This window comes from Alkalicoccobacillus murimartini (assembly GCF_030813245.1).
GTDB lineage: Bacteria > Bacillota > Bacilli > Bacillales > Bacillaceae_D > Alkalicoccobacillus > Alkalicoccobacillus murimartini.
In genome coordinates this window covers 173015-288357 of sequence record NZ_JAUSUA010000004.1, presented here as the reverse complement: position 1 = coordinate 288357, position 115343 = coordinate 173015, and the positions used below count along the sequence as shown (strand labels likewise).

110 protein-coding genes, 2 tRNA genes and 3 other annotated features (1 of these 115 cut by a window edge) are annotated in these 115343 nt (G+C 40.3%); of the genes, 100 read left to right on the top strand and 12 right to left on the bottom strand.

Annotated elements, in window-relative coordinates; translation table 11 throughout:
- Nucleotides 1-384 precede the first annotated feature (384 nt).
- Nucleotides 385-2598 (top strand): sensor domain-containing diguanylate cyclase, encoded by a 2214-nt coding sequence (locus J2S05_RS14435; RefSeq protein ID WP_306983961.1) that lies wholly within the window; start codon nt 385-387, stop codon nt 2596-2598.
- Between the two features lie 51 nt (nt 2599-2649).
- Here the strand turns inward: J2S05_RS14435 and J2S05_RS14430 are convergent, their stop codons facing one another.
- Entirely contained in the window at nt 2650-3129 is a 480-nt protein-coding gene (locus J2S05_RS14430; protein WP_306984171.1) for a GAF domain-containing protein, read from the bottom strand.
- A gap of 191 nt (nt 3130-3320) precedes the next feature.
- Between J2S05_RS14430 and refZ the strand changes: the two genes are divergently transcribed.
- The 7 genes from refZ (at nt 3321) to rbsB (ending at nt 9758) form a co-directional block, all read left to right on the top strand.
- Complete coding sequence (refZ, locus tag J2S05_RS14425) at nt 3321-3986, top strand: forespore capture DNA-binding protein RefZ (protein WP_306983959.1); 666 nt, start codon at nt 3321-3323, stop codon at nt 3984-3986.
- Between the two features lie 136 nt (nt 3987-4122).
- A complete protein-coding gene (locus tag J2S05_RS14420; protein ID WP_306983958.1) occupies nt 4123-5103 on the top strand; it encodes a LacI family DNA-binding transcriptional regulator in 981 nt (326 codons plus the stop codon).
- A 1-nt stretch (nt 5104) separates the two neighbouring features.
- The gene (rbsK, locus tag J2S05_RS14415) at nt 5105-5989 is read left to right on the top strand and encodes a ribokinase (protein WP_306983957.1); all 885 of its coding nucleotides are present in this window, start codon (nt 5105-5107) and stop codon (nt 5987-5989) included.
- Nucleotides 5986-6375, top strand: a complete 390-nt coding sequence (gene rbsD / locus J2S05_RS14410; protein WP_306983955.1) for a D-ribose pyranase — start codon at nt 5986-5988, stop codon at nt 6373-6375. Before rbsK ends, rbsD begins: the two co-directional genes overlap by 4 nt.
- A 15-nt stretch (nt 6376-6390) precedes the next feature.
- The gene (locus tag J2S05_RS14405; RefSeq protein ID WP_306983953.1) at nt 6391-7890 is read left to right on the top strand and encodes a sugar ABC transporter ATP-binding protein; all 1500 of its coding nucleotides are present in this window, start codon (nt 6391-6393) and stop codon (nt 7888-7890) included.
- Nucleotides 7877-8821, top strand: coding sequence for an ABC transporter permease subunit (locus tag J2S05_RS14400; protein WP_306983952.1), 945 nt, complete (start codon nt 7877-7879; stop codon nt 8819-8821). The genes J2S05_RS14405 and J2S05_RS14400 overlap by 14 nt, the downstream gene beginning before the upstream one ends.
- 13 nt (nt 8822-8834) lie before the next feature.
- Nucleotides 8835-9758 carry a ribose ABC transporter substrate-binding protein RbsB gene (gene rbsB / locus J2S05_RS14395; protein ID WP_306983950.1) on the top strand — a complete coding sequence of 308 codons (924 nt, stop codon included), beginning with the start codon at nt 8835-8837 and terminating at the stop codon, nt 9756-9758.
- A gap of 254 nt (nt 9759-10012) precedes the next feature.
- Here the strand turns inward: rbsB and hisJ are convergent, their stop codons facing one another.
- On the bottom strand, nt 10013-10834 hold the full coding sequence (gene hisJ, locus J2S05_RS14390) for a histidinol-phosphatase HisJ (protein WP_306983948.1): 822 nt from the start codon (nt 10832-10834) through the stop codon (nt 10013-10015).
- A gap of 334 nt (nt 10835-11168) precedes the next feature.
- Between hisJ and ezrA the strand changes: the two genes are divergently transcribed.
- The 16 genes from ezrA to J2S05_RS14310 all read left to right on the top strand — a co-directional run bounded on the left by ezrA (nt 11169) and on the right by J2S05_RS14310 (nt 26833).
- On the top strand, nt 11169-12857 hold the full coding sequence (gene ezrA, locus J2S05_RS14385; RefSeq protein ID WP_306983947.1) for a septation ring formation regulator EzrA: 1689 nt from the start codon (nt 11169-11171) through the stop codon (nt 12855-12857).
- 128 nt (nt 12858-12985) lie between these two features.
- Nucleotides 12986-14131, top strand: a complete 1146-nt coding sequence (locus J2S05_RS14380) for a cysteine desulfurase family protein (protein WP_306983945.1) — start codon at nt 12986-12988, stop codon at nt 14129-14131.
- Nucleotides 14128-15333: a tRNA uracil 4-sulfurtransferase ThiI gene (gene thiI / locus J2S05_RS14375; protein WP_306983943.1), complete on the top strand. Its 1206-nt coding sequence runs from the start codon at nt 14128-14130 to the stop codon at nt 15331-15333. Before J2S05_RS14380 ends, thiI begins: the two co-directional genes overlap by 4 nt.
- Before the next feature lie 93 nt (nt 15334-15426).
- On the top strand, nt 15427-15627 hold the full coding sequence (locus tag J2S05_RS14370) for an alpha/beta-type small acid-soluble spore protein (protein WP_143846409.1): 201 nt from the start codon (nt 15427-15429) through the stop codon (nt 15625-15627).
- Between the two features lie 136 nt (nt 15628-15763).
- Nucleotides 15764-17359 carry an amidohydrolase gene (locus tag J2S05_RS14365; RefSeq protein WP_306983941.1) on the top strand — a complete coding sequence of 532 codons (1596 nt, stop codon included), beginning with the start codon at nt 15764-15766 and terminating at the stop codon, nt 17357-17359.
- A gap of 77 nt (nt 17360-17436) precedes the next feature.
- Complete coding sequence (gene sppA / locus J2S05_RS14360) at nt 17437-18420, top strand: signal peptide peptidase SppA (protein WP_306983940.1); 984 nt, start codon at nt 17437-17439, stop codon at nt 18418-18420.
- A gap of 17 nt (nt 18421-18437) precedes the next feature.
- Complete coding sequence (locus tag J2S05_RS14355) at nt 18438-19010, top strand: RDD family protein (RefSeq protein WP_306983938.1); 573 nt, start codon at nt 18438-18440, stop codon at nt 19008-19010.
- Between the two features lie 85 nt (nt 19011-19095).
- A complete protein-coding gene (locus J2S05_RS14350) occupies nt 19096-19752 on the top strand; it encodes a DUF2953 domain-containing protein (protein WP_306983937.1) in 657 nt (218 codons plus the stop codon).
- A gap of 27 nt (nt 19753-19779) precedes the next feature.
- The gene (gene ytfJ / locus J2S05_RS14345) at nt 19780-20205 is read left to right on the top strand and encodes a GerW family sporulation protein (protein WP_306983936.1); all 426 of its coding nucleotides are present in this window, start codon (nt 19780-19782) and stop codon (nt 20203-20205) included.
- Nucleotides 20206-20287: 82 nt separating this feature from the next.
- On the top strand, nt 20288-20788 hold the full coding sequence (gene tpx / locus J2S05_RS14340; RefSeq protein WP_306983935.1) for a thiol peroxidase: 501 nt from the start codon (nt 20288-20290) through the stop codon (nt 20786-20788).
- A 109-nt stretch (nt 20789-20897) separates the two neighbouring features.
- Nucleotides 20898-21884 carry a class I SAM-dependent methyltransferase gene (locus tag J2S05_RS14335; protein WP_306983933.1) on the top strand — a complete coding sequence of 329 codons (987 nt, stop codon included), beginning with the start codon at nt 20898-20900 and terminating at the stop codon, nt 21882-21884.
- 242 nt (nt 21885-22126) lie between these two features.
- Nucleotides 22127-23317 carry an acetate kinase gene (locus J2S05_RS14330; RefSeq protein WP_306983932.1) on the top strand — a complete coding sequence of 397 codons (1191 nt, stop codon included), beginning with the start codon at nt 22127-22129 and terminating at the stop codon, nt 23315-23317.
- Between the two features lie 299 nt (nt 23318-23616).
- Nucleotides 23617-24831 (top strand): argininosuccinate synthase, encoded by a 1215-nt coding sequence (locus tag J2S05_RS14325; RefSeq protein ID WP_306983930.1) that lies wholly within the window; start codon nt 23617-23619, stop codon nt 24829-24831.
- Entirely contained in the window at nt 24828-26216 is a 1389-nt protein-coding gene (gene argH / locus J2S05_RS14320) for an argininosuccinate lyase (RefSeq protein WP_306983929.1), read from the top strand. The genes J2S05_RS14325 and argH overlap by 4 nt, the downstream gene beginning before the upstream one ends.
- A 62-nt stretch (nt 26217-26278) precedes the next feature.
- Nucleotides 26279-26428 carry a hypothetical protein gene (locus J2S05_RS14315; RefSeq protein ID WP_306983927.1) on the top strand — a complete coding sequence of 50 codons (150 nt, stop codon included), beginning with the start codon at nt 26279-26281 and terminating at the stop codon, nt 26426-26428.
- Between the two features lie 108 nt (nt 26429-26536).
- A complete protein-coding gene (locus tag J2S05_RS14310; RefSeq protein WP_306983924.1) occupies nt 26537-26833 on the top strand; it encodes a hypothetical protein in 297 nt (98 codons plus the stop codon).
- Between the two features lie 430 nt (nt 26834-27263).
- Here J2S05_RS14310 and J2S05_RS14305 read toward each other — a convergent pair whose 3' ends face one another.
- Nucleotides 27264-28364 (bottom strand): M24 family metallopeptidase, encoded by a 1101-nt coding sequence (locus tag J2S05_RS14305; RefSeq protein WP_306983922.1) that lies wholly within the window; start codon nt 28362-28364, stop codon nt 27264-27266.
- Nucleotides 28365-28496: 132 nt separating this feature from the next.
- On the opposite strand from J2S05_RS14305, the gene J2S05_RS14300 reads away from it, so the two are divergent.
- The 3 genes from J2S05_RS14300 to J2S05_RS14290 all read left to right on the top strand — a co-directional run bounded on the left by J2S05_RS14300 (nt 28497) and on the right by J2S05_RS14290 (nt 30894).
- Nucleotides 28497-29180 (top strand): metal-dependent hydrolase, encoded by a 684-nt coding sequence (locus J2S05_RS14300; RefSeq protein WP_306983921.1) that lies wholly within the window; start codon nt 28497-28499, stop codon nt 29178-29180.
- 77 nt (nt 29181-29257) lie between these two features.
- Complete coding sequence (locus J2S05_RS14295) at nt 29258-29503, top strand: hypothetical protein (protein ID WP_306983919.1); 246 nt, start codon at nt 29258-29260, stop codon at nt 29501-29503.
- An 86-nt stretch (nt 29504-29589) separates the two neighbouring features.
- Nucleotides 29590-30894 carry a DRTGG domain-containing protein gene (locus J2S05_RS14290; protein WP_306983917.1) on the top strand — a complete coding sequence of 435 codons (1305 nt, stop codon included), beginning with the start codon at nt 29590-29592 and terminating at the stop codon, nt 30892-30894.
- Nucleotides 30895-30956: 62 nt separating this feature from the next.
- Here J2S05_RS14290 and J2S05_RS14285 read toward each other — a convergent pair whose 3' ends face one another.
- Nucleotides 30957-31250 carry a YtpI family protein gene (locus J2S05_RS14285; RefSeq protein WP_306983915.1) on the bottom strand — a complete coding sequence of 98 codons (294 nt, stop codon included), beginning with the start codon at nt 31248-31250 and terminating at the stop codon, nt 30957-30959.
- A gap of 101 nt (nt 31251-31351) precedes the next feature.
- Here J2S05_RS14285 and J2S05_RS14280 point away from each other — a divergent pair, with 101 nt between their 5' ends.
- On the top strand, nt 31352-32278 hold the full coding sequence (locus tag J2S05_RS14280; RefSeq protein ID WP_306983913.1) for a DHH family phosphoesterase: 927 nt from the start codon (nt 31352-31354) through the stop codon (nt 32276-32278).
- Nucleotides 32279-32329: 51 nt separating this feature from the next.
- Here the strand turns inward: J2S05_RS14280 and J2S05_RS14275 are convergent, their stop codons facing one another.
- The 3 genes from J2S05_RS14275 to J2S05_RS14265 form a co-directional block, all read right to left on the bottom strand.
- Nucleotides 32330-32548 carry a hypothetical protein gene (locus J2S05_RS14275; RefSeq protein WP_306983912.1) on the bottom strand — a complete coding sequence of 73 codons (219 nt, stop codon included), beginning with the start codon at nt 32546-32548 and terminating at the stop codon, nt 32330-32332.
- A gap of 87 nt (nt 32549-32635) precedes the next feature.
- The gene (gene ytrI, locus J2S05_RS14270; RefSeq protein WP_306983910.1) at nt 32636-33142 is read right to left on the bottom strand and encodes a sporulation membrane protein YtrI; all 507 of its coding nucleotides are present in this window, start codon (nt 33140-33142) and stop codon (nt 32636-32638) included.
- A complete protein-coding gene (locus J2S05_RS14265) occupies nt 33142-33474 on the bottom strand; it encodes a YtrH family sporulation protein (protein WP_143846390.1) in 333 nt (110 codons plus the stop codon). Before J2S05_RS14265 ends, ytrI begins: the two co-directional genes overlap by 1 nt.
- A 91-nt stretch (nt 33475-33565) precedes the next feature.
- On the opposite strand from J2S05_RS14265, the gene dnaE reads away from it, so the two are divergent.
- The 32 genes from dnaE to J2S05_RS14105 all read left to right on the top strand — a co-directional run bounded on the left by dnaE (nt 33566) and on the right by J2S05_RS14105 (nt 69073).
- The gene (dnaE, locus tag J2S05_RS14260; RefSeq protein WP_306983907.1) at nt 33566-36886 is read left to right on the top strand and encodes a DNA polymerase III subunit alpha; all 3321 of its coding nucleotides are present in this window, start codon (nt 33566-33568) and stop codon (nt 36884-36886) included.
- Between the two features lie 190 nt (nt 36887-37076).
- Nucleotides 37077-38312 (top strand): NAD(P)-dependent malic enzyme, encoded by a 1236-nt coding sequence (locus J2S05_RS14255; RefSeq protein WP_306983905.1) that lies wholly within the window; start codon nt 37077-37079, stop codon nt 38310-38312.
- A gap of 289 nt (nt 38313-38601) precedes the next feature.
- On the top strand, nt 38602-39450 hold the full coding sequence (gene accD / locus J2S05_RS14250; protein WP_306983902.1) for an acetyl-CoA carboxylase, carboxyltransferase subunit beta: 849 nt from the start codon (nt 38602-38604) through the stop codon (nt 39448-39450).
- A gap of 22 nt (nt 39451-39472) precedes the next feature.
- On the top strand, nt 39473-40435 hold the full coding sequence (accA, locus tag J2S05_RS14245) for an acetyl-CoA carboxylase carboxyl transferase subunit alpha (RefSeq protein WP_306983901.1): 963 nt from the start codon (nt 39473-39475) through the stop codon (nt 40433-40435).
- Between the two features lie 160 nt (nt 40436-40595).
- Entirely contained in the window at nt 40596-41555 is a 960-nt protein-coding gene (gene pfkA, locus J2S05_RS14240) for a 6-phosphofructokinase (protein ID WP_306983899.1), read from the top strand.
- Nucleotides 41556-41611: 56 nt separating this feature from the next.
- The gene (gene pyk, locus J2S05_RS14235) at nt 41612-43366 is read left to right on the top strand and encodes a pyruvate kinase (RefSeq protein WP_306983897.1); all 1755 of its coding nucleotides are present in this window, start codon (nt 41612-41614) and stop codon (nt 43364-43366) included.
- Between the two features lie 63 nt (nt 43367-43429).
- Nucleotides 43430-43825, top strand: a complete 396-nt coding sequence (locus J2S05_RS14230) for an FxsA family protein (RefSeq protein ID WP_306983894.1) — start codon at nt 43430-43432, stop codon at nt 43823-43825.
- A 119-nt stretch (nt 43826-43944) separates the two neighbouring features.
- Nucleotides 43945-44418, top strand: a complete 474-nt coding sequence (locus tag J2S05_RS14225; protein ID WP_306983892.1) for a DUF441 domain-containing protein — start codon at nt 43945-43947, stop codon at nt 44416-44418.
- A 181-nt stretch (nt 44419-44599) separates the two neighbouring features.
- Nucleotides 44600-45715: a citrate synthase gene (gene citZ, locus J2S05_RS14220; protein WP_306983890.1), complete on the top strand. Its 1116-nt coding sequence runs from the start codon at nt 44600-44602 to the stop codon at nt 45713-45715.
- A gap of 106 nt (nt 45716-45821) precedes the next feature.
- On the top strand, nt 45822-47090 hold the full coding sequence (icd, locus tag J2S05_RS14215) for an NADP-dependent isocitrate dehydrogenase (protein WP_306983888.1): 1269 nt from the start codon (nt 45822-45824) through the stop codon (nt 47088-47090).
- A gap of 49 nt (nt 47091-47139) precedes the next feature.
- A complete protein-coding gene (gene mdh / locus J2S05_RS14210; protein WP_306983887.1) occupies nt 47140-48084 on the top strand; it encodes a malate dehydrogenase in 945 nt (314 codons plus the stop codon).
- 748 nt (nt 48085-48832) lie between these two features.
- Entirely contained in the window at nt 48833-49552 is a 720-nt protein-coding gene (locus J2S05_RS14205; RefSeq protein WP_306983885.1) for a response regulator transcription factor, read from the top strand.
- Complete coding sequence (gene pnpS, locus J2S05_RS14200; protein WP_306983882.1) at nt 49545-51329, top strand: two-component system histidine kinase PnpS; 1785 nt, start codon at nt 49545-49547, stop codon at nt 51327-51329. The genes J2S05_RS14205 and pnpS overlap by 8 nt, the downstream gene beginning before the upstream one ends.
- A gap of 276 nt (nt 51330-51605) precedes the next feature.
- A complete protein-coding gene (polA, locus tag J2S05_RS14195; protein ID WP_306983880.1) occupies nt 51606-54236 on the top strand; it encodes a DNA polymerase I in 2631 nt (876 codons plus the stop codon).
- A gap of 29 nt (nt 54237-54265) precedes the next feature.
- Entirely contained in the window at nt 54266-55096 is an 831-nt protein-coding gene (gene mutM / locus J2S05_RS14190) for a DNA-formamidopyrimidine glycosylase (RefSeq protein WP_306983879.1), read from the top strand.
- A 63-nt stretch (nt 55097-55159) separates the two neighbouring features.
- Nucleotides 55160-55801 carry a sporulation membrane protein YtaF gene (ytaF, locus tag J2S05_RS14185; RefSeq protein ID WP_306983877.1) on the top strand — a complete coding sequence of 214 codons (642 nt, stop codon included), beginning with the start codon at nt 55160-55162 and terminating at the stop codon, nt 55799-55801.
- 10 nt (nt 55802-55811) lie between these two features.
- Nucleotides 55812-56405 carry a dephospho-CoA kinase gene (coaE, locus tag J2S05_RS14180; protein WP_306983875.1) on the top strand — a complete coding sequence of 198 codons (594 nt, stop codon included), beginning with the start codon at nt 55812-55814 and terminating at the stop codon, nt 56403-56405.
- A gap of 142 nt (nt 56406-56547) precedes the next feature.
- The gene (locus J2S05_RS14175; protein WP_306983873.1) at nt 56548-57570 is read left to right on the top strand and encodes a glyceraldehyde-3-phosphate dehydrogenase; all 1023 of its coding nucleotides are present in this window, start codon (nt 56548-56550) and stop codon (nt 57568-57570) included.
- 278 nt (nt 57571-57848) lie between these two features.
- On the top strand, nt 57849-58235 hold the full coding sequence (gene speD, locus J2S05_RS14170) for an adenosylmethionine decarboxylase (protein WP_306983871.1): 387 nt from the start codon (nt 57849-57851) through the stop codon (nt 58233-58235).
- Between the two features lie 101 nt (nt 58236-58336).
- Nucleotides 58337-58738 (top strand): DUF1499 domain-containing protein, encoded by a 402-nt coding sequence (locus J2S05_RS14165; protein ID WP_306983869.1) that lies wholly within the window; start codon nt 58337-58339, stop codon nt 58736-58738.
- 76 nt (nt 58739-58814) lie between these two features.
- On the top strand, nt 58815-59270 hold the full coding sequence (gene nrdR / locus J2S05_RS14160; protein ID WP_306983867.1) for a transcriptional regulator NrdR: 456 nt from the start codon (nt 58815-58817) through the stop codon (nt 59268-59270).
- Nucleotides 59271-59393: 123 nt separating this feature from the next.
- Entirely contained in the window at nt 59394-60839 is a 1446-nt protein-coding gene (locus tag J2S05_RS14155) for a replication initiation and membrane attachment family protein (protein ID WP_306983866.1), read from the top strand.
- 1 nt (nt 60840) lies between these two features.
- On the top strand, nt 60841-61767 hold the full coding sequence (gene dnaI / locus J2S05_RS14150; protein WP_306983863.1) for a primosomal protein DnaI: 927 nt from the start codon (nt 60841-60843) through the stop codon (nt 61765-61767).
- A gap of 98 nt (nt 61768-61865) precedes the next feature.
- Nucleotides 61866-62978, top strand: coding sequence for a cyclic dehypoxanthinyl futalosine synthase (mqnC, locus tag J2S05_RS14145; protein ID WP_306983862.1), 1113 nt, complete (start codon nt 61866-61868; stop codon nt 62976-62978).
- A gap of 187 nt (nt 62979-63165) precedes the next feature.
- The gene (ytxC, locus tag J2S05_RS14140) at nt 63166-64035 is read left to right on the top strand and encodes a putative sporulation protein YtxC (RefSeq protein ID WP_306983861.1); all 870 of its coding nucleotides are present in this window, start codon (nt 63166-63168) and stop codon (nt 64033-64035) included.
- Between the two features lie 335 nt (nt 64036-64370).
- Nucleotides 64371-66284: a threonine--tRNA ligase gene (gene thrS, locus J2S05_RS14135; RefSeq protein WP_306983860.1), complete on the top strand. Its 1914-nt coding sequence runs from the start codon at nt 64371-64373 to the stop codon at nt 66282-66284.
- 29 nt (nt 66285-66313) lie between these two features.
- Nucleotides 66314-66697, top strand: coding sequence for an OsmC family protein (locus J2S05_RS14130; RefSeq protein WP_306983859.1), 384 nt, complete (start codon nt 66314-66316; stop codon nt 66695-66697).
- 56 nt (nt 66698-66753) lie between these two features.
- Nucleotides 66754-66872 (top strand) — a sequence feature (ribosomal protein L20 leader region).
- A gap of 123 nt (nt 66873-66995) precedes the next feature.
- Entirely contained in the window at nt 66996-67499 is a 504-nt protein-coding gene (gene infC / locus J2S05_RS14125) for a translation initiation factor IF-3 (RefSeq protein ID WP_251609004.1), read from the top strand.
- A 38-nt stretch (nt 67500-67537) separates the two neighbouring features.
- Entirely contained in the window at nt 67538-67738 is a 201-nt protein-coding gene (gene rpmI, locus J2S05_RS14120; protein WP_143846360.1) for a 50S ribosomal protein L35, read from the top strand.
- Nucleotides 67739-67771: 33 nt separating this feature from the next.
- Complete coding sequence (gene rplT, locus J2S05_RS14115) at nt 67772-68131, top strand: 50S ribosomal protein L20 (protein WP_306983858.1); 360 nt, start codon at nt 67772-67774, stop codon at nt 68129-68131.
- 70 nt (nt 68132-68201) lie between these two features.
- Nucleotides 68202-68489, top strand: coding sequence for a DUF1294 domain-containing protein (locus J2S05_RS14110; RefSeq protein ID WP_306983857.1), 288 nt, complete (start codon nt 68202-68204; stop codon nt 68487-68489).
- Nucleotides 68490-68521: 32 nt separating this feature from the next.
- Nucleotides 68522-69073 (top strand): TVP38/TMEM64 family protein, encoded by a 552-nt coding sequence (locus tag J2S05_RS14105; RefSeq protein WP_306983856.1) that lies wholly within the window; start codon nt 68522-68524, stop codon nt 69071-69073.
- Between the two features lie 268 nt (nt 69074-69341).
- Here the strand turns inward: J2S05_RS14105 and J2S05_RS14100 are convergent, their stop codons facing one another.
- The gene (locus tag J2S05_RS14100; protein ID WP_306983854.1) at nt 69342-69731 is read right to left on the bottom strand and encodes a sigma-w pathway protein ysdB; all 390 of its coding nucleotides are present in this window, start codon (nt 69729-69731) and stop codon (nt 69342-69344) included.
- 204 nt (nt 69732-69935) lie between these two features.
- Between J2S05_RS14100 and J2S05_RS14095 the strand changes: the two genes are divergently transcribed.
- Nucleotides 69936-71018: a M42 family metallopeptidase gene (locus J2S05_RS14095; protein ID WP_306983853.1), complete on the top strand. Its 1083-nt coding sequence runs from the start codon at nt 69936-69938 to the stop codon at nt 71016-71018.
- Between the two features lie 72 nt (nt 71019-71090).
- Here the strand turns inward: J2S05_RS14095 and sspI are convergent, their stop codons facing one another.
- Nucleotides 71091-71300 carry a small acid-soluble spore protein SspI gene (gene sspI / locus J2S05_RS14090; protein WP_306983851.1) on the bottom strand — a complete coding sequence of 70 codons (210 nt, stop codon included), beginning with the start codon at nt 71298-71300 and terminating at the stop codon, nt 71091-71093.
- 135 nt (nt 71301-71435) lie between these two features.
- On the opposite strand from sspI, the gene J2S05_RS14085 reads away from it, so the two are divergent.
- From J2S05_RS14085 to uvrC, 14 genes are all read left to right on the top strand, one after another.
- The gene (locus J2S05_RS14085) at nt 71436-72200 is read left to right on the top strand and encodes a TrmH family RNA methyltransferase (RefSeq protein WP_306983849.1); all 765 of its coding nucleotides are present in this window, start codon (nt 71436-71438) and stop codon (nt 72198-72200) included.
- 57 nt (nt 72201-72257) lie between these two features.
- Nucleotides 72258-72488, top strand: a binding site (T-box leader).
- Nucleotides 72489-72535: 47 nt separating this feature from the next.
- Nucleotides 72536-73570, top strand: coding sequence for a phenylalanine--tRNA ligase subunit alpha (gene pheS, locus J2S05_RS14080; protein WP_306983848.1), 1035 nt, complete (start codon nt 72536-72538; stop codon nt 73568-73570).
- Between the two features lie 17 nt (nt 73571-73587).
- The gene (gene pheT, locus J2S05_RS14075) at nt 73588-76008 is read left to right on the top strand and encodes a phenylalanine--tRNA ligase subunit beta (RefSeq protein WP_306983846.1); all 2421 of its coding nucleotides are present in this window, start codon (nt 73588-73590) and stop codon (nt 76006-76008) included.
- Nucleotides 76009-76200: 192 nt separating this feature from the next.
- A complete protein-coding gene (gene zapA / locus J2S05_RS14070; RefSeq protein WP_306983844.1) occupies nt 76201-76461 on the top strand; it encodes a cell division protein ZapA in 261 nt (86 codons plus the stop codon).
- Between the two features lie 21 nt (nt 76462-76482).
- Nucleotides 76483-77028, top strand: a complete 546-nt coding sequence (locus J2S05_RS14065) for a CvpA family protein (protein ID WP_306983841.1) — start codon at nt 76483-76485, stop codon at nt 77026-77028.
- A gap of 80 nt (nt 77029-77108) precedes the next feature.
- Entirely contained in the window at nt 77109-78839 is a 1731-nt protein-coding gene (gene polX / locus J2S05_RS14060) for a DNA polymerase/3'-5' exonuclease PolX (RefSeq protein WP_306983839.1), read from the top strand.
- A 15-nt stretch (nt 78840-78854) separates the two neighbouring features.
- Nucleotides 78855-81215: an endonuclease MutS2 gene (locus tag J2S05_RS14055; RefSeq protein WP_306983837.1), complete on the top strand. Its 2361-nt coding sequence runs from the start codon at nt 78855-78857 to the stop codon at nt 81213-81215.
- Between the two features lie 14 nt (nt 81216-81229).
- Nucleotides 81230-81646 (top strand): DUF350 domain-containing protein, encoded by a 417-nt coding sequence (locus J2S05_RS14050; RefSeq protein WP_306983836.1) that lies wholly within the window; start codon nt 81230-81232, stop codon nt 81644-81646.
- Between the two features lie 315 nt (nt 81647-81961).
- Complete coding sequence (locus J2S05_RS14045) at nt 81962-83032, top strand: amino acid ABC transporter substrate-binding protein (RefSeq protein WP_306983832.1); 1071 nt, start codon at nt 81962-81964, stop codon at nt 83030-83032.
- Between the two features lie 120 nt (nt 83033-83152).
- On the top strand, nt 83153-84328 hold the full coding sequence (locus J2S05_RS14040; RefSeq protein ID WP_306983830.1) for an amino acid ABC transporter permease: 1176 nt from the start codon (nt 83153-83155) through the stop codon (nt 84326-84328).
- Between the two features lie 6 nt (nt 84329-84334).
- On the top strand, nt 84335-85543 hold the full coding sequence (locus J2S05_RS14035; protein WP_306983828.1) for an amino acid ABC transporter permease: 1209 nt from the start codon (nt 84335-84337) through the stop codon (nt 85541-85543).
- A 15-nt stretch (nt 85544-85558) separates the two neighbouring features.
- Complete coding sequence (locus J2S05_RS14030) at nt 85559-86350, top strand: amino acid ABC transporter ATP-binding protein (protein ID WP_306983826.1); 792 nt, start codon at nt 85559-85561, stop codon at nt 86348-86350.
- 248 nt (nt 86351-86598) lie between these two features.
- On the top strand, nt 86599-86913 hold the full coding sequence (gene trxA / locus J2S05_RS14025; protein WP_306983824.1) for a thioredoxin: 315 nt from the start codon (nt 86599-86601) through the stop codon (nt 86911-86913).
- Between the two features lie 129 nt (nt 86914-87042).
- Nucleotides 87043-88818 carry an excinuclease ABC subunit UvrC gene (gene uvrC / locus J2S05_RS14020; RefSeq protein WP_306983822.1) on the top strand — a complete coding sequence of 592 codons (1776 nt, stop codon included), beginning with the start codon at nt 87043-87045 and terminating at the stop codon, nt 88816-88818.
- Between the two features lie 29 nt (nt 88819-88847).
- Here the strand turns inward: uvrC and J2S05_RS14015 are convergent, their stop codons facing one another.
- Nucleotides 88848-89258 (bottom strand): YslB family protein, encoded by a 411-nt coding sequence (locus tag J2S05_RS14015; RefSeq protein WP_306983821.1) that lies wholly within the window; start codon nt 89256-89258, stop codon nt 88848-88850.
- A 393-nt stretch (nt 89259-89651) separates the two neighbouring features.
- On the opposite strand from J2S05_RS14015, the gene J2S05_RS14010 reads away from it, so the two are divergent.
- From J2S05_RS14010 to sdhB, 3 genes are read left to right on the top strand one after another with little or no spacing between them, the layout of a single operon-like run.
- On the top strand, nt 89652-90260 hold the full coding sequence (locus tag J2S05_RS14010) for a succinate dehydrogenase cytochrome b558 subunit (RefSeq protein WP_306983819.1): 609 nt from the start codon (nt 89652-89654) through the stop codon (nt 90258-90260).
- Nucleotides 90261-90297: 37 nt separating this feature from the next.
- A complete protein-coding gene (gene sdhA / locus J2S05_RS14005) occupies nt 90298-92067 on the top strand; it encodes a succinate dehydrogenase flavoprotein subunit (RefSeq protein WP_306983817.1) in 1770 nt (589 codons plus the stop codon).
- A complete protein-coding gene (gene sdhB / locus J2S05_RS14000) occupies nt 92064-92813 on the top strand; it encodes a succinate dehydrogenase iron-sulfur subunit (RefSeq protein ID WP_306983815.1) in 750 nt (249 codons plus the stop codon). The genes sdhA and sdhB overlap by 4 nt, the downstream gene beginning before the upstream one ends.
- Before the next feature lie 57 nt (nt 92814-92870).
- Here the strand turns inward: sdhB and J2S05_RS13995 are convergent, their stop codons facing one another.
- Entirely contained in the window at nt 92871-93095 is a 225-nt protein-coding gene (locus tag J2S05_RS13995) for a helix-turn-helix domain-containing protein (protein ID WP_143846335.1), read from the bottom strand.
- A 265-nt stretch (nt 93096-93360) separates the two neighbouring features.
- Here J2S05_RS13995 and J2S05_RS13990 point away from each other — a divergent pair, with 265 nt between their 5' ends.
- From J2S05_RS13990 to J2S05_RS13930, 13 genes are all read left to right on the top strand, one after another.
- Nucleotides 93361-94569, top strand: coding sequence for an efflux RND transporter periplasmic adaptor subunit (locus tag J2S05_RS13990; protein WP_306983813.1), 1209 nt, complete (start codon nt 93361-93363; stop codon nt 94567-94569).
- Complete coding sequence (locus J2S05_RS13985; protein WP_306983811.1) at nt 94562-95251, top strand: ABC transporter ATP-binding protein; 690 nt, start codon at nt 94562-94564, stop codon at nt 95249-95251. Before J2S05_RS13990 ends, J2S05_RS13985 begins: the two co-directional genes overlap by 8 nt.
- Nucleotides 95244-96473 carry an ABC transporter permease gene (locus J2S05_RS13980; protein ID WP_306983809.1) on the top strand — a complete coding sequence of 410 codons (1230 nt, stop codon included), beginning with the start codon at nt 95244-95246 and terminating at the stop codon, nt 96471-96473. Before J2S05_RS13985 ends, J2S05_RS13980 begins: the two co-directional genes overlap by 8 nt.
- 417 nt (nt 96474-96890) lie before the next feature.
- Nucleotides 96891-97154: a phosphocarrier protein HPr gene (locus tag J2S05_RS13975; RefSeq protein WP_306983807.1), complete on the top strand. Its 264-nt coding sequence runs from the start codon at nt 96891-96893 to the stop codon at nt 97152-97154.
- A gap of 3 nt (nt 97155-97157) precedes the next feature.
- Nucleotides 97158-98879: a phosphoenolpyruvate--protein phosphotransferase gene (gene ptsP / locus J2S05_RS13970; RefSeq protein ID WP_306983805.1), complete on the top strand. Its 1722-nt coding sequence runs from the start codon at nt 97158-97160 to the stop codon at nt 98877-98879.
- 155 nt (nt 98880-99034) lie between these two features.
- Complete coding sequence (locus J2S05_RS13965) at nt 99035-99484, top strand: MarR family winged helix-turn-helix transcriptional regulator (protein ID WP_306983803.1); 450 nt, start codon at nt 99035-99037, stop codon at nt 99482-99484.
- A 38-nt stretch (nt 99485-99522) separates the two neighbouring features.
- Nucleotides 99523-100326 (top strand): glutamate racemase, encoded by an 804-nt coding sequence (gene racE / locus J2S05_RS13960; RefSeq protein WP_306983800.1) that lies wholly within the window; start codon nt 99523-99525, stop codon nt 100324-100326.
- Between the two features lie 193 nt (nt 100327-100519).
- Nucleotides 100520-101608: a GerMN domain-containing protein gene (locus J2S05_RS13955; protein ID WP_306983798.1), complete on the top strand. Its 1089-nt coding sequence runs from the start codon at nt 100520-100522 to the stop codon at nt 101606-101608.
- Nucleotides 101609-101728: 120 nt separating this feature from the next.
- Nucleotides 101729-102490, top strand: a complete 762-nt coding sequence (gene rph / locus J2S05_RS13950; RefSeq protein ID WP_306984169.1) for a ribonuclease PH — start codon at nt 101729-101731, stop codon at nt 102488-102490.
- Nucleotides 102490-103086, top strand: a complete 597-nt coding sequence (locus tag J2S05_RS13945) for an XTP/dITP diphosphatase (RefSeq protein WP_306984167.1) — start codon at nt 102490-102492, stop codon at nt 103084-103086. The genes rph and J2S05_RS13945 overlap by 1 nt, the downstream gene beginning before the upstream one ends.
- A gap of 12 nt (nt 103087-103098) precedes the next feature.
- Nucleotides 103099-103617 (top strand): metallophosphoesterase family protein, encoded by a 519-nt coding sequence (locus tag J2S05_RS13940; RefSeq protein WP_306983796.1) that lies wholly within the window; start codon nt 103099-103101, stop codon nt 103615-103617.
- Nucleotides 103618-103790: 173 nt separating this feature from the next.
- A tRNA-Gly gene (locus tag J2S05_RS13935) sits at nt 103791-103861 on the top strand.
- A gap of 9 nt (nt 103862-103870) precedes the next feature.
- Nucleotides 103871-103944: transfer RNA gene (locus J2S05_RS13930), tRNA-Arg, on the top strand.
- Between the two features lie 43 nt (nt 103945-103987).
- On the opposite strand, the gene J2S05_RS13925 is transcribed toward J2S05_RS13930, so the two are convergent.
- Entirely contained in the window at nt 103988-104398 is a 411-nt protein-coding gene (locus J2S05_RS13925) for a hypothetical protein (RefSeq protein ID WP_306983795.1), read from the bottom strand.
- Between the two features lie 267 nt (nt 104399-104665).
- Between J2S05_RS13925 and ilvE the strand changes: the two genes are divergently transcribed.
- The 9 genes from ilvE to leuD form a co-directional block, all read left to right on the top strand.
- Nucleotides 104666-105571 (top strand): branched-chain-amino-acid transaminase, encoded by a 906-nt coding sequence (gene ilvE, locus J2S05_RS13920; RefSeq protein WP_306983793.1) that lies wholly within the window; start codon nt 104666-104668, stop codon nt 105569-105571.
- A 32-nt stretch (nt 105572-105603) separates the two neighbouring features.
- Entirely contained in the window at nt 105604-107271 is a 1668-nt protein-coding gene (ilvD, locus tag J2S05_RS13915; protein WP_306983791.1) for a dihydroxy-acid dehydratase, read from the top strand.
- A gap of 2 nt (nt 107272-107273) precedes the next feature.
- Nucleotides 107274-107530, top strand: a binding site (T-box leader).
- Nucleotides 107531-107621: 91 nt separating this feature from the next.
- Nucleotides 107622-109358 (top strand): acetolactate synthase large subunit, encoded by a 1737-nt coding sequence (ilvB, locus tag J2S05_RS13910; protein WP_306983789.1) that lies wholly within the window; start codon nt 107622-107624, stop codon nt 109356-109358.
- Entirely contained in the window at nt 109355-109876 is a 522-nt protein-coding gene (gene ilvN, locus J2S05_RS13905; protein WP_306983787.1) for an acetolactate synthase small subunit, read from the top strand. The genes ilvB and ilvN overlap by 4 nt, the downstream gene beginning before the upstream one ends.
- 61 nt (nt 109877-109937) lie before the next feature.
- Nucleotides 109938-110960, top strand: a complete 1023-nt coding sequence (gene ilvC / locus J2S05_RS13900; protein WP_306983786.1) for a ketol-acid reductoisomerase — start codon at nt 109938-109940, stop codon at nt 110958-110960.
- Entirely contained in the window at nt 110947-112494 is a 1548-nt protein-coding gene (locus J2S05_RS13895; RefSeq protein WP_306983784.1) for a 2-isopropylmalate synthase, read from the top strand. Before ilvC ends, J2S05_RS13895 begins: the two co-directional genes overlap by 14 nt.
- Nucleotides 112495-112508: 14 nt before the next feature.
- Nucleotides 112509-113591, top strand: coding sequence for a 3-isopropylmalate dehydrogenase (gene leuB / locus J2S05_RS13890; protein ID WP_306983782.1), 1083 nt, complete (start codon nt 112509-112511; stop codon nt 113589-113591).
- 27 nt (nt 113592-113618) lie between these two features.
- Complete coding sequence (gene leuC, locus J2S05_RS13885) at nt 113619-115046, top strand: 3-isopropylmalate dehydratase large subunit (protein ID WP_306983780.1); 1428 nt, start codon at nt 113619-113621, stop codon at nt 115044-115046.
- Nucleotides 115047-115051: 5 nt separating this feature from the next.
- Nucleotides 115052-115343, top strand: the 5' portion of a protein-coding gene (gene leuD / locus J2S05_RS13880) for a 3-isopropylmalate dehydratase small subunit (RefSeq protein ID WP_306983778.1). 287 nt of this gene lie beyond the right edge of the window; the window shows 292 of its 579 coding nt (coding positions 1-292); its start codon is at nt 115052-115054; its stop codon lies off the right edge, out of view.

Here is a 115343-nt window from a genome sequence, read left to right as displayed (position 1 = left end):
ATCTTCGCTTCGACAGCAGGAAGTTACGCGATACACCTCAAAAACTCAGCCGCTTCGAGGAATAGAATCAATCTACACTAAGCTTACCTTGGCTGTCTCATTTCACACAAACTTGATTATATCTATTATTAATCGCGAAGTCAATGACCCAAAAACGGAATGCCTCGTTCAATGAGAAAAAAGTCATAGCATTATGGTAGGTATTACATTATAATTAGGTTTGATTATCACATAATATTGAAAATAATTAATCGGATATAACTATAAAATAGTCAGTAATAATAAAATTCATGTTTATTATATGACAAATGAAGGAATGAGTGTTGTAAGAACGAAATATAAATATACTCGAGACATTAGATCTTAGTTTGTGGTGGTGAGCGGATGACAGGTGTACAGGATATTTTCTATAATGAAGACTATTCACCTTTATGGGAGAAGGTAGTTTTATCAGAAGAGGGACCAATCAATCCAAAAATACCGTTGATTCTTACCTTGAGGTCGGAAAACGGGTTTGTTTCTGCCAAACAAATAGGGGCATCTTCAGAGGGTCTTAGATCAGCTTTTACGTTTTACTCTCAAAACCATCGCGAATTACCAATTATTGATTATGATCAGGACTATACATATATAGAGACTCTTCAGAAGTTTCCTACGAGAATAGGTCTTGTTACTCAGATGGTTGCGGGTGATCTCAAGTATTATACGAACCTTTTGGAATGGGTCCACACAATGATGTTTCAAGATACACCTTTCTCTTTAACAGCAGAGCAATTACTTGCAGGGGCAAATTATCGAATTCAATTCAACTCATTAATTGATTCATTGGTATTGAATAATAAAGAATTAGGTTCACCTATAACATTTAGTTTATTAGAACGGCAAGATACAGAATTCAAACACAAGTCAGGCTGGGAAACGAAGAAACCCCTTTTAATTAAAGTGGGAGAACGCATTGTAACAAGATTAATAAATGATCATCGTACGTCTACGGAGCTATTTACGTATTCAGGAAGTATTACTGATGATGGGCAATCGACTCAGCATGTAATCGTTCCTTTAATGAATCAAGGGAATTGTTTTGCTTGTCTTATTGCGAGTACTAATGAGGAATATCAAGACTCGTTAGAAACATTTAAGCAGACTTCTAAATGGTTGAGCTTACTCTTACAAAAAGGATATCAAGCAGATAAAGATGAAAACGAAGCAAAGAAAAAGGACTTGTTATTAGAAGTGACAAAGAAATTTCACTCGACGATGGATATTAGTGAGGTTTTGGCTAAAATCGTTTATGCGATTAAGCAGACGTATCCATCCTTTAGTGTGTATTTAATGCTTTCGCATGAGTGGGAGGTTCGTGAAGAGCTTCCTATTAAGCCTTTAATATATGGGGCGGAAGGTATGAACACAAAAGCAGAGCATGCCTTTCTAACTGGTATTAAACAAGTGGATAAAGACAGAAGAAATCAAATTGTTCATTTGTTTGTTCCATTACGGGGGAAGCAAGGAATATATGGAGTCCTTGAAGTTCGTGCGATTGATCTTGAAACGTTACCGGAAGAAGAGATCTCATTTATTGAGATGTTAGCTGATACAGGAGGCAATGCTTTAGAAAATGCCGAACTTTATCAGCAATCTCGTGATTTGATTCATGATCTTAAACTAATTAACAAGGCGACTCACCAAATTAATATGAATTTAAACTTAAACGATCTTATAGAAAGTATGACAAACCAAATTCAAGAAGCGTTTAGTGCTCAAGAGGTAGGATTTCTATTATTTGATCGAAATGATTCTTCTGTCATCCATCAAAGTGGAACCGAATTTTTTGAATCGACTCACAATGTAGAACAGCTCCACTCGCTTATCCAACAGATTCTACATAAGAAGGATCCGATCTATATAGGAGATACCGGACTTCATCAAGATATTGAAACTGGAAGCTTTCGTTCGTTACTTGCGATACCAATGCTTCAGAATCAAACCGTTCATGGATTGGTGTTTGTTTTACATCAGGAATCCTACTTTTTTACGTTTGAAACCTTTAAATTACTTCAGTCTTTGGTCCATCATTCTACATTAGCTTTTACAAACACCCTTTTACATGAAGAGCTTGAAAAGCTTGTTATTACTGATCATTTAACAAATCTTCATTCCAGAAATCATCTAGAAGCAAGTATGGACCAATCACTTCTTGAGCATGAAAATGGAACGTTTCTACTCATTGATATCGATGATTTCAAAAGCATCAACGATACGTATGGACACCAAATCGGAGATGAGATCATTGTTCAAGTTGCCAATGTGATTCGAAGTAACATTAGAGAAACGGACATTGCTGCTAGGTGGGGAGGAGAAGAGCTCGCTATCTATCTTCCTACTGTGAAGCTCGACATCGGAACAGACATTGCGAAACGAATCGTGAAAGCTGTTGCGCTAGAAACCAATCCGAGTGTTACGATATCCTGCGGCGTATCGTATTGGGATAAAAATAAGTCTGATACTCGTTCATCCGCTTCATTGTTTAAAGACGCAGATGCAGGACTTTATAAAGCAAAATACGGGGGCAAAAACCAAGTATTTTTAAGTGAATTATAAAAAAACCAGATCAAAGGGCAATGCCACTTTGATCTGGTTTTTTTCACGGAATTATAGATGTTTGATTAAAATATCAACAAATTGTTTGAGATATAACTCATCCTCTTCACTAAAGCGATCGAGGCTAGGGCTATCAATATCTAACACACCAATGGTTACCCCGTCTTTCACAATAGGAATAACAATCTCTGATCTAGAGGCTGCATCGCAAGCAATATGACCTGGAAATTGATGAACATCAGGAACTCGAATTGTCTGTTGGTCAGAAGCAGCTGTTCCACAGACTCCTTTACCAAAGGCTATTCTTACACAAGCAGGCATACCTTGAAATGGTCCTAGAACAAGCTCATCACCTTTAGTAAGGTAGAACCCAACCCAGTTCACTTCTTCAAGAAATTGATTCAATAAGGCACTTGCATTGGCTAAATTAGCCACCATATCAGGTTCTCCGTCAAGTAGGGCGTCTAGCTGCTTATGTAATAAAGAATAAGCGTCGGCTGCAACGGCCGAATAGGAAGAAGATTGAAACATGTCATTCACCCGCTTTCATCTTAATAATAATCGACTTTAGTTTACATGAAGCTGCGTGATTCAGCAAAAAGAATGTTTTTAGTACGGGAATTTGTCAGACGATTTATTGGGATCTCCTTTGAGAATAGGCAGGGCTTGTCATAAAAAGAGCGAATGTGTTAAGAAAGTAAAAAGTCTTAGTGGGGGGTCATATGAGCGAAGCAACCAAGGTGAAAATTTTAACATCGGCAACGGCATTGTTTCAGAGACAAGGGTACGATGGAACATCAGTCCGAGATATTGCGCAGGACGCATCTGTTAATATTGCTTTGGTTTCATATTATTTCGGTGGAAAAAAAGGGTTGTTTGAGTCGTTAATGATTCAATTTTATGAGGGATACATGCAAGAACTGGATAAAGGATGTAAACAAAGTGATGAAGAATCTTCATATGATTCATTAATTGATCTGGTCAGAGCATTAATTAATTATCAACGTTCGCAACATCAGCTTGCACGTATGGTTCATCGTGAAATGTCTTTTGATTCAACATTGGTCCGTGAGGTCATGGCGACCTATCTTCAAAAAGAGAAGCATGAGCTTTCACGTCTCGTTAAGCAAGGGATGGCCTCTGGGCAATTCCGAAAACAGCCTGTCGACTTTGTCATCATTCAGCTTCGAAGTATGATTACATTACCGTTTATGTCCCCCCAATACTTATGGGAACTCTTTCAATTGTCCCCTAAGGAATCATACTTTACAGATCGTTACATGGATCATTTAAAACAGTGGATTGCCTCAGGATTAGGGAATGGATCACTGGCTTTGCATTTGAATAAACCGACGATTCGAATTAAGCAAATGTATGAGTCAAGATAAATTCTTACTTTATGCCTTCGTCCTAATCCAAATGATTAGGGCGTATTTGATGTTATTAAATAATAGTGATTGACAAGATTGAATTAAATACTATATAGTCTATGTAACCGGTTACAGTATGTGAGGCGAGGATAGTATGACAACGATAAAAGATGTGGCAAAGCAGGCGAATGTATCAGTGGCGACAGTCTCTCGAGTGTTGAATCAAAAGGGCTACGTCAGTAAACAAGCAGAACGCTCTGTGAAAAACGCCATAAAATCTCTAAATTATAAACCAAATGCAGTAGCACGATCGTTATATCATAAAACATCTGGAATTATAGGATTATTCGTTCCTGACATTTCTAACCCCTTTTTTCCTGAACTAGCAAGGGCTGTAGAGGATGCGGCAACGTCAGAAGGTTTTACGGTTGTTTTATGTAATACCGATAGCAAGCAAGAAAAGGAAGAAAAATATATTCAAGTGTTACAACAGAAATATGCGGATGGTCTCATTATCGCTACAGGTACAGATTCAATTGAACACATTCTTTCGACAAACATACCGGTTGTCGCTTTAGATCGTTACATTAGTGATCATATTCCAACGGTTGTCTCAAGTAATAAAGCAGGTGCTATCGATGCGACTGAGCATTTGATCGCTCAAGGCTGCCAATTTATTGCGCATTTACGGGGACCAAAAGGAGTTACATCAGCAGATGATCGATATACTGGGTTTAAACAAGCAATTGAAGATCATTCCATTGCACACGTAGTAGTAGAAGCAGGTTTTGAGATCGGTCAATCTGAAGTGGCAACACGAAACTTGTTTGAAAAATATCCGTCCATTGATGGGATCTTTGCAGGAAGTGATGTAACGGCAGCAGGTGCAATGCGTGCGGCCTATCAATGTAAGCGAGCTGTTCCGAAAGACGTGAAGATTATTGGGTTTGATGGAATTTCTTTAGGAGAAATGTTGACCCCTTCACTTTCTACTATACAACAGCCGATATATGAGATGGGGCAGCAAGCAGCCAAGTTACTCATGATGATGATTGAAAAAAAAGAATTACCTTCATATTGGCATGAATTCTCAACAACGCTAAAGATAAGAGAAACCTCAACAGGGAGCGAGTAGCATGGCAAAGGTTACGGTGGTAGGCAGTATTAATATGGATATGGTGACAAGTACATCTGTTTTTCCTAAACAAGGTGAAACAGTAAAAGGAGAAAGCTTTATCACGATGCCTGGCGGAAAAGGGGCTAACCAAGCAGTTGCAGCAGCAAGATTAGGTGCGGAAGTCAACATAATTGGTCGAGTTGGCGATGATCCCTTTGGAAAGATACTTCTAGATGGTCTAGTAGAAGAGGGAATTGATGTGAGTAATGTGGAACCGGTTACAGGTTGTAGCACTGGCATTGCCTCTATTATTCTTTCTGATCAGGACAACCGAATTATTGTAACATCGGGTGCTAATGATTATGTCACTGTAGACTTCATTAATCAGTTTGAAGAAGTGTTGGCAGGTAGTGACATCGTTGTCTTGCAGTTAGAGATTCCTTTAGACGCAGTTGAACGAACACTAGAAATTTGCAACAAGCATAAGACTAAAGTCATTTTGAACCCTGCTCCAGCCGAGCGAATACCTACTGAAGTGATGGCCTTGGCGACTTATATTACGCCAAATGAAACAGAGTATGACATGTTGTTTCAAGATCATAGCGAAACTCCTGATCACTCATTAATTGTTACGGAAGGTAAAGCGGGTGTCAGCTGGCATGAACATGGAGTGAAAAAGCATATCGCAGGACATCGTGTAAAAGCTGTTGATACGACAGGTGCGGGTGATACGTTTAATGGAGCATTAGCCGCTTCATTAGCGAAGGGTCTTGATTTGTCTCAGTCTATATCCTATGCAAATGCAGCCGCCGCTTTATCTGTGCAGACATTAGGAGCTCAAAGCGGAATGCCAACTAATGATCAAGTTATTCAACAGTTAGAGAGGGAGAAAGAATCACTATGAAAAAACAAGGTGTATTAAACCGTGATATTGCCAGAGTGCTTGCTTCACTTGGTCATACGGATCAGATTGTCATTGCAGATTGTGGTTTGCCAGTTCCATTGGGAGTTGAATGTATTGATTTGTCATTAAAATATGGGGTGCCTAGCTTTTTAGATGTATTCACAGAATTGTTAACTGATATGGAGGTTGAGGCTTTTATATTAGCTGAAGAAATAAAAGAAGAAAATCCATTGATTAATCAGATGTTTGAGCTCCAAGCCATTCCAACGTATTATCTGCCACATGAAAAACTGAAAACGGAAACATCTAAGGCCAAAGTGATCATACGTACGGGTGAATGCACACCTTACGCGAATGTTATTCTCCGAGCTGGAGTCATTTTTTAGAAAGGGGGGCTTGAAGTGATCGTTCAAATGGATGGGATTCATAAAGCTTTTAGTGGCAATCAAGTGTTAAAGGATGTTTCGTTTAATCTGCAAAAAGGTGAGATTCATGCATTAATGGGCGAAAATGGCGCAGGTAAATCGACACTTATGAAGATCCTTACTGGTATATACAGCTATGATAACGGAACTGTATCGGTAAAAGGAAAAACGGTAGAGTATAAGCACCCTAAGGAAGCTGAACTTGATGGAATTGCGGTGATCCATCAAGAGTTAAATATCCTGCCAGAATTATCGATTGCAGAGAATTTATTTCTTGGGAACGAGCAAACATACGGACGGACAGGCTGGTTAAAAACAAAGGAAATGAATCGTCTTGCTGAGAGTAAGCTTGCAGAGCTGGGTCTTCATATAAAAGCAACGGAACGAGCAGGCAAGCTATCAGTTGGGAAGCAACAGCTAATAGAAATTGCTAAAGCTTTAATGACCAACGCCGATATCATCATTATGGATGAACCGACTGCAGCCTTAACGGATAGAGAAATCGATACGTTATTTGAAGCAGTGCGCACATTACAACAGAAGGGTGTTACCTTTGTTTATATCTCGCACCGCATGGAGGAGATTTTCTCTCTTTGTCAGCGAATTACGATTTTACGTGATGGACAATTTGTTGGAACAAAAGTCATTGCAGACACAAGCTTTGATGAAATTGTGAAGATGATGGTAGGTAGAGAACTTGGTGGTCGTTATCCGGATTATGATCTTTCGCCGGGTACTGTCAAGCTTGAAGTGAAAGGGCTTTCTCGTAAGGGAGAATTTGATGATGTCTCCTTTAGTGTTCGAGCTGGTGAGATCTTTGGAATTGCTGGTTTGATGGGAGCAGGACGCTCAGAAGTAGTCGAAAGTATCTTCGGTTATCGAACAGCTGATCAGGGTACCGTTTGGCTAGACGAAGCTGTAATAAAATTGGGCAGTCCAGCGGAGGCAATCCATCATGGCTTAGGATTTGTATCAGAGGACCGGAAAACAAAAGGACTTATTACAGATTTCTCAATAAAAGATAATATCAGTTTAGTTAATTTGAAAGCGATCTCATCATCAGGTTGGGTCCAATCTCGAAAAGAAAATCAGCTATACGAAGAGCTTGTCAAAAAACTAGGTGTTCGAGCTTCTGGAGCTTCTCAACGTGTTAAGTCACTAAGTGGTGGAAATCAACAAAAGGTTGTCATAGCAAAATGGCTTGGAACTCAGCCGAAAGTTTTAATTCTTGATGAACCAACTAGAGGCGTTGATGTCGGGGCGAAAAAAGAGATCTATCTCATTATGAATGAATTAGCAAAGCAAGGTGTGGCAATCATCATGGTTTCATCTGAATTGCCTGAGGTGATTGGATTAAGTACTCGAGCCGCCATCATGTTTGAGGGCAAGCTTATGAAAGTGCTAAACCGCGATGAACTAACGGAAGAAACCATTATGCATTATGCCACTGGAGGAGATAAACATGTTCGCAAATAAACACGTTAAATCATTGGCCGCAACACTTGGACCATTTATCGGATTATTTATTATCGTTGTGATTATTAGTATTTTAAACCCAGGATTTCTATCCTTTTCAAACTTACTGAATGTCTTAAGACAAGTATCAATTAATGCACTTATAGCTTTTGGAATGACATTTGTTATTTTGACAGGTGGGATTGACTTATCGGTTGGTGCGATTTTGGCACTTTCAGGTGCAGTAACAGCTACATTGCTTGCGGCGGGTGTAGATCCTGTCTTGGCCATTTCGATTGGTCTACTTGTCGGAGCGGCTCTTGGTGCCATTAATGGTCTTATTATTTCAAAAGGGAAAGTCGCTCCTTTTATTGCTACATTAGCAACTATGACGATTTATCGTGGGGCAACCTTAATGTTTACAGATGGCCGCCCGGTTACTGGACTTGGGGATTCTACATTGTTTCAAATGCTTGGTGGCGGTTACTTTTTCGGTATTCCAATGCCAGCGATCACCATGCTCCTAAGTTTTACGATTCTATATTTTGTTCTTAAGAAAACGACATTTGGCCGACGTGTATATGCAGTTGGGGGAAATGAGGAAGCTTCCATCTTATCTGGTATTAAAGTAGACCGGATTAAGATCTATGTTTATTCATTAACTGGCTTTCTGGCAGCGGTTGCAGGTGTGATTTTAACATCACGCCTAAACTCTGCCCAGCCAACTGCAGGTTCCATGTATGAGCTCGATGCAATTGCTGCCGTTGTCTTAGGCGGTACAAGTTTAACAGGTGGTAAAGGTTGGATCGTCGGCACTCTTATTGGTGCCTTGATCATAGGCGTGTTGAATAATGGACTTAATTTATTGGGGGTCAGTTCATTTTTTCAGCAAGTTGTCAAAGGTAGTGTCATATTACTCGCGGTCTTAATTGACCGTAAAAAAACAACATAAGGAGAGAGTAGAGATGAAAAAATGGCTAACAGCAATGGGAGCAGGGGCTTTATTAGTAATGGGAGCTTGTTCAACTGAATCACCAGTAAGTGAGGGAACTGATTCAGATAATGGTGATGCAGATGAGAACTTCACAGTTGGATTTTCCGTTTCAACATTAAACAATCCATTTTTTGTAACGTTAGAAGAGGGCGCAGCTACTAAGTCAAAAGAGCTTGGTTTAGAGCTTATTACAGTTGATGCACAGGATGATAATGCAAAACAGATTAGTGATGTAGAAGATTTGATCCAACGAGGTGTTGACTTAATTCTAGTGAACCCAACAGATTCATCTTCAGTAACAGCAGCTATTGAAGCGGCAAATGCAGCTAATATCCCGGTTATTACAGTGGATAGAGGAGCAGATAGTGGAGAGGTTGTTACACATATTGCTTCTGATAATATTGCGGGTGGTGAGCTTGCTGGAGAGCTATTAGTAGAGCTAGTAGGAGAAGATGCGATGGTAGCTGAGCTAGAGGGAATTCCAGGCTCATCAGCAGCACGCGAACGTGGCGAAGGATTTAACAATATTGCTGACGGTTCATTAGATGTTGTTGCAAAGCAAACAGCTAATTTTGATCGTGCAGAAGGACTTACGGTTATGGAGAATATCCTACAAGGAAATTCAGATATTACAGGTGTGTTTGCACATAATGATGAGATGGCATTGGGAGCATTAGAAGCAGTTGAATCCGCTGGACGAGATGACATTGTAGTTGTTGGCTTTGATGCAACAGTAGATGCAGTGGCTGCAGTTGACGCTGATCGAATGGCAGGAACCGTGGCTCAACAGCCGACAGTAATTGGCTATGAAGCATTAGAAGCAGCAAACAGTGTGCTTAACGGTGAAGAGGTTGATGATTTCATCCCGGTAGATCTAGAACTTATTCGTAAGTAAAGAATCGATTTAGAGAAAAAGGAACGGGATAGAAGAACAATTTATCGATTACACAGCTAAAGCTGAAATGTGCTCATTTGTCAGTAACTCAATCCTTTACAAATGAAGTAAAACCAGCGGAGTGTATGTCCGGAGCGGTAGCCCCGCTCTCTTATTTTTAAATAAAAAAAACCCGAATTATTATGTGAGATAAACCGCATAATGATTCGGGTTTTTGGCTAGCTAAAAAAGTTCTGTCCCAGCCCTTTTTGTTATCATTTTACAAAGGGATTCGAGAGCGGTAGATCGGTGTACTCATTCCATGCCAGAGGCAATTCTTTGGCTTGATGTGCGTCTGAACCAAAAACAAGAGGGATGCCCATACTTACAGCTAACCTAGCTGTAAGTATGGGGGGATAGCTCTCTTTGCATAATGGTTTTCGTATACCTGCAACATTGTAATCAAGAGAATAACCATGGGCTTTCATTGCTTGCAAAACCTTTTGTATCTCTCTTTCAAAGGACTGAGTTGTCGGAACCTTCTTCTGAAATTTATTGGCTAATGTGATATGGCCCATTCGATTCGGTTTATAGGCCCCCAAGTCTGCTTCTATCGATTGAAGTAAGGTTTGATAGTACAATTGATGTACCGCATCAACTGATCCAGTAGAGGTTGCAATCTCTAAAAACATTTCCGGACTATGATCCATACAATAAATAATGTCATTATGCTTCAAAAAATGGACAGATAAAATACTGTCTGTAAGCACGGGACCAACCTCATTAAGTAAGCTGGTTGTTTCTTCTTCAAATCCTTCTATATAATCAACTTCAAGCCCGAGACCTATCGTTAACTCGTTTTTATACTTTTCTTGTATAGATTGTACATGCTCTATGTATGAGTACAACTGGTCTTTAGACATCGCGCTGTCCTGATTTGGAGCAGGATCAACAAATCCTTCGGGTAAGGGAGCATGTTCCGTAAAGGTAAGACCAGTTAGTCCAATTTCAAGCGCTTTTTCGCAATAACTATTCAATGTGTCCTTCGTGCCGTGCGGGCAAAATGGGCTATGCACATGTCCATCATATTTAAGCATTTTCATCCCTCTTTTTTGAAATTTATGTTAAATCTAACGCATTCATGTAGCGCGATACAAAATAGACAAATGATAACTTTAAAAGAAGCACACAAAATCATGGTTTCATGGTATCATAATACATAATTAAATGTAGAAACAACTCGACAGAATCACGAAAAAAAGAGGAATTTGAGGATTTTAGAAGAACTTAGTTTATAATGATGGTTTAAAATACTTATTTGAATGACTAATGTATACATAATAATGGTTAATTGTTCTTAATTCACCCTAAATGGGCCAATATAGTTCAATACAAGCCTGCTTTGCTGGAGCAAGAGAAGGGAGTTCTCAAGTGGTTTATTTAATTTTAACGATCCTTGCGATTGCTGTGATTATCTATATCGTGGGTATGTACATACGGAAGAATATTTATAGAGATGTTGATAAATTAGAAGAGAAGAAAAATGGGATTATGAGTCGGCCAATTCCAGAAGAAATTGCGAAGGTTAAGCAATTACAAATGGCTGGGGAAACGGAAGAAAAATTTGAGATTTGGCGTAATAACTGGGATGAAATTATTGGACAGATTATGCCAGATGTTGAAGAGACATTATTTGATATTGAAGAATATACAAATAAGTATCAAATTAAAAAATCCAAAGAGCTTGTTCATTCTACAAATGAACGCCTGGAGACGATTGATAGCCAACTAGACATTATGGTTGATGAAATTGAACAGCTAGTAACAAGTGAGCAGAAGAACAGGGCTGAAATAGGAGAGCTACGTGAAACATATTCCACTCTGTCAAATAACCTTCTGAAAAAAAGAGGATCATTTAACGAAGCGATCCAGATGCTTGACGAAAAGATGGGACAAGTTAAACAAGGACTTGCGTCTTTTGATGAAGCTACAAAAGAGGGAAGCTATCTCCAAGCAAGACAGGAACTGATTCAGCTAAGAGACATTTTGCAGGATGTTGAAATGCAGGCGGAGCTTATTCCAAAGTTAATGGTTCAGATTCGTACAACGATCCCTGGTGATATTAAGAATTTAGAAAATGGAATCGCGGATATGAAAGAAAAAGGATACCAACTTGATCCTCTAGTTTTAGAACCAAAGCTAACCGATATGAAAAAAGAAACAGAAGATATTTTAGTTGAATTACAACATTTAAACACGGAACAGTCTGAAGAACGTATCACAGCTATCCAGGATCAGATTGAACGGATATATGATACGTTAGATGATGAAGTTCAGTCGAAGAAAAAGACGCTAGAAGAGCTTCCTAACTTAAAACACCAGCTTGACGTGACAGGTAAGGAACTCCATAAGCTGCTTCAGGAGCTTACACATGTTCAGCAAAGCTATCGCTTACCAAAAGAAGATGTAGATTCTCAAGAGTACCTCTCAAAACAAATGGCTGAGATGAATAAGCAATTACATGTCATTGTAGATGTGACTGAAAATGAAAAACAAACATTTACCTCCATTTATGAAATGGTTAAAGAATGGGAAGCAAGATTAAAAGAATTATCAGAGCATATCAAACAAAGCAGCGGTAAGTTATTCGAGTTACGTGAAGAAGAGCTTAAATCAAAAGAAACCATCTCTAGACTAAGGGCAATTATGTTAGAAGGAAAGCGAGTCGTTCGCAAAAGTAATATTCCTGGTTTGCCAGCTAGAGCCCTTGAACAATTGGAGTTAGGTGATCATAAGATTAAAGAGGCGGTTGAATTATTAAACCAAGCTCCTCTTGAAATGAATCAAGTAACGGATAAGGTTGAACAAGCGATTAGTGTAATTGAAAGTAATGATGAATTAATTGCTGAAACCATCAAAAGTGCAGAATTAGCAGAACGAGTGATTCAGTACAGCAATCGGTATCGTAATCGTAGTGAAGAAACGCGTAGCTTGCTTATCCAAGCCGAGCGATTATTTCGTCATTATGAGTATGATGAGGCAATTGAATGTGCGGTTCGTGCAGTAGAACCATTTGAAAAAGGTGTGGTAGAACGCGTATCTGAGCATGTATCTGCCTAGTGGAAGCTCCTTCTTAGTAAGGAGCTTTTTGCTTGTTTTTTATTCTTGGTTTCAGTCTTTGTCAATTGCATAAGATGATGCTACTATAAACGAATGCACGTGGTTGCCAGTAAAGGAGATCTTGACCCATGATTTATCTAGATAATAGTGCTACAACACGTCCTCATAGAGAAGTATTAGAAACGTATATAAATGTATCTGAACGTTTTTTTGGGAATGCCTCCTCATTACACCGGTTAGGAATAGAATCGGAAAAAGTGTTAAATCGTTCACGTGCCATTCTGGCCGAGCTGCTAGAGGTTGAGTCTTCAACAGTACTCTTCACTTCTGGTGGCACTGAAAGTAATAATGTGGCTATTAAAGGTTCACTCCTACATTCGCACCAAAAAGGAAATCATCTGATCACAACCAAAGCTGAACACGCCTCGGTCTATCAAGTGTTTAAGGAGCTTGAATCCGAAGGGTACCACGTAAGCTTTTTACCGGTAGATCAAGATGGTCTTGTATCTGTAGAACAGCTTGAGCAGGCCATTACAAAAGAGACGACTCTGGTTTCGATAAGCCATGTAAATAATGAGACAGGAACTATTCAGCCCATTTATGAAATCGGACAGCTTCTACACCGGTATCCCAAAATACGATTTCATGTTGATCATGTACAAGGTGCAGGAAAAGTACCGTTATCGATTAAGCAATCTCATATTGACTTATTAACGATGTCAGCTCATAAGTTTCATGGCTTAAAGGGTACGGCGCTATTGTATGTTCGACCTGGTTTACATCTGACGCCCCTATTTCATGGAGGCGAACAAGAATTTGGATTTCGTGGTGGAACTGAAAATGTCGCTGGCGCGGCTGCCATGGCAAAAGCGTATAAAATACATCTTGAAAAGGCTCCATCCGCAATGCCAGGCATGAAAAAACGTCGTGAACAACTGATCCACCATATCAATAGATCAGAAGGTATAACACTAAATTCGCATCCAACAAACGGAGCGCTGCATATTATTAACCTCTCAGTGCCTGGATACAAACCTGAGGTAATCGTGCAGAAGCTTGCAGAAAAAGAGATGTATGTGTCTACACAATCGGCTTGCTCTTCAAAGTTAAATGAACCGAGCCGTGTTTTACTTGCAATGGGTAAAGAAGAAGAATTAGCAGCTAGTGCAATTAGAATTAGTTTATCCTTTGAATCATCTGATGAAGAGGTCTACTCCTTTCTTTGTGCGCTCGATCAATTGCTTCCTAGTATTAGAAAAGTGGTGAAGAAATGAAATATGATCATATTTTAATTCGTTATGGAGAATTAGCTTTAAAAGGAAAGAATCGAGTGGCTTTCGAAAAACAGCTTCTTGCTAATATTCGTCAAGTACTTAAACCAATACCAGGTTTAAAAGTCAAACGAACATTTGGCCGGATTGTCGTTGAACTGTATGAAGTAGAACCTACTCCGGTTATGAAGTTGTTAAAGAATATCTTTGGAATCCATTCCTTTAGTTTAGCTATTCGAGTAGATAATGAGCTTGCGGAGATGCAAAAGGCAGCATTAAAAGCGGTGGAAGATTCGGAAGGAACGGTTCGAACATTTAAGATTATTACGCGTAGGGCGTATAAGCCATTTCCTATTGATTCGCAGACTTTAAATCACAAAATCGGCGGATTTGTATTAGCTAATACGAATGATATTACCGTGGATGTACATCAGCCGGATGCAACGATCCGAGTAGAAGTAAGAGAGACGGCTACGTATATTACAACGGATGCATTTAAAGGAGCTGGAGGCTTGCCTGCTGGTACAAGTGGGAAAATGTTGTTAATGCTTTCTGGTGGGATTGATAGTCCTGTAGCCGGTTATTTAGCGATGAAGCGTGGGGCAGATCTTGAAGCCATTCATTTTCACAGTCCTCCTTATACAAGTGAGCGAGCTAAAGAAAAAGTAATAGACCTAGTAAGGAAGTTAAATGAATTTGGCGGACAAATTAAACTTCATATTGTCCCATTTACAAATATTCAGACGCATATTCGTGATGAAGCACCAAGTAATTTTCAGATGACCATTATGCGAAGAATGATGATGAGAATCTCAGCAAAATTGGCGGAAGATAGAGGATTGTTGGGTATCGCTACTGGAGACAGTCTTGGACAAGTGGCAAGTCAGACCTTACACAGCATTCATACCATTAATGAGGTAACGAATTATCCAGTGATCCGTCCATTAATCACGATGGACAAACTGGAAGTCATTGATTTAGCTAAAAAAATTGGCACATATGAAACCTCCATTCTTCCTTATGAAGATTGCTGTACCATCTTTTTACCGTCAGATTCAAAAACGAAGCCTTCTCGCAAACACGCAAATAAATTTGAACAATACATTGAAGTGGACCATTACTTGAATGAGGCGATTGCTGGAATTGAGACGCTTGATTTAACGAATATGACTGAGGTTGAAAAATCAATCGAGGACTTATTTTAACAAAAATAAAATAAATCAATAATTACCATTTTTATCTGTGCATGTTTCTTCAGCCTTGTGGTCATTCTATTAGTACCGAAGGAGGTGAGAGACATGGCAGATAACAAAAGTTCAAACCAACTTGTAGTACCTGGCGTACAACAAGCTCTTGACCAAATGAAATACGAAATCGCTTCTGAGTTCGGTGTTCAATTAGGACCAGATTCTACAGCACGTGCTAACGGTTCTGTAGGCGGAGAAATTACAAAACGTCTTGTGCAAGCAGCTGAAAAGCAACTAGGCGGCAGCTATTAATATCATATGTTATGGATTGGAGGAAGCATTTATGCTTCCTCTTTTTAATTATGGAGCAAACATATTGCTGTTCGGACTTGAATCTGTCACGATAGACAAATAAAGTGCGAAGATTAGATGAAGGGAAGATGGAATCATGGGAACACTTTGGCATAATGGAACGTTTTTTACGCTAAAACAGCCGAATGAGGCGGTGGATGCCGTATTTGTGAAAGATGGAAAGATTGTGGCATTAGGTTCAAAAGATACGTTACTTCAAGACTTTAAGCAAGATATTACACATATAAAAGATGTAAAAGGTGGCTATGTTTACCCGGGTTTTGTAGATAGTCATTTACATATGATTGGTCATGGCGAAAAGCTACGCAGCCTTGATTTGTCTGAAGCTAAAACATCAACTGAAATGAAAGATTGGCTTGAACAAAAAGCACGTGAGTCAGGAGAAGAGGATTGGGTTCTTGCGGAAGGATGGAACGAGAATAATTTTTCTGATCGAAAAATTTTTACTCGTTATGAATTAGATGAGATAAGTCCACAAAAACCATTATACGCATCGCGTGTCTGTCGGCATGCGGCGCTTGTAAACAGTGAGGCGTTACGTCGGGCTTCTATTTCAAAAGACACACCTGATCCTGCTGGTGGAGTGATTGAACGTGATGAGTCTGGTGAACCAACGGGATATTTAATGGATGCAGCGGCTGATATGATTAAAGAGGTTATGCCTCCTGTGGATAAAGAGTATGTGTTACAGTCACTTAAACGCTCCGTTGAAGACTTGTTGGCACAAGGGATTACCGGTGGTCATACAGAGGATATGAATTATTATAATGGATTTTCCGAAACGATTGATGTCTTCCAAACGTTAATACATAAGAATGGGTATCGGTTTCGAACCAACTTACTTATTCATCATGAGCAGATAGACGAAATGAACCGTCAAGGATTCAGTCGAGGCGAGCTATCGCCCTATCTTGAAATTGGGACAATGAAAATTTTTGCAGATGGCGCCTTAGGTGGACGGACTGCTTTATTATCAGAACCTTATTCAGATGATCCCGAAAACTATGGTGTAGCCATGCATACCCATGAGGATTTGAAGATGCTTGTCAAAAAAGCAAGACAAAACAACATGCCTGTTGCGATCCATGTTATAGGAGACGCAGCATTAGAGCATGCGATTGATGCTCTAGAGCAATTTCCTCCAGTTGAGGGTCGTGATCGGCTAATCCATCTTCAAGTGGCTAGACCAGATCTCATTGAACGGTTAAAATCGCTAGCGGTCATTCTTGATTTACAGCCTCGCTTTGTGGCGACTGATTTTCCGTGGGTAGAGGAACGTCTAGGTGAACAAAGGCTCGCCTCATCCTTTGTTTGGAAAACGCTTTTAGATGAAGGGTTGCACTGCGCTGGAGGGTCAGATGCTCCGATTGAGCCACCTGGACCACTTCTTGGCATGCATGCGGCTATTACACGCCGTCACCCCGATCAAATAGACCATCCTGGGTATGGGCCCGAGCAGAAACTAAGTCGCTTCGAGGCGGTCCAGCTTTTTACGTCGGGTAGTGCATTTGCCACCGGTCACGAGCATCGTCGAGGTTTGATCACTGAGGGGTATGATGCTGATTTTACCGTATTATCTCATGATCTTTTTTCGTGCCAACTTGAAGAATATTTGTCTGCAGACGTGTTCATGACCATAGTGGATGATAAAGTGATGTTTGAGAAGGAGTAACCTGAAAGAATTAAATGGTAGTTTATGTTATGATATTGGATGGTGAACGGGCAGAATAGCAACGAGGGAGTGGGAGAATGAACTGGAAACGTTGGACAGCATTAGGGGTAGTAGCAGGATTATTAATCATCTCAACCATTACTAACTTGGCGGTAGGCCTAGCTTCTATGGATTTTGATGATTATGTGAGTTCGGATTTTTCTGAGACAACTATCCAAGAAGGTACAGAAGGAAAATTGGTTGTACTTAATTTGAGTGGAGTTATTCAAGACGTTGGTAGCCAAGGGCTGTTTGGCTCGGATATGTATGACCATCAAGCATTTTTAACTCAAATTAAGAGTGCGGGTGAGGATCCTACAGTTGATGGTATCGTGATTCGGGTGGATACACCAGGAGGAGGCGTGTTAGAAAGCGCTGAAATCCACGATCGTATTACAGAAGCGCAGGAGCTACATGATAAGCCAGTATACATATCAATGGGGAATATGGCGGCATCTGGAGGCTATTATATTGCGGCCCCAGCTGATCGAATTGTAGCGAGCCCTAACACGATAACAGGTTCAATTGGTGTCATTATGGAATCAATCAATTTTACGGAGTTTGCTGAAAATTATGGTGTAACCTTTAATACAATTAAGAGTGGTCCATTTAAGGACATCATGTCTCCTTATAAAGAGATGTCAGATGAAGAGCGTGAGATTCTTCAATCAATGGTTGATGAATCGTATGATGAATTTGTACGAATCATCTCTGATGGAAGAGATATGGATGAAAATGAAGTAAGAGATATCGCAGATGGTCGTATTTATAGCGGGAATCAAGCACTAGAAAATGGTCTAGTTGATGATCTTGGTGATCTGGAAGATACGATTGGCTTCCTAAGTGAAGAGCTTGGTGGAGGCGAATACCAAGTAGTAACATATGATTACGCAGCAGGTATGTACGACTTTTTTGGGATGACGGCTCAGAAGCTTTTTGGTCCTGATCCAGAAATAACGATGCTTCAGAAGCTAATTTTTGAAAATCGCGCACCATCACTTAAATATCTTTATGCGGAATAAGAAGGGGGAATAGTCGTATGATCCAACATAGCACGTATACGCCTCTTGCCCGTTCTAGAAGAACCCGCTTAAGAAATAGGGATCTCATGAAGACCGAAGAGGAGAATCAACATCAACAGCTACCAGAGCAACCTGTAGAAGAGGCCGTTGAAGTCCCCCATTATGCTGGATTTTGGGTCAGACTGTGGGCATTCTTGCTGGATTTGCTGGTCTTATTCTCGATAAACAGTGTTTTCATTAACTCTTGGTTTATCTTTCTTGATGATGGTTTCCAATCTATTGGACCATTTGCAACCTTAACATTTATTCATGCACTAACTTTTTTCTTATACTTTGCTATTATGACAAAGCTATTAGGAAAAACAGTTGGAAAAATGGTACTGGGCATCAAGGTTGTGTCAACAGACGGTTCACCTCTTACGTGGAAGCAAATGTTTTTCCGAGAAGGCGTTGTGCGCTTAGTGTATCATATCCAAATTTTTTGGTTTATGTTGTTTCTCTGGGTGTATATTCTGATCGCATTTGTACCAACCAAAAGGGGTTTACATGATCTTGTCGCAGATACAAGCGTCATTCACGATAAGAAATAAAATAGAACAAAACATAAACCTGTCGTCTAACGGCAGGTTTAATTGTGTTGTGGAAGGATAAGCTAAAAAAGGAAGGGGGCTGCTTATGACATGGTTGATTATCACGTTCATTGTTTGTGTCATTTTAATTTGTGTTTGGTTTGTGCGAATGAAAATAGATCTATACTACGCATATCTTCATAAAGAACAAAAACTCAAAATGAAGGTCACTATTTTTTCATTCACCATCTATTCGTATACAGTACCCAGTGTCAAAGTAGGGGAAGACGGTGTTGTTATGAAAGAACAAACGAAATCAACCACTTCGACCAAACGAAAAAAAAAGCGTCTTTCTTTAATGGAGTTTTTTCAGCACTTCCAACAAACTCAGGAGTGGATATCCTATTTAATAAGACTTCATGTCAGTGTTCATCCAATGTTAAAAAATATAAAGGTACATAACGTACAATGGAACACAGAATTTGGTTTGCATGATGCAGCCTATACCGCGCAGGCGACAGGCTATATCTGGTCCATAAAAGGAACGTTGTTTGGCCTACTTAGTCAATATGTAACAATGAAAAAACTACCCGTTCTTGCAGTAGCTCCTATGTATCAAAAAAACGTGGCTCATACGGAGCTTACCTGCATGTTTTCTTTTCGAGTCGGACATGCTATATACGCAGGAATAACTGTTTTGCGGCACTGGAGACAACGACCAAGACCTCTTCAGCAACAGAACGTGCAGGCAAAACAAACGTAGATTTAGTAAGAAAAAGGAGGTATAACAATGTCAGATCATCCGATTCAAGGATTAATGAAAACCGCCATGGAAAATTTAAAAGAAATGGTGGATGTCAATACGATTGTTGGAGATCCAGTTGAAACGCCTGATGGAAGTATCATTATGCCTGTTTCAAAGGTAGGATTTGGGTTTGCAGCTGGTGGTAGTGAATTTATTATTGATCACAAGGGACAGTCGTCTCCAGAACATACACATCCTTTTGGAGGCGGAAGTGGTGGTGGAGTTTCCATCACACCGATTGCATTTTTAGTTGTAGGAAAATCAGGAATTAAAATGATCCACCTAGATAGTCAGACGCATTTATATGAACGCTTGTTGGACTTAGCACCTCAAGTTGCCGAAAAGATTCAACATATGCTTAAATCGTCTTCGCATGAACACACAAAAGAATCTGATCAAGCTCCTTTTTAAGTGTGCACTTTCCTTGCCCCAAAGGTAATTCTTCAAGTATGATGAAGGTTGAAGAATTGAGAATCATGAAGGAGGAATTATCGTGGCAAAAATCACATTTAAAGATAATCCAATGACCGTTTTAGGAAACGAAGTAGAAGTAGGTCAAAAAGCTCCGGACTTCACAGTCTTAGCGAACGACTTATCAGAAGTGACCTTAGCTGATACAGAGAACCGTGTCCGCCTTATTAGTGTCATTCCTTCTATTGATACGGGTGTTTGCGATGCCCAAACTAGAAAATTTAATGAGGAAGCAGGCAGCATCGAAAACGTAGAAGTTTTAACGATAAGTGCAGACCTTCCTTTTGCGCAGAGACGCTGGTGTGCATCATCTGGTCTTGAGCATGTTCAAACATTATCTGATCACAAAGATCTTTCTTTTGGTAAGGCGTATGGAGTTGCATTAGAAGAGCTTCGTTTGTTAGCAAGGGCTGTATTTGTTATTGACTCTAAAGGCACTGTTGTTCATGCAGAATATGTCTCAGAGGCTACAAACCATCCTGATTATGAGCAAGCGATCACTGCAGCAAAAAACGCTAAGTAATCAAATTGGAAAATCCCGCTGGACTTCAGCGGGATTTTATTGTGTGTACATATAATCTCCTGTACAATTACGAACAGTGTAAGAAGATAGATAGAAGGAGCTGTATGAAGTGAGTATAACAACATTTAATGAATTGTATCGTTGTATAGATGAAGGCGCCATGTATTTGGAGAAACAAAAAGGGTTAACCTATTTAGAGGCTATTGCTGTTGTAGGAGAAGTTATTTTTCAAGAAACAGATCAATCAACCAACGCTGATGAAACAACTCAACATCTAAATGAATTGATGAAGGAAATTAATGTTGATTCATTAGAGCGAGAAACGGTTCGAAAAGCATTTCAAATGAGTGTACTAAAAGGAATGAAAGGGGCAGTCCAGTCTAACCATTCTATGACTCCAGATGCAGTCAGCTTGTTTGCATCTTATTTAATAAATAAAATAACTTCAGATAAGAAATCACCTATACGCGTATTGGATCTTGCAGTAGGTACAGGTAATCTTTTAACGACAGTTATGAACCACTCTCCTTTAAAAGTTGAAGCTAGTGGGTTTGAAGTGGATGAAACCCTTCTACAAATTGCGTTTGCTAATGCGAATCTGCAAAAACATACAATTGAATTGTTCCACCAGGATAGTTTGCAAATTTCTTTGAAGCCAAGCGATATTGTAGTAACTGACTTGCCAATTGGCTATTATCCAAAGGATGACGTGGCAGCAAACTATTCATTATATTCGGGTGAGGGACATGCTTATATTCATCACTTGATGATTGAACAAGGCATTCAGTCCACTGATTCAGGAGGCTACACTTTATTTCTAGTGCCAAACTTTTTATTTGAAAGTGATCAAGCGGCCGAGTTGCATACGTACTTAAAAGAAAAGACTACCATCTTAGCTTTGCTTCAATTACCTAAAACGATGTTTAAGGAACAGCAGCATGGTAAAAGCTTCTTACTTCTTCAGAAAAAAGGAGCCAAAACAAAGGTTCCTAGACACGCGTTGCTTGCTGATCTACCTTCATTTGACAAAAAAGAAGCATTAGCAGATATGATGAAACAAATTAATAAGTGGTTTGCTGAAGAATTAAACCTGTAATACAACACAAAAAGCTTTTCATAAAAGAAAAAGTAGGGAAGCGCTTTATATGCTTTTAGTAGGGCACTTTTATCAAATAGTAGAACAGATTTCATTTTAGGTGTATGTATTCAGAATTCACTGACTTCATTCCGAAATCGTCTGTAACACTTGAATTACAAGGGCTTCGGTGCTTAAATAATAGAAGAAGGACACCCATATTATAGAGAATTAGGTGTCAAAAAAAGGAGTGGACTTTTTTTATGTCTAAAATTATTGCGATTAATGCTGGAAGTTCATCGTTAAAGTTTCAGCTGTTAACGATGCCGGAAGAAGAAATTGTAACAAAAGGACTTGTTGAACGAATTGGTTTGGAAGATGCAATTTTTCAAATCTCTGTAGATGGAACAAAAAACGAGACCATTACAGACATCCCAAACCACGAAGTAGCAGTTAAGCTTCTATTAGATAAATTAACTGGACTTGGTATTATTGATTCACTAGATGACATTGACGCAATTGGACACCGTGTTGTACATGGTGGCGAGTTGTTTAATGATTCTGTTCTTATTACAGATGAAGTGTTAGCAGGTGTTGAATCTGTCTCTGAGCTTGCACCTCTTCATAACCCAGCAAATATCGTAGGGATTAAAGCATTTAAAGAAATCTTACCAAATGTACCTGCTGTAGCAGTATTTGATACGGCATTCCACCAAACAATGCCTGAAGAATCATTCCTTTATAGCCTACCTTACGACTATTATAAAGACTTTGGCATTCGTAAATATGGTTTCCATGGTACATCACACAAATATGTTTCTGAACGTGCGGCAGAGCTTCTAGATCGTCCAGTTGAGCAACTACGTATTCTTTCTTGTCACCTTGGTAATGGCGCAAGTATTGCGGCAATTGAAGGCGGCAAATCGATTGATACATCAATGGGCTTTACTCCACTAGCGGGTGTAACAATGGGAACTCGTTCAGGAAACCTTGACCCTGCACTTATCCCTTTCATTATGGAAAAAACAGGACAAACAGCTGTAGAAGTACTTGATACACTAAACAAGCGAAGCGGACTATTAGGCTTAACTGGTTTCTCAAGTGATCTACGTGATATTGAAGAGAAGGCTGCAGCGGGTGACGAGCGTGCTGAAATGGCTCTTAATGTATTCACATCTCGTATCCACAAATATATTGGTTCGTATGCAGCTCGTATGAGTGGAGTAGATGCGATTGTATTCACGGCTGGAATCGGAGAGAATAGTGACGTCATTCGTGAGCGTGTTCTACGCGGCTTAGAATTCATGGGTGTTTACTTTGATCCTTCCCTTAACCAAGTTCGCGGAAAAGAAGCATTTATTAACTTCCCGCATTCACCAGTTAAAGTCATTATCATTCCTACAAATGAGGAAGTAATGATTGCTCGTGATACGGTTCGTCTTTCAGAAGTATAATGTGTTAATCAACCTATTTCCTTGCAGATCCTCTGCTTGGGAATAGGTTGTTTTTTTCTATTAACATAAATCTATGTCTTCATTATTCATAGAAATAGAAAGTAAAAGATTTTACAAAGAAATATTCACTTTTCTCTTGCCAAAACCGCATTTCATTGTTAAAGTTATGTATATTAATAAGAAGAGATGAATGTTTTATGCAATTGCTTCTCTCAGTCAACTTTGTTTGGCTCATTTTTTTGAATGATTATGTATAAAAATAATAAAAAGAGTATGAATATTCATTGGAGGGACTAGTTATGAGTAAAGAGAAAGTGGTTTTGGCTTATTCTGGAGGATTAGATACATCTGTTGCAGTGAAGTGGCTAACGGATAAGGGGTACGATGTTATTGCTGTAGGCCTAGATGTAGGAGAAGGCAAGGATCTTGAGTTTGTGAAACAAAAAGCCTTAACAGTAGGAGCTATCCAATCTTATACAATCGATGCTAAAAAGGAATTTGCTGAGGATTTTGTGTTGCCTGCACTGCAATCACATGCAATGTATGAGCAAAAGTATCCACTTGTTTCTGCTCTATCTCGTCCGCTTATCTCTAAGAAGCTAGTTGAGGTTGCTGAACAGACAGGAGCATCAGCTGTTGCTCATGGTTGTACAGGTAAAGGAAATGATCAAGTTCGTTTTGAAGTATCTATTCAAGCATTAAATCCTGACTTAAAGGTTATCGCGCCAGTTCGTGATTGGGCTTGGTCTCGTGATGAAGAGATTGAATATGCAAAAAAACATAACATTCCAATTCCGATTGACCTTGATAATCCATATTCTGTTGACCAAAACCTTTGGGGACGTAGTAATGAGTGTGGAATACTAGAGGATCCTTGGGCAACGCCACCTGAAGGAGCTTATGAATTAACAGCACCTCTTGATAAAACTCCGGATGTTGCGGATATTATTGAAATTGGTTTTGAAAAAGGAGTTCCTGTATCGATTGATGGTGTGGCGTATCCTTTAGCTGAGCTAATCCTGACATTAAATGATGTTGCTGGTAAACACGGGGTTGGTCGTATTGACCACGTAGAAAACCGTTTAGTAGGTATTAAATCACGTGAAGTATATGAGTGCCCTGGTGCGATTACTCTTCTAAATGCTCACAAGGAGCTTGAAGATCTTACGCTTCCTAAAGAGATGGCTCACTTTAAGCCTGTTGTTGAGAAGAAACTAACTGAACTTATTTATGAAGGACTTTGGTTCTCTCCATTACAACCAGCTCTTCAGGCATTCTTAAAAGAAACACAAAAGTCTGTAACTGGAGTAGTTCGTGTGAAGTTGTTTAAAGGACACGCGATTGTAGAAGGACGTAAATCAGAGAATTCTCTTTATAACGAGAAGCTTGCTACCTATACACCAGATGATGAGTTTGATCACAATGCTGCTGTTGGATTCATTTCACTTTGGGGTCTTCCAACCAAAGTTCACAGCATGATTAACAAAGAAAAGAAAAAAGAGGTTACACTGTGACAAAGCTTTGGGGCGGCAGATTTACGAAAACTGCCGAAGAATGGGTGGATGCATTTGGTGCATCCATCGGTTTTGACCAGGCTCTTGTTATGGAAGATATACAGGGAAGCTTGGCCCATGTAACGATGCTTGGAAAATGTGGCATTTTATCTACGGATGAAACGAATCAAATTAAGGTAGGTCTTGAAACATTACGTGAAAAGGCTAAAGCCGGTGAACTTGAGTTTTCTGTACAAAACGAAGACATTCATTTAAACCTAGAAAAGTTCTTAATTGATGAAATTGGTCCAGTGGGTGGAAAGCTGCATACAGGAAGAAGTAGAAATGACCAAGTGGCAACAGACATGCACTTGTATCTACGTAACGAAACAAAAGAAATTATGGCTGCTGTTCGAAATGTACAACAGGCCTTACTGAATCAAGCGTCGGCTCACGTCGAAACGCTTATTCCCGGCTATACACATTTACAACGAGCGCAACCTGTTTCATTTGCCCACCATTTGATGGCTTATTTTTGGATGCTAGAACGAGATTATAGCCGTTATGAAGATAGCTTGAAGCGGGTAAATGTTTCACCACTTGGGGCTGGTGCATTAGCTGGGACAACCTTTCCTATTGATCGTGCATATTCAGCTGAGCTATTAGGGTTTGATGGTATTTATGAGAACAGTTTAGATGCCGTAAGTGACCGTGACTTCATCGTTGAATTTTTGAGCGCCGCTTCTCTGACGATGATGCATCTATCACGCTTATGTGAAGAGCTCATTCTTTGGTCGTCTCAAGAATTTCAATTTATCGAAATGGATGACGCGTTTGCGACAGGTTCAAGTATTATGCCACAGAAGAAAAACCCTGATATGGCTGAACTGATCCGTGGGAAAACAGGTCGAGTTTATGGCGGATTGTTCTCACTTCTAACAACGCTTAAGGGTCTTCCTTTAGCTTATAACAAAGACATGCAGGAAGATAAAGAAGGCATGTTTGATGCTGTTCATACCGTGAAAGGATCGTTGAAGATCTTTGCTGGTATGATTGATACTATGGATGTTCGTACTGAAGTTATGGAAAAGGCCGTTCATAATGACTTTTCCAATGCTACTGAATTAGCGGATTACCTAGCTTCAAAAGGCTTACCGTTCCGTGAAGCGCATGAGGTTGTAGGCAAGCTTGTTTTGACCGCCATTAATAAAGGTGTCTTCTTGCTTGGATTATCTTATGAGGACTACAAGCAAGCCCATGAGCTGTTTGACAAGGATATTTATGATGTATTAGAACCAAAAACGGTCGTAGCTAGACGAAACAGTGCAGGTGGTACTGGATTTGATCAGGTTCGTCTTGCATTAAAAAAAGCTGAAGACATTCTAAATGTCACAGCAGGCACATAATTAACAGAGCCCTTTGCCATACTAGTGGTGAACAACTACTAGCAGGCAGGGGGCTTTTTATTTTGGATAAAGAAAAAAATGAATTATCAGATGCAGTACAGCCAGAAGACGGCGAACAAGAGGTATATCAACAAATACTCGACTCTTATAACATGGGTACCATTGATCAAAGTAAACCTTCAACGAAGAAAACTGAAAGAGAGAGATTCTAAATCGAGGTGAGTGCAGTGGATTTGATCACACGAAAAATACCTTTTTTACTGATCGCTCTGTTGCTTTTCGCTGCCCCTACGACCACATACGCAGGTGGCTTTGAGCTAATGCAGACTTTTTCCCTACGGATTACCATTGTAGAGAATGGAACCGAGCACGAGTGGGAATACGATAGTCCGAATCACTATGAATATGAAGAGGGGTCAACCGTTATCAAGGGAGCGGCAGCCAAGAAGCAGGTCGATCAAATACTGAACACTTTACAAGTAGAAAAGGATCGGACTCGCAAACAATATGAAGAAGCATTAAAAGAAGAATATGCAAAACTTGAATCATTTGATATCCGTTTTATCGATGAGGATGACCACCTCTACACATGGGGTTGGCAAAATAAAAATGAGTAAACAAACCGATGAATTTGTTCATCGGTTTTGTTGTGGATGTGGATAAGAGAAGATCTAAGAGGGAAGAGCGGGTCTAACATGGGGAAAGGAGGATGTAAAGAGGGAAGAGCGGGTCTAACATGGGAAAAGGAGGATCTAACAAGGGAAGAGCGGGCCTAACATGGGAAAAGGAGGATCTAACGAGGGAAGAGAGCGTCTAACATGGGAAAAAGAAGATCTAATAAGGGAAGAGCGGGTCTAACATGGGAAAAGGTGGATCTAACGAGGGAAGAGCGGTTCTAACATGGGAAAAGGAGGATCTAACGAGGGAAGAGCGGGCCTAACATGGGAAAAGGAGGATCTAACGAGGGAAGAGCGAGCCTAACATGGGGAAAAGAAAGTTACAATATAAAAGCAGCCATCCCCATAGAGGATGGCTGCCATCGTAGCATTATTTGATAATCTGTAATTCTTTTGGGTAACTAGTTAAAAGCTCGTGTCCGTCTTCGGTGATGAGTATGTCATCTTCAATACGAACGCCGCCTTTATTCGGTAGGTAGATGCCTGGTTCGATTGTAAAGGTCATTCCTGCTTGGAGCTTGTCTTGATTGGTTTCGTTTATAGATGGTAATTCATGTACATCCGTTCCGAGTCCGTGCCCGAGGCGGTGGGGGAACCATTCTCCGTATCCGGCTTCTGTAATGATGGATCGGGCTTTGCGATCTAGGGCACCAAGCTCTGTTCCTGGTTTGCATAAGGATATAGCGCCAAGTTGTGCTTCAAGGACGGTGTCATAGACCTTACGTAGGGAGTCAGATAGATCTCCATAGGCTACGGTACGAGTAATGTCTGAGCAGTATCCGTCCAATACAACACCAAGGTCAAATAAGACAAGGTCACCATGTTCGATTGCTTTGTTACCTGGTTTACCGTGTGGATCAGCTGAGTTAGCGCCACTGATTACTGTCGTTTGGAAAGCCATTTCGGTTATGCCTTTAAGAGTGAGCTCATATTCAATCTTCGCAAGGATATCGATTTCTTTTCGACCTTCTGCTATTGCTTCTACTCCAATTTGTACACCTAAGTCAGCGAGTTGAGCTGCCTTGCGTAAAACGGTGATCTCTTCTTCGGATTTAATTGTTCGTAATTTCATTAAGGCAGGTTCTGCATCTACGAGCGTTTTTTGACCAAACAGGTATTGTAAATGTTCAGCACGCTCAAGTGGGAGTAGACGCTTCTCTACCCATAGGGAGTCACCTTGGAAGGTATATCTTGATAAAGTGTCCTGAAGCACAGTCCAAGGGTTATCTGTGTCGCTGTATGTAAGAATAGTATGTGTCCAGCCAGCTTTTTGAACAAGGGATTTTTCCATACCTGGAACAATAAGAAAGGGCTCTTCATCTGGTAATACGATGAGCGCAACGATACGTTCGTGAGGGTCCGTTCTAAAGCCGGTTAAATAAAATACGTTTTCTTTGCCTTGAATAAACGCTGCGGCTATATGTTGCTCTTTTAAAGACTGCTGAAATCTTGTTAAACGTGCTGATGTCATGTTAGCCTCCTGAAATCGTTTGGTCTATTTTATCATAGTGTTTTGAATTCTGTAAAAAGCGAGCGTTTTAACTGTGTGAAAATCGGTTACACAGACTAGTATATAGATAATGCTTAGAGGAGCTGAAGTAAAATGGACGTTAGCTATCATGGACATTCGGTTGTAAAGATTGAGACTAAAGGAAAAACGATTCTGATTGATCCTTTTATTACGGGTAATGAAAGCTCGGATTTAAAAGCAGAAGATCAAAAAGTGGACGTTATTCTACTGACTCATGGTCATGGTGATCATGTCGGAGATACGGTAGAGCTTGCAAAGAAAAATGATGCACTTGTCATTGCAACATTTGAACTGGCAAACTATCTTGGTTGGCAGGGTGTGAAGACTCAACCAATGCATATTGGTGGTGCTCGTGAATTTGATTTTGGTAAAGTGAAGCTTACGCAAGCTTTTCACGGGTCATCCGTCATTGATGAAGAGTCTAAACAAATTATTTACACAGGTATGCCTGCAGGGATTTTATTCACAGCAGAAGGAAAAACGATCTATCATGCTGGGGATACTGCATTATTTGGCGATATGAAAATTATTGGAGAACGCAATCAGATCGATTTAGCCTTCCTCCCTATTGGCGACACACTTACGATGGGACCAGAGGATGCGGCTGCGGCAGCAGAATGGGTACAGGCGAAGAAGGTTGTTCCGATTCACTACAACACCTTCCCTGATATTGATCAAAGTCCTGATGATTTTATTGCAAGACTCCCAGAGGGCATAGGAGAAGTGATGAATGCAGGAGATGTCATTACATTATAACGAGTAAAAAGATCAGCGATCTAGCTGGTCTTTTTTTGTACAAGCCCGCATACCTTATACAATAGGGAGTGATGACAATGAAGCAACGGTTTTTGATTTGTCTATTGTTGGCGGGGGTTTTATTTTCGTATGGAGTTCAATATTTACCGCTTGGCGAGGGTGGGATCACGGGTTGGTTTGCCTTTTGTTGGGTAGCGTTTGCTGCATTGGTATTGGTAAGTAATCTTCTGGCCTGGGTAAGGTCTCATCCAAAGCGTCAGGTGGTTAGACAAGAGGGTAGACGACCTGTCATGTTGCCAAAGAAAACAGCAGAATACGAATGAGCTTGAAGCCACATTCTTTCAGTCGTATAATAAAGAAAGTACAAACGGTTGATTATTAGTTGGAAGAATGAGGGCGTGAGAGCAGTATGGCTACGAAGCATGAGCAGATACTTGAATATATAACGCACTTGCATGTCGGAGAGAAGATTTCTGTACGTAGAATTGCTAAAGCCCTGGCTTTAAGTGAGGGTACAGCTTATCGTGCAATTAAAGAAGCCGAAAATCAAGGGCTTGTAAGTACAATTGAACGAGTTGGAACCATTCGAATTGAAAAAAAGAAAAAAGAAAACATTGAGAAGCTAACCTATGCGGAAATTGTAAATATTGTTGAGGGACAGGTTCTTGGAGGAAGACAAGGACTGCACAAGACGTTGAATCGTTTTGTGATCGGCGCCATGACGAAAGATGCGATGATGAGATATGTCACAGCTGGGAATCTGCTCATTGTAGGTAATCGCTATGATTCCCATAAGCTCGCATTAGAAGCAGGGTCTGCTGTGTTGATTACAGGTGGTTTTGATACCGATCCAAACACAGTAAAGCTAGCAGATGAGCTTGATCTTCCCATTATTTCAACAAGCTATGATACATTTACAGTGGCTGCTATGATTAATCGCGCCATTTATGATCAGCTAATCAAAAAGGAAATTGTTCTTGTAGATGATATTTTGATTCCACTTGAAGAGACTTTTTTGTTATATACACATGACGAAGTGCAGCGTTGGCATAAGCTGAATGAACAAACAGGACATAGTCGATATCCAATTGTGGACAAGATGGGCAAAATACAAGGTATGATTGCGGCTAAAGATGTTGTGGATGTTTCCAAACAAATCACTATAGATAAAGTCATGACATCTGACCCTATTACGGTTAGTGAGCGGACGTCTGTTGCCTCTGCTGCCCATGTTATGGTGTGGGAAGGCATTGAGTTATTACCAGTCGTGGATAGCCACAATCATCTAACAGGTGTTGTAAGTCGTCAAGACGTCTTAAAAGCGTTACAAATGATTCAGCGTCAGCCTCAGGTTGGTGAAACAATCGAGGATATTGTTGTGAGCAGGATGGAGCAAGTGACTGGTGCAGAAGGACAGTATCATTGTCACATTACACCTCAAATGAGTAACCATGTTGGGACTGTTTCGTACGGGGTGATAACAACCTTAGTTACAGAAGCAGGGAGTCGGATTTTACGGACAAGGTCAAAGGGAGATTTGGTTGTTGAGAATATGACCATGTATTTTCTAAAACCCGTTCAAATTGATAGTACGATTACTGTCATTCCTAAAGTTTTAGAAGTTGGAAGAAAACATGCTAAGATTGACGTAGAATTGTATCATGAAGAACGAATTGTCGGTAAAGCCCTCTTAATGGCTCAACTTATTGATTAAATAGGCAGGTACAAAAAGTTAAGACCCATAAGCCAAACGCGGCTTATGGGTCCATCCTGTTTTTATGAATTGCTTGGTTCAGCCTGAGCGATGTAATGCTTGTACGCTTTAAAGCCATAAATGGTGTTAGCTAAAGCAAACACCATTAAGACGATGCCTACAGCCATATCAATTCCGGATCGAGGATTGATGAGCAAGTTTAAACTAAACACACCCAGGAATAAACCAAGAAACAAGCGTGAGCGGGTCTCAAATATTTTCTTAAGCAGTGAATCTGGCTTTCTCCAAGCCTGAACTCGGTTATAAAAGAAAAAGACACCCATTAAAACAATGAGGATGATTAGCAATTTATCCATGAGTAGACCTCCTTGAGATACATTTACCTTATTTGCATTGTAGCGCGCATTTTGAAAAATAGCTAGATCGATTGTAAACACATACATAAAAGGAGTTCATTATGAAGCAGGCTATTTTAGACATGATTTCTCAACATAAAACCATTATTATTCACAGGCATGTTCGTCCAGATCCTGATGCTTTAGGGTCACAGCTTGGTTTGGCCACTATTTTAAAAGAAGCATATCCCGAAAAAGCAATTTATTCGGTCGGAGAGACAGAATCATCATTAGTATTTTTGGGAGAGATGGATAGCATTCCAGATGAAGCTTACTCAGAAGCATTAGTGATTGTTTGTGATAGCGCTAATCAGGATCGGATCAGTGATCATCGATTTAATCTTGGTTCAAAGGTAATCAAGCTAGACCATCATCCGAATGAAGAGCCTTATGGTGATGTCATGTGGGTAGACATCACAGCAAGCTCAACAAGCGAAATGATTGTGGAGCTTGTTGAGAACAGTGAACACTTAACATTATCTAAACAGTCAGCTTTACTTTTATATGCGGGCATTGTTGGAGACACTGGTAGGTTCAGATACCCTAACACTAAACCAGAAACGCTTCGTAGAACTGCACTATTACTTGAGCAAGAAATTGAAGTGAATGATTTTTATGCCGAGCTATATAAACGTGATCTAAAGATGACCCGATTGGAAGGCTATGTTCTTCAACATTTTGAAATACATGATCAAAAGGTTGGCGTGATGAAATTAAAGAAGGAGGTCCTTGAGTCATTTGGGGTCACTTCGAATGAATCCTCACAGCTCGTTAATGTATTCTCTTCAGTTGAAGGGTTAAAGACATGGGTGTTTTTTGTGGAAGAAGAAGATCGTATTCGGGTTAGATTGCGTTCACGTGGTCCAATTATTAATGGAATTGCTGCTGAGCATGAAGGTGGGGGACATACAATGGCTTCCGGTGCAACGGCGGCTTATTCATGGGAAGAGACAGAGGAGATTGTCTCTAAGCTTATCCGTATTAGCTAATAAAGACCAAATGAAAAGAGGCCTTCTTACTGAAGCCCTCTCTTTACTCTCTTATTCACTTTTCTCTGTCTGGGATTGCGGGATAAACCATGCACCTAAATCAGTGTCATCTTCTTCAAAAAGAACGCCTTCTTCTTTAGCATACTTACGCAAAAGATCGGCAACTTCTTTGGTCTCGGTGAAGGCACTTTGACCTGCTTTGAGCTTTGCAAGCTTTTTTCGTGCCATATCCTTACGATTGATGACCATATCTTTACCAGTCACGTCCATATTGGATGGCCTCCTTACCTTTCGTCTATTCTCTAGTATAAAGGAAAAGTTGGCTAAATCCAGTCCTTTGATGAAATTTCAGATAATTCATGTGTCCTCTAGACGAATTTCGGCGTAAATATGGAGTGTTGTGAACAGGTACACTTCATTGATTTGCACGTGATATCGTTTATCTTCAACGGAGAATCGTTTATTTTCAATTGTGCGGATCATCAGTTCTTTTGTATGGTGGACAGATTCAATATCCTTACGCTCTAAATAAGCTAATTCGGATAAGACTTTTTGACGAATCTCGTAGACGGTAAGCTGATCAAGATCTAAATCTGAATCGTCAGTAAAGTGAATCTCAATTTGTTGAATGGTGAGCTTCTTTTGATTCTCTTCATTTTGATTTCTCTGTTCACTAACCAGTTGTTCAATTCGTTCCTGTAGCGTTTCTATTTTTAAATTTTGTTGCACTCTAGTAACCATCATGCCTTCATATATTTGTCCATATTGGAACAAAAAGAATACCCATCCAAGAATACTTCCGATCATAATGCCAGCAAAAAACCGCAACCAACCTGGACGGGGGACGTTTGTTGGCATTCTCATTAGGAGAGTGGTTCTCCGACAATCCATTGAATTAAGATGGTTCCAGTGTGGGCACCACATAATGCGGCAAAGACCATGAGCAATGTTCGGTAAATGTCATCATGTATGCCGCTAAATAAACCACGCTCCAACGTGGTAATCGCATCAAATGTTCCTCCTAAAGCAGCAACGATAGCCCAAATTTTCAAGCTTCCTGCTAAGTTATGGATGGCTAAAAGTGGAGGTTTTCCTAGGATGAATGCACCTATGCCTCCGATTAGTGCACCGCCAATTATTACACCAAATGCAACAAAAAAATCAATGACTAAGGTTGCAAGCATCTCTCTAGTCAACACAGCCGCCTCCTTTTTATGGTCGTCTTCATGTATATGAGGTAGGTTGTACAAAGTATGCATCATTAATATATTTGAAGGGAGAATCAGCATGGGAATGGTCCAGACCTCGGTCTATAGTGAATACAGTCTATTACAATCAGCAAACCGGATTGATCAGCTCGTAAGCACAGCCAAAGAGCTTGGCTATCAGGCTTTGGCTCTAACGGATCATCATGTCATGTATGGTTCAATCCCTTTCTATCAATCCTGTCTGAAGCATGGTATAAAGCCATTGCTAGGTCTAGAAGTAACGGTTGCCGAATCTCGAGATGATGGGGAAGAGCAGTTCTTTACCCTTCGCTTGATTGCTAAGTCAAATGCAGGTTATACAGAGCTGCTTCACCTAGCTACGATGATTGGCATGAAGAATGATAAACAAGCTTTTGTAGAGAAACAAGAATGGCTGGAGGCATCTATCAACCACTGTGCGGTCATTATTCCCTATAAACAGGGGGCTGTATATGGTTATATCCAATCAGACCAAAAGGAAAAAGCCATTCAATGGTTACGTACTTGGAAAAGCGGAGAACTTTCCTGGTATTTAGAGCTTCAACATGACGAAGATACAACGTTCCAACGCCAATTAGACCAATTTTCTAAAGAACAAAATGTTCCCCTTATTGCTGCAAAACCGATCCGTTATATGCGTAACGAAGATCAATACTCTTATCAATTGTTACAGGCGATTGCTACTGAAAAAGGCCTGAATGAATTAAATCATCCTGACTTTTGTTTGCCAACTCCTGAAGAGATGGAGTCATTATTTCATTCTTTTCCACAAACGTTAAAAGAGAGTGAAATGCTAGCTGATTCAACGCATATCGAACTTGATTTGACCGTTCAGCTCCCTAAATATCCTGTAACCGATCAATCAGCCACCTCTTATTTACGGACGCTGTGTGAGAATGGATTGCAACAAAGGTATAGTGAACGGAATGAAGAGATCCAGAAACGACTTGATTATGAGCTTTCTGTGATTGAACAAATGGGTTTCAGTGATTATTTTTTAATCGTGTGGGATTTTATGAAGTACGCAAGGAATCAGGGGATTATCGCAGGGCCGGGTCGTGGATCAGCAGCTGGTTCAATTGTTGCTTACTGTCTGTATATAACGCATGTGGACCCACTAGCCTATAATTTGTTATTTGAGCGTTTTTTGAATCCAGAGCGTGTTTCATTACCGGATATTGATATTGATTTTCCGGACCATAGACGAGATGAAGTGATCGAGTATGTGCAAGGTCGCTATGGTGAGGATCGTGTTGCACAGATCATTACATTTGGAACCTTTGCAGCAAAAGCAGCGATAAGGGCATCGGCGAAGGTGTTAGGTACAGAACCGAATTTACTTGAACGAATTGTAAGAGAAATACCATCCACTCCTAAGATCACCATTGTTCAGGCGATAGAACAAAGTAAAGCATTGCAGCAACTTATTCAGGATCAAAGCGCTGTGGAAAACTTGATCAAATCCGCTCAGTCCATTGAAGGGTTACCAAGACATACTTCTACGCATGCAGCTGGTGTCATTATAAGTGCTGAGCCTCTTACAGAGCGAGTGGCATTAGAACAAGGTCGAGCTAAGATCCCACTTACTCAAGCTCCAATGGATGTAGTTCAGCAAGTAGGTCTACTAAAATTTGATTTCTTGGGTTTGCGTAACCTGACCTTACTTGAAACGATCTTGGCAAGTATAAATAAACAAGAAAATAAGTCATTGAAGATTAGTAGATTTCCTTTGGAGGACAAAGCCACTTATAAGCTTCTTGCTAGTGGAGATACAACGGGTGTTTTCCAGCTCGAGTCCGATGGAATGCGGAATGTATTAGCACGTCTAGGGCCAACAGAATTTGAAGACATTGTAGCGGTTAATGCTTTGTATCGTCCAGGCCCGATGGATTATATCCCTACGTATATCGAAGGGAAGCATAAGAAGCGCACCGTTACCTACTTGCACGCGGATGTAGAGTCTATTTTAAGTCCGACTTATGGTGTGTTGGTTTATCAGGAACAGATTATGCAATTAGCCTCAAAGCTAGCTGGATTCTCTATGGCTGAAGCAGATCTATTAAGAAGGGCGATTAGTAAAAAGAATCAGAGCGACTTACATGAACAAAAAAAAGACTTTGTTATACGCTCTACTGAACTCGGTTATGATCGATCGGTAGCAGAACATGCGTATGGTTTAATTGAACGCTTTGCTAATTATGGATTTAACCGTAGCCATGCTGTTGCTTATAGTTTATTAAGTTATCAGCTAGCTTACCTTAAAACGCATTATCCATCTGCTTTTTATACTGCACTTCTGTCTTCTGTATGGCATAATCAAGAGAGACTTTCATTTTATCTAAAGGAAGCCAAACAGCATAAGCAAGTGATCCTCCCACCTTCCATAAGCAACAGCCAGCATTTATTTACATATGGCTCGGATGGTATACGATTTGGACTGTTATCAATTGAGCATGTCGGTGTTAAGGCTGTTCAGGAGATCTTACGTGAACGAACGAGAAAGCCTTTTACGCATTTGTTTGACTTTTGTACTCGACTAAACGCTCAACTAGTTCCAAAACGAACAGTAGAGAGTTTAATTAAGGCTGGAGTCTTTGATGAGTGGGAGATAGAGCGGTCGGTCTTGTTACGATCTCTTGATGAGGCATTTGAATATGGAAAAAGTGTTAGGGAGTTTCAAGCGGAAACGGAAGGACTATTTACACTAAATCCTAAACCACCGTCTTATCTGGATGCAGAACCTCTACTTGCTACAGAAAAATTGATGTATGAGAAACAAGCGTTAGGCTTCTATTTATCTGGTCATCCTGTAGAAGAATACAAAGAAGTACTTCAGACTTATGATCGGATTTCTCTAGAAGAGGCATACAGTCACAAAGGAAAAGTACGAATTGCTTGTTTAGTAGAGGATTCACGTAGAATTACTACTAAAAAAGGCGACCCAATGGCCTTCTTAAAAATTGGGGATGAAAGTAGCCAGTGTGAAGCAACAGTCTTCCCGAAAGTTTGGAAGGAAAGCGGACATTTCTTAAAACCAAATCACCTGGTATTTCTAGAAGGACGGATGGATGATAGTCGGGATACGACTCAGTTTCTAGTTGATCGGGCCGTACCATTAGACAAGCTTCAAGATAGAGCACGAATGAAAACCTTATTCATTCGAGTTTCATCTCAATCTGACTTACTTGTGCAAGTTAAGGACCTGCTGTTGCAGTCAAACGGAAGTACCGATGTTATTCTATTCTTTTATGACGTAGACGAGAGGCGAAAGATGCCTGAGAATTACAGAATAGATGCATCTGGGCCTGTCATAGGGAGCTTGAAGGGCTTACTTGGCGAAGAGAATGTTGTGTTAAGATAGCTGATAAATGATCCTTTCCTGTGTAAAGGTGAAAACTGTTAGACTTTTTAAACTTAAAAAATAGAGATTTCACCTAACTTAGAAGTCCATGTACTTGGCTCAGCCTCTAGTTTTGTTTATAATTAATGTGTTTGTTAGAGGATGGGCCATTTATAGGTCAAGTATATATATTATAAGGAGAGTGGATATTTTGCCAACGACAAGAGAGGAAGCCCTACACATTCACAGATTGAATAAAGGGAAACTAGAATCGAAAGCGAAAGTTCCAGTCAGAAATGCTAGAGACTTAAGCCTTGCTTATTCTCCTGGTGTTGCCGAACCGTGTAAAGAAATTTTTGAAGATGTAGAAAACGTTTATGAATATACAATGAAAGGCAACATGGTTGCTGTTGTTAGTAATGGTACAGCTGTATTAGGCCTTGGAAACATCGGACCGGAAGCTTCATTGCCGGTAATGGAAGGGAAAGCTGTATTATTTAAATCATTTGCTGGTGTAGATGCATTTCCAATTTGCCTTCGTACGAATAGTGTTGAAGAGATTATTCAAACGGTTAAATTACTTGAACCAACATTTGGTGGAGTGAATCTAGAAGATATTGCTGCACCTGATTGCTTTGAAATTGAAGAGCGTTTGAAAAAAGAGACAAACATCCCTATTTTTCATGATGACCAACATGGTACAGCGATTGTAACTCTTGCTGGTTTAATTAACGCATTAAAATTAAGCGGTAAAAAGCTTTCTGAAATTAAAGTGGTAGCAAACGGCGCAGGAGCTGCTGGTATTGCCATCATTAAATTAATGCTTAGCCTTGGTGTTCGTGAAATTGTTATGTGTGATACAAAAGGAGCAATCTTTGAGGGCAGAAGCTATGGCATGAACCCAGTTAAAGATGCAGTAGCTAAACAGACAAATTCTAAGCGTCTTGAAGGTTCTCTTGCTGATGTAATCAAAGGGGCAGATGTCTTTATTGGTGTATCGGCAGAAGGCGCTGTAACAAAAGAAATGGTTGAGAGTATGAATGATGATCCAATCATTTTTGCAATGGCTAACCCGGTTCCAGAGATCATGCCAGAGGACGCCAAAGCAGCAGGTGCTTCTGTTATTGGTACAGGTCGTTCTGACTTCCCGAACCAAGTAAATAACGTGCTAGCTTTCCCAGGTATCTTCCGTGGTGCTTTGGATGTTCGTGCTACACATATTAACGAAGAAATGAAGGTTGCTGCCGTTTACGCGATTGCGAACCTAATTGATGAATCAGAGCTAACAACTGATTATGTAATCCCTGCACCATTTGATGCACGTGTTGCGCCAGCAGTGGCAGCAGCCGTAGCTAAGACCGCTATGGAAACTGGAGTTGCTCGTATAAAAGTAGACCCAGAAGAAGTAGCAGCGCGTACGAGAGAGATGACATTAATTAACGAGTAATACTACTTGTTTATTATATATACAACAAGCCGGAGGATAACCGCCGGCTTGTTGTATGTTATAATTGATTTTTTGCAGGAATGCTTGGGACAAGGATCGAATATAATGAGCTTATACTGTTTTTTTTTTTAGAGAGATTGAATTCCTGTCCTACTTCTTATATATTATCCATAGACTTTAAACACGTACATTGATTTGGGTATCTCATGATAGGGGACCCGCTATTACATGTTCAGCAATCGACACAAAGCGTAACGTATATAGGGGTCGATGCTAGTGAGGTGCAAACATGCTTAAGGATTTATTTTCAAAGAAAAAACGCTATGCAACAATACCATCTGAAAGAGCAAAACAGGAAGTGCCTGAAGGGCTAATGACCAAGTGTCAAAACTGCGGAACGATTTTATATACGAAAGATTTCAAGAAAAATCTTCAAGTATGTCCTTCATGTAAACATCATCATAGAATGGCTGCCTATGAACGAATAGACAGTTTGTTAGATGAGAATTCATTTACTGAGTTTGATCAAAATTTAATTGGGAAAAACCCTCTTAACTTTCCGGGTTATGAAGAAAAACTTGAAGCAGACCGGAAAAAAACAAAATTAAATGAAGCGGTAGTCACAGGAAAAGGAACAATGAACAGTTTCCCTGTTGTTATTGCCGTCATGGATTCACGTTTTCGAATGGGAAGCATGGGTACCGTTGTTGGCGAAAAGATTACAAGAGCCATTGAGAAGGCAATTGAATTAAAATGCCCGATGCTATTGTTTACCGCTTCAGGTGGTGCGCGTATGCAAGAAGGTGTACTTAGCTTAATGCAGATGGCTAAGACCAGTTCTGCACTACAAATGCTACATCGTTCTGGGGGCTTATACATCTCGGTTATGACCCATCCGACAACTGGCGGAGTATCGGCTAGTTTTGCTTCTTTGGGTGATTATAACTTTGCTGAGCCAGGAGCTTTAATTGGCTTTGCTGGTCGGAGAATCATCGAACAAACAACGAGACAAGAGCTTCCTGATGACTTTCAAACAGCGGAGTTTTTACTCAAGCATGGTCAGCTAGATCGAGTAATCTCCAGACATGAGATGAAGGATACACTGACTAAGATACTAGATATGCATACGTCGTCTTAGAGAAGGGGGTAAACGAAAACAAATGGTGAACGAAATGGTGTTTGAAAAGCCTATTAACGAATTAAAAGAAAAGATCGAGGAACTTCAATCTTTCGCGTATGAAAAGGATATTGATTTATCTGCTGAAATTAAGCGAATGGAAGATCGTCTGCACGAGCTTGAAAAAGAGATATATGGAAACCTCAAACCGTGGGAACGGGTTCAAATTGCTCGAAATAGCAAAAGGCCTACGACGCTAGATTATATCTCTCACTTGTTCGAAAATTTTATTGAGCTACATGGTGACCGTCTATTTAGTGAAGATGAAGCAATAGTAGGTGGGATTGCAAAGTTTAACGGACAGGCAGTTACGGTCATTGGTCATCAGCGTGGGAAGGATACAAAGGAAAACATCCGACGTAATTTCGGCTCCCCTCGACCTGAAGGGTACCGAAAAGCTCTCCGCTTAATGAAACAGGCAGAAAAATTTAAGCGACCAATTATTTGTTTCATAGATACCAAAGGGGCAGACCCAGGTAAAGAGTCAGAAGAACGTGGTCAAAGTGAAGCGATTGCCAGAAACCTACTTGAGATGGCTGGACTGACGGTACCTGTTGTATCCATTGTCATTGGTGAAGGTGGTAGTGGTGGGGCATTAGCGTTAGGTGTCGCAGATCATATTCACATGCTGGAGAACTCAACCTATTCGGTTATCTCACCTGAAGGGGCAGCCGCTTTGTTATGGAAAGATGCTACCCAAGCTCAAAGAGCCGCTGAAACGATGATGATCACAGCACCAGATTTAAAGAAACTAGAAATTATTGATGAAATTATTCTTGAGGCTAAAGGCGGAGCGCATTTAGATGTTGAGACACAAGCACACAATATCGGAAAAGTTCTTGCCCAGTCGTTAGCTGAATTAAATAGTCGAACAGAAGAAGAACTTCTCTTATCGAGACATGAAAAATATAAGCAAATGGGAAGGCATTCTATTGCAGTCCTGTGAATAGATAGGAAAAAGAAGGGTTCTTAGATATAAGAATGCTTCTTTTTTCGTTGAATGTTTGTATTCTTTACATGAACATGGTATTTTCTTTAGTTGAGAGCATGATAAAATAGAGTAGGAACATGTTTGATGTTTTACGGATGACGAAGGAGGAAGAAGTTTGAAAAGAATTGGTGTTTTGACTAGCGGTGGAGATTCTCCTGGTATGAATGCAGCTATTCGGGCAGTCGTAAGAAAAGCGATTTACCATGATATAGAGGTATACGGAATTTATTATGGCTATGCAGGTTTAATTGCGGGCGACATAAAGAAAATGGAGCTCGGTTCTGTAGGTGACATTATTCACCGCGGAGGCACAATGCTTTATACGGCTCGTTGTGAAGAGTTTAAAACACTTGAAGGTCAGAAAAAAGGTATCGAACAGTTAAATAAGTTTGGTATCGAGGGTCTTGTTGTCATTGGTGGTGACGGTTCTTACAGAGGAGCTCAAAAGCTAACTGAACATGGCTTCCCAACAATCGGTGTTCCGGGAACAATAGACAATGATATACCGGGAACTGACTTTACCATTGGTTTTGATACAGCCCTTAATACGGTTATTGATGCCATTGACAAAATTCGTGATACGGCTACTTCTCATGAACGAACATACATCATTGAAGTAATGGGACGTCATGCAGGAGATCTAGCTTTATGGTCTGGACTAGCAGATGGTGCTGAAACCATTCTAATTCCTGAAGCAGAATATGATTTTGAACAGATTACTTATCGTTTGAAGCGTGGACAAGAGCGTGGCAAAAAACACAGCATCATTATTGTTGCTGAAGGTGCCGGAAGTGGTATGGAATTTGGTCAAAAGCTTAAAGAAGCAACCAACATGGAAACTAGAGTGACTGTACTTGGTCATATCCAAAGAGGTGGCTCACCAACTGGTGCTGACCGTGTTCTTGCAAGTAGACTAGGAGCTAAAGCTGTTGATCTTCTACTAGAAGGCAAATCTGGTGTGACAGTGGGTATTCAGCAAAATAAACTTGTTCACCATGATATTAATGAGGCATTAGCAGAAACACACACAGTGGACTTAGATATGTATACTCTATCTCAAGAACTGTCTATCTAAAGAGAATGAAGCGTTGTTCTATGGAATTAACTAATTAATGTAACCAGGAGGAATTTATGCGTAAAACAAAGATCGTCTGTACAATTGGACCTGCAAGTGAAACGGTGGACAAGCTAGTTAAATTAATTGAGGCTGGCATGAACGTGGCACGACTTAACTTTTCACACGGGGATTTCGAAGAGCACGGTGCTCGTATCGAAAACATCCGTGAAGCATCTAAGATCACAGGTAAAACGGTTGCGATCCTTTTAGATACTAAAGGACCTGAGATTCGTACGCAAACATTAGAAGGTGGATTTGCTGAATTAAAATCTGGCCAAGAACTAATTGTTTCTATGAATGAAGTGGTTGGAAACAGCAGTAAAATCTCAATCACATACCCTGGACTCGTAAATGATGTACACCCAGGTTCAATTATTCTTCTAGATGATGGGCTAATTGGTCTTGAAGTCATTGAAGTTGGACATGAGGAATTAAAAACCAAGGTCATGAATAATGGGGTTCTTAAGAACAAAAAAGGCGTTAACGTTCCAAATGTGAGTGTAGACCTTCCAGGTATCACAGATAAAGATGCTGCAGACATCAAGTTTGGTATTGAACAAAATGTTGATTTTATCGCCGCTTCATTTGTTCGCAGAGCATCAGACGTTCTACAAATTCGTGAATTGCTAGAACAGAATGGTGCTGAAACGATTGGTATTATCCCTAAGATTGAGAATCAAGAAGGTGTAGATAACATCGATGAAATTCTTGAAGTGTCTGATGGATTAATGGTTGCGCGTGGAGATTTAGGTGTTGAAATTCCAGCTGAAGAAGTTCCACTTGTACAAAAGCAACTAATCAAAAAGTGTAATTTAGAAGCAAAGCCTGTTATCACAGCTACTCAAATGCTAGACTCCATGCAACGTAATCCTCGTCCTACACGTGCTGAAGCAAGTGACGTAGCAAACGCAATTTTTGATGGTACGGACGCTATTATGCTTTCAGGAGAAACAGCTGCTGGGGACTACCCAACAGAAGCCGTTCAAACGATGCACAACATCGCTACTCGTACAGAGCAGGCCCTTAATTATGAGGCTATTCTTCGTAACAAAACAAAAGAAGCAAAACCATCAATTACGAGTGCGGTTGGACAATCTGTTGTCTTTACAGCAGAAACATTAAGTGCAGCAGCAATCTTAACAGCAACGGAAAGTGGATATACAGCACGTATTGCTTCTAAATACCGTCCTAAATCACCAATCCTTGCTGTGACAGGTAATGAGCGTGAGTTCCGTAAGCTGAGCCTTGTATGGGGAGTTGAACCTCTTCTTGGATCGAGAGCAGGTACTACAGATGAAATGCTTGAATCAACTGTAGAAACAGCTAGAGCATCTGGACTTATTAATCAAGGAGACTTGGTTGTTATTTCAGCTGGTGTTCCAGTTGGTGAACCAGGTACAACAAACTTACTTAAAGTTCACATTATTGGTGAGGTTGTTGCCAAAGGACAAGGTATCGGCCGTCGTTCTGCATCGGGTAAGGTAGTTATTGCTAATAATGCAGAAGAAGCGAACAAAAAAATGGTTGAAGGCGCAGTTCTTGTAACCTATAGTACGGATAAAGACATGATTCCAGCGTTTGAAAAAGCAGCAGCTGTCATTACTGAAGAGGGTGGATTAACCTCTCATGCGGCAGTGGTTGGATTAAACCTTTCTACACCAGTTATTGTGGGAGTAGAAGCGGCGTTGAAACTGTTTGTAGATGGTGAAGAAGTGACCGTCGACAGTGCACGCGGAGACATTTACAGAGGTCATGCGAGTGTACTATAATAATTCTGGAGAAGGATTTCCTTCTCCAGTTTTTTTATCTTCATTTTGCAAAGGAGTAAGCGAATGAAAAAATATATGTTAGCTCTAGCGGTGTTAATTCCTGTTCTAGAAATAGCAGGATTTTATTTTATGATTCAATGGATAGGTATTTGGTCAACTCTTTCGTTAATGCTAGTGACAAGCTTTCTTGGGCTTATCCTCGCACGAAGAGAGGGTCTTCAAGCGATTAGAGTCTTACGATTGCAAGCAAGTAAGGGACAGCCGCCAACAGGTGTTGTGCTGGATGGTATCTGTATCTTTATTGGTGGGGCGCTTTTAGTCTTACCTGGTTTCTTCACTGATCTCATTGGGCTCTTTTTATTCATTCCGTTTACAAGAGCTGCGGTGAAGGCACTTGTTATTAAATGGGCGTATCATTTGTTCCGTAAAGGACAAGTGGTTGTCATGTCTAAACGCTAAAATGTTCAAAATCGTTACTTCTTTAGCCTGAATCTCTCGTGAATCGACAGATATAGCGGAAAGATTTAAACTATGATATGATAACTATGAATTGCTAAGAGGAAAGTTGGGGTCAGCATTTGATTTCTCATGCCACCTTGTTTATGTTGATTTTGATGGGTATTGCAGTTGTAGCGAGGAACCAATCGCTTATGATTGCTGTTTTATTTTTGCTTGTCGTCAAATGGGTGGGGCTTGGAGATAAGATTTTTCCACTTCTTCAGCAAAAAGGTCTGAATATTGGTGTGACGGTGATCACAATTGCTGTTTTAACTCCAATTGTTACTGGTGATATTGGATTCAGACATCTTGCTGAGGCAGTGCGATCCTCCTATGCGTGGATTGCACTAGGAGCAGGTATTTTAGTTGCCTTAGTAGCAGCCAATGGTATCGATCTTCTCCAAAATGACCCTCACATTACAGTTGCTCTAGTCATTGGGACTATACTTGCTGTTGCGCTTTTTAATGGTGTAGCTGTAGGTCCACTAATTGGAGCTGGTGTGGCATATTTGACAATGAAGGCGGTCACATTTTTTATGAATTTGGGTGGATGAAACATTTTGACATCTTCCCTAATCATAAGAATGAAGTCGCTTTAATTGAAGCAAGGATAGCCTACAGTGTAAAATAAACATGGTTGTGCATTCCGACTAGTGATCGTTCACTTACGAAATAATGAAATGAAAGCATTTACTTTTTAGTACACACAAGTTTTATTGTAAAGGGGAGATCCGCGTGACTAGTACCAAAGGATTAGAAGGTATCGTTGCTACAACATCCAGTGTAAGTTCTATAATTGATGATGTGTTGACCTATCAAGGCTATGACATTAATGATTTAACAGAGCATGCTAGTTTCGAAGAAGTTGTGTACATTCTTTGGAATGGGAAGTTACCTAATGAGGAAGAACTGAAAAGCTTCTCAAACGAGCTTGCTTCTCATGCTGAAGTGCCTCAACAGGTAATTGATCAACTGAAATCCTTGCCGCTTGATAAGGTTCATCCAATGGCTGTATTACGGACAGCAATTTCCACACTTGGTTTGTTTGACGAAGATGCAGACAAGATGGATGAGCAGGCAAATCGTACAAAGGCATTAAAAATTCAAGCGCAAATCCCAACAATTGTGACAGCGTTTTCTAGAATTCGCCAAGGTCAGGAGCCGGTTGCTCCAAATAAAGAATTAAGCTTTGCAGCTAATTTCCTTTACATGTTGAAAGGTGAGCTTCCTGAAGATCTAGAAGTAACGGCCTTTAATAAAGCGCTAGTACTTCATGCTGACCACGAACTTAATGCATCTACTTTCACAGCAAGAGTCTGTGTTGCGACTTTGTCCGATGTTTATTCTGGTATGACAGCGGCTATAGGAGCTCTAAAGGGACCTCTTCACGGTGGTGCCAATGAAGCTGTTATGAAAATGTTGTCAGAAATCGGCGAAGTAGATCAAGTAGAATCATATATTAAAAATGCATTCGAAAAGAAAGAAAAAATTATGGGCTTTGGGCACCGTGTGTACAAAAACGGAGATCCACGTGCAAAGTTCCTTCGTGACATGTCTAAACAATTAACAGATACAACAGGTGAAACAAAGTGGTATGATATGTCTATACGTGTTGAAGAGCTTGTAACAAAAGAGAAGGGTCTTCTACCAAACGTAGACTTTTATTCTGCGAGTGTTTATCATAGTTTAGGAATTGAGCACGATTTATTCACGCCAATTTTCGCAATTAGTCGTACATCTGGCTGGACAGCTCATATTCTTGAACAGTATGCAAATAACCGTTTAATCCGTCCTAGAGCAGAATATGTAGGACCAGGCAAGCAAAACTATGTAGCCCTAGAGCAACGATAAGTATGATGTTACAGGAGGGGTAATCCCTCCTAGTACATATAAGCAAATAATAAGCCCGACTTTTTATAAAAATTGTAGGGTCAAACTTTTCAGGAGGTCGAATAATATGTCTAGTGGAGAGATTATTAACGTAAACAATGGTGTGTTGGAAGTACCTAATCAACCAATTATCCCTTATATCGAGGGAGATGGAATTGGAGCAGATATCTGGAAAGCAGCTTCGCGCGTATTGGATGCTGCAGTTGAGAAAGCTTACAATGGCGAGAAGAAAATTGTATGGAAAGAAATTCTTGCAGGAGAAAAAGCTTTCAATGAAACGGGAAGCTGGTTGCCTGAAGAAACACTTGATACAATTCGTGAATATTTGATTGCTATTAAAGGTCCATTAACAACTCCAGTTGGTGGAGGAATTCGTTCACTAAATGTTGCTCTTCGTCAAGAGCTTGATCTATATACTTGCCTTCGTCCAGTTCGTTACTTTGATGGTGTTCCATCACCAGTAAAACGTCCTGAAGATGTAGACATGGTTATCTTCCGTGAGAACTCTGAGGATATCTATGCTGGAATCGAATATCAAGAAGGTTCGGATGAAGTGAAGAAGCTTGTTGAATTCTTGAAAAACGAAATGGGAGCTAAGAAAATTCGTTTCCCTGAAACATCAGGAATTGGAATTAAGCCAGTTTCTAAAGAAGGAACAGAGCGTCTAGTTCGTGCAGCAATTGAATATGCACTTGTTGAAGGACGTAAGAGTGTAACTCTTGTTCATAAAGGTAACATCATGAAATATACAGAAGGTGCATTTAAAGCATGGGGTTATGAGCTTGCTGAACGTGAATATGGAGATAAAGTATTTACATGGGCTCAATACGACAAAATTGTTGAAGCTGATGGCAGAGAAGCAGCTGATAAAGCGCAATCTGAAGCAGAAGCTGCAGGCAAAATTGTTGTCAAAGACTCGATTGCTGATATCTTCTTACAACAAATCCTAACTCGTCCGAAAGAGTTTGATGTTGTTGCTACAATGAACTTAAATGGCGATTACATCTCTGATGCACTAGCTGCACAAGTAGGTGGAATCGGTATTGCTCCTGGAGCAAACATCAACTACGATACAGGACACGCAATCTTTGAAGCAACTCATGGTACAGCTCCTAAATATGCTGGACTAGATAAAGTTAACCCTTCTTCTGTTCTATTATCAGGCGAGCTATTACTTCGTCACCTTAACTGGAACGAAGCAGCAGACCTTATTATGAGCTCTATGGACAAAACCATTGCAAGCAAAGTTGTAACGTATGATTTTGCGCGCTTAATGGATGGGGCTACTGAGGTTTCTTGCTCAGGATTTGCTGATGAGCTTATCAAAAACCTCTAAAAAAAGATAAGGAACTGATGATGATAACGATTGAAGGAGTGGAAGATAAATGGCAATACAACGTAGAAAGATCTCAGTAGTTGGCGGTGGATTCACTGGAGCAACAACAGCTCTCATGGTTGCACAAAAAGAACTAGGAGATGTTGTTCTTGTTGACATCCCTCAAATGGAGGGACCAACGAAAGGGAAAGCGTTAGATATGTTTGAATCGACACCAGTTCAAGGTACAGACTCAAAGATTATCGGAACTTCAAGCTATGAAGACACAAAGGATTCTGATGTTGTTGTCATTACAGCTGGAATTGCTCGTAAACCAGGCATGAGTCGTGATGATTTGGTCAGCACAAATGCCGGGATCATGAAGTCTGTGACTAGAGAAGTTGTGAAACACTCACCAAATTGTTACATCATCGTACTCACAAACCCGGCTGATGCCATGACGTATACAGTATACAAAGAATCTGGATTCCCTAAAAATCGAGTAATAGGTCAATCTGGTGTTCTTGATACAGCTAGATTCCGTACCTTTATTGCAGAGGAATTAAATATTTCTGTTGAAGACATTACTGGATTTGTTCTCGGTGGACACGGAGATGATATGGTTCCACTTATTCGCTATTCAGCAGCAGGCGGCGTACCACTGCAAAGCTTGATTTCTGAAGAACGGATTAGTGAAATTGTTGAACGTACACGTAAAGGCGGCGGTGAGATTGTTGGCTTGCTAGGTAACGGAAGTGCTTATTACGCTCCAGCAGCATCGCTTGCTCAAATGGTAGAAGCAATCCTTAAAGATAAGAAACGCGTTCTTCCAACGATCGCTTATCTTGAAGGGGAATACGGCTACGAGGATCTTTATCTCGGAGTACCGACAATCCTTGGCGGAGACGGTATCGAAAGAATCATTGAGCTAGAACTGACAGAAGAAGAGAAGAAACAGCTAGACCAATCAGCTGATTCTGTTCGAAATGTCATGAATGCATTACCAAAAGATTAAATTAATCAAAAAAAAGAGGCGCCCAGTGTGTCTCTTTTTTTGTTGTGTAAACATGATGGATCGTATCTAACCTTGACCTTGATCTTTTAATAGAAATACAAATTCCCCTAAATACCTCTAACGTAGCGAACGGGATAGGGGGCGACTCCTAGGCGACATATGGGATGCCACTGAAAAAGGGGTATTAAGTTAAGAGTTATCTAATGAACATAAAACATCCTTTTATTTTATTTACTTTGGAAATGAAAGAATGATTTATATTCTTATCGAAAATGAAGAGTCAGAGTAAAAGAGCATAGGCTGACCAAATGACAACTATACCTAAAAAGGAACGTTAGACATTTGGTTGATCAAAAAAGTAGCGGAAGGAGAAACCGAAGACTCCTACGGAACAGAACGAGTCTGAAGACATTGAAGGGGTGCCTTTCCACTTCAAGGGCTGAGGCCGTTCCCGTGGAAAGCGTAGGTTTCTCCTGGAGCGGTGTACATGAGCTTATTTGTAGCTGACTTTTTCAGTGGCCTTGAGATACGGACAAGATTGAAATAATACTGGCGATAAGCCAGTTTAGTTCAACGTCCGCCCCCTGAAAGCGTGCCCCTATCCAGGGAGCGTGTCGAAGTAGCAGAATAGACATCTCATATTTATTTTGTAAAGATTATCACAAGTTTTTATATAAAGTTTGTTATACTACATGTAAATAGAGAAAAGACCGTTCAATCTAATTGTTAGGAGTGTAGGGTATCCTTTATGGGAAAACGACTATTAGTAGTAGATGATGAAGAATCAATTGTGACATTGCTTCAATTCAATTTAGAGCAAGCAGGTTATGAGGTAGAGACAGCGAGTGATGGTGCAGAGGGATTAGAGCTTGCTCGTCAAAATAAATATGATTTGATTGTTTTAGATTTAATGTTGCCAGAAATGGACGGAATTGATGTTTGTAAACAACTTAGGCTAAGTAAGGTTCACACACCGATTCTCATGCTCACAGCTAAAGATGATGAGTTTGATAAAGTATTGGGACTTGAATTAGGTGCAGATGATTATATGACTAAACCATTCAGCCCAAGAGAAGTCGTTGCTAGGGTCAGAGCTATATTACGTCGCGCAGCTCAAACTACACAAAATTCACAGGCGACTGATGATGTAACAGAAGTCCTACGAATAGGTGAGGTAGAGATCTTTCCAGATAATTATGAAGTGAATTGTCAGGGACAAGCATTATCCCTCACACCAAAAGAATTCGAGCTATTATTATACCTAGCCAATCATAAAGGCAGAGTATTAACGAGAGATCAGTTATTAAATGCGGTATGGGATTATGAATTTGTCGGTGACACACGCATTGTAGATGTGCATATCAGTCATTTAAGAGAGAAAATAGAGCCAAATACAAAGAAACCTGTCTATATCAAAACCATTAGAGGATTAGGATACAAGATGGAAGAGCCATTGTTAGATGCATAAGCTTCGTCTCAGGTTTATTATCGTCATTACGCTGATTACCTTAATTGTGATGTCGGGATTAGGCTTTGCCATTGGCCATTGGTATAAGGACTTCCATCTTAAGACTGTGAGTGAAAGATTAGAGAGTGAAGCGAGATTAGGGTCGTATATGGCTCAAGAGCTCGCAGTAGATCCTACGTCAACTGCTGACGAAATGGACCAATTGGCGGAAACCATTAGCGAACGCATACTTGCTAGGGTGACCATATTGGATCTTGAAGGGCAAGTATTAGGTGAATCAGCCTCAACAGAACAACCAATGGATAACCATTTAGATCGACCTGAAATTCGATCAGCTGATTCGAATGAGGACGGGTATGAGATACGCTACAGCGAAACACTAGAACAAGAGCTATTGTATTATGCAGTACCTATTCTCGATAACAATGAACAAATGGTGGGCTATTTCCGTCTAGGTCTTCCAATGACAAGTCTTCAAGCTGTGGATCAAACGATTTGGGCGATGATAGCCGCGAGTTTTTTAGTAGCTATGGTGGTCATAGCTTTACTCATCTTCAAGGTAACACGTGAGATGATGAGACCGATTGATGAAGCAGTGAAAGTTGCCAAGCGATTAGCTAAAGGGGACTATTCTGCTCGAACGTTTGAGAATCAACATGCTGAGGTTGGTCAATTAAGCCGGTCATTAAATATGCTTGCATATAATTTGGACTACATTTCAAAACGACATCAAGCACAACAAGAACGGATGGAGACGCTGATTGAAAATATGGGGAGTGGTCTTCTCCTAATAAATGTGCGGGGCGACATATCTGTCATGAATAAAGCGAGCCGAATCATCTTTCAAGTGGGTGATCAGTCTTGGTTAAACAGACTGTATCATGATGTGATGGAAGAACCGAGTATGGTGCAATTTATTCAGTCTGTCTTTATCACAGAAACAAAGCAAAGAGATCAACTGACTCTTGGTGAAACGTATATGTCTAGGGTCTACGATGTATTTGGAGCACCTGTTTTAGATGCCTCAGGTAAAATACGAGGCATGACATTGGTTCTTCATGATATAACAGAACAGAAAAAGCTTGAACAAGTGCGCAAGGATTTTGTTGCCAATGTATCTCATGAGTTGAAGACGCCAATTACGTCAATCAAAGGGTTCTCAGAAACGCTACTGGATGGTGCGATGAATGAGGAACAACTACGTGAGAAGTTTCTTAAGATCATCTTAAAAGAAAGCGAGCGCCTGCAGAGTTTAATTCATGACTTGCTGGAGCTCTCAAAGATAGAACGATCTTATTTTCAAGTCCATCTAGCAAACATGACATTGTTTCAAGTGGCAGAAGAAGTCATTACGATGTTAAAGGATAAAGCGAATGAGAAGGGGATCCATTTGTCCTTGCATGCTGAGGGAGACTCGCGCATGACAGGGGACCCTGAACGAATGAAGCAAATTATCATTAACATTGTGAACAATGCGATTATGTACACACCCTCAAACGGCCATATTGAAGTATCGGTAAAAGGCAACGATTCGTCCGTAGAATTAAGTGTAGCCGATACAGGGATAGGTATTGAAGAGAGTGAAGTACCAAGAGTATTTGAACGCTTTTATAGAGTTGACCGGGCAAGAAGCCGAAATTCAGGAGGAACTGGATTAGGACTTGCTATCGTTAAACATCTAGCTGAAGCGCATCATGCTAATATTCATGTATCAAGTAAACAAGGAGAAGGGACAACCTTTACGCTCCTGTTTCCAAGAGAGCAACCAGATTCGTAGAGTATTCCTAAAAATAAATCTTTACAAAACATTTACAATGGCTTTATGACCGTTTAACAGCTTATCCTTATACTCAATAAGTGAACGGTCTACCACGAATAATAGATTTGCCCCAACTAACCCTGGCATATCTATTGTTCACCCCCTTGAAGGACGAAAGCTCCCCCTTATGCTTTCGTCCTCTTTTTGTGCAAAAAAATAGCCGCCTTTTTCTATTTGATATTGGCTATGGTACAATTAGTGAACGAACTGAAAGAGAAATGAGGCGGATGAATCATGAAAAAGCTGATTTTAATTGATGGTAACAGTATTGCCTATCGGGCATTTTTTGCGTTGCCTCTACTGACAAATGAAAAAGGAATTTACACTAACGCGGTCTATGGTTTTACAACCATGCTGCTTAAAATTTTAGAGGATGATCAACCGACTCATATTCTGGTTGCTTTTGATGCAGGTAAGTCTACGTTCCGACACAAAACGTATTCGGAATATAAAGGAACTCGTCAAAAAACACCACCTGAGTTATCGGAACAGCTTCCATTTATTAGAGAGTTACTGGATGCCTACGGGATTAAACGATATGAAGCCATTGATTATGAAGCGGATGATATCATCGGTACACTTGCAAACCGCGCAGAAAAAGATGGCTGGAATGTAAAGGTCATTTCTGGAGATAAGGATCTTCTGCAGCTTGTGACAAAGCAAGTTGAAGTGTATTTAACAAAAAAAGGGATCACGAATATGGATCGCTATGATCTAGCAGCGATAGATGAAAAATATGGGATTACGGCTAATCAGATTATTGATCTGAAAGGTCTTATGGGGGATTCCTCCGACAATATTCCAGGAGTTCCTGGCATTGGTGAGAAGACTGCATTGAAGCTTTTGAAGGAATTTGGTTCAGTGGAAACGGTTCTAGAATCAGTTGATCAAATTTCCGGAAAAAAAATGAAGGAACGATTAGTAGAACATCATGACCAAGCTCTTTTAAGCAAAAAGCTTGCGACAATTTATACAGAAGTACCAGTAGATCTTGGACTTGAGGAGCTATCCTTTGGTGAGTATGATGTACAAAAAGTTACCTCATTTTTTAAGGATCTTGATTTCTCATCCCTTTTAAGTCGCCTTCCAGATGAACATGGAGAAACAAAATCAGAAGAATTAAGTGAACTATCTATAGATATTGTTGAAACAATAACGGACGAACACCTAGCGAGTCCAGCTGCACTAGTCGCTGAAGTCCTTGGTGATCATTATCATCATGCACCGATTGAAGGATTTGCTCTTACTAATGACAATGGTACGTTTTTTATTCCAACTGAGATAGCAGTAACGTCTGACAAATTTGTAACGTGGGCAAAAGATGCATCAAAGAAAAAATGGGTGTTTGATGCGAAACGTACAGTTGTTGCACTAGGATGGCAAGATATTTTGCTTGAGGGTATTGAATTTGATTTGCTTATCGCTTCTTATCTTCTTGATCCATCAGTCTCTTCTCACGCTATTAGTGATATTGCTAGCCGAAAAGGCTTGTCGATCGTTGAAGACGATGAAAAGGTGTATGGAAAAGGGGCAAAGCAGCAGATACCTGAGCAAGAAATCTTAAGTCAACACTTAGGACGAAAAGCATCAGCCGTTTACTCCTTAAAGGCAGACCTTGAAGAGCAATTAGATAAAAATGATCAATCCTCTTTGTTTTTTGATTTGGAAATGCCTTTGTCTGTTGTACTTGGAAGAATGGAAACAACGGGAATTAAAGTGGACAAGTCTCAGCTTGAAAAGATGGGAGAAGATTTGTCTAATCGTTTAGAAACACTTGAACAGAAAATCCATGAGTTAGCTGGATCCAGCTTCAATGTGAATTCTCCTAAACAGCTTGGAGAGATCTTATTTGAAAAATTAGGTCTACCTCCTGTCAAAAAAACTAAAACAGGCTATTCAACGTCTGCAGATGTACTAGAAAAGCTTGCAGGCAAGCATGAGATTATTGAGCACATCCTTCTTTACCGCCAGCTTGGCAAACTTCATTCAACATACATCGAAGGACTGTTAAAGGTTATTGAAAAGGATACAGGTCGTATTCATACTCGTTACAATCAAGCATTAACTCAAACAGGACGATTAAGCTCAACCGACCCTAATCTGCAGAATATACCTATTCGATTGGAAGAAGGTCGTACAATACGTAAAGCGTTTGTTCCTTCTGAAGAAGGTTGGTCTATTTTGGCTGCTGATTACTCACAAATTGAATTGCGTGTATTAGCAGATATATCTGTAGATGACGGATTAATTGAGGCGTTCAGAAATGATATGGATATTCATACGAAAACAGCTATGGACGTCTTTCATGTAGAAGAATCTGAGGTTACCTCAAATATGAGAAGAAGCTCTAAGGCTGTTAATTTTGGTATTGTGTATGGCATAAGTGACTATGGTCTTTCGCAAAGTCTTGATATCAGTCGAAAAGAAGCAGCTGAGTTTATTGAACGGTATTTGGAGAGCTATCCAAAGGTGAAGGCTTATATGCATGATGTCGTAGAACAAGCAAGAGAAGACGGCTATGTCTCTACACTTATGCAACGCAGAAGGTACCTTCCGGAGTTGGTTAGCCGGAATTTCAACCTAAGAAGCTTTGCCGAACGTACCGCTATGAATACGCCGATTCAAGGTACAGCAGCTGACATTATCAAAAAAGCGATGATTGATATGGCTAATCGGTTAGAGCAGGAGAACTTAAAAAGTAGAATGCTTTTACAGGTACATGATGAACTGATTTTTGAAGTGCCAGAGGATGAACTAGAAATCATGCAAAAAATCGTACCTGAGGTTATGGAAGCCGCTCTAGAACTACAAGTTCCATTAAAAGCGGATGTGTCCGTCGGTGCCACTTGGTATGAAGCGAAATAGAATGAATTGAAAAGGATGCGTACAAACGAATGCCAGAATTACCAGAAGTAGAAACAGTTAGAAGAACGCTTGAGGAGCTTGTCATAGGAAAAACCATTCAAACAGTAGAGGTAGCTTGGCCCAATATAATCAAAAAACCTGCCGACACGGTGGAGTTTGCTGATGAATTAAAGGGACAAACCATTCAATCAATGCAAAGACGAGGGAAATTCTTACTTTTTGAGTTGGATCATATCATAATGGTGTCCCATTTACGGATGGAAGGTAGATATGGTGTATACAAAAAAGAGGACGAACCGGTGCCTCATACACATGTCATTTTTTCTTTTACGGATGGAATGGAACTTCGCTATCAAGATGTTCGTAAGTTTGGTACGATGCATCTTTTTGAAAAAGGTACGGAGGAAATGACCTTGCCTCTTTCACAGCTGGGTGTGGAACCTTTTTCGAATGATTTCACGGTTGAACTGCTTCAAACAGCTGCACAAAAGACAACGAGGAAAATAAAGCCTTTTCTGCTTGATCAAAAAACGGTTGTTGGACTTGGCAATATTTACGTTGATGAGGCCCTATTTCGCGCAGGTATTCATCCTGAACGCTTAGCTCATACTCTTACACAACATGAATACAGCAAGCTCCACCAAACGATTGTGCAGACATTAGATGAAGCAGTGAAACTAGGTGGATCTTCCATTAAGTCGTATGTGAATGGTCAGGGTGAAATAGGAATGTTCCAACAAACTCTTGAGGTGTACGGACGGAAAAATGAACCATGCAAGCATTGCCATGATACGATTGTGCGTATTGTTGTTGGAGGTAGAGGCACACACTATTGCCCAACGTGCCAGAAAGATAGATAAGGTACATGAGATAAGCCCCTTTCATATGATGATTTGAATGTTTAAGGAAGGGGCTGTGTGATCATGACTGGTCTACTTACGCTGCTAGTGCTGGCATTTGCTCTTAGTTTAGACAGCTATGGAGTCGGTATGACCTATGGGCTTAGAAAAGTAAAGATCCCTTTTCTATCTCTTCTATTAATTGCGTGTTGTTCAGGGTTCTCCATATTAATTGCGATGATTGTTGGAAAAACATTATTTAGTTATATTCCGCCTGATTGGGCAGAAGCAACAGGTGCTGTTTTATTAATTGCCATTGGGTTATTTACGCTTTGGCAAGTGTACGCACCTACCTCGAAAAAAAAGGCACCAGTGCGAAAAAAAAAGGAAAATCGAATCAGCTTTCAACTTCGTATTTTTGGATTTGTGATCCATGTTTTAAGAGAGCCATTAGAGGCGGATATGGATGATTCAGGAACCATTACCGGTAGAGAAGCTTTTTTACTTGGTATTGCTCTATCACTAGATGCTTTTGGTGCAGGAATTGGTGCAGCTCTTCTTGGATATGCACCGTGGCTACTCGCTGTATGTGTAGCCATAATGAGCGGTCTATTCTTGATGCTCGGAATGAAAAGTGGGTTTCGTTTCTCTGCTATTCCTTGGATGAATCGACTTTCATTTTTGCCGGGAGTCATATTAATTATTTTAGGCATTTGGAAGATATGAGGTGGTTTCAATGATAATCGGATTAAGTGGGGGAATTGCTAGCGGTAAATCCACTGTAGCCTCAATGATCAAACAGGTGGGCATTCCTGTTGTAGATGCCGATGTCATAGCAAAAGAAGTCATGCAGCCTGAAGGAGCGGCATATAAACAAGTTGTTTCGACTTTCGGTAGAGAGATCTTACATCAAGATGGAACAATTAACCGTGCGGCCCTCGGAGATCGGATTTTTACAAATGAAGAGGATCGAAAAACGTTAAATGCGATTGTTCATCCAGTCGTAAGAGAACAGATGCTACAATCCGCGAAGATGTATCAAGAGCAAGGGCATCGTCATGTTATATTGGATATCCCTCTTCTATATGAAAGCAATTTGTTTCATATGGTTGATAAGGTTTTGCTTGTTTATGTGGAACCGGATCTTCAGCTGAAAAGACTGATTTCGCGGGACCAGAGTGGTGAAAAACAAGCACGTGCTCGAATCTCTTCGCAAATCCCTATCGATCAGAAAGTAGATCGTGCAGATGGGGTCATTTACAATAATGGTTCTACAGAAGAATCGAAGCAGCAGTTACACCAAATTTTCATAAATTGGGATGTTATGTAACCTACTATTTCAGCCATTTGCTGAAATAGTAGGTTTTATTTATTTTAAAGGATAATCATTAACCTTAACTGATTATTTGTGTTATACTTATTTTAGATTAAACATCATATTGTATAACACTTTCGAGAGGTAGGGATCTTATATGAAACCTAGAGTAGCAATTAATGGATTTGGACGAATTGGTCGGATGGTATTTCGTAAGGCTATACTTGAAAAAAAGGTAACGATTGTAGCTATAAATGCATCATATCCAGTAGAGACGCTTGCTCATCTCATTAAGTATGACAGCATTCATGGAACATTCTCTGCTTCTGTCGAGGTTGTAGGTGGACGGCTTATGGTTGATCAAGAAGAAATTCTTTTGTATAAAACGCGTGATCCTCTTGAATTGCCTTGGGATCATCATGAGATCGATGTTGTCATTGAAGCGACAGGTAAGTTCAAAACGAAAGAGACGGCAGGATATCACTTACAAGCAGGAGCAAAAAAGGTGATTATCACAGCACCAGGTAAAAATGAAGACGCCACCATTGTAATGGGGGTAAATGAAGATGTGTATCAAGCAGACAAACATCACATTATTTCTAATGCATCATGTACTACAAATTGCTTAGCACCAGTTGCTAAGGTACTTGACCAATCATTTGGAATTGAAAGTGGTATGATGACCACCATTCATTCCTACACAAATGATCAAAAAAACATTGATAATCCTCATAAAGATTTGCGTCGTGCACGAGCGTGTGGACAATCTATTATTCCAACTTCCACTGGCGCTGCAAAAGCAATCTCAAAGGTCCTTCCACAACTTGAAGGAAAACTACACGGTATGGCTCTAAGGGTCCCAACACCTAATGTCTCGCTAGTTGATCTAGTCGTTCAACTTAAGCAGGATGTTTCGGCTGAGCAAGTAAATCAGGTGTTTAAGGATGCTGCTAGTGGAGAACTTTCTGGCATTCTGGGGTATACAGATGAGCCACTTGTTTCAATTGATTTTAATGGAGAGGAACAGTCATCAGTAGTAGATGGGCTTTCTACGAGCGTGCAGGGAAGTCGTCAGGTGAAAGTTCTTGCTTGGTATGACAACGAATGGGGTTACTCTTGTCGTGTTGTCGATTTAATGAATTATGTAGCTGGTAAAATAAAAAAAGAAGTGGCTGTTTAATGACTAAAGAGTAGGGATGAGACAATATAAAGCTGTGCCAACATGGCGCAGCTTTTGTCTATTTTAGTCAATTAAATAGATAAGTTTCTCAGGCATTCTATTGCATTGACTTCAAAAACAAAGTATACTAGTTTTCGTGAGCTTCAATAAGGGCGAACAAGGTATGATCTATGCTCATAAAGGGTTAGGACCTCATCGGACTAACTTTCCCCCGTGTGTATAGATGGTGCTGCATGCTTGGAAAGGCATGATTAATACAGTAAAGGGGGATTCAACTTATGGACACAATGGGTCGGCATGTTATTGCAGAACTATGGGGTTGTAATGTAGAAAAGTTGAATAATATGGACTTAATTGAGCAGGTTTTTGTTGATGCCGCGTTAAAAGCAGGAGCTGAAGTGAGAGAAGTGGCTTTTCACAAGTTTGCACCTCATGGTGTAAGTGGAGTGGTAATCATTTCTGAATCACATTTAACAATTCACAGCTTTCCTGAGCATGGCTATGCGAGTATAGATGTGTATACCTGTGGAGATTTGGATCCGCACTTGGCTTCAAATTATATTGCTCAAGAACTTCATTCAACTTCTAGCGAAGTCATTGAAGTACCGCGAGGAATGGGACCTGTACAGCCTAAGAAAGTGGCTGTGGAAGCTAACCAAACATGAAGAATGTAAGGAAGCGAGTCTGTCTATAGGCACATTCGCTTTTTTTTAGATCAATGAATGATAACGCTTTCTGTAGATGATATAAAAAGGGGAGTAGAATAATGGGGTTAAAAGAGACATGGCATTTTCTTACTAGAAGTTATGCGGAAACAGCAGAAAAGCACGGTATAGAAGAACTGAGAACTAGATATTATAAAGGGAATAAGGATAAGGTTATTGAAGCGGTAGAAGCTGTAGTTAAGGAAGAAGGCTATAAGCTAAAACGCACAGAGTTAGAACGAGGAGAGATCATCATCGAGCAGGCATCTGGACAATCTTTTTTGCTCGTTGCATCTGTAATTACGGTTAGACCTTTTAAAACGGCTGTCGATTTTTCATGCTCGTTTAATACCGTTCTACCATCCGATTTTGGTAAGAGCCGTAAGAGGCTCATTCATATGTACAATAAATTAGATAAAAAACTAACATACATCGGGTCTGGCTTAGGGGAAGAATTACTTTAACCGCTTGTCAGGTCCCTTCTTTTTTTATATGATGAGAGATAGAAAGAATGACTTGTGTTAGGTTGGAGATGATTACATGCGATGTCCGGCATGCCATTATAATGGTACAAGGGTACTTGATTCGAGACCTAGTGATGAAGCCCGCTCGATACGGAGACGTAGAGAATGCGAATCGTGTGGAACCCGGTTCACAACCTTTGAGACGGTTGAAGAAGTTCCGTTAATTGTTGTCAAAAAAGATGGAACAAGACAAGAGTTTAGTCGAGAGAAGATCTTAAGGGGACTCATTCGTGCATGTGAGAAAAGGCCAGTTCCTCTAGAAACCTTAGAGAATCTAGTCAATAATGTGGAAAGAGACCTTAGAGGATCTGGGAAAAACGAAATGCTTAGCCATGATGTAGGTGAGCTTGTAATGGAAAGACTGGCAGATATTGATGATGTCGCTTATGTGCGATTTGCTTCAGTATATAGACAGTTTAAAGATATTAATGTATTTATTAAAGAATTAACAGACCTCATGAACAAAGGCTGAATAGGAGCTTAAGCGCGCTGCGCTGTTAAGCTCCTATTTACTCTTTTCAGGACAAAATATGCACAGCAAAAGATGCGGCATGGTACACTATGCGTATGATTTTGACGCAAGGGGGGCTCTAAGTTGAGCTGGCATTGGAGAGAGCTGCTTCCTGTTGACAGATACACAGTAAGAACAGCAGATTATTTAACAGATATGGATCAAAAAGTTATGGTCCTCCTGTATCAACCTTTAATTGGTACCGTTGCAAACGGATTATATACAACATTGTGGGCTCATCTTGAGAGAGATCAGTGGTCAAGTACGGAGCAAACACATCGACATCTGATGCTAATGACAGAATTATCGCTAGCAAAGATTTTTGAAGAGCGAAAGAAGCTTGAAGGTATTGGTTTACTCAAAAGCTATAAACGTAAGGTAGACTCAGAAAGTCTATACTTATACGAGCTCCAACCACCTATGACTCCAAAGCAATTCTTCGAGAATGATGTTCTAAGCGTCTATTTGTTTAATCGATTGGGTAAAACTCAATATCGTGAATTACGAGATCGTTTTTCTGTAGATACAGTCCCATTAGATGAATTCACGGAGTTAACCTATTCTTTTGATGAAGTGTACACATCCTTACATCACTCGGAGATGGTTTCTAATTTGAGATCAGAGACAGGAGAGGCGTTAACCGCAGCCCAAGATAAAACCATCTTGTCGAGAACAAAGAAACAAGGCTTCCATTTCGAAGATTTTGATTTAGACCTGATGAGAAAGTCACTTTCAAGCTTTATTGTTCCTGAGCAAGCCATCTCAGCTGACGTAGAAGAAACAATTATTCGATTAGCCTTTGTTTATCGGATTGAACCACTTGAGATGAGTAAGATTGTGTCTCAGGCAGTGCTTCACGACGAGAAAGTAGACGTAGATATTTTGCGGCGTAAAGCACAGGACTGGTACAGGCTTGAATACGGCGGTACACCTCCTGGACTTGGTCTCAGATCGCATCCGATTGAACATAAGACGATGAATCAAAAAGAAGCCGTTACGGACGAAGAAAAAACCATTCAATTCTATGAAGAGACACCACCTTTAAGACTACTTGAGTTAAGGTCTGAAGGCGCACAGGTAGCACCGGCTGATGCTAAAATTGTAGAAGGTCTTATTCTCGATTATCAATTGCTACCAGGTGTGACAAACGTGTTATTAGATTATGTGTTGTGGCAATATGATATGAAGCTGTCAAAGCCTTTAATTAATAAAATTGCAGGACATTGGTCTAGGAAAAAAGTCAAATTAGTCCGTGAAGCGATGCAGCTTGCTCTAAAAGAACAACAGAGTAAGACGGAAGCTCAGCAACAAACATCTTCGAGTGGAAATCAAAAGCGCCAAGGCAAACGTAATCAGAAGAGAGACAAGCTGCCTAAATGGCTAGTCGAAGAAAAACAATCAAAAATGGCATCTGAAGCGACGTCTGCCGGAGAGACTTCAACAACAAAGAATCAACAATCCAAACAAAGTTTTGAGGAAATGCTAGAAGAACTTCGTAAGTCCAAACAACAGAAAGGAGGTCTAGAATAAAATGGAACCCATTAACACAGCGCTCTCTCAGTGGGATGGAAACAAGGAATTGCAAAAGCGACTAGATCAAGCCAAGCAGTCCTTGCTTAAAAACTCGTATATTACACAGTTTCTTGATGAGCACCCTGGTGTGACAGATGACATGCTGACGACTGGTATGACAAAACTGTATGAGTACAAAAAAGAAAGAGATCATTGCGATCACTGTCCGGGACTAAACCGATGTCCGAATTTGATGCAAGGATACCAACCAGAGCTTTATATTGAACGCAAGAATTTAGAGCTTCGTTATCATGCCTGTAGTTTAAAAGTGCAGCATGAGAAACAGAAGCAGGAGCAAGATTTGATCCGATCTCTCTACATTCCGAAAGATGTGCTATCTGCTAGCTTTAATCAACTTGATGCGGATACCGATCGAATGGAGGCAAGTAAGGCAGCCCTTCATTTTGCGATGAATGCGAATCCTGGCGAAGATGGAATGGGACTTTATTTCTACGGGAAGTTTGGTGTAGGTAAAACCTATTTAATGGGAGCCATTGCTAACGAATTAAAAGAGAGGAATATCGAAACCTTTATCATTTATACGCCTGACTTTTTTAGAGAGATGCGTCAGTCGATTGGCGACGGAACCTTTCAAGAAAAATTAGATGCAGTGAAAAAGGCTAAGGTATTAATCTTGGATGATATTGGTGCAGAAACAACTTCAAGCTGGACTCGAGATGATGTTCTAGGTGCCATTCTTCAGCATCGAATGCTTGAAAAATTACCAACCCTGTTTACATCCAACTATGATTATGATGAACTCGAAAATCATCTATCGTACTCAGACAAGGGCGGAACTGAAGAACTAAAGGCCATGCGAATCATGGAACGTATCAAACACTATACAAAGGTAATTACGGTAAAAGGGGAGAACCGGAGAGGGTGACGGAATCTCTCCTTTTTCAATGAGTTTAGCAATTGGATGTTTCTATTTAACTATGATACGATAAAACTATCCTGTGAAAGATGATGGGGGTTACACAGATGAGCGTCGACGAGATACTTGAACGCGCAGTGAATGGAGATCGAATCTCTATGGCTGACGCTGTAAAATTATATGAAAGTGATGACCTTGAAAAGCTAGGAAAAGCTGCCGACACAATTATGAAAAAGTGGCATCCTGATCCTGTGACTACGTTTGTGATTGGGCGTAATGTAAACTACACAAACTTCTGTGATACATACTGCAGTTTTTGTGCTTTTTATCGTCCTCCAAATTCCAAGGAAGGCTATGTATTGGATGATGAAGTGATCTTCTCAAAAATCCAAGAAACGCTTGATGTGGGTGGAACAGAGATTTTGATGCAAGGTGGAACTAATCCTAATTTAAAACTTGATTACTATACCAACTTATTAAAAGGGATTAAAGAACGCTTTCCTGATATTTGGATGCATTCGTTTTCTCCAGCTGAGATTTGGAAGATTGCAGATGTATCAGGTATAACGGTCGAGGAAGTCCTGCGGGAGTTACATGAAGCTGGCTTAGACAGTATGCCTGGGGGCGGAGCTGAGATTTTAACGGAAGAAACCAGATTACGTGTTAGTCGCTTAAAGGTAACCTGGGAGCAATGGATGGAAGCCATGACTGCAAGCAAAAAGGTTGGGATGTTTGGCTCAGCCACAATGGTTATTGGTTTTGGTGAATCATTTGAAGAAAGAGCGCTACACTTGCAGAGAGTAAGAGATGCACAGGATGAGACGGAATGTTTCACAGCTTTTATCTCATGGTTGCTTCAGCCTGAGAATACTGGACTCAAAAGATTGAAGAAGTTAACCAAAGAAGATTACTTGAAAAATGTTGCGATTTCTCGCATTTTTCTTGATAACATTCCGAATTTCCAATCCTCATGGGTTACAATGGGGCCGGAAGTCGGGAAGCAATCCTTACACTTTGGTTGTAATGATTTCGGTTCAACGATGATGGAAGAGAATGTTGTTTCTGCAGCTAATACAACGCATAAGGTGAATACGAACTTAACGCTTCGACTGATTCGTGAAGCAGGAAAAATTCCAGCTCAACGTACAACAGGTTATGATATTCTTCGAGTGTTTGACGGTGAAGAAACAGCAGAAAAAGACTTTATTATGCAAAATTAAATGAACCGATGTACTCCCCGCAGAAATGCGGGGAGTTTTTTTATGGATATGGAGGAATCTGTCGCACAAAAAACAATAGTACCTCGGCATGTTCTCACATTTGATACATAGGATGAGATAGAGCCCATGATAGGCATAAGGACGATCTTGTGAAGATAAGTTTGATATGGTAAGGGGGAGTTGACGGTTGATCGCTATACACTTTGAAGAAAAATTGGATTGTCGGAACCTATATGACGAAATAAAGGATTATGTCCAACGATTTCAGCCCTATGGTCTAGGAGTAGAGATAAAGGTAGATGAAGAAGGTGTGTTGTATGTGCATTATCAGGATGTCCAAGTCAGCTTTTATGACTCGTTTCATCCACTTCTTGCCTCTATACTCACGGAATATGTGATCGACAGTAAAGAAGAGGAATGGCTCTTATCGATAATTGAAACCATGTTTTACTTTACTGATAAGGAAGAACAGTTTCAAATTCTTTCTATCGCAAAGTTAATCCTTGATGGAGACCGACAAGACCTTCCTGATATTCAACTGTTTTTTAATCGTAAAGAATTTATCTACCGTGCATTCGCAACGCATATTGAACAAGAAACCTCTTTCTATTATGAACCATTCTTAACATTCCGCCTTCGTGAATATGGAGAACTATTAATTGATTGTGTGGAAATGGCCATCGATGAATATATGTTAGAGCAAGATTATCAAACTATGTTGGAGAACTATAGGCAACATTTACGGAAAGCACCGTCTAAGGTGAATCATTTGTACATTGTTCATGATCAAGTGTTCACTATTTATGATAGTCAGTTTCGTGAGTTAACAAAAGAAGAAATCCTTTTCTATTTAGAAGAAGACCTGATCTTTGAAGAAGGACTTGATGTACAGGACATGATGATCAGTCCCTTGGTCAGTATGGTACCGGCTGAAGTTCATGTATTCACGGATGAACCAGAAAATGGGGTCATTCTTTCCATTCAATCTATATTTGAAGAGCGATTGCATATCTACCCTTTAAGGGAGCAATCAGAAAAAAAACACGAACCCACTTGATTTTTCTTTAACGCCTCCCTATAATATACTACATATTAATCATTCGAATGATATGAATAGTAATGATAAGGATACGAGGCGTGTTTAGCTGGTTTTTCAGAGAATGAGGCGATTGGTGAGAGTCTCAAAACAAGGAATGCGACCTTACCACCTTTAAACTGCATTGGGGAACCTTTTTATTTAGTATCCAATGCCGGCGCGCAGCCGTTATCTGTAAGATAAGCCGTATACGTACGGACATTAGGGTGGAACCGCGAACCACACTCGCCCCTTCATTGGAAGGGACGAGTGTTTTTTTTGTGCTCGAAAATAGAAAAAAAGGAGCGAGTTAAGACATGGATAAGACGCTAGAACTGATTTTTCCTGATGGAGCAAAAAAAGAGTTTCCTGAAGGAACTACAACAGAAGATGTAGCAGCTTCGATTAGCCCAGGATTAAAGAAAAAGGCCATTGCTGGAAAGATAAATGGACAGCTCATTGATCTTAAACGACCAATTCCTGAAAATGGTGAAGTGGCGATCATTACACCCGAGTCAGATGAGGCACTTGAGATCTTACGACATAGTACAGCACACTTGATGGCACAGGCTGTTCGCCGTTTATTTAAAAACGTGAAGCTGGGTGTTGGCCCTGTGATTGAAGATGGATTTTATTATGATATCGATTCTGAGGAGTCAATTACTCAAGAGGATTTGCCAAAAATCGAAAAGGAAATGAAAAAGATTGTTTCCGAAAACCTTGAGATTCAACGTTTGGAAGTGAGTCGTGATGAGGCGAAAGTCAAGTTTGGTGAAGATGAATATAAACAAGAATTAATCGGTGTGATCCCAGAAGACGAGCAAGTAACGATTTATGAGCAGGGTGATTTCTTTGATTTATGTCGTGGGATTCATGTCCCTTCAACAAACAAGATCAAAGCCTTTAAGCTACAAAATTTAGCGGGAGCTTATTGGAGAGGGAACAGCGATAACAAGATGTTACAACGCATTTATGGAACAGCCTTTTTTAAACAAGCTGACCTTGACGAGCATCTAGAGTTACTTCGCCAAGCGAAGGAACGTGATCACCGTAAGCTAGGACGTGAGTTGGAGCTATTTATGTTCTCAGAAGAAGCGCCAGGGATGCCGTTTTTCCTTCCGAATGGTCAAACAATCCGCACAGAGCTTGAGAACTTCTCGCGCAATCTGTATAACAAAGCAGGTTATCAGGAAGTGAGAACTCCACTAATGATGAACCAACGTCTATGGGAGCAATCAGGTCACTGGGATCATTACCATGAGAATATGTATTTCTCAGATGTAGATGATAAACGTTTTGCCCTAAAACCAATGAACTGTCCTGGACATATGCTTATCTACAAAAACAAACAGCATTCTTACCGTGACCTACCGATTCGTATGGCTGAATTTGGTCAAGTACATCGCCACGAGTTAAGTGGATCTTTAAATGGTATGCTGCGTGTTCGTACGTTTACGCAAGATGATGCTCACATCTTTGTTGCACCCAATCAGATTGAAGATGAGCTGAAGCAAGTGTTTGGTCTTGTGGATCAAATCTATAGCACGTTTGGATTTGAATATTCTGTAGAGCTTTCCACACGTCCGGAAGATTCGATGGGAGCGGACGAGCTTTGGGAACAAGCAGAACAATCACTTGAGAACGTATTAAAGGATCTTAATGTTGACTACTACCTAAATGAGGGAGACGGTGCCTTTTACGGTCCGAAAATTGATTTCCACATTAAAGATGCATTGAAACGCAGTCACCAATGTGCAACGATTCAACTAGACTTCCAAATGCCAGAAAAATTTGACCTGACTTATGTGAACGAACAAGGTGAAAAAGATCGTCCAATTGTTATTCACCGTGCTGTATTTGGTTCAATTGACCGTTTCATTGCAATTCTTATTGAGCACTTCGCTGGAGCTTTCCCTACTTGGCTGGCACCTGTTCAAGTTCAAGTGATCCCGGTCTCTCCAGAAGCACATCTGGAATATGCGGAAAGTGTAAAGTCACTTCTTGAAGATGCAGGTGTTCGTGTGCAGTTAGATGAGCGTAATGAGAAGATTGGGTATAAAATTCGTGAAGCTCAAATGAAGAAGACACCTTATATGCTTGTGCTTGGAGACAAAGAGGTTACCGATGGCACAGTAAATATTCGTAAGTACGGTGAACAAGAACAACATGTTGTGAACAAAGAAGACTTCTTGAAGCAGTTGGTTGATGAAATTGCTTCTCATAAACTTTAATTCAATAGAGCTGGAGGGGAGAGACCATAATGGAATTTAACATGACAGAGAACGGCTTCCAACACAAAACAACCTTTGGTACATTGGATGTATCGGGGAATGAAGAGTATGAGTTTCGTCCCTATCAATTATTGGTCTCTTCCATTGCTGTATGTAGTGGCGGTGTATTAAGAAAAGTTCTTCAAAAGAAACGCATAGCTTACTCAGACATTACTATTGTAGCGGAGGTCACTCGAAATGAAGCGGGAGTTAATGAAGTAACTGACGTGGCTCTTCATTTCACCATAAGTGGAACAGAGGCATCTGAGGAGACGATAGCTAAGGCGTTAGAGCTATCAATAAAAAACTGCCCGATCGTTCAGTCCGTGAACAACAGCATCCGAATCACAGAAGACTTCACTTTAGATAATTAATCAGTTGACAGCCTGTATTGGTTATGATAATATTCTATGAGTGTGTTAAACAGAATATAAGAAAGCAGAGGCGCCCGCTTCTCACCTGATCGACATATGTTGGCAGGTATCATTCGTTTCTTGTAATTAACGAGTTATCAGTGTGGGCGCAGTGCGTCCGCACTTTTTTGTGTGGAATTTCTCAAAGCATACTGCTGCTACTTTCTTGTACACACGTCAACAAAAGATGACCTGTACTGACTATATATCTAGTCTGCAAGATCAAATCCAGTGGAGGTGGCTCATTATTAGTAAAGACATGTTGGTCAATGAAGGGATTCGTGCCCGGGAAGTACGTCTTATTGGTGCAAATGGCGATCAAATCGGTGTTAAATCGAAGTTTGAAGCGCTAGAAATGGCCCAAAGTGTTAACCTTGACCTTGTGTGCGTAGCACCAACTGCAAAACCGCCTGTTTGCCGCATAATGGATTATGGAAAATACCGCTATGAGCAACAGAAGAAAGACAAAGAAGCACGTAAAAACCAAAAGATTATTAACACTAAAGAAGTCCGTCTGAGCCCAACGATTGAGGATCATGACTTCAATACGAAGCTACGTAATGCACGTAAGTTTCTTGAGAAGGGCGACAAGGTTAAGGCAGCTATTAGGTTCCGTGGACGTGCAATTACTCATTCACAGATTGGTCGCGTAGTACTTGAGCGTTTGGCTAAAGAATGTGAAGATATTGCAACGATTGAAGCGAGACCAAAAATGGAAGGCCGTAGCATGTTCCTTGTGCTTGCTCCGAACGCGGAGAAATAACAGCCTGTCTTGAACCACATTAAAGGAGGATTAGTTTCATGCCAAAAATGAAAACACACAGAGGCGCTGCTAAGCGTTTCAAACGTACAGGAAGCGGCAAACTAAAACGTTCACACGCTTTTACTAGCCACATGTTCCGTAACAAGTCTCAAAAGCAAAAACGTAAGCTGCGTAAGTCGGCTATGGTTCATTCCGGAGACTTCAAACGCATTCGTCAAATGTTAACCTACAAAAAATAAGATCTTTTTCGGATTATAAAGGAGGGATTAGCGATGCCAAGAGTAAAAGGCGGATATGTCGCTCGTCGTCGTCGTAAGAAAGTATTAAAGTTAGCTAAAGGGTATTACGGTTCTAAGCATACGTTATTCAAATCAGCACAAGGTCAGGTAATGAAAGCATTACTTTATGCTTACCGTGACCGTCGTCAAAAGAAACGTGATTTCCGTAAGCTTTGGATTACACGTATCAACGCAGCTGCACGTATCAACGGATTGTCTTACAGCCGTTTGATGCACGGATTAAAGCTTGCTGAGATTAATGTTAACCGTAAAATGCTTGCTGACTTAGCTGTTAATGATGAAGTAGCTTTCACTGCTTTAGCAGAACAAGCTAAAACAAGCCTTAAAGGCTAAGTAAGTATATAGTATAAAAAGCGCAGTCATCAGACCGCGCTTTTTTTCATGCAGGATGGGAGTGGACAAAATGGATGACAATCTTGGTGTGTTACTAGGAGTGTATTTGACGATACTTACGATCGTTGGTTTTATGACTATGTATCGAGATAAACAACTTGCCATCAAACAAAAGAGAAGAACCCCTGAAAAGACCCTGATGCTCATTGCACTACTTGGTGGAAGTTTAGGTTCACTAGCTGGAATGCGTATGTTCAGGCACAAAACAAAGCATGCAAAATTTTCGGTGGGGCTGCCTGTTCTGCTAATTCTTCACATTAGCATTCTTTTGTTCATCCTTCTACCTATACAAGCATAATGTAAGGAAGGAAGAGGGGAGACTGTTGCGAATTGGAAGACTTCGTTGATCCACTATTACAATTTATCGAACAAGCTGGATGGCTTGGGCCATTTTTCTTTATTCTTTTTCATTTAGTTAGACAAGTTTTATTTATTCCAGTGTTATTGATTTGTCTTGCCGGAGGATTTATCTTTGGTGGTGTGTTAGGATCTCTGTATTCTTTTATTGGACTCATGGGCTCGTCCATTAGCTTTTATTTTTTGATGAAGTATATTCCTTGGTTGCATAAGAGGTTAGCAAGACTAAAAGAGAGAGTCCTCAAAAAAGATCCTGATCTTAACGTATGGCAGCTATCTGTATTTCGTCTTGTGCCATTTGTTCATTTTCATGTGTTGTCTTTTTACGTCATGGAGAAATCAGCTGACTTTAAAGGGTATGTAAGGCAATCCTTTATCATGAATATCCCTATGGCCATCGTCTATACAACGTTTGGAAACTTACTCTACGATTTAAATCCATATGGGCTATTTGCCCTTGCGTCCTTCTTAATACTTCTAATGATTATTAGTCGAAATTGGAGTGATCAGGCTGTCACTCGTTAGTGTAAAAAGTCATTAAATAATCTCCTCTATCTATTCGATATAGAAATGATGTGGAGATTCATTTTTTATATAAAATGAAAGCGCTTTACTTATTTGTTGACAGAGTGATCCTTCTTAACCTTAATCAAGAATGAAGAAATAGATTGGGACATTCGTCAGTGTATATCCGGAGCGGTAGTCTCACTCTATCACTCTCATATTTTTAATAAATAAAACCCGAATCATTATGCGAGTTAAAACAGCATAATGATTCGGGTTTTTTGATAACTTATTTCTTATCTCGTAGGAATTCTTTAATGGGTGATTTCCATTCAATTGCTGACTGAGGGTATCGAACGTGAATATCTTCTTCAATAAATTGAAAATCTTCTCGTGTTAACCCTTGTAACGCGTTATAATCCTTCGTCCATACATAAATGGTCACAATATCAAATGCAGTGTCTGTGGCACCCATGTATTTTTCTCCTTCAAACATGACGCCTTTATAGGTTAAAGAGAAGTTCTTTCGGACATCCTTTTGATCATCAAGAAAAAAGAATTGTCTTTGCCCATGTGCCTTCTCAAGCTTACGTAGAGGATGAAAAAAGTATTTTATAATACTAAATGCAACAATAAGTAGCGCTATAAGTAACATCAGTCTAAAAAGTATGACCATCATACGATTCAAGCCCCTTTCGGCCTCCCTCAAATAATGTATCTGAGTTTGTCTTATGATATGCTATACGAATCAGCTTGAAAATGGTTGCAGGGATTTCAAAAAAAAATAAAATTAATTTTAGAATGATCATATATTTTCTACAAAGTGGAGTCTGAGGTTTGAATACGCTATACTTTATGAAAAGAATAAAGGAGGTACAAAAGAATGAAAGAGGATCAACAGCTTCAAATGCTAAAAGCCCTAACTGATGCAAAAGGAATTTCTGGTTTTGAGGCAGAGGCTCGTGAAGTCATGAGTACGTACATAAAAGAGTATGCCGATGAGGTATATACAGACCGGCTTGGAAGCCTTGTAGCAAAGAAAACAGGGGATTCTGATGGTCCAAAAATCATGGTGGCGGGTCACTTAGATGAGATCGGTTTTATGATTACATCCATAGATGACAAAGGATTCTTACGTTTTCAAACGGTTGGTGGCTGGTGGGGGCAAGTAATGCTTGCACAACGCGTTACCATTGTCACAAAAGACGGTGAGGTTCCAGGTATTATTGGTTCAAAGCCCCCTCATATCCTAACGCCAGAAGCTAGAAAAAAACCAGTAGAAATCAAAGATATGTTTATTGATATTGGTGCAGAGAGTAGAGACCAGGCAGAGAGCTTTGGCATTCGTCCAGGTGATGCAGTGGTTCCTGTCTGTGAATTCACCGTAATGAAAAATGAAAAGCTACTTATGGCAAAGGCTTGGGATAACCGGATTGGCTGTGCGATTGCCATTGATGTGCTACGTTTATTGCAAGATGTAGACCATCCAAATACGGTATATGGAGTAGGCACTGTTCAGGAAGAGGTTGGATTAAGAGGGGCAAAAACATCTGCACACCTCATTCAGCCTGATATAGGCTTTGGAGTTGATGTTGGTATAGCTGGCGATACACCAGGTATTACGGAGAATGAGGCTCAAGCGAAGATGGGCAAGGGTCCTCAAATTGTTTTATATGATGCTTCCATGATTGCTCATAAAGGATTACGGGATTTTGTCGTACAAACGGCATATGAGCATCACATTCCATATCAATATGAATCCATGGCAGGTGGTGGCACAGATTCAGGAGCGATTCACCTGACTGCAAATGGTGTGCCTGCGCTTTCAATTACAGTGGCTACGCGTTATATCCATACTCATGCCGCGATTCTTCACAGAGCTGATTATGAGAATGCCGTCAAATTAATTGTAGAAGTGATTAAGAAGCTTGATCATGATACGGTACATGCTATAACCTATTCATAAGAGATCACACATAAAAAGGTCAGAGTCACGCTATCGTGTCACTGACCTTTTTACATTTAGAATGGTGGACATTTAGCTTTGTAGCCCTTGACTGATAATGTCGCATATTTCATTTTTTTGTTCTTCATTTGCTTCATTCCAGTATACTTCGAATAAAACACCTAGTCCTGGAAGCATTTTTTCTTCGCCGTTTTGGATGGCATCCACGATCGTCGCTTCTACTTCTTGTTCACTATTGCCTTGGATGTTAGCCATAATAGCTCCTCGTAAATTAAAACCCATATCATTATCTCTCCTTTTAATAAAATTCAGTGTACATTTTAGTATGGTTTGTTTAATGTAGAATATGCTTGAAAAAAATTATATGATAGACCATACAGTGAATGATAAATGTACGTATAGAGAAAAGAGGATCTCATGAAACGAATTGATTCAAGTAAAAATGAACTCATAAAACAATGGAAGAAACTACACAAAAAAAGAGGGCGCGAGAAATCAGGTCAATTTCTGATTGAAGGGCATCATCTGATTGAAGAGGCTCTTCGTGCAGGAATTGAAGTACATGCGATGATTATGACGGAAGAGGTCATTTTACCGAGTAGTTGGGTAGTAGATGAGGGGAAGTTAGTCTTAACGACAACGAGTGTCATGAAAGAGCTATGCGAAACAGAATCGCCACAAGGAGTAGCTGCAATTTGCAGCTTGCCGACTGATACAGATTTATCTCCTCAGTTAGGAAAGTACTTATTAATCGACCGAGTGCAGGATCCTGGAAATATTGGCACACTTATTCGAACAGCAGATGCTGTTGGGTTGGATGGAGTCATCCTTGAGAAAGGCTCTGTTGATATTTATAACAGCAAAGTGGTCCGCGCCTCTCAAGGGTCTATCTTTCATGTACCTATAGTGAAAGGGGATTTGTTGGAGTGGATTCATGAGTTCAAACGTGTTGGCGTGCCTGTTTTTGGAACAGCTCTTGAACAAGCAAGTTCCTATTCGGCTATTCAGCCACAGAAAAACTTTGCTTTAATCCTAGGTAATGAAGGAGAAGGAGTAAATAAGGAACTACTTGATAACAGTGATCAGAATCTGTATATCCCAATTTATGGACAGGCAGAGTCACTAAATGTTTCAGTGGCAGCGGGGATTTTGTTGTATCATCTTCGAAACGAAACTTTTTAACGACGATGGTTGCGAATAAGCCATGATTTCTCTATAATAAATAACAGATTCATACACAAAAATGCGAAGAAAGAGAGTAGTATGCCTTTTACCGCCTGACAGAGAGAGATGCGATTGCTGAAAGCATCTTAAGGAAATGGGAAGGTTGAATTCACTCTGGAGCAGACATTGGACCGCAAATTTATGCGAAGATGTTTCCGGCTAAGAAGCCGTTATCCGTCAGAGAGTTAAACAGGGTTTATTTCTGTTTTAAATGTAGGGTGGTACCACGAGTCTTTCGTCCCTTTCCGGGGAGAAGGCTCTTTTTTTATTTCATAGAAACGGGAGGAATGAATATGAAGGAAACATTAGAAGCCCTTTTAAAAGAAGCGCTTGAGAAGATACAAGCGGCTGAGGATGGTCGAGCGTTACAAGAGGTACGCGTTTCATATTTAGGTAAAAAGGGACCGATTACAGAGGTACTTAGAGGAATGGGTAAGCTCTCTGCTGAAGAACGCCCGGTTGTTGGACAACTAGCTAATGAAGTGCGTGATGAGATAAAGGCTAAGTTGGACAAAAAAGAACAAGAATTAGAAGAGATTCGGATCTCTAAGCAGCTTGCAGAACAGAAATTAGATGTCACAATGCCAGGGCGTCCAGTGCCTCAAGGCTCAAGACATCCGTTACAAGCTGTAGTTGAAGAATTAGAGGATATCTTTATCGGATTAGGCTTTTCTGTAGAAGAAGGACCAGAAGTAGAAACAGATTATTACAATTTTGAGGCCTTGAATCTGCCGAAGGACCACCCAGCACGTGATATGCAGGACTCCTTCTATTTCACAGAGGAACTACTTTTGCGTACACAAACATCGCCAGTACAAGCACGGACGATGGAGGCGCATCAAGGTGTGGGACCTGTAAAGATCATTTGTCCTGGACGTGTGTTTAGACGAGATAATGATGACGCGACTCACTCCCATCAATTCATGCAAGTTGAAGGATTATACATCGATCATAATGTAAGAATGAGTGATCTTAGAGGGATTCTTGATACATTTGTGAAGAGATTCTTTGGTGAAGACCGCGAGATTCGCCTACGTCCAAGTTTCTTCCCTTTTACTGAACCATCTGTTGAAGTAGATGTTTCCTGTGGAATTTGCGGAGGAAAAGGATGTCGCGTATGTAAGCAGTCTGGTTGGATTGAAGTGCTTGGAGCAGGAATGGTTCATCCAAAAGTTCTAGAAATGAGCGGATTCGATCCAAACGAATATAGCGGATTTGCATTTGGAATGGGTGTAGAAAGATTGGCCATGCTTAAATATGCCATTGATGATATTCGCCATTTCTATACAAATGACACGCGATTTTTATCGCAATTTAAAAGGGTTTAAGAAGGGGGAGATAACGTATGCTTGTTTCGTATAATTGGTTAAAACAATATGTAGACCTAAGTGACGTAAGTCCGGCTGAGATTGCTGAGAAGATGACACGTGGTGGAGTGGAAATTGATTTTGTCCACACGTTAAACCAAGGTGCAACATCCCTTGTGGCAGGATATGTTGAGTCATGTGAGCAACACCCTGATGCAGATAAGTTAAACATCTGTCAGGTTGATATTGGTGAAGAAGAACCTGTTCAAATTATTTGTGGGGCGGCAAATATCGCTGCGGGACAAACAGTTGTTGTGGCTAAAATAGGAGCCCGTCTCCCTGGAGATATAAAAATTAAAAAAGCAAAGCTACGTGGACAGCTTTCACAAGGCATGATTTGTTCGTTGCAAGAGCTTGGCCTAGATGCAAATCTTGTGCCTAAAGAAATGGCTGAGGGCATTTATGTGTTCCCGAATGACATCGCTCCCGGAACGGATGCTCTTGAAGCGTTAAATCTCACAGATGAAGTTCTTGAATTAGATCTAACACCAAACCGTTCAGATTGTTTAAATATGATTGGTGTTGCTTACGAGGTTGCTGCTCTTTATGGTAAAGAAGTGACCCTTCCCGATGAGGACGTTCAGCTTGATTCTGAAAAGGCAGATTCGTTCGTTTCTATAGAAGTAGAGAACAAAGAGGATGCAAGCTATTACGAGGCGATTGTCATTAAAGATGTCCAAGTAGGAGCATCACCACAATGGCTGCAAAATCGCTTAATGGCTGCGGGAATCCGTCCAATCAATAATGTGGTTGATAGTACAAACTATGTTTTGCTTGAATATGGCCAGCCGTTGCATGCTTTTGATTATGATAAACTAGCGTCCGATCAAATCCTAGTACGTCGTGCTAAGCAGGGAGAGGAACTTGTTACTCTTGATGGTCAGGAACGTTCACTTTCTAAAGAGCAACTTGTAATTACAAATGGTGAGCACCCAGTAGCCTTAGCCGGCGTAATGGGAGGAAAAAATACAGAAGTAGATGAGAACACTAAAACCGTACTTTTAGAAGCGGCCGTATTCCAATCTTCTTTAGTACGTCAGGCTTCGCGGACGTTTGGTCTACGTAGTGATTCAAGTACTCGATTTGAAAAAGGAATCAATCCAGAAAATACACCTCATGCTGCGAAAAGAGCAGCTAAACTGATCAAAGAGCTTGCTTCTGGCAGAGTCCTTTCTGGAGAAGTGCGTGTAGATGCAAGAAATCTAACTCAAACAAAGATTGATGTTCATTTGAAAAAGATGAATGAAAGACTGGGATTATCACTTACTGCTGAAGAAACAGGTGCGATTTTTGATAAGCTCAAATTTCACTATGATCAAACGGAGGATGGATTTGTTGTTGAAGCACCATTTAGACGTCTAGACCTCATGATTCAAGAGGACCTTTATGAAGAAGTGGCTAGAATTTATGGCTATGATAACATCCCGGCTACTCTTCCTGAAGGTGCGACAACACAAGGTACATTAAGTCCCTACCAAGCGAAAAGACGTCGTCTAGCGCGTTATCTTGAGTCATCTGGATTGAGTCAAGTGATGACCTATTCATTGACAAGTCCTGAAAAAGCTCGTGCACATAAAAAAGAAGATCAACTTTTGATTCAGCTTTCGATGCCGATGAGTGAAGAACGCAGTACGATGCGCACAAGCTTGTTGCCTCATCTATATGATGTTTTAACTTACAATGTTAATCGTAAGAATCAAAATGTACATGTGTATGAGATGGGATCCATCTTTCATTCAACCGAGCCAACGTTACAAACACAGCCTAGTGAGCAAGAGCTTTTAGCTGGTGCATTAACAGGAGTATGGCATGAAAATAGCTGGCAGGGCGAAAAGAAAGTCGTTGATTTCTTTGTTGTAAAAGGCTTAATTGAAGGAATTTTTGTTGAGCTAGGTTTAGACGATGTTGTTACCTACCAACAATCAACCCGCACACATATGCATCCAGGCCGAACGGCTGAATGTCTATTAAATGGAAAGTCAATTGGATATGTGGGGCAGCTTCATCCAGCCGTACAAAAAGAAAATGATTTACGTGAAACGTACGTATTTGAGCTGGACCTGGACGCATTATTAAATGCCGATGCGCCAATGGTACAATATCAGACATTACCTCGATTCCCTTCTATCAGTAGAGATATTGCTCTAGTTGTGAATCAAGATCAAACCGCAGGAGAACTAGAAGACATCATCCGAGCGGCAGGAACAGAGCTTCTCAAGAGTGTGAATCTATTTGATCATTATGAAGGAGAGCATTTGGAGGACGGTAAGAAGTCACTTGCTTTCTCATTATTGTATCTTGATCCTGAAAAAACACTAACGGATGCAGAAGTAGAAGAAGTCCATCAGAAGGTGCTTGATGGTTTAAAATCAGAAGCAGGAGCAACCCTGCGTCAATAGTAAATCGAGAAAGAGGCCTCCGTCGACACGGAGCCTCTTTTTTTAGCGAAAGAAGTTTGTTTTAAAGATCTGTGCTTCATGTTATGATGTAAGCTAGGATTTTCTCGCTTTTATAGAGTAGAGCAAGGTACACCACTTCCATGTAACTTGCTTAAGCAGGATTCGGAATGGTTTAAAGAGGAGGCTTTTTTGATGAAGAATCAAAATGATAAAAAGCAACGGACAACGGTCTCTATTTATGGGCAGCAATACACGATTGTTGGTCACGAAGATCCTGCACATGTTAAGGAAGTTATTCGACATGTAGATGAACAGATGAGAGAAATTAAGCGTAAAAATCCATACTTGGATGCAACCCGTCTTGCTGTATTGGTAGCGGTGAACGCAGCAAGTCAATATAAAAAATTAGAACAAGAGGTACATTCCGATCAACCTCATTCGGAAGAAAAATAGCAAGACAGGAGAGTACGAATTATGTTAAGTATTATTATTATGCTGATGCTTTTGTTTAGTTTTTTTGTAGGCAGAAGAAGAGGATTTATCCTTCAGCTTATACATCTTACGGGTTTTATTGTTTCATTATTTGTCGCATATAAATATTCGGGAGCTCTAGCTGATAATATACAGTTTAGGCTTATCATTCCTTACCCTGAGTTCGATAGTAATGGGATGGGTGGCATGTTGTTTCAAGCATTTAACGCAGAAGATGTTTATTACAGTGCCATTGCGTTTGCTCTGTTGTTTTTTGCTACAAGAATTGTTCTTCACATCGTAGGAACCATGCTAGATTTTGTTGCTCATTTGCCAATCTTGCGAACCGTTAACAAGTTATTGGGTGGAATTCTTTGTGTAGTAGAAACGTATCTCATTGTATTTGTTTTATTATTTGTAGCAGCAGTGCTACAAATTGACGTAGTTCAAGAATTGATGCAAGGTTCGATTGTTGCTCAGTTTATGATGAACCATACTCCATTTTTATCTGATTGGATCAAGGATCTATGGATCAGTCAAGATTTTTAGGGACATAAAAGGCTGGCTCTAGTGAGTCTGCCTTTTTCCTTTTGTTGTAGAAGAACATGATTGGAAACGAGGAATGTTAGATGAACAAGAAAAAAGTAATTCAAACGTTAGAAGCCATCGCCATATACATGGAGATAAAAGGAGAGAATACTTTTAAGGTATCTGCCTATAGGAAGGCCGCTAAAGCTTTAGAGTCTGTTCCAGAAACTCTCGAGGAAATTGAAAAGGTAGAGAGTCTTGATGGGATTGGCAAAGGGACGGCGTCTGTCATCGAAGAATTAAAACAAACGGGTCAATCTGGTCTTCATGATGAACTCGCAGCTTCATTTCCAGAGGGACTCCTACCGCTATTGAAATTGCCTGGGCTTGGTGGGAAAAAAATAGGGAAACTCTATCAAGAGCTTGGAGTAACAAACCTTGAGACCTTAAAACAAGCGTGTTTAGATGAGAAAATCCGAGGAATGGCTGGATTTGGTGCAAAATCAGAAGAGAAAATACTCGCAGCTATTGATGCATTTCAAACGCGACCTGAACGAGTAGGGATCGCAGTGGCGATTAAAGCAGCAGATTTTATTCAGGGGAAACTGCAACAGATGAATGGAATCATTCGATATGAGTTGGCGGGTAGCCTACGACGTGTAGAAGAAACCGTGAAAGATGTTGACTTTATTATTTCTACAGATAACCCTGAGCTTGTAAAGGAACAACTCCTTCAATTAGAAGGGATCCTGCAGGTTGTTGGCGCAGGTGATACAAAGGTATCATTAGAATTATCTGTGGATGAATTAATTATTGGTGTAGACTTTAGGTTAGTAAGTGATGATGAATTTGCGTCAGCTCTTCTTCATTTCACTGGTTCTAAGGATCATAATGTAAAACTAAGACAACTTGCTAAAGAAAGAGGCGAGCAGATCAGTGAGTATGGTGTGTTAAACAGAGAAACTGGTCATACAGCTGTTTTTAAGGACGAACGTTCGTTCTATTATCATTTTGGACTGGCTTACGTTCCGCCTGAAGCACGGGTTGGAAAGGATGAATTAGTTTTAATTTCAGATAAGAAAGACTATCCTGAGGATACATCTGCTCAATCAGACTTGCATATGCACACGGTGTGGAGTGATGGGGCACATTCAATTAAAGAAATGGCTGCTGGTGCTGAAAAACGTGGATATACTCATTTAGCCATCACCGATCATTCTCAATTCTTAAGAGTAGCGAATGGTTTAACGGTTGAAAGAGTGCAAGAACAGCATAAGCAAATAAAAGAATTTAACGAACAATCAAACGTCCATATCTTCACAGGTATTGAAATGGATATTTTACCTGATGGGACGCTTGATTATTCCGATGACATTCTAAAAGACATTGACTTTGTGATTGCATCGATTCATTCCTCTTTCTCACAAAGTGAAGAAACAATCATGAGCCGATTGAAAACTGCTTTATTTAACCCGCATGTTGATCTCGTTGCCCATCCAACTGGTCGAGTGATTGGAAGACGTGAAGGGTATGCTGTGAATGTGCCTCAGCTTATTGAGTGGGCAGCAGAATCAGGGACAGCTTTGGAGTTGAATGCTAGTCCAGAGAGATTAGATCTTTCTGCACACTGGGTTAGACTAGCTGCGGATCATGGCGTGCCGATTGCGATTAATACGGATGCACACCATGTTGATCGATTAGCGTATATGCGCTATGGTTTTGGTGTAGCGAGAAAAGCGGGAATTCCAACAGATTGCATCATCAATACATGGTCGTTGGAACGGTTAAAGACCTACCTTAGTAAAGACAAACGAGATCGAATCAATAGATAATAAAGGAGTCAATCCATGGAACATGTAATGCGTGTTTTAGAATATACAAAAATGAAAAGGCAGTTGTTGGAGCATGTGGCTTCTTCTTTAGGGAGAGAGAAGGTGGAAGCACTCGTTCCTTCTGTTGAGCTTGAAGAAGTCCAACAATGGCAGGAAGAGACGGCTGAAGGAGTGGAAGTCCTTCGTCTGAAAGGCCACATCCCTCTGGGTGGCATAAAAGACGTTAAGACTGAAGCCAAAAGAGCACAAATCGGTGGGGCTCTTAGTGCTTCTGAGTTAGTTGATATTAGTTCAACGTTATATGGCGGTCGACAGATGAAAGGATTTATTGAAGAAGTGGCAGAGGAAGAAGATAGTCCAATTCCACTGCTTCTCGATTATGCGGAGCAAATTGAACCGTTAAGAGAGCTTGAACGTAGCATTAATCAATGTATTGATGACTATGGGCATGTGATGGATTCAGCGAGTTCCGAACTGCGAACACTGCGCCATCAAGTTCGAAGCTTTGAGTCGAATGTTCGATCGAAGCTCGAGTCGATGACAAAGTCGCAAAATACACAGAAGATGCTATCAGATGCGATTATCACAATACGAAATGATCGCTACGTTATCCCTGTTAAGCAGGAATACAGAGGATCTTTCGGTGGAATTGTGCACGACCAATCTGCATCAGGCGCGACATTATTTATTGAGCCTCAAGCAATTGTTGACCTAAACAATCAGTTAAGAGAATCTCGAATGAAAGAAGCTCAAGAAGTAGAACGAATTCTTGCTCTGCTTTCAGCTCAGGTGTCTGAGCACGCCGATACCATTTTAATCAATTTATCGATTCTCTCAGAATACGATTTTATTTTTGCTAAAGCGCAGCATGCAAAAAAAATAAAGGCATCTAAACCTAAACTAAATACAAATGGATACATTCAGCTGAAAAATGCTCGTCATCCATTACTTAATCCGGATTCAGTTGTTCCAATCTCTATGGAACTAGGTGCAGACTTCCGATCGCTTATCATTACAGGACCAAACACTGGTGGTAAGACAGTCACTCTCAAAACTGTAGGGTTGCTCACATTAATGGCTCAGTCAGGTCTTCAAGTACCCGCAGAGTTTGGGTCTGAGGTTGCTGTCTATACATCTATTTTTGCAGATATTGGTGATGAACAATCGATTGAACAAAGCTTAAGTACATTCTCCTCACACATGACCAATATTGTACGGATTCTTGATGAGATGAACGCAGATAGCCTTGTGCTTATTGATGAGCTTGGAGCTGGTACAGACCCCACAGAAGGGGCAGCGCTCGCTATCTCAATCTTGGATACCATTTATCGTCGTGGAGCATGTGTGATGGCGACCACGCATTACAGTGAGCTCAAAGGCTATGCGTATAATCGCGAAGGAGCCATTAATGCAAGTGTCGAATTTGATGTTGAAACACTTAGACCGACGTATCGATTGCTAATTGGTATTCCGGGTCGCAGTAATGCTTTTGCTATATCAAGACGCCTTGGCTTAAGTGAAGAGATTATTGAGAAAGCCAAAGAACAGATTGATTTGGATTCTACGCAAATGGAGACAGTGATTGCATCCCTAGAAGAAAGTCAAAAGACTGTCCAAAAAGAATCTGATGAAGCCACTCAACTACGGAAAGACTCTGCTAAGCTCCATGCTGAGCTTGAAGAAAAACTGGCAGAGCTTGAGGATCAAAAGCAGCATATCCTCAAAAAAGCTGAAGAAAAAGCAGCTCAGGCTGTAAAGGATGCAACAGAAGAAGCCGAAGTTATTATTTCTGAACTAAGGGATATGCAAAAGAAAGGTCTATCTGTTAAGGAGCATCAAATTATCGATGCAAAGAAACATTTAGATGAGGCGGCGCCTAAACTCACGAGTGGTCAAAAAAGAGTCAAAAAGATTGCTGAAAAGGCGAATCGGAAACCGACACCAGGTGATGAAGTAAAAGTGCTAAGCTTTGGACAAAAAGGAACCATCCTTGACGACCTTGGTAATGATGAATATCAAGTGCAAATCGGCATTATGAAAATGAAAGTAGAACGTAAGGACTTACAAATAACAGAAAAATCAAAGCCGATTGAAACAAGACCTATGGCAACATTGCGTGGAAATGGTTTTCATGTCAAACCCGAGTTAGATTTGCGTGGTGAGAGATTTGATGAAGCGATGCATAAAGTCGAAAAGTATATTGATGACGCTCTACTAGCCGGCTATCATCAGGTGTCCATTATTCATGGAAAAGGAACCGGTGCACTTCGTAAAGGAGTTAAAAAGTTGGTAGAGAGACACCCTCGTGTGAAAACAGCTCGTGATGCAGAAATGAAAGAAGGCGGCTTAGGGAACACCGTGATTGAATTAAAATAGGAGAGGCGAAAACTATGGAACAATGGATTCTTGAAAATGAATATGTTCGAACCCTCGCTTTTTACAGTGTAAGTATCTTAGCACTTGTTGTCTTTTTGGCTATTTTTGAAACAGTTACCTCCTATCGTAACTGGGAAGAAATTAAAAAAGGTAATTTGGCTGTGGCGATGGCAACAAGTGGAAAGATTTTTGGTGTAGCAAATATATTTAGTCATTCCATTCAGAATTCGGATTCGCTCTTACTTATGTTACTGTGGGGAGCAATTGGCTTTGTCCTGCTATTAATTAGCTATTTTATCTTTGAATTCTTAATGCCTTCTTTTAAAGTGGATGAGGAAATAAAGAAGGATAACCGTGCTGTGGGATTCATGTCATTAGTGATCTCAGTCGGCCTCTCCTATGTCATCGGAGCTGGAATTATTACTAGATAAAACGGAGGGAAGGTCTTGGAAAAGCTTGCTAAGGTTTTGTACGCCTGTTGTGGATTATTACTCATAGCCGGAGTCATATTTTTATGGATGAATTAATAGAATAGAAAAAAGCTCTTCAACAAGTAGCTGGAGGGCTTTTTTCTTTGGATAAAAAAATGGGAAAACGAAGACTTATTATGAATTAATATGGTTTAAACCTATTATTTCCTAAAAAGCATTGTCAGATTATTTTACTAATACTGTGTATTTAGAATTTTTTTAGTATATAAATAAATGTAGTTAGTAAATTAGATTAGGTCAGGGGGACCCTTACGAATGAAAAAATTATTATTTAATGGATTTTTATTATCTAGTTTTGCGGCCTTATTAGTAGCATGTTCAGATGAAACAGATGCTCCAGCAGATGGGGAAGCACAAGGTAACACAAACAGTTCAGGTGATGCTATCTCAGCAATACAAGATCGTGGTGAACTTATATTAGGAGCAGGGGATCAGCTTCCAGGCTTCGGTTATGTAGGATCTGATGGTGAGTTTGTTGGGTTTGATATTGAATTTGGTAAAGTGATGGCTGCTGCTATTCTAGGAGACGCAGAAAAAATTGAATTTAGACCTCTGTCAGCACAAGAGCGTTTTACGGCATTGCAGACTGGTGAAGTAGACATTTTAATTCGGAATACTACGTGGACATTAAACCGTGATGTTGAGATTGGTCTAAACTTTGGTCCTACTACATTTTATGATGGACAAGGGATGATGGCGCCAAGTGATAGTGGTATTGAATCATTAGAAGATTTAGAAGGAGCTCGTATTGGTGTTGAGCAAGGTACCACGACCGAATTAAATTTAGCGGACCAAATGAGTAAGCGCGGAATTGATTTCGAGACAGTTACCTTTTCAGATCAGGACAGCTTAATTGCAGCCTATGAATCAGGTACAATCGATGCTTGGACAACGGATCAGTCGGCACTCGTTTCAAGAATGGATACGTTACAGGATCCAGAAGGGCACGTGATCCTAAATGAAGTAATGTCAAAAGAACCACTTGGACCTGCTGTACTTGATGGAGACGATCAATTCTATGAGGTAATGTATTGGGCTACCAATGCAACCATCCAAGCTGAAGAATTTGGCATTACATCAGAGAATGTCGATGACTTCTTAGATACTGAAGATCCAGATATTGCCCGATTCCTTGGAGTTGAAGAGAATCTAGGGGAACAGCTTGGGCTTGAGAATGACTATGCTTACCAGATCATTAAGCAGGTTGGAAACTATGCTGAAATCTATGATCGTAACCTAGGTGCAGATAGTCCGTTTAATCTAGATCGTGGCTTAAACGCTCTATATTTAGATGGAGGACTTTTATACTCACCACCATTTAGATAAGTCATAGTGAATTTTCATAGAAATAGCCTGCTTCGTTTCTACTATAGAGGCAGGCTTTTCTCTTAAAAAGGGATCAAAATATATGTAACGATCATTTGGATAAAGAAAGGATGAATAGTATTGGCTCAGCCTTCTACCCAAAACCGCCCGCCGTTTTGGCGAAATCAAAAATATTTAAATATTATTTGGCAGGTATTGTTTTTAGGAGCCATTATCGGCGTTATTTATTTTCTTGCCACAAATGCCATTGCCGGTTTAAACCGAGCAGGCTTGGGATTAAGCTTTAACTTTTTAAGTAGTCGTGCCTCATTTCCAATTGGTGAATCGGTCATTAGCTTCGCCGCATCCGATACATTTTTAAGAGCGTTGTCTGTTGGTTTTCTTAACACGTTAAAGGTTTCAATTATAGGGATTGTCCTTACAACCATTGTTGGAGTCATTGTAGGTGTCTCAAGGTTATCAAGCAATTGGTTGCTACGAACAATATCAACCTGGTACATAGAAATATTTCGTAACACACCCGTTTTGGTTCAGATTTTCTTCTGGTATTTTGCTGTAATGCTTGCGATGCCACGTATCCAGGATGTAAATGCTAACTATGGCTTTATAGTCAGTAACCGAGGATTTGTATTTCCTTGGTTTGATGCCAATTCAACCTTATATATATGGTTAGGTCTTTTACTGATAGCATTAGTTGCCGCTTTTTTTGTTTTTAAATGGAAAAACAAACAGCAAATCGAAAAAGGCGTTAAGTTATATCCAAGTGTGTGGTTTATAGGTGTCATGGTTTTGACTATAGGTGTAGGGTATCTTATCTTCGGTGAATTCCCAGCATCACTAAGTATTCCTGAGCATACGGGGACTGGTTCATCGGGTGGTTATCGTTTCTCGCCTGAGTTTGCTGCTATTTTATTTGCATTAGTTATGTATACAGCTACCTACATTGCCGAGATCGTTCGCGGAGGCATACTTGCCGTACCAAAAGGTCAAATTGAGGCTGCAGAAGCACTTGGACTTAGTTCGTCTAAGATTTTAAGATTTGTAACCTTTCCACAGGCTATTCGCACGATTATTCCTCCAGTCACAAGTCAATATCTTGGTCTTGCGAAGAACTCAAGCTTAGCTGTAGCTGTTGGATACCCTGATTTGTTTAGTGTTGGAAGCACAACCTTAAACCAAACAGGTAGAGCGATTGAGGTCATAACGATTATGCTGCTAGCTTATCTAACCATTAGTGTGGTGACGTCGCTACTTATGAATCTCTACAATAAATACACCGCATTGGTAGAAAGGTGAGTAGACATGGATCTTGAGAAACTTCAAAAAGTAGAAGCTAAAGGACCAGCCCCAATGCCGGCTGAGGTAAGGCTTAGTCCTGCTGAATGGTTAAAGAAGAATTTATTTTTCTCCTGGTTTAGCTCCATTTTAACGGTTGTTCTATTAGCTGCTGCGATTTTACTATTAAAAAATGTACTTGGCTGGACATTTTTCACAGCAAGATGGGAAGTCATTTCTGCAAACTTTAAATTATTTATGGTTGGTCAATATCCGTTAGAGCAACTATGGAGAGTATGGACCTCTTTACTCCTTGTAAGCCTGTTTGTTGGGATTACATATGGTGCTAAACGAGGCATTTCAAATATTATGTTTTTCTCCATTGGAGCTGTTTTTCTCGTGGCCATGGCGCTTCCATTTATCTCTGGCGCATCACGAATTTGGTTAATAGGTGCAATCCTTGCTTTAGCAGGCGGATTTGTGATTGGTAACATGGTTCCTTTCTTAAAGAAATTTGCGGGATTTGCTTGGATCCTATGCTTTGTGCTTGTTTTGTTTTTTATCCAAGGGTTTGGCATTCTGCCTGAGGTTCGCACAAATACATGGGGCGGTTTAATGCTGACCATGTTACTTGCAGTGATTGCGATTGTTTTCTCATTTCCTATTGGTGTGATGTTTGCATTAGGACGCGCAAGTAAACTACCGATCATTCGAATGATAAGTGTAGTCTATATTGAGATTATCCGTGGTGTACCTCTTATCACGATACTATTTATGGCACAAATTATGGTGCCACTGTTCTTACCAGGCGGAGTGACTGTAGATAACGTGGTTCGAGCTATGGTAGGGCTTGTCATCTTTAACTCGGCATACATAGCTGAGAATGTCCGAGGTGGATTGCAGGCTGTACCAAACAGTCAAATTGAAGCTTCACATGCACTCGGACTAAGCACATTAAAAACAACGGTATTTGTTGTCCTTCCTCAGGCATTACGGGTCACTATTCCATCAATGGTTGGGCAATCCATATCTATCTTAAAGGATACAACACTTGTAGCGACGGTTGGATTGTTAGATGTTTTAGGAATTGGACGGACGGTTATCTCCAATCCAGAATTTTTAGGAACCCAAAAGGAAGTCTTTGTATTTGTAGCTCTTGTATTCTGGATCATCTGTTTCACGATGTCAGTTACAAGTCGCAAGCTAGAGCGTTCCTTAAGTGTTGGGCATAATTAAGAGGGGGGATTCAAGATGAGTAAAGAAACAGAAGTACTTGTAGAATTTGATCCGAATATTCCTTTACAAGAAAGAGAAGATATTATTGTCTGTGAAGGGGTTAATAAATGGTATAGTAACGAGTTACACGTGCTAAGAGACGTGGATGTCTCCATTAAACAAGGAGAAATTGTATGTATATTGGGGCCATCAGGTTCTGGTAAATCGACATTTATTCGGACGATTAATGCCCTCGAAAAAATCCAAAAGGGTCAAATCACTGTCGATGGAATAGAATTATCAGAAGACAACGCTAATATTGATGCGATTCGTAAGGAAACAGGGATGGTTTTTCAATCTTTTAATCTATTTCCTCACCTAACGATTTTAAAGAATATTACGCTATCGCCTATATGGGTTAAGAAATGGCCAAAAGCAAAGGCTGAAAAGATTGCCCTTGAATTACTAGAGCGCGTTGGAATTCCAGAGCAGGCCCATAAGTATCCTGGTCAATTATCTGGTGGACAACAACAACGAGTAGCGATCGCACGAGCGTTAGCGATGCAACCTAAGATTATGCTATTCGATGAGCCAACCTCTGCTCTTGACCCTGAAATGGTTAAAGAGGTATTAGATGTTATGAAGGAATTGTGTGACACTGGTATGACGATGCTTGTAGTGACACACGAAATGAGTTTTGCTCGTGAAGTAGCTGATCGTATTATTCTCTTTGATCAAGGGGAACTGGTGGAAATGGGAACACCAACTGAGTTGTTTGATAACCCAAAACATGAAAGAACGAAAACGTTCCTGTCCAAAATTCTCTAACTAAAAAGATGAATAGGTATGGTCATCCTCCAAAAACGTCTCTTGAGAAGTGTATCTCAGAGGCGTTTTGGTGATTTACAGGGGGAGCAGATCACTTACCCCTGTTCAGAAGTCGAAAAGTTTTAGATCAGTCTACCCACCGATTCAAGCTTACTCAGTTTTTCTAAGCAATAAATTAGCATCAGACTTTCTTGAATGCTATAATAATTCTTGTAACCAAGTTAATGGATTTAAAGGAGGATTTAATCATGGCAATTGTAAACGTAACAGACCAAACGTTTTCATCTGAAACAAGTAGTGGTGTTGTTCTTGCTGACTTCTGGGCTCCGTGGTGTGGACCTTGTAAAATGATTGCACCAGTTCTAGAAGAACTTGATTCAGAAATGGGCGATAAGATCAAAATTGCGAAGCTGGATGTTGATGAAAATCAAGAAACAGCTGGGAAATACAGTGTAATGAGTATTCCAACTCTTCTTGTCTTCAAAGATGGAGAAGTTGTAGATCAGGTTGTTGGATTCCAGCCTAAAGAAGCTTTGGCTGAATTACTAAACAAACATCTATAGGAGCATGCACGCATGCCAAATCCGCTTTCTCTTGGAGAGGGCGGATTTTTGTATGGATGCTTCTTGTAAACCAACAAGAAAACAGGCATGATGGTAGGTACTAAGTATTGTAGAAAAGGGGGGAGTACAGTGAGCCAGCTTAAAGAAAAGCTGACCATACTTCCTGATCAACCAGGCTGTTATCTAATGAAGGATAGACAAGATACGATCATTTATGTGGGAAAAGCTAAGGTGTTAAAGAATCGAGTTCGTTCTTATTTTAGTGGTTCTCATGATGCAAAAACACAAAGGCTCGTTAGCGAGATTGTTGACTTTGAATATATCGTGACTAGCTCTAACATTGAAGCACTTATTCTTGAGATGAATCTAATCAAAAAATATGACCCTAAGTATAATGTCATGTTAAAAGATGATAAATCATATCCGTATCTGAAGATTACCAATGAAAAGCACCCTAGGTTACTGACAACACGACAGGTTAAAAAAGATGGAGGAAAGTACTTTGGTCCTTATCCTAATGCCGGTGCAGCAAATGAAACGAAAAAGCTGCTTGATCGAATTTATCCATTAAGAAAGTGTCGGAACATGCCTGATAGTGTTTGTTTGTATTACCACATTGGTCAATGTCTAGCACCTTGTGTGTATGAAGTGACGGATGAACAGAATCAAGAGATGGTACAAGAGATCACACGTTTCTTAAAAAACGGCCATTCTGATGTAAAGAAAACCTTAACAGAGCGAATGATGAAAGCTTCTGAGGAATTAGATTTTGAGCGGGCGAAGGAGATTCGTGACACACTCGCGCATATGGATGCCATTATAGAAAAGCAAAAAATGACGATTAATGATCATGTCGACCGAGATGTATTTGCTTTTGCGTACGATAAAGGATGGATGTGCGTTCAGGTCTTTTTTGTTAGGCAAGGAAAACTAATTGAACGTGATGTGTCACTTTTCCCATTTTATAAAGAAGCATCAGAGGACTTGATGACCTTTATTGGGCAATTCTATCTTCAGAAGCAGCATATCAAACCTGCGGAAATTCTTGTTCCAAAGGAAGTGGATACTCAGTTGATTCATGAGTTACTTGAAGTACGAGTGTTAGAACCAAAACGAGGTCCAAAAAAAGATCTCATGGACTTAGCTTCAGAAAATGCTCGTGTAGCGTTAAAGGAGAAGTTCTCATTAATTGAAAGAGACGAAAATCGAACCATTCATGCAATTGAGCGATTAGGAAAAGCGATGGATATCGCGACGCCATATCGTATCGAGGCATTTGATAACTCGAACACTCAAGGGACGGACCCTGTTTCAACCATGATTACCTTTTTAGACGGCAAACCGAATCGGAAAGACTATCGCAAGTACAAAATAAAAACAGTTGAAGGACCTGATGATTATGGTTCGATGCGCGAGGTAGTCCGCAGAAGGTATGTAAGACTATTAAAGGAAAACAGACCGATGCCTGATCTGATTGTTATTGATGGAGGAAAAGGGCAAATTGCCGCAGCGCAAGAGGTGTTAGAGGATGAACTTGGACTGACAATACCTGTTTGTGGTTTAGCAAAGGATGATAAGCACCGCACATCACAATTGCTAAAGGGTTCTCCTCCAGTCGTTATTCCATTGGCTCGTGATAGCCAAGAGTTTTATTTGCTACAACGTATCCAGGATGAAGTCCACCGATTTGCCATTACCTTTCACCGTTCTGTTCGATCCAAGACGTTCTTCCAGTCCGTTCTTGATGATATACCAGGAGTTGGAGCTAAACGTAAACAAGCATTGCTAAAGCATTTTGGTTCGGTTAAAAAAATGAAGACGGCCACGATAGAGGAATTCATTGAGCAAGGTATCCCTCATACAGTAGCTGAGTCCATTGTAGATAAGTTAAAAGAGGGAACATAAAAAGGAGCCGCTTGGCTCCTTTTTCGTTGTCATTCACTTGGCTTTTCATATCGGTCAATGGTGACATGAATTTGAACGTGTTGACGTTTCTCGCTGAGAACAGCAACGGAAATCGAATGAGTCCACGCCTCTATTTGTTGTGCGAGAAATCCAGCCTCAAGCTGGTAACAACGGTGGTCTTGTTTTCCCATCCAACTTCCCTCTAATTCAAATGTTCGTTCGTATGGTTTTTCCTTCACCAAGGTCAACGTACCCCATTGAGCTTTTTCAAAAAATTGAATGGCATCTTCAATGGTCTCTAGCGGATGCGACCTGGCAACGGATTTGCCTAACCAATATAATAGTGATTCTTTCTCTGCCCCTAGTAGTTCTGATAAAACATCATTTCGTATCAAATTATAGCCGAAATAAGACTCTTCCTGTTCACTCTTCGAATCCATAACAAGTTAACACCTCACTATTATCTAGTATAAAGCACTCATACAAAATTTCTAGAGTCAGTAGTCTGATTTTTTTTTGTTCATTTCTGTGACACATAAAATAAATCGTCCGTTCAAATACGGAGCGTGTTATGGCTTAGCATCGCTTTAAAAGTTTAGGTAGAACTCTTAAAAGCTAGTCACGACAAAGGAAAGGTACATTTTATATATCAGGAAATTGTATACGGTTTCTTGACGGCTTTATCCGATCAGAGTACAATTAATTTGTCGGATTTTATTACTTATTTAATTATTAAAATGTAGCATATATGTCAGGAGGATCTCTATATAAGGAAACTAGAAAAAGAGAACATACGCTGATAGGGTTAAATTTTTTTAGTGGGGGGAACTAGTATGGCTGAAAATCGTGAATATTTGTTTCGAAGACTACATTCTTTACTAGGTGTAATACCAATCGGAGTTTTTTTAATTCAGCATTTTGTTGTAAATAACTTTGCAACAAGAGGTCCGGAAGCCTTTGATGCCGCAGCGCATTTTATGGAGAGCCTTCCTTTCCGTTATGCTCTTGAAATTTTTGTTATCTTTATTCCATTGCTTTATCATGCTATTTATGGCGTTTATATAGCCTTTCAAGCTAGAAACAATTCGTTTCAATATAGTTACTTCAGAAACTGGATGTTCCGTCTTCAACGTGTAACGGGAATCATTCTAGTAATCTTTATTTCCTGGCATGTATGGGAAACAAGAGTAGCTGCAGCGATGGGCGCAGATGTGAATTATGATATGATGGCTAGCATTTTCAGTAATCCATTTATGGTTGCTTTCTATATTGTTGGTGTTGTAGCTGCTACGTTCCACTTTGCAAATGGACTTTGGTCATTTGCTGTTTCTTGGGGAATTACGGTAACACCTCGTTCGCAACAAATTTCGACGTTTGTCACTCTAGGTGTTTTTATTGTTATGACATTCGTTGGAATCCGAGCAATCTTCGCATTTATGTAATTAGGATGAGCGTGAATAATAAAGGAGTGAATCTAGTATGAGCAAAGGCAAAATTGTTGTTGTTGGTGGCGGCCTGGCAGGATTGATGGCCACAATAAAAGCAGCAGAAAAAGGCGTACCAGTAGATTTATTTTCTATTGTACCCGTTAAACGTTCTCACTCTGTCTGTGCGCAGGGCGGTATAAATGGTGCCGTAAATACAAAAGGGGAAGGAGATTCTCCTTGGGAGCACTTTGATGATTCCATTTACGGTGGAGATTTCCTTGCTAACCAACCGCCCGTAAAAGCAATGACTGAGGCAGCACCAGGTATCATTCACTTATTAGATCGTATGGGTGTAATGTTTAACCGTACACCAGAGGGACTGCTAGATTTCCGTCGCTTTGGAGGAACTCAGCATCATAGAACGGCATTTGCTGGTGCCACAACCGGACAGCAACTTCTATATGCATTGGATGAGCAAGTACGTAGACATGAGACTAGTGGTCTTGTGACGAAGTATGAAGGCTGGGAGTTTTTATCAGCTGTAGTAGACGATGAAGGTGTTTGTCGTGGTATTACCGCACAGGAACTTAGTTCTTCAGAGATTCATAGTTTTCCAGCAGATTCAGTCATCATCGCAACGGGTGGTCCTGGAATCATTTTCGGAAAGTCAACGAACTCTGTCATCAATACTGGTTATGCAGCTGCAAAGCTTTATAAACAAGGTGTTGACTATGCTAACGGAGAATTTATTCAGATTCACCCAACAGCTATTCCTGGGGATGACAAGCTCCGTTTGATGAGTGAATCAGCTCGTGGAGAGGGTGGACGTGTTTGGACATACAAAGACGGGAAGCCTTGGTACTTCCTTGAGGAAAAATATCCGGCATACGGTAATCTTGTGCCTCGTGATATTGCTACACGTGAAATCTTCTCCGTTTGTGTGGATCAGAAACTTGGGATTAATGGAGAGAACATGGTCTATCTAGATCTCTCTCATAAAGATCCTAAGGAACTTGATATCAAACTAGGTGGAATCATGGAAATCTATGAGAAGTTCATGGGAGACGATCCTCGTAAAGTTCCAATGAAGATCTTCCCTGCTGTTCATTATTCAATGGGTGGTATGTGGATTGATTACGATCAAATGACGAACATTCCTGGATTGTTTGCTGCAGGTGAATGTGATTATTCACAGCATGGTGGAAACCGCTTAGGAGCGAACTCGTTACTATCTGCTATATATGGTGGGATGGTTGCTGGACCTAAAGCTGTTGAATATATGAATGGACTTGAAAAAACAGCTGACTCCATGCCAGAATCTTTATTTAGCGAAGAAGTTCGTAAAGAGCAAGCTGGATTAGATAAAATCTTAAGCATGGATGGCAAAGAAAACGCGTACGTTCTTCATAAAGAGCTTGGGGAGTGGATGACTGATAATGTAACAGTTGTTCGTCATAATGACGCGCTTCTTAAGACAGACGAGAAAATTCAAGAGTTGATGGAGCGTTATGAGAACATCAACATCAATGATACGGCTAAATGGAGTAACCAAGGGGCAGCATTTACACGTCAACTTAGCTCTATGTTTGACCTTGCCCGTGTAATTACTCTTGGTGCATATAATCGTAATGAAAGCCGAGGAGCTCATTATAAGCCGGACTTCCCGGAACGTAATGATGAACAATTCTTGAAAACAACAAGAGCGAGCTATAATCCTGAGACGAATGGTCCTGACTTCGTATATGAAGATGTAGACACGTCTCTTATTAAACCTCGTAAGCGTGATTATTCTCAAAAGAAACAAGGGGTGGCTAAATCATGAGTGAAAAACTAATTCATTTTAAAGTAACTCGCCAGGATGAGCCAAACGGAGATACCTATGTAGAGGAATTTCACATTCCGTACCGGGCGAACATGAATGTAATCTCTGCTCTAATGGAATTTAGACGGAATCCTGTCAATGCAGCTGGTGAGCCAACGACACCAATTGCATGGGATATGAACTGTTTAGAGGAAGTATGTGGCGCTTGTTCGATGGTCATTAATGGAAAACCACGTCAGTCATGTACGGCATTGATTGACAAGCTAGAACAGCCAATACATCTTGAGCCAATGAAGACATTCCCTGTCGTTCGCGACTTAATGGTAGATCGTAGCAGAATGTTTGATTCATTGAAAAAAGTCAAAGCATGGATTCCAATTGATGGAACGTATGATCTTGGTCCTGGACCAAGAATGGCGGAGTCTAAGCGTCAATGGGCGTACGAGCTATCTAAGTGTATGACATGTGGTGTTTGCTTGGAGTCTTGTCCAAATGTAAACAGCAAAACCGAATTTATTGGGCCGGCTGCATTGTCTCAGGTTCGCCTGTTTAATGCGCATCCAACAGGTGAAATGAACAAAGCAGAAAGATTAAATTCACTAATGGATGAAGGTGGATTAATGAACTGCGGAAATTCACAAAACTGTGTTCAGTCTTGTCCAAAAGGAATTCCATTAACAACTTCAATTGCAGCGTTAAATCGCTCAACTGCCTTACAGTCATTTAAGAACTTCTTTGGCGGTTGATCATATGAAAAGACTGGAGCCATTATGGCCCCAGTCTTTTTTTTGCCTCTAAAGGCCTTATATTGTTAATTCACCTAATCTAATAAGTTCAATGACTGCCTGAGAGCGCCCCTTGACTCCAAGCTTCTGCATTGTATTAGAAATGTGATTTCTTACGGTTTTCTCACTGATAAAAAGATCTTGAGCAATATCTTTGGTGGTCTTATCTTGAACGAGTAGCTCGAATACTTCACGTTCCCTTTTAGTAAGTAAAGGTTTAGGTCCGAATTCTGCTCCTTTCAATGAGTTCACTCCTTCTTGCTCGGGCTAGAGCTACCGGCTGGTTTACCGGTAAGGGTTAAGTCATCACAGTATATGAAAAGACAAAAAGAAAGGTGCGAACTCATTGAGAAGATGCACAGATTCACAAAAAAACTAGAAAATTATTACTTTATTTAGAAAGTTTATAAAAAAATTAGAATTATAATCCAAATTTATGTTGATAATTTGAAGCTTCTGACAGATAATTAGAAATGGAATTATTTTGAACATTTAAGGGGCGAAAGAATTGGGCAAACGAGCTTGGATTGTGTCTGGTATTATCTTGGCAAGTGTATTGGTTGTTGGTGGTAGTGGGGTAGGTATTTATTCCTTTATTGAAAACAGGCAGGCATCTGCTGGTTATGATGAAGAAATTTATCCAATGCAAGTATCTGATTTTGGCATGGGGATGGAGCAATATTCTTTGCAAGCCTTTACTGGAAAAGTAGAAGCTGAAAAGCAGGAAAAAGTTTTTGCGGATTCAGAGCTAGGAAAGATTAAAGAAACCTTTGTGCAAGAAGGAGATGAAGTGGAAGAAGGAACGCCACTCTTCGAATATGAGCCTCTAGAGATTGAAGATGTAAGCCTTGAAATTGAGCAAGCTCAAATGGAATTAGAAATGTCTTATCTACAGATAAATCAAACACAAAAATCTATTGATAAGCTGAATAAGGCTATCAAAAAAGCTGAAAAAGAAGAGAAAGAGCTTTTACAAGAAGAGCTGGATCAATCCAACTATGATTTAAAAGTAATAAATCTCGAAACCGGACAAGTTCAAAAAAGATTAGATGCATTAAAGAAAACAAGCGAAACAAATCCAAATGTGGTTGTTAGTAAAACGGCCGGCATTGTTCAATCTATAAATACAGATATTGCAGATGGTGCGCAAAATTCAAGTGAACCATTTATTCAAATTATAGCCCATGGCGATTACTTAATTAAAAGTCAAATTAATGAGTTACTCTTAGGATCGATTGAAGAAGGAACAGAAATTCTTGTCACAGCTAAGAATGGACAAGAAGGCGAATGGATTGGCACGATCACCGATATCGGCAAGCTTCCTGCTTCAAGTGAGGGGGATGAGTATGGATATGAAGAAACGAATCCTCAAACATCTAAGTATCCATTTACGGTAGTATTACCTGAACATGAAGGGTTGGAAATCGGCTATCATGTTAACTTGGAACCACTATTGGGAGAAGTTGAAGAGATTTCTGACCAAATTGTTGTATATCCCGACTTAGTTTTTGAAGAGGATGGTACTTCTTATGTTTGGAAGATGAGTGAGGAACAGACTTGGATGAAGCAAGAGGTTGAAGTTGGAGAAATAAATGATGATGCTTATACAGCGGAAATCCTTAGTGGTTTAACAAATGAGGATTTTGTTACGTTTCCAGATCCAGCTCCAACTGAGGGAGACGAAGTAATCCTTTTTGAGGACATGAGCTATGATTAAGCTAACGAATATCTTTAAGTCTTATAGATTAGGTAAAGAAGAAGTACCTATTCTAAAGAACATTAATGTAACTATTGAAAAAGGTGAGTTTGTCGCCATTATGGGGCCATCTGGGTCTGGAAAGTCAACATTAATGAACATTCTTGGCTGCTTAGATAAACCAACAGCAGGCGAATATACTTTAGATCAAGCGGACATGTTGACCGGAAAAGACAATTTTCTTGCAGAAATCAGGAATCGCTCGATTGGGTTTGTATTTCAGACATTTCATCTTATGCCTAGACTTACTGCGCAACAAAATGTAGAAATGCCTTTAATCTACAGTGGAGTGAAGAAAAAAGTTCGTCGGGAAAAAGCTAAAATAGTTTTAGAAAAAGTTGGTTTAGCTGATAGGACTGGATTTAAGCCATCAAGCTTGTCGGGTGGTCAAAAACAGCGTGTAGCTATTGCTAGAGCTTTAGTGAACGAACCCTCTTTTATCTTAGCGGATGAGCCCACTGGTGCACTGGATACAAAAACAAGTGAGCAGATTCTCAACTTATTTACTGAATTAAATGAGGAAGGTATTACGATTGTTATGATTACTCATGATAAGGAAGTGGCTGAAAAGGCTGATCGAACGATTTACATTCGAGATGGTGAGCTTTTTACCGAAGAGAAAGGGGAGCTTATCAATGCTTGAGAATATTAAGCTTTCCTTTCAATCTATTTTCTCTCATAAGATGAGATCTACATTAACAATGTTGGGTGTCATTATTGGAATAGCGGCAATCATTGCGATTGTGTCCATGATTCAAGGGCAAAGTGAAGTTTTAAAAAGTAATATAATTGGACTTGGTAATAATACGATCCAAGTATCATATGAAGACATGATGGAAGGGGGAGAAGGAGATTATTGGGGTGGCGATACCTATATCTCTGCTCCCCCGGTGACAGAAGAGACGTTAGATATGATCAAATCTGATCCTCTTGTAGACACAATTGCTTTATTTCATAAGTCCTGGAATGCGACGGCATATCATGAACTTAATTTTGCTTATCCAGAATCGTATGCAGTAGATTCAACTTACTTTGATATGTATCCAGTGGAAATTCTTGAAGGTAGGATGTTGAGAGAAGATGAATTAAATACTATGTCTCAACTGATTATGATAAATGAAGACGCCAGAACCGAATTATTTGATGGCGGAGAAGCAATTGGAAAGACCATTGATTTAGGTGGTATTCCTTTTAAAGTTGCTGGAGTTTTTACAGACATGAAAATGGACAATGATTCGTTCTATTTTGATGATTGGACAGAACCTAAGATCTTTATGTCAAAAATGATCTGGCCCTTAATTGAAGGGTTTGATGCTCCTACTCAAATATTAGTAAAAGCTGTTTCACCTGATGCGATTCAAGAAGCTGGTGAATTAACAGCTAGTTATTTGAATAGTGACTTACCATCTTATGAGACAGCTAACTATCGCATACCTGATCTTCAATCCATTGCTGAAGATCTGGAAGCGGCCAACCGGACGTTTGCACTTTTACTTGGTGGTATTGCAAGTATTTCCCTTTTAGTTGGTGGGATTGGTGTCATGAATATTATGCTAGTATCCGTAACTGAACGAACAAGAGAGATTGGTATTAAAAAGGCATTGGGAGCAAAACGCTATATGATCTTAATGCAGTTTCTAACGGAAGCGATTGTGTTAACAAGCGTAGGTGGGGCTCTAGGAGTATTACTTGGTATAGGTGCTGCAAAAATTGTATCAAACATCATGAATATGCCTTTTTATATTTCCATTACAGCCGTTGTTGGAGCATTAGTTTTCTCTATGTTGGTTGGTGTGATCTTTGGTCTGCTACCATCCATCAAAGCATCTAAACTACAACCAGTTGATGCATTGAAATATGAGTAAAATAGTGTGAATGAATCCCTTGTGTTGGTCATGACACAAGGGATCATTTTTTGTTTTTATTTAAAAAAAGCTTGAACACTGTGACTAATGATTGATTAATAAAATTTGTGTATGATATACTGTTCATGATCTACTGCTACACGTGGCTTCTAGGAGTTATTTTTAACCTTCTCATGCAGAAGAGAAGCGAAATACATGTACTTAGGTTATATAGAAACGTATGTCGATTTCAATTGAATCGTTTAAATGAGACTTATGGATCCCATAGGTGCCTTATTTAATGTGTTTGTTTTGAAGAAATATACGAATCTTTTTTAAACAAAATGGGTGAAAGTTGCGATGTGCCGCATACTATGAAGGAAGCATCTACATGAACCCGAAAATTAATCTATTTATAAGAAAAGAGGCTGATTCATTATGGCAGAAAAAACGTATAAGATTACAGCAGAAACAGGAATTCACGCTCGTCCAGCAACACAACTAGTAAACAAAGCTGGGCAATTCTCTTCAGATATCACGCTTGAATTTAAAGGGAAGTCTGTAAATCTTAAATCCATTATGGGTGTTATGTCTCTTGGTGTAGGCCAAGGTGCAGAAGTAACCATCAAAGCTGAAGGTTCAGATGCAGATGATGCACTAGCTGCAATTGAAGAAATTATTAAAAACGAGTTAGGGGAATAATACATGCCACATGTCATCACTGGCATAGCTGCTTCCCAAGGCATTGCAATAGCAAAGGCCTATGTTCACGAAGAGCCTGATTTCACAATCAGCTCTTCTGAAGCATCTGACCCTAACGCGGAGATTGAGCGGCTTGAAGGCGCTCTCAGTCTGTCTAAGGAAGAGCTTGCCGCAATTAAAGATAAAACTGAACAGAACCTAGGTGCAGATAAAGCGGAGATCTTTGCTGCGCATCTGCTTGTCTTAAGTGACCCAGAGTTAATTGATTCAGTTAAGGATAAGATTACGAATGAGAAACGTAACGCTGAATATGCATTAAATGAAGTAGCAGATCAGTTTATTACGATTTTTGAGAATATGGATAACGAATACATGAAGGAACGTGCGGCAGATATTCGTGACGTTACTCGTCGTGTAATTGGTCATCTTCTAGGTATTGAAGCAGGTTCTCTTGCTACGATTAGTGAAGAGACCATTGTCATCGCCGAAGATCTTACACCTTCAGATACTGCTCAACTAAATCCTGTCTTTATAAAAGGATTTGCAACAGATATCGGAGGTCGGACTTCCCATTCTGCAATCATGTCCCGTTCACTTGAAATTCCTGCAGTTGTTGGTACAAAAGAAGCCACAAAACTTGTTAAGACCGGCGACCTTGTAGTAGTGGATGGTATTGATGGTGAAGTTGTAATTAATCCATCTGAGGATGAATTGGCAAGCTTCGAACAAAAAAAGGCAGATTTTCAAAAGCAAAAAGATGAGTGGGCCAAACTTGTGAATGATCAAACGACCACGTCTGATGGTGAACATGTTGAGCTTGCAGCAAATATTGGTACTCCAAAAGACTTAGACGGCGTGATTTCAAATGGCGCTGAAGGCATTGGCTTGTACCGAACTGAATTTCTTTATATGGGTCGAGACAATCTTCCTTCAGAGGAAGAGCAATTTGAAGCATATAAAGAAGTGGTTGAACGTATGGAAGGAAAACCAGTTGTTATCCGTACGTTGGATATCGGTGGCGATAAAGAACTTCCGTACTTAGATCTTCCAAAAGAAATGAACCCATTCTTAGGTTTCCGTGCAATTAGACTATGTCTAGAACAACCGGAACTTTTCCGAGTTCAACTTCGTGCGCTTCTTCGTGCGAGTGCTTACGGTAACCTTAAGATAATGTTCCCGATGATTGCTGTTCTTGAAGAGCTTCGCCAAGCAAAAGCGTTGCTTAATGAAGAAAAGGACAAGCTTATATCAGAAGGGGTTCAAGTATCCGATTCGATTGAGGTAGGGATTATGGTAGAGATTCCGTCTACTGCTGTTGCTTCCCCTCAATTTGCTAAAGAGGTTGATTTCTTTAGTATTGGAACGAATGACCTGATTCAATATACGTTTGCTGCAGACCGCATGAATGAACAAGTGTCTTATTTATATCAACCGTACCATCCGGCAATTCTGCGATTGGTAGATATGGTAATTAAGGCTGCTCATAAAGAAGGAAAATGGGTAGGGATGTGCGGAGAAATGGCTGGAGATGAAGTGGCCATTCCGTTACTACTTGGCTTAGGATTGGATGAATTCAGTATGAGTGCAACGTCTATTCTTCCTGCAAGAAGTCAGCTTTTAAAGCTGTCTAAGAAAGAATTAGCAGACTTTGCTGAAAAAGCTCTTGAGCTTAATACAGCTGATGAAGTAGAACAGCTTGTAAGAGCAGAATATATTCCTGAATAATCTAAGTAAAAGGGGACAGCCAATGGCTTGTCCCCTTTTTTTTGATGAAAGCATGGACATTTCTTGTATCTTTAGCTGTAACACTTGAATTCCTATATGAAAAAAGAGAAAATGATGAGTAGACAAAGAAATAAAAGGGATAGGAGGTGCGATAATTGAACCATGAACAAATCGATGAAATTGAGCGATCATTACGTAGAGTAGCCGATATGGTTAAACAAAAAGGTAGAGTCATTCTATCTCAGTTCCCTATTACGCCACCACAGTTTGTTGCGCTGCAATGGTTAAATGAAAAAGGTGATATGACGATAGGTGAGTTATCAACGAGTATGTATTTAGCTTTTAGTACAACGACGGATTTAATCGATCGTATGGAAAAAAGTGAGTTGGTCACTCGAGTGAAAGATGTGAATGATCGCAGAGTGGTTCGTATCCATCTGCTAAAAAAAGGGAAAACGATTATTCAAGAAGTTATTTTAAAGAGACAGGATTATCTAAATGATATTCTTGTTGATTTTTCTGCTGAGCAGATTGATGTATTAGAGCAAAGCCTTAAGTTGCTTCATGACCAAATGAAAGTAGCGAATACAACAAAAACAACATAAATAGATGGTATAATTAGTTGGAGATTGAGGGAGACAAGTTGGATAGACCTATTGGAGTTATAGATTCAGGCCTCGGAGGATTAACAGTGGCAAAAGAAATTATGCGTCAGCTGCCAAAAGAGGAGATCATATATGTTGGCGATTCAAAGCGTTGCCCCTATGGACCACGATCACAAGAAGAGGTGCGAACCTTCACTTGGCAAATGATACAGTATCTACAATCAAAAAACATTAAGATGCTGGTTATTGCGTGTAACACCGCAGCGGCGGTCGTTCTAGAGGAAGTGAAACGTGCACTGGATATTCCAGTTGTTGGAGTTATTTATCCAGGGGCATCAAGTGCTCTGAAAGCAACAAAAAAAGAGCATATAGCGGTTATTGGCACTTCTGGTACGATTGCAAGTAAAGCGTACACAAAAGCGCTTAAAAACATAAATAGCAAGGTTCAAGTAGACAGCTTAGCGTGCCCACCGTTTGTCCCGCTAGTGGAGCAAGGCATCTTTGCTGGAGATGAAGCCAAGCAAATTGTACATCACACGCTTCAGCCTCTGAATGCAAGGGAATTCGATACACTTATTTTAGGCTGCACACACTATCCGCTTTTAGCGCCAGTTATTAAAGAATGGGCGGGAACAAGTATAACGTTAATTTCTTCAGGCGAAGAAACAGCTCGTGAAGTGAGTGGACTTCTGTATCATGGAGAAACTGCTTATACGGATGAACGCATTCCTACACACGCGTTTTATACAACGGGTGAAGAAGAATTATTTAAGAGATTGGCTGATCAGTGGCTTGAAATGGATGTGGGTCACGTTCAGACCATTACAATAGACAAATTATAGTTGATCAAGGCAAAAGCAGTGAACCTTTTAATGTTCACTGCTTTTTTCTGATTTCATGCGCTTTTACTGTTGGATCGTCCCTTTTCGTCAGAACGTCTTCCTTGAAAAAAAGAGTTTGTCTTAAAGTTGCAGGTCTAAATCGCTCAAAGGCTCGTATACATGAAAGTACAAACTGTAAAAGGAGGGAAACAGAATGCGTAAATACGTAAAAACAGGAGCACCACTTATCATTTTGGCTACACTAATTGCTACAGGGTGTTCCTTTGGATCAAAGGATGCTGCGACAAACCTGGATGCGCCTCCAGTTAATTATGTGGAGGAAGGGGAGATAGATTTAGATGAAACAGAAGCAGGGGAAGAAGGAGAAGAAGCGGGTGAAGAGGAGGGTGCTGAAAAAGCCGAACAAACTGCAGAGACCGTTGAGCGTGAATTATATTTAATTGATGCAAACGGTATGGTTGTGCCACAGACTCTCACTCTTCCAAAACAAGAAGGTGTCTTGAAGCAATCTCTTGAGTACTTAGTGGAGGATGGGCCTGTCTCTGAGCTGCTTCCTAGTGGCTTCCAAGCAGTATTACCGGCAGGGACCGTTGTGGATGTTAATCTAAAAGAAGATGAAAAAACAGCCATTGCTGATTTTTCGAAAGAGTTTGAGCTATATGATGGAAACAAAGAACAGCAGGTCCTCCAGGCTATTACTTGGACGCTTACACAATTTGAGTCAGTAGAAAAAGTTCAAATTCGTATAAATGGATATGATCAAGAGGTTATGCCACAACATAAAACACCGATTGGAGATGGAGTAAGTCGTTCAGATGGAATTAATCTTGAATCCAATCAGGTTGTTGATTTAGTGAATAGCGAAGAAGTTCTATTGTATTTTCTTGGACATCAGGGAGAGACTAGTTATTATGTGCCGGTCACAAGAAGAGTGGAGGCGGGAGATAATATACTAGCCGCGGCAGTAAATGAATTAATAGATGGGCCTTCCTTGGGGACACAGCTTCTATCAAGTTTGCAATCAGATGTTAAACTATTGGACACACCAGTTCCTAAGGACGGTACCCTCACGTTAAACTTTGACAATACCATTCTTGATAGTTTAGAGAATATGTCTGTGTCTCAAGAAGTCCTGAATATGCTTGCCCTTACGTTGACGGAGCAAGACGGGATTGAGAAAATTTCCATTGAGGTGAATGGAGAAGCATCCGTCTTGAACCAAGAAGGTGAGCCGGCTGAAGCTGTTTCAAGACCAAAGCAAGTAAATGACCATCCCCTTTAAAAATGTTTGGGTTTATACATTGCCTTTTTATGGGGAGACTTTATAATAGATAAAGGTAGAGAAGGAGCTGTTAGCCCTTCTCTTTTCATTTTGGTAAAAGAAAAGGATAGGATTAGAATGATAAGAATTGATGGACGACAAGTAGATGAAAACCGACATACTGAGATGGATTTGCATTTTACAAAGCATCCAGAAGGTTCTGTGTTGATTTCAATTGGAGACACTAAAGTAATTTGTAATGCGACGATTGAGGATCGTGTGCCTCCATTCCTAAGAGGAAAAGGCAAAGGTTGGATTACAGCTGAATATGCGATGCTACCGAGAGCAACTGCTCAAAGAACGATACGTGAATCCTCTAAAGGTAAGGTCACAGGAAGAACAATGGAAATACAACGGTTAATTGGTCGAGCATTACGCACAGTTGTTGATTTATCCGTCATCGGAGAAAAAACAGTTTGGATCGATTGTGACGTGATTCAGGCGGATGGTGGAACCAGAACCGCCGCTATTACTGGTGCATTCACTGCGATGTGTTTAGCTTTTGAAAAAGCTTTATTAAATGAAAAAATTACTGCGTGGCCAGTTACGGATTTTCTCGCAGCAATTTCGGTAGGTATAGATGATTCTAAGCAGGTCCTGCTTGATTTATGTTATGAAGAAGATGCAAAAGCAGACGTTGATATGAATGTTGTCATGACGGGAAGTGGAGCACTTGTTGAGATTCAAGGGACTGGTGAAGAGGCGGTTTTCACTAGATCTGAATTGACTACTATGCTGGATGTAGCTGAAAAAGGAATAAAGGAACTCATTTTGCTTGAGAAACAGAAGCTTGGACAAACAAGTGACCGAATCCTTAGCTTAAAAGGAGGACAATCTTCATGATGAATGAAATCATTATTGCTACCACAAACAAAGGAAAAATAAATGAGTTTAAGCAATTGCTTGAAGGGAATGGAAAAGTCATAAAGTCCCTATTAGATTATCCACATATTCCGGATATTCCAGAGGATGGACTTACTTTTCATGAGAATGCAGCAATCAAGGCCGAAACGTTAGCTTCCTTGTTAAACCGTACAGTCATTGCTGATGATTCTGGTTTGGAGGTAGATGCATTAAATGGGGAGCCTGGCATTTATTCAGCCAGATTTGCGGGAGAAGAAAAGAGTGATCAAGCAAATATCACGAAGCTTCTTCATTTACTTGAAGGGGTACCAGAAACTGAACGGACTGCACGATTTGTCTGCGTGATGGCTGTTGCACAACCAAAAGAAGAAACGATTTACTTTAAAGGGCAATTTGAAGGTACGATAGCTACAGAACCTTCGGGCGATCAAGGCTTTGGGTATGATCCTGTATTTTTTGTACCAGCATTAGGCAAAACAGCCGCAGAGATTTCTTCAGAAGAGAAAAATGCGCGTAGCCATCGTGGGAAAGCTATTCAAGAACTACTGAAATTTAAATACTTGTTTGATATGTAAGGAGGAAATGCAATGAAAGTTCTGATCATAAGTGATAGTCACGGCTGGACAGATGAACTGGAGCAAGTGCTCGCAAGTAAGCGGAACGAAGTCGATAAGATTTTTCACTGCGGAGATTCAGAGCTTGTCCCTAATCAAGGCCCACTTGCAGGAGTCACGTCAGTACAAGGTAACTGTGATATGGGACAAGATTTCCCCGAAGAATGGATAGAAGATACAGATCTAGGTCGACTATACTTCACACACGGACACCTTTACCAAGTGAAAAGTCATTTACAATCCTTGGTACGGCGAGCAGAAGAAGTGGGAGCAGATGTTGCTTCATTTGGACACACCCATGTAGCGACCTGCTTTGAGGAGAAAGGCATTGTTTTCATTAATCCAGGAAGTATTCGGCTTCCTTCTGGAAGTAGAGATCAAACGTACTGTATCTGTGAACTAACAGAAGCTGCAATCAACGTGACGTACTACACGTTTGATGGTCAGGAAATGCCAGAGCTTGGCGGAGAGTTTCCGCGCAAGAACAAGTAAGTGGAAGAGACCGACTGAGGTCTCTTTTTTCACAGTCAGTTTAAAAATCATCTCTAAAAGAATGTTCTTCATAAAAAATGAATTACGCAAAATATATTGACTTTCTTTAAATAATGGGGTATATTTATATTCGTCGCTGATATTACAAATTTGTTTTGAAGCACGTAAACCATGCGGGTGTAGTTTAGTGGTAAAACCTCAGCCTTCCAAGCTGATGATGTGAGTTCGATTCTCATCACCCGCTTTCTAATTTGTCCTAGTAGCTCAGCTGGATAGAGCAACGCCCTTCTAAGGCGTCGGTCGGGAGTTCGAATCTCTCCTGGGACGTCACGCATACATATGTTTTATATACAAAAAACGCCTTTTGCAGTTATGACTGCGAATAGGCGTTTTTTGTGTTGAAAGGATGTGTTGTAACAACTTGAAGCCAAGAAGGGTCGCTGTTGTTCACTATTTCAGAGGTATAGAAGTAAACAGACCAACCTTTCTTTTGGAGCACTCGTTTAATCCGATCCTGCTTAGCGGGTGAACTAGCTTTGACAAAAGCTAGTTTGTAAGGGATTAAAGCAACATTGGTTCGAATTCCATAAATCACTTTATTAGCTGATGGATAGAAGTTGCGCTGATGAAGAATTTCGCACAGCTTTTTATCCATTGAGTCAGAGCATTCCCTCCAACTATCTGTAACTAGAACTAAATGGTTTGGTCCCACTGGCTTAAAAACAATGGAAAGTTGTTTCATCAAAGAAACATTTTTAAAAAATGTCAATAATCGTTTCATTTTCATCACCTACATGTACTATGCCCACTTTTTCTGAAAAGTATGACAGAAATTTTGAAAATAGCTGAATCTTTTTAATGGGTGGTATGTAAACGCATACATAATATCTAATCTATCTAAATTATCTAATTATTTTCGCTAAAGTGGTTGACCCTTGCATATAAGAGGCGTATTATAAGTCTCAATAACGAAACACATTTACGCAATAACGTAAGAAATGTTAACAAACATTTTGTAACTGGTTGTTGAATAAAGGGAGATGGGAGCATGGAAGAGCAATGGATCTATATAGATGGTTCATTTGTACCTAAACACGAAGCAAAGATATCCGTTTATGATCATGGTTTTTTATACGGAGATGGTGTATTTGAAGGCATTCGTGTATACAGTCGTAATATCTTCCGGCTACGAGAACATCTAACAAGGTTGTATGACTCAGCTAAATCTATTATGTTATCAATTCCGTATACAATGGATGAGTTGATTTCGATTATTGTCGAAACATTAAACAAGAATCAATTGACAGATGCTTATATACGACTGATTGTATCAAGAGGTATAGGTAATCTTGGATTAGACCCAGCGTCTTGTTCAAATCCACAGTTAATTGTGATAGCTGAATCCTTATCGATTTTTCCGAGGGAACTCTACAACACTGGCCTTGAGATCGTAACTGTTGCAACACGAAGAAGTCGATCTGATGTGCTGAGTCCTAAAGTGAAATCACTAAATTATTTGAATAATATTCTTGTCAAAATAGAGGCCGGATTGGCCGGAGTGAACGAAGCGTTAATGTTAAATGATCAGGGCTATGTAGCTGAGGGTTCTGCAGATAACGTCTTTATCATTAAAGGAAAGAACATCCTGACACCTCCTGGTTATGTAGGTGCTTTGGAAGGTATTACGCGAAATGCAATTATGGAACTAGCTTCACGACTAGGTTATCAAGTAAAAGAAGAGCCGTTTACTAGACATGATGTCTATACTGCTGATGAAGTATTCCTCACTGGAACCGCAGCAGAGGTCATTGCCGTAATAAAAGTTGATGGAAGAGTGATAGGAGAAGGAATTCCTGGCCCTATAACAAATCAACTACTTGAGGCATTTAGAGAAATGGTCGTGATTGAAGGAGAGAAAGTTCCTTCAGTAAATGAAAACGCAACGGTGAGTTAACAGAGATTATAGTGATGTGGGAGCGGGTAGCAATGAGAAGTGATATGATCAAAAAAGGGATCGATCGAGCACCTCATAGAAGTTTACTAAGAGCTGCAGGAGTAAGCGAAGAGGATATGGATAAACCATTTATCGGAGTCTGTAATTCTTATATTGATATTATTCCAGGCCATATGCATTTGAATAAATTTGCAGAGGTTGCTAAGCAAGCTATTATCGAAGCTGGTGGAATTCCATTCGAATTTAATACCATAGGTGTTGATGATGGGATTGCAATGGGACATATTGGAATGAGGTATTCACTTCCAAGTAGAGAGATCATCTGTGATGCAGCAGAAACAGTTATTAATGCACATTGGTTTGATGGAGTATTCTACATTCCAAACTGCGATAAGATCACACCAGGCATGTTGATGGCGTCGGTTCGTACCAATGTTCCTTCTGTTTTTGTCTCAGGTGGACCAATGGAAGCAGGACGCACGAAAGAAGGTCAGAGCTTGTCACTTGTATCCGTTTTTGAAGGCGTTGGAGCTTTCTCATCCGGTAAAATGACAAGAGAAGAACTGCTTGAGATTGAACAGCAGGCCTGTCCAACTTGTGGATCGTGTTCAGGAATGTTTACAGCAAATTCAATGAACTCATTAATGGAAATGTTAGGATTGGCACTGCCGGGTAATGGAACGATTGTTGCTACATCTGAAAAGCGTCACCAGTTAATTAAGGATGCTGCGAAGCACTTGATGAACTTAATCGAAAAAGACATCAAACCAAGAGATATTATTACTCAAGAAACCATAGATGATGCATTTGCTTTAGACATGGCAATGGGTGGTTCTACAAATACAGTACTTCACACATTAGCCATTGCTCATGAAGCTGAAGTTGAATACGATTTGAACCGTATTAACGAAGTAGCTGAGAGAATTCCTTACCTTTGTAAAATCAGTCCAGCATCCGATTATTCGATGGACGATGTTCACCAAGCTGGTGGTGTAAGTGCAATTATCAAACAACTCTGTGAAATCGAAGGGGCAGTTCACCCTGATCGAATCACGATTTCAGGAAAAAGCCTCTATGAAAATGTCAAAGATGCAGAAGTTACAAATAAAGAGGTTATAAGGGACAAAGATACGGCATATAGTCCAGTGGGTGGATTATCCATTCTGTTTGGAAACCTTGCACCAGATGGCGCTGTTATAAAAGTTGGTGGCGTTGATCCTTCCATTCAAGTTTTTGAAGGAGAAGCAATTGTCTTTGAATCTCAAGAAGAAGCTCAAGAAAAGATAAATAAAGGTGAAGTACGAGAAGGGCATGTTGTAGTCATTCGAACTGAAGGGCCAAAAGGTGGACCTGGAATGCCAGAAATGCTTGCACCAACCTCAGCCATTCAAGGTAGAGGTCTTGGAACAAAGGTGGCACTCATTACAGATGGTCGTTTCTCTGGTGCTTCAAGAGGGATTTCAATTGGTCATATCTCACCAGAAGCTGCAGAAGGTGGACCGATTGCATTTGTTGAAAATGGAGATAAAATCAAGATTGATTTGCCAAATCGAGGCATTCACCTACTTGTTGATGAAGAAGAGCTTGCTCGTCGAAAAGTTGGTTGGACTGAGCCTGAACCTAAGGTGAAAAAAGGATATCTCGCACGTTATTCTAAGCTAGTAACTTCCGCTAATACAGGTGGAGTCATGAAAATATAATCATCAAATCGTTGAAGAGGAAAGTAAGAATAGACGTTCTGCTAAAGAGAGCCGTGTTGCTGAGAAACGGTGCAGAAGGTATTCTGAAACTCACCTCTGAGAGCCTTACTGAACAGACAGTGTTTACCACTGTGTTACTAGGGAGGCCGAGTGTACCAGCACTCGTTATCAAAACGGACAGACGTTTTTGTCCATGAGACCGGATTCAATCCGGTGAACTAGGGTGGTACCGTGAAAAGTAAATCTTTTCGCCCCTTCAGCTGCAGATGTAGCTTGTTGGGCGCGGAAAGATTTTTTTGTTTTTAATGTATCAATTCATACACAAAGGATCCGAAAAAGGAGGAGCAACGATGTCAACCAAAACAAAGAAACAGGAGTACGTTGCCAAGCACAACGAGGATGAGGCGCCAAAAGAAATGACTGGTTCAGGCATGTTGATTCAAGCTTTAGCAAAAGAAAATGTAGAGGTTATCTTTGGGTATCCGGGTGGAGCTATTCTTCCGACTTATGATGAAATCTATAAAACAGGTATTCGCCATATCTTAGCAAGACATGAGCAAGGAGCTATTCATGCCGCAGAAGGATATGCAAGAGTAGCAGGGAAGCCAGGTGTATGTGTCGTCACATCAGGACCTGGTGCAACCAATGTAGTAACTGGAATTGCTGATGCGATGATTGATTCCCTTCCACTTGTTGTTATCACAGGTCAAGTAGCTAAGTCAGTTATTGGCACAGATGCCTTTCAAGAGGCCGATATGTTGGGTATTACAATGCCAATTACAAAGCATAACTTCCAGGTTCGAAGTGTTGAGGAGTTTCCGAGGATTATAAAAGAAGCATTTCATATTGCGACAACGGGTAGACCGGGTCCCGTATTAATTGATCTACCAAAAGATGTCTCTCAGGAGTCTGGATTGTTCGATTACAGTAAAGAAGTAAATCTTCCAGGCTATCAACCAACTGTGATTCCAAACAAACAGCAGATTAGAAAGCTTGCAGAAGCTGTATCAAAAGCTAGAAAGCCAGTTATTTTAGCAGGAGCAGGCATTTTACATGCCAAAGCAAGTGAACAATTATTTGAATATGTCGAACAACAACAAATCCCTGTTGTAAACACATTGCTTGGATTAGGAAATTTCCCTGGTAATCATGAATTACATCTAGGTATGGCAGGTATGCATGGAACGTATGCAGCAAACATGGCTTTGCATGAAGCAGATCTATTAATCAATATTGGCGCACGTTTTGATGATCGTTTGACAGGAAAGCTTGATTATTTTGCTCCTTACGCAACCGTTGCTCATATCGATGTGGATCCTGCTGAAATTGGTAAAAACATCGAAACACAAATTCCAGTAGTAGGAGATGCAGGAGAGGCCCTAAGACTGTTAATTGCCGAGAACGGAGAGCAAGCAGACCATGCGGTTTGGAAAGCGGACCTTCAGAAAATGAAGTCTGACTATCCACTTTGGTATAAGCAAGAGGATGAAGTGATTAAACCACAGCATTTAATTGAAAAAATTTATGAGAAAACAAAAGGTGAAGCTATTGTCACTACAGATGTAGGGCAGCATCAGATGTGGTCGGCTCAATTTTATAAATTTGATAAGCCAAATCGTTGGGTTACATCAGGAGGTCTTGGAACGATGGGGTTTGGTTTTCCAGCAGCGATTGGTGCGCAAATTGCAGAGCCACAATCAACGGTTGTATCAATCGTTGGTGATGCTGGATTCCAAATGACGTTACAAGAGTTGTCGATTTTGCAAGAACTGAATCTTCCGGTCAAGGTTGTCATTGTTAATAACGCCTCGCTTGGTATGGTTCGTCAGTGGCAACAATTGTTCCATGGTGAGCGCTATTCCAATTCCTTATTCCCGATTCAGCCAGACTTTGTCAAACTAGCTGATGCGTATTCGATTAAAGCGATGAGGGTCGATGAGTTAAAAGATATGGAATCAGCTATTGATGAAATGCTTGCTCATGATGGTCCAGTATTAATGGACTTCAGAGTAGCAAAAGAAGAAAATGTTTATCCGATGATCTGTCCAGGCAAAGGACATCACCAAATGGAGGGGGTAACGCCATGAAACGGACGATATCAACACTTGTAAATAACAACTCTGGTGTATTGAACCGGATTACCGGTCTCTTTTCTAGAAGACATTTTAATATTGAGAGCATTACCGTTGGAATAACGGAGAACCCTTCTGTATCTAGAATGACCTTTGTTGTAGTGGCGGACACAATGAACAATATAGAGCAGGTTTTAAAGCAGCTGCACAAACAAGTGGATGTCTTGAAGGTCAAGGACATTACAGATGAATCCATTATTGCAAGGGAACTTGCTTTAATCAAAATTGTCGCCTTGCCTGAACAACGGGGTGAAATTTCGGCCCTTGTTAATACCTTTCGTGCCTCAACCATTGATATTGGGCGCGAGAGCATGACCCTCCAAGTGGTAGGCGATCATGAAAAAGTTGAGGCGTTAATTGATTTACTCCGTCCATATGGAATTAAAGAATTGGCAAGAACAGGGGAGACTGCTTTAAGCAGAAGTTCGAAAAAAGTCTTCACTGAGCCTAATCGTCTTAGCTTAATTAACTAAAGGGAACACGTGAAATTCCAAATATAAACCAAAAACCCAAACAAAAGAGGAGAGATTTTAAATGGCAAAAGTATATTATAACGGTGATGTTAACGAAGCGGTATTACAAGGAAAAACAGTAGCAATCATTGGATATGGTTCACAAGGTCATGCACATGCTCTAAACCTTCGCGAAAGCGGTGTTCAAGTAGTAGTTGGTTTGCGTAAAGGTAAGTCATGGGATAAAGCAGCAGAGGATGGGTTTGACGTACAAACAGTTAGAGACGCATCAGCTCAAGCAGACCTTATCATGATCCTTCTTCCAGATGAGCATCAACCAACAATCTATAAAAATGAAATTGAGCCTGAATTAACAAAAGGAAAATCACTAGTATTTGCACACGGTTTTAATATTCATTTTAACCAAATCGTTCCTCCGGCAGATGTAGATGTATTCCTAGTTGCTCCTAAAGGGCCAGGTCACCTTGTTCGTCGTACATTTGAAGAGGGTGCAGGTGTACCTGGATTGATTGCTGTATTCCAAGATGCGACAGGTCAAGCTAAAGACACAGCTCTTGCATATGCGAAACAAATTGGTGCAGCGCGTGCTGGAGTTCTAGAAACAACATTTAAAGAAGAAACAGAAACAGATCTATTCGGTGAGCAAGCTGTATTATGTGGTGGAACAGCGGCCCTTGTAAAAGCTGGGTTCGAAACATTGACTGAAGCTGGTTACCAACCAGAAGTAGCTTACTTTGAGTGTTTACATGAATTGAAGCTAATTGTAGATCTAATGTATGAGGGTGGACTTGAAACCATGCGTTATTCAATCTCTGATACAGCTCAATGGGGAGATTTCCAAGCTGGACCTCGTATCGTAACAGACGAAACGAAAAAAGCAATGAAAGACATTCTTTCTGATATCCAAACAGGGAAATTTGCAAAAGGTTGGATTCTAGAGAACCAAGCAAATCGTCCTGAATATACAGCTATTAACGAAGCGGAGAAAAATCATCCAATCGAAGTAGTAGGTCGTGAGCTTCGTGAAATGATGCCATTTGTGAAAGGTAAATCAAAAGGAGTGGTGGGCAGTGCGAAAAATTAATGTCTTTGATACAACCTTGAGAGATGGCGAGCAATCGGCAGGCGTAAATCTTAATTTAGAAGAAAAGCTTGAGATTGCTAGACAACTTGAACGCCTTGGAGTGGATATCATGGAGGCTGGTTTTCCAGCCTCTTCAAAAGGAGACTTCCAATCGGTTCAGCAGATTGCAAAAACGATTAAAAATAGTTCGGTTACGGGCCTGGCCCGTGCCGTACAATCTGATATTGATACGGCTTGGGAAGCCTTAAAAGACAGTGCAGAACCTCGAATTCATGTCTTTATTGCTTCATCACCAATTCATATGCAATACAAATTAAATATGACGCCAGATCAAGTGGTGGAACGGGCAGTACAAAGTATTAAGCTAGCTGCATCAAAGTTTCCACAGGTTCAATTTTCAGCCGAGGATGCAAGTCGTGCAGAACTTCCTTTTTTGGCAAGATTGGTTGAAGAAGCGATTCAAGCAGGAGCGACAGTGATTAATTTACCAGACACTGTTGGGTTCACAACCCCTCACGAAATTGGAAATATGTTTGCTTACATGAAGCAGAATGTTCCAAGTATCGAGAAGGTTATTTTATCTACTCATAACCATGATGATTTGGGTATGGCTGTTGCAAACTCATTAGCGGCTATTCAAAATGGTGCTGGTCAAGTAGAGTGTACGGTTAATGGAATTGGCGAACGAGCGGGTAATGCGGCACTCGAAGAAATTTCAGTTGCTCTTAATATCCGAAAAGACTATTACAAAGCCGATACAGGTCTAACATTAAAAGAAATCAAACGAACGAGTTCATTAGTTAGTAAGCTAGCAAACATGCCTGTACCGGGCAATAAAGCCGTTGTTGGCGCTAATGCTTTCGCTCATGAATCAGGTATTCATCAAGACGGGATGCTAAAGAACAAAGAAACCTATGAAATTATTACGCCGGAGCTTGTAGGTGTGAGTGAAAGTTCAATGGTTCTAGGTAAGCATTCTGGTCGCCATGCCTTTAAGGATAAATTAACCGAACTTGGATTTGCGGGAGACAATACGCAATTCCAACAGATCTTTGATGCTTTCAAAGATTTGTGTGATAAGAAAAAAGAGGTAACAGAAGACGACTTATATGCATTAATGACAGAAACGATGACAGATGCGATTCAAGAGTCTTATGAACTTCAAACGGTTCAGGTTAATTATGGCACTAATAATATTCCAACTGCAGCCATTACAATGAAGCTACCAACTGGTGAAATTACTCAGGAGGCAGCTACAGGATCAGGTAGTGTGGAAGCTATATACAATACGCTTGAGAGAATTATAGACGGGCCTGTCTCACTCCGTGACTATCGAATTCAGTCAGTAAATGGTGGTGGTGATGCCCTGGCAGAAGTGTATGTTCAAGTGAAATATGATGGCATCGAATCCTCTGGAAGAGGAACAGCTCATGATGTACTTGAAGCTTCTGCAAAGGCATATATTAACGCAGTAAATCGAACATTAATCCGTAAAGCCTACGGACAGGAACAGAACAATAAGGTGAACATATAGGAGAGCTGTCTCATATGAAAAAATCGATTACACTTCTGCCTGGTGATGGGATTGGTCCTGAAGTTGTGGCAGAGGCAACACGTGTCTTAGACGAAATTGGAAAGCAATACGGACATGAATTTACGTATCAGAGCGCGGCCATTGGGGGAACAGCCATTGATCAATTTAATGACCCTCTTCCAAGCGATACATTGGCTTTGTGTAAAGAAAGTGATGCGATCTTACTAGGAGCAGTTGGTGGACCGAAATGGGACGCGAATCCTGCTCACCTTCGTCCAGAAAAAGGCTTGTTACGAATTAGAAAAGAATTACAGCTATTCTCTAATTTACGACCTGTTTCGATCTATAATAGTTTGGTTTCAGAGTCAACTATAAAAGAAGAAGTAGTGCGAGATATCGACTTGTTAATCGTCAGAGAGCTGACGGGTGGTCTTTATTTTGGAGAACCGAGCGAGCGCTTGGACATCGATGGAGAAGAGGGTGCGGTTGATACACTCACGTACAAACGCAGTGAGATAGAACGAATCATTCGGATGGCTTTTCAACTGGCAGAGGTACGAGGTGGCAAGGTGATGTCAGTAGATAAAGCCAATGTGTTGGAATCAAGTAGACTTTGGAGACAAATCGCTAATGAAATCTCTGAAGAGTTTCCGAACGTGTCACTAGAACACATGCTTGTCGATAACGCAGCGATGCAGCTTATTCGAAACCCACGCCAATTTGACGTGCTAGTTACAGAGAATTTATTTGGGGATATTTTAAGTGATGAAGCCTCTATGATCTCTGGATCACTTGGTTTATTGCCGTCTGCAAGTCTTAGTGCGGATGGGCCAGGGATCTATGAGCCCATTCATGGTTCTGCTCCAGACATAGCAGGTAAAGGCTTGGCTAATCCCTTAGCTACAATTGCTTCTACCGCGATGATGCTCAAATATGCCTTTCATATGGAAGATGAAGCTCGTGACATTCTAAATGCAATCAATAAAGCCTTAGATTCAGGCATTAGAACGGCAGACCTTGTTTATGGAAATCAAGAAGCTGTGTCTACGTCTGAAATGACGGATGCAGTTCTTCAGTATATAGGATCAACGAAATAACCGATGTCAGAAAGAGGAGGAATGGCAATGGCACCTAAAACAATTATAGAGAAGATTTGGAATGCACATGAAGTAACCGCAGAAGAGGGGAAACCAAGTTTATTATATGTTGACTTGCATCTTGTACATGAGGTTACCTCCCCTCAAGCATTCGAAGGACTTAGACTTGCTGGTAGGAAGGTAAGGCGTCCAGATCTCACCTTTGCGACAATGGATCACAATGTACCGACAGTGAATCGATATGATATAACGGATATGATCGCACGAAAACAAATGGATACACTAGCTGAGAACTGTAAAGAGTTTGGAGTGGAAATTGCCGATCTTAAGAGCCCTGAAAATGGAATTGTTCATGTGATTGGTCCAGAACTTGGCCTAACACAGCCAGGTAAAACGATTGTATGTGGCGATAGTCATACATCTACTCATGGTGCATTTGGTGCCATTGCCTTTGGAATTGGCACAAGTGAAGTAGAGCATGTGCTAGCTACTCAATCTTTGTGGCAGTCAAAACCAAAGACGTTAGAGGTTCGCATCACAGGTACGCTAGGTACCGGTATTTCTGCAAAAGATGTCATTTTAGCGATTATTTCGAAGTTTGGTGTAGATGTAGGAACAGGATCGATTATCGAATTCACCGGTGAAGCCATTCGTGGTTTGACGATGGAGGAACGAATGACGGTCTGTAATATGTCTATTGAGGCAGGTGCCAAGGCTGGATTAATTAGTCCGGACCAAGTGACATTTGATTATTTAGAAGGCCGTTCATTTGTACCTAAAGGAGAGGCCTTTGAGGAAGCAGTTCAGTCATGGAGGGAGCTTGCGACGGATGAAGGAGCTGTATATGATCGTACAGTTACCATCGATTCCTCGGAAATTGAACCAATGGTGACATGGGGAACGAATCCCTCTCAAGGTGTACGAATTTCAGATACGGTTCCTTCGCCTGACGATGCAACAAGTGATTCTGGTCGGAGAGGCATTGAGCAGGCATTAGAGTACATGGATTTGACTCCAGGAACACCGATTTCTTCTATTAAAGTACAACATGTTTTTATTGGGTCCTGTACCAACTCCCGCATCACTGATTTGCGGGCCGCGGCGAGTATCATTCAAGGTAGGAAGGTTTCAGATCATGTTCGTGCATTAGTTGTACCTGGCTCTCAGCGTGTGAAGAAACAAGCTGAGAAAGAAGGCTTAGATCAAGTATTTAAGGATGCGGGATTTGAATGGCGTGAATCTGGATGTAGTATGTGTTTAAGTATGAACCCAGATGTAGTTCCAGAAGGACAGCGTTGTGCCTCTACCTCTAACCGTAATTTTGAAGGAAGACAAGGTAAAGGATCTCGTACTCATTTAGTCAGTCCTGAAATGGCAGCTGCAACAGCGATTGCTGGTCATTTTGTAGACGTCCGAACGTTTAAGACTGAAGCAACCGTACCGGAGAAAGGGTGAGATAGATGGAGCCATTAACTACACACACAGGGCAAACCGCTGCACTAAACCGAGTCAACGTGGATACGGATCAGATCATTCCAAAACAGTTTCTAAAGCGTGTGGAACGAACGGGCTTTGGGCAATTTTTATTTTTTGATTGGCGTTTTCAGCAGGATGGCAGTGATAATCCTGATTTTTCGTTAAACAAACCTGAATCGGCTAATGCATCCGTCTTGATTGCAGGTAATAATTTTGGTTGTGGTTCATCAAGAGAGCATGCTCCCTGGGCTCTTCATGATTATGGTTTCCGTGTTA

Coding starts and splice junctions, on each gene's coding strand:
- J2S05_RS14055 (WP_306983837.1), top strand. CDS start 78,855: ATGGAACATGTAATGCGTGTTTTAGAATATACAAAAATGAAAAGGCAG.
- J2S05_RS14045 (WP_306983832.1), top strand. CDS start 81,962: ATGAAAAAATTATTATTTAATGGATTTTTATTATCTAGTTTTGCGGCC.
- J2S05_RS14085 (WP_306983849.1), top strand. CDS start 71,436: ATGAAACGAATTGATTCAAGTAAAAATGAACTCATAAAACAATGGAAG.
- rplT (WP_306983858.1), top strand. CDS start 67,772: ATGCCAAGAGTAAAAGGCGGATATGTCGCTCGTCGTCGTCGTAAGAAA.
- ytfJ (WP_306983936.1), top strand. CDS start 19,780: ATGTCAGATCATCCGATTCAAGGATTAATGAAAACCGCCATGGAAAAT.
- accA (WP_306983901.1), top strand. CDS start 39,473: ATGGTGAACGAAATGGTGTTTGAAAAGCCTATTAACGAATTAAAAGAA.
- J2S05_RS14435 (WP_306983961.1), top strand. CDS start 385: ATGACAGGTGTACAGGATATTTTCTATAATGAAGACTATTCACCTTTA.
- dnaI (WP_306983863.1), top strand. CDS start 60,841: ATGGAACCCATTAACACAGCGCTCTCTCAGTGGGATGGAAACAAGGAA.
- J2S05_RS14065 (WP_306983841.1), top strand. CDS start 76,483: ATGTTAAGTATTATTATTATGCTGATGCTTTTGTTTAGTTTTTTTGTA.
- J2S05_RS14310 (WP_306983924.1), top strand. CDS start 26,537: ATGCAGACTTTTTCCCTACGGATTACCATTGTAGAGAATGGAACCGAG.
- thiI (WP_306983943.1), top strand. CDS start 14,128: ATGAAATATGATCATATTTTAATTCGTTATGGAGAATTAGCTTTAAAA.
- rbsD (WP_306983955.1), top strand. CDS start 5,986: ATGAAAAAACAAGGTGTATTAAACCGTGATATTGCCAGAGTGCTTGCT.
- ilvB (WP_306983789.1), top strand. CDS start 107,622: ATGTCAACCAAAACAAAGAAACAGGAGTACGTTGCCAAGCACAACGAG.
- J2S05_RS13980 (WP_306983809.1), top strand. CDS start 95,244: ATGCTTGAGAATATTAAGCTTTCCTTTCAATCTATTTTCTCTCATAAG.
- sppA (WP_306983940.1), top strand. CDS start 17,437: ATGAACTGGAAACGTTGGACAGCATTAGGGGTAGTAGCAGGATTATTA.
- sdhA (WP_306983817.1), top strand. CDS start 90,298: ATGAGCAAAGGCAAAATTGTTGTTGTTGGTGGCGGCCTGGCAGGATTG.
- pyk (WP_306983897.1), top strand. CDS start 41,612: ATGCGTAAAACAAAGATCGTCTGTACAATTGGACCTGCAAGTGAAACG.
- ptsP (WP_306983805.1), top strand. CDS start 97,158: ATGCCACATGTCATCACTGGCATAGCTGCTTCCCAAGGCATTGCAATA.
- J2S05_RS14010 (WP_306983819.1), top strand. CDS start 89,652: ATGGCTGAAAATCGTGAATATTTGTTTCGAAGACTACATTCTTTACTA.
- infC (WP_251609004.1), top strand. CDS start 66,996: ATGTTGGTCAATGAAGGGATTCGTGCCCGGGAAGTACGTCTTATTGGT.
- J2S05_RS13940 (WP_306983796.1), top strand. CDS start 103,099: ATGAAAGTTCTGATCATAAGTGATAGTCACGGCTGGACAGATGAACTG.
- sspI (WP_306983851.1), bottom strand. CDS start 71,300: ATGGGTTTTAATTTACGAGGAGCTATTATGGCTAACATCCAAGGCAAT.
- J2S05_RS14205 (WP_306983885.1), top strand. CDS start 48,833: ATGGGAAAACGACTATTAGTAGTAGATGATGAAGAATCAATTGTGACA.
- J2S05_RS14300 (WP_306983921.1), top strand. CDS start 28,497: ATGGACGTTAGCTATCATGGACATTCGGTTGTAAAGATTGAGACTAAA.
- J2S05_RS14275 (WP_306983912.1), bottom strand. CDS start 32,548: ATGGACGTGACTGGTAAAGATATGGTCATCAATCGTAAGGATATGGCA.
- J2S05_RS14280 (WP_306983913.1), top strand. CDS start 31,352: ATGAAGCAGGCTATTTTAGACATGATTTCTCAACATAAAACCATTATT.
- mutM (WP_306983879.1), top strand. CDS start 54,266: ATGCCAGAATTACCAGAAGTAGAAACAGTTAGAAGAACGCTTGAGGAG.
- ytaF (WP_306983877.1), top strand. CDS start 55,160: ATGACTGGTCTACTTACGCTGCTAGTGCTGGCATTTGCTCTTAGTTTA.
- J2S05_RS14305 (WP_306983922.1), bottom strand. CDS start 28,364: ATGACATCAGCACGTTTAACAAGATTTCAGCAGTCTTTAAAAGAGCAA.
- J2S05_RS14380 (WP_306983945.1), top strand. CDS start 12,986: ATGATTTATCTAGATAATAGTGCTACAACACGTCCTCATAGAGAAGTA.
- zapA (WP_306983844.1), top strand. CDS start 76,201: ATGAAGAATCAAAATGATAAAAAGCAACGGACAACGGTCTCTATTTAT.
- thrS (WP_306983860.1), top strand. CDS start 64,371: ATGGATAAGACGCTAGAACTGATTTTTCCTGATGGAGCAAAAAAAGAG.
- dnaE (WP_306983907.1), top strand. CDS start 33,566: ATGGGAATGGTCCAGACCTCGGTCTATAGTGAATACAGTCTATTACAA.
- hisJ (WP_306983948.1), bottom strand. CDS start 10,834: ATGCTTAAATATGATGGACATGTGCATAGCCCATTTTGCCCGCACGGC.
- accD (WP_306983902.1), top strand. CDS start 38,602: ATGCTTAAGGATTTATTTTCAAAGAAAAAACGCTATGCAACAATACCA.
- J2S05_RS13975 (WP_306983807.1), top strand. CDS start 96,891: ATGGCAGAAAAAACGTATAAGATTACAGCAGAAACAGGAATTCACGCT.
- J2S05_RS14030 (WP_306983826.1), top strand. CDS start 85,559: ATGAGTAAAGAAACAGAAGTACTTGTAGAATTTGATCCGAATATTCCT.
- nrdR (WP_306983867.1), top strand. CDS start 58,815: ATGCGATGTCCGGCATGCCATTATAATGGTACAAGGGTACTTGATTCG.
- ytrI (WP_306983910.1), bottom strand. CDS start 33,142: ATGAGAATGCCAACAAACGTCCCCCGTCCAGGTTGGTTGCGGTTTTTT.
- J2S05_RS14350 (WP_306983937.1), top strand. CDS start 19,096: ATGACATGGTTGATTATCACGTTCATTGTTTGTGTCATTTTAATTTGT.
- rbsB (WP_306983950.1), top strand. CDS start 8,835: ATGAAAAAATGGCTAACAGCAATGGGAGCAGGGGCTTTATTAGTAATG.
- J2S05_RS13945 (WP_306984167.1), top strand. CDS start 102,490: ATGAATGAAATCATTATTGCTACCACAAACAAAGGAAAAATAAATGAG.
- J2S05_RS14175 (WP_306983873.1), top strand. CDS start 56,548: ATGAAACCTAGAGTAGCAATTAATGGATTTGGACGAATTGGTCGGATG.
- ilvC (WP_306983786.1), top strand. CDS start 109,938: ATGGCAAAAGTATATTATAACGGTGATGTTAACGAAGCGGTATTACAA.
- leuC (WP_306983780.1), top strand. CDS start 113,619: ATGGCACCTAAAACAATTATAGAGAAGATTTGGAATGCACATGAAGTA.
- J2S05_RS14330 (WP_306983932.1), top strand. CDS start 22,127: ATGTCTAAAATTATTGCGATTAATGCTGGAAGTTCATCGTTAAAGTTT.
- J2S05_RS14295 (WP_306983919.1), top strand. CDS start 29,258: ATGAAGCAACGGTTTTTGATTTGTCTATTGTTGGCGGGGGTTTTATTT.
- J2S05_RS13955 (WP_306983798.1), top strand. CDS start 100,520: ATGCGTAAATACGTAAAAACAGGAGCACCACTTATCATTTTGGCTACA.
- ilvD (WP_306983791.1), top strand. CDS start 105,604: ATGAGAAGTGATATGATCAAAAAAGGGATCGATCGAGCACCTCATAGA.
- J2S05_RS14050 (WP_306983836.1), top strand. CDS start 81,230: ATGGAACAATGGATTCTTGAAAATGAATATGTTCGAACCCTCGCTTTT.
- J2S05_RS14290 (WP_306983917.1), top strand. CDS start 29,590: ATGGCTACGAAGCATGAGCAGATACTTGAATATATAACGCACTTGCAT.
- J2S05_RS14165 (WP_306983869.1), top strand. CDS start 58,337: ATGGGGTTAAAAGAGACATGGCATTTTCTTACTAGAAGTTATGCGGAA.
- J2S05_RS14355 (WP_306983938.1), top strand. CDS start 18,438: ATGATCCAACATAGCACGTATACGCCTCTTGCCCGTTCTAGAAGAACC.
- ilvN (WP_306983787.1), top strand. CDS start 109,355: ATGAAACGGACGATATCAACACTTGTAAATAACAACTCTGGTGTATTG.
- J2S05_RS14420 (WP_306983958.1), top strand. CDS start 4,123: ATGACAACGATAAAAGATGTGGCAAAGCAGGCGAATGTATCAGTGGCG.
- J2S05_RS14400 (WP_306983952.1), top strand. CDS start 7,877: ATGTTCGCAAATAAACACGTTAAATCATTGGCCGCAACACTTGGACCA.
- pheT (WP_306983846.1), top strand. CDS start 73,588: ATGCTTGTTTCGTATAATTGGTTAAAACAATATGTAGACCTAAGTGAC.
- J2S05_RS14100 (WP_306983854.1), bottom strand. CDS start 69,731: ATGATGGTCATACTTTTTAGACTGATGTTACTTATAGCGCTACTTATT.
- icd (WP_306983888.1), top strand. CDS start 45,822: ATGTCTAGTGGAGAGATTATTAACGTAAACAATGGTGTGTTGGAAGTA.
- leuB (WP_306983782.1), top strand. CDS start 112,509: ATGAAAAAATCGATTACACTTCTGCCTGGTGATGGGATTGGTCCTGAA.
- coaE (WP_306983875.1), top strand. CDS start 55,812: ATGATAATCGGATTAAGTGGGGGAATTGCTAGCGGTAAATCCACTGTA.
- rpmI (WP_143846360.1), top strand. CDS start 67,538: ATGCCAAAAATGAAAACACACAGAGGCGCTGCTAAGCGTTTCAAACGT.
- ilvE (WP_306983793.1), top strand. CDS start 104,666: ATGGAAGAGCAATGGATCTATATAGATGGTTCATTTGTACCTAAACAC.
- J2S05_RS14285 (WP_306983915.1), bottom strand. CDS start 31,250: ATGGATAAATTGCTAATCATCCTCATTGTTTTAATGGGTGTCTTTTTC.
- J2S05_RS14015 (WP_306983821.1), bottom strand. CDS start 89,258: ATGGATTCGAAGAGTGAACAGGAAGAGTCTTATTTCGGCTATAATTTG.
- trxA (WP_306983824.1), top strand. CDS start 86,599: ATGGCAATTGTAAACGTAACAGACCAAACGTTTTCATCTGAAACAAGT.
- J2S05_RS14110 (WP_306983857.1), top strand. CDS start 68,202: ATGGATGACAATCTTGGTGTGTTACTAGGAGTGTATTTGACGATACTT.
- speD (WP_306983871.1), top strand. CDS start 57,849: ATGGACACAATGGGTCGGCATGTTATTGCAGAACTATGGGGTTGTAAT.
- J2S05_RS14230 (WP_306983894.1), top strand. CDS start 43,430: ATGAAAAAATATATGTTAGCTCTAGCGGTGTTAATTCCTGTTCTAGAA.
- J2S05_RS13985 (WP_306983811.1), top strand. CDS start 94,562: ATGATTAAGCTAACGAATATCTTTAAGTCTTATAGATTAGGTAAAGAA.
- J2S05_RS14325 (WP_306983930.1), top strand. CDS start 23,617: ATGAGTAAAGAGAAAGTGGTTTTGGCTTATTCTGGAGGATTAGATACA.
- J2S05_RS14035 (WP_306983828.1), top strand. CDS start 84,335: ATGGATCTTGAGAAACTTCAAAAAGTAGAAGCTAAAGGACCAGCCCCA.
- polX (WP_306983839.1), top strand. CDS start 77,109: ATGAACAAGAAAAAAGTAATTCAAACGTTAGAAGCCATCGCCATATAC.
- J2S05_RS14130 (WP_306983859.1), top strand. CDS start 66,314: ATGGAATTTAACATGACAGAGAACGGCTTCCAACACAAAACAACCTTT.
- mqnC (WP_306983862.1), top strand. CDS start 61,866: ATGAGCGTCGACGAGATACTTGAACGCGCAGTGAATGGAGATCGAATC.
- J2S05_RS14365 (WP_306983941.1), top strand. CDS start 15,764: ATGGGAACACTTTGGCATAATGGAACGTTTTTTACGCTAAAACAGCCG.
- mdh (WP_306983887.1), top strand. CDS start 47,140: ATGGCAATACAACGTAGAAAGATCTCAGTAGTTGGCGGTGGATTCACT.
- J2S05_RS14095 (WP_306983853.1), top strand. CDS start 69,936: ATGAAAGAGGATCAACAGCTTCAAATGCTAAAAGCCCTAACTGATGCA.
- J2S05_RS14430 (WP_306984171.1), bottom strand. CDS start 3,129: ATGTTTCAATCTTCTTCCTATTCGGCCGTTGCAGCCGACGCTTATTCT.
- J2S05_RS14370 (WP_143846409.1), top strand. CDS start 15,427: ATGGCAGATAACAAAAGTTCAAACCAACTTGTAGTACCTGGCGTACAA.
- pnpS (WP_306983882.1), top strand. CDS start 49,545: ATGCATAAGCTTCGTCTCAGGTTTATTATCGTCATTACGCTGATTACC.
- polA (WP_306983880.1), top strand. CDS start 51,606: ATGAAAAAGCTGATTTTAATTGATGGTAACAGTATTGCCTATCGGGCA.
- refZ (WP_306983959.1), top strand. CDS start 3,321: ATGAGCGAAGCAACCAAGGTGAAAATTTTAACATCGGCAACGGCATTG.
- rbsK (WP_306983957.1), top strand. CDS start 5,105: ATGGCAAAGGTTACGGTGGTAGGCAGTATTAATATGGATATGGTGACA.
- pheS (WP_306983848.1), top strand. CDS start 72,536: ATGAAGGAAACATTAGAAGCCCTTTTAAAAGAAGCGCTTGAGAAGATA.
- sdhB (WP_306983815.1), top strand. CDS start 92,064: ATGAGTGAAAAACTAATTCATTTTAAAGTAACTCGCCAGGATGAGCCA.
- J2S05_RS13925 (WP_306983795.1), bottom strand. CDS start 104,398: ATGAAACGATTATTGACATTTTTTAAAAATGTTTCTTTGATGAAACAA.